General features: G+C 68.9%; 112 protein-coding genes, 1 tRNA gene and 1 pseudogene (1 of these 114 only partly in view). 68 read left to right on the top strand and 46 right to left on the bottom strand.

The genetic code is table 11. The features are described from left to right. On the bottom strand, positions 1-139 hold the 5' portion of the coding sequence (locus ACWGID_RS27180; RefSeq protein ID WP_452201165.1) for a hypothetical protein. It extends 38 nt beyond the left edge of the window; 139 of the gene's 177 nt are visible here — the first part of the coding sequence; its start codon is at positions 137-139; its stop codon lies off the left edge, out of view. A gap of 200 nt (positions 140-339) precedes the next feature. On the opposite strand from ACWGID_RS27180, the gene ACWGID_RS27175 reads away from it, so the two are divergent. Further along, on the top strand, positions 340-3,708 hold the full coding sequence (locus tag ACWGID_RS27175) for a GH92 family glycosyl hydrolase (RefSeq protein ID WP_452201163.1): 3,369 nt from the start codon (positions 340-342) through the stop codon (positions 3,706-3,708). Between the two features lie 6 nt (positions 3,709-3,714). On the opposite strand, the gene ACWGID_RS27170 is transcribed toward ACWGID_RS27175, so the two are convergent. Further along, positions 3,715-4,296 carry a hypothetical protein gene (locus ACWGID_RS27170; RefSeq protein WP_452201162.1) on the bottom strand — a complete coding sequence of 194 codons (582 nt, stop codon included), beginning with the start codon at positions 4,294-4,296 and terminating at the stop codon, positions 3,715-3,717. Between the two features lie 28 nt (positions 4,297-4,324). Between ACWGID_RS27170 and ACWGID_RS27165 the strand changes: the two genes are divergently transcribed. Further along, positions 4,325-4,729 carry a cupin domain-containing protein gene (locus ACWGID_RS27165; RefSeq protein ID WP_452201160.1) on the top strand — a complete coding sequence of 135 codons (405 nt, stop codon included), beginning with the start codon at positions 4,325-4,327 and terminating at the stop codon, positions 4,727-4,729. A gap of 46 nt (positions 4,730-4,775) precedes the next feature. Here ACWGID_RS27165 and ACWGID_RS27160 read toward each other — a convergent pair whose 3' ends face one another. The 3 genes from ACWGID_RS27160 to ACWGID_RS27150 form a co-directional block, all read right to left on the bottom strand. Beyond that, a complete protein-coding gene (locus ACWGID_RS27160) occupies positions 4,776-5,471 on the bottom strand; it encodes a DUF4386 family protein (RefSeq protein ID WP_452201159.1) in 696 nt (231 codons plus the stop codon). A gap of 81 nt (positions 5,472-5,552) precedes the next feature. Further along, the gene (locus ACWGID_RS27155) at positions 5,553-6,377 is read right to left on the bottom strand and encodes an LLM class F420-dependent oxidoreductase (RefSeq protein WP_452201212.1); all 825 of its coding nucleotides are present in this window, start codon (positions 6,375-6,377) and stop codon (positions 5,553-5,555) included. 112 nt (positions 6,378-6,489) lie between these two features. Next, the gene (locus ACWGID_RS27150) at positions 6,490-7,233 is read right to left on the bottom strand and encodes a phosphotransferase (RefSeq protein WP_452201157.1); all 744 of its coding nucleotides are present in this window, start codon (positions 7,231-7,233) and stop codon (positions 6,490-6,492) included. Positions 7,234-7,434: 201 nt separating this feature from the next. On the opposite strand from ACWGID_RS27150, the gene ald reads away from it, so the two are divergent. The 9 genes from ald (at position 7,435) to ACWGID_RS27105 (ending at position 16,656) form a co-directional block, all read left to right on the top strand. Continuing rightward, positions 7,435-8,550, top strand: coding sequence for an alanine dehydrogenase (gene ald, locus ACWGID_RS27145; protein ID WP_452201155.1), 1,116 nt, complete (start codon positions 7,435-7,437; stop codon positions 8,548-8,550). A gap of 2 nt (positions 8,551-8,552) precedes the next feature. Beyond that, positions 8,553-9,473, top strand: a complete 921-nt coding sequence (xerD, locus tag ACWGID_RS27140; RefSeq protein ID WP_452201210.1) for a site-specific tyrosine recombinase XerD — start codon at positions 8,553-8,555, stop codon at positions 9,471-9,473. A gap of 27 nt (positions 9,474-9,500) precedes the next feature. Then, a complete protein-coding gene (locus ACWGID_RS27135; protein ID WP_452201153.1) occupies positions 9,501-10,697 on the top strand; it encodes a hypothetical protein in 1,197 nt (398 codons plus the stop codon). A 27-nt stretch (positions 10,698-10,724) separates the two neighbouring features. Further along, entirely contained in the window at positions 10,725-11,978 is a 1,254-nt protein-coding gene (locus ACWGID_RS27130) for a low temperature requirement protein A (protein ID WP_452201151.1), read from the top strand. Between the two features lie 195 nt (positions 11,979-12,173). Continuing rightward, positions 12,174-13,301, top strand: coding sequence for an AAA family ATPase (locus tag ACWGID_RS27125; protein ID WP_452201149.1), 1,128 nt, complete (start codon positions 12,174-12,176; stop codon positions 13,299-13,301). Next, positions 13,286-13,642 (top strand): hypothetical protein, encoded by a 357-nt coding sequence (locus ACWGID_RS27120; RefSeq protein WP_387778200.1) that lies wholly within the window; start codon positions 13,286-13,288, stop codon positions 13,640-13,642. The genes ACWGID_RS27125 and ACWGID_RS27120 overlap by 16 nt, the downstream gene beginning before the upstream one ends. A 2-nt stretch (positions 13,643-13,644) precedes the next feature. Then, complete coding sequence (locus ACWGID_RS27115; RefSeq protein ID WP_452201208.1) at positions 13,645-14,661, top strand: segregation and condensation protein A; 1,017 nt, start codon at positions 13,645-13,647, stop codon at positions 14,659-14,661. Further along, positions 14,658-15,932, top strand: a complete 1,275-nt coding sequence (gene scpB, locus ACWGID_RS27110) for an SMC-Scp complex subunit ScpB (protein ID WP_452201148.1) — start codon at positions 14,658-14,660, stop codon at positions 15,930-15,932. The genes ACWGID_RS27115 and scpB overlap by 4 nt, the downstream gene beginning before the upstream one ends. Next, positions 15,922-16,656, top strand: coding sequence for a pseudouridine synthase (locus tag ACWGID_RS27105; protein WP_452201206.1), 735 nt, complete (start codon positions 15,922-15,924; stop codon positions 16,654-16,656). The genes scpB and ACWGID_RS27105 overlap by 11 nt, the downstream gene beginning before the upstream one ends. A 107-nt stretch (positions 16,657-16,763) precedes the next feature. On the opposite strand, the gene ACWGID_RS27100 is transcribed toward ACWGID_RS27105, so the two are convergent. Beyond that, positions 16,764-17,153 carry a hypothetical protein gene (locus ACWGID_RS27100; RefSeq protein WP_452201214.1) on the bottom strand — a complete coding sequence of 130 codons (390 nt, stop codon included), beginning with the start codon at positions 17,151-17,153 and terminating at the stop codon, positions 16,764-16,766. Positions 17,154-17,280: 127 nt separating this feature from the next. Next, a pseudogene (locus ACWGID_RS27095) lies at positions 17,281-18,183 on the bottom strand (APC family permease); the annotation flags it as partial. A gap of 390 nt (positions 18,184-18,573) precedes the next feature. Between ACWGID_RS27095 and ACWGID_RS27090 the strand changes: the two are divergent. From ACWGID_RS27090 to ACWGID_RS27080, 3 genes are read left to right on the top strand one after another with little or no spacing between them, the layout of a single operon-like run. Beyond that, positions 18,574-19,683 (top strand): sugar ABC transporter substrate-binding protein, encoded by a 1,110-nt coding sequence (locus ACWGID_RS27090; protein WP_452201146.1) that lies wholly within the window; start codon positions 18,574-18,576, stop codon positions 19,681-19,683. Further along, the gene (locus ACWGID_RS27085; protein ID WP_452201144.1) at positions 19,680-20,474 is read left to right on the top strand and encodes an ATP-binding cassette domain-containing protein; all 795 of its coding nucleotides are present in this window, start codon (positions 19,680-19,682) and stop codon (positions 20,472-20,474) included. The genes ACWGID_RS27090 and ACWGID_RS27085 overlap by 4 nt, the downstream gene beginning before the upstream one ends. Next, positions 20,471-21,736, top strand: coding sequence for a sugar ABC transporter permease (locus ACWGID_RS27080; RefSeq protein ID WP_452201142.1), 1,266 nt, complete (start codon positions 20,471-20,473; stop codon positions 21,734-21,736). Before ACWGID_RS27085 ends, ACWGID_RS27080 begins: the two co-directional genes overlap by 4 nt. Position 21,737: 1 nt before the next feature. Here the strand turns inward: ACWGID_RS27080 and ACWGID_RS27075 are convergent, their stop codons facing one another. The 6 genes from ACWGID_RS27075 to ACWGID_RS27050 form a co-directional block, all read right to left on the bottom strand. Continuing rightward, positions 21,738-22,091, bottom strand: a complete 354-nt coding sequence (locus ACWGID_RS27075) for a response regulator (protein ID WP_452201140.1) — start codon at positions 22,089-22,091, stop codon at positions 21,738-21,740. A 49-nt stretch (positions 22,092-22,140) separates the two neighbouring features. Beyond that, the gene (locus ACWGID_RS27070) at positions 22,141-23,538 is read right to left on the bottom strand and encodes a CHASE3 domain-containing protein (protein ID WP_452201138.1); all 1,398 of its coding nucleotides are present in this window, start codon (positions 23,536-23,538) and stop codon (positions 22,141-22,143) included. Beyond that, complete coding sequence (locus tag ACWGID_RS27065; protein WP_452201136.1) at positions 23,535-24,188, bottom strand: response regulator transcription factor; 654 nt, start codon at positions 24,186-24,188, stop codon at positions 23,535-23,537. Before ACWGID_RS27065 ends, ACWGID_RS27070 begins: the two co-directional genes overlap by 4 nt. A 62-nt stretch (positions 24,189-24,250) precedes the next feature. Then, on the bottom strand, positions 24,251-25,177 hold the full coding sequence (locus tag ACWGID_RS27060) for a hypothetical protein (protein ID WP_452201134.1): 927 nt from the start codon (positions 25,175-25,177) through the stop codon (positions 24,251-24,253). 46 nt (positions 25,178-25,223) lie between these two features. Further along, positions 25,224-26,312: an alpha/beta hydrolase family protein gene (locus ACWGID_RS27055; protein WP_452201132.1), complete on the bottom strand. Its 1,089-nt coding sequence runs from the start codon at positions 26,310-26,312 to the stop codon at positions 25,224-25,226. A 93-nt stretch (positions 26,313-26,405) separates the two neighbouring features. Continuing rightward, on the bottom strand, positions 26,406-27,422 hold the full coding sequence (locus ACWGID_RS27050) for a hypothetical protein (protein WP_452201130.1): 1,017 nt from the start codon (positions 27,420-27,422) through the stop codon (positions 26,406-26,408). A gap of 83 nt (positions 27,423-27,505) precedes the next feature. Between ACWGID_RS27050 and pafA the strand changes: the two genes are divergently transcribed. The 4 genes from pafA (at position 27,506) to ACWGID_RS27030 (ending at position 31,805) form a co-directional block, all read left to right on the top strand. Next, positions 27,506-28,867: a Pup--protein ligase gene (pafA, locus tag ACWGID_RS27045; protein WP_141852932.1), complete on the top strand. Its 1,362-nt coding sequence runs from the start codon at positions 27,506-27,508 to the stop codon at positions 28,865-28,867. A gap of 51 nt (positions 28,868-28,918) precedes the next feature. Continuing rightward, complete coding sequence (locus tag ACWGID_RS27040; protein WP_452201128.1) at positions 28,919-30,205, top strand: GNAT family N-acetyltransferase; 1,287 nt, start codon at positions 28,919-28,921, stop codon at positions 30,203-30,205. Positions 30,206-30,346: 141 nt separating this feature from the next. Continuing rightward, positions 30,347-31,315 (top strand): FKBP-type peptidyl-prolyl cis-trans isomerase, encoded by a 969-nt coding sequence (locus tag ACWGID_RS27035; protein WP_452201126.1) that lies wholly within the window; start codon positions 30,347-30,349, stop codon positions 31,313-31,315. A 109-nt stretch (positions 31,316-31,424) separates the two neighbouring features. Further along, positions 31,425-31,805 carry a hypothetical protein gene (locus ACWGID_RS27030; protein ID WP_452201124.1) on the top strand — a complete coding sequence of 127 codons (381 nt, stop codon included), beginning with the start codon at positions 31,425-31,427 and terminating at the stop codon, positions 31,803-31,805. Positions 31,806-31,843: 38 nt separating this feature from the next. Here ACWGID_RS27030 and ACWGID_RS27025 read toward each other — a convergent pair whose 3' ends face one another. The 4 genes from ACWGID_RS27025 to ACWGID_RS27010 form a co-directional block, all read right to left on the bottom strand. After that, positions 31,844-34,690, bottom strand: a complete 2,847-nt coding sequence (locus tag ACWGID_RS27025) for a BTAD domain-containing putative transcriptional regulator (RefSeq protein WP_452201123.1) — start codon at positions 34,688-34,690, stop codon at positions 31,844-31,846. Between the two features lie 33 nt (positions 34,691-34,723). After that, the gene (locus ACWGID_RS27020) at positions 34,724-35,221 is read right to left on the bottom strand and encodes a hypothetical protein (protein WP_452201121.1); all 498 of its coding nucleotides are present in this window, start codon (positions 35,219-35,221) and stop codon (positions 34,724-34,726) included. 77 nt (positions 35,222-35,298) lie between these two features. Further along, entirely contained in the window at positions 35,299-36,288 is a 990-nt protein-coding gene (locus ACWGID_RS27015; RefSeq protein ID WP_452201119.1) for a hypothetical protein, read from the bottom strand. After that, a complete protein-coding gene (locus tag ACWGID_RS27010) occupies positions 36,285-37,358 on the bottom strand; it encodes a DUF3866 family protein (RefSeq protein ID WP_452201118.1) in 1,074 nt (357 codons plus the stop codon). Before ACWGID_RS27010 ends, ACWGID_RS27015 begins: the two co-directional genes overlap by 4 nt. Positions 37,359-37,445: 87 nt before the next feature. Between ACWGID_RS27010 and ACWGID_RS27005 the strand changes: the two genes are divergently transcribed. Continuing rightward, positions 37,446-38,402: a helix-turn-helix transcriptional regulator gene (locus ACWGID_RS27005; RefSeq protein ID WP_452201116.1), complete on the top strand. Its 957-nt coding sequence runs from the start codon at positions 37,446-37,448 to the stop codon at positions 38,400-38,402. Continuing rightward, a complete protein-coding gene (locus tag ACWGID_RS27000) occupies positions 38,399-39,385 on the top strand; it encodes a helix-turn-helix transcriptional regulator (RefSeq protein ID WP_452201114.1) in 987 nt (328 codons plus the stop codon). Before ACWGID_RS27005 ends, ACWGID_RS27000 begins: the two co-directional genes overlap by 4 nt. Here ACWGID_RS27000 and ACWGID_RS26995 read toward each other — a convergent pair. Next, the gene (locus ACWGID_RS26995) at positions 39,372-40,595 is read right to left on the bottom strand and encodes a winged helix DNA-binding domain-containing protein (RefSeq protein WP_452201113.1); all 1,224 of its coding nucleotides are present in this window, start codon (positions 40,593-40,595) and stop codon (positions 39,372-39,374) included. The two genes, ACWGID_RS27000 and ACWGID_RS26995, sit on opposite strands and share 14 nt — an antisense overlap. Before the next feature lie 155 nt (positions 40,596-40,750). Here ACWGID_RS26995 and ACWGID_RS26990 point away from each other — a divergent pair, with 155 nt between their 5' ends. The 5 genes from ACWGID_RS26990 to ACWGID_RS26970 all read left to right on the top strand — a co-directional run bounded on the left by ACWGID_RS26990 (position 40,751) and on the right by ACWGID_RS26970 (position 43,956). Then, positions 40,751-40,930, top strand: a complete 180-nt coding sequence (locus tag ACWGID_RS26990; protein WP_452201111.1) for a hypothetical protein — start codon at positions 40,751-40,753, stop codon at positions 40,928-40,930. 73 nt (positions 40,931-41,003) lie between these two features. Beyond that, positions 41,004-41,294, top strand: coding sequence for a twin-arginine translocase TatA/TatE family subunit (locus ACWGID_RS26985; protein ID WP_452201109.1), 291 nt, complete (start codon positions 41,004-41,006; stop codon positions 41,292-41,294). Between the two features lie 82 nt (positions 41,295-41,376). Next, the gene (tatC, locus tag ACWGID_RS26980; protein ID WP_452201107.1) at positions 41,377-42,132 is read left to right on the top strand and encodes a twin-arginine translocase subunit TatC; all 756 of its coding nucleotides are present in this window, start codon (positions 41,377-41,379) and stop codon (positions 42,130-42,132) included. Continuing rightward, positions 42,132-43,004 carry a diacylglycerol/lipid kinase family protein gene (locus ACWGID_RS26975; RefSeq protein WP_452201105.1) on the top strand — a complete coding sequence of 291 codons (873 nt, stop codon included), beginning with the start codon at positions 42,132-42,134 and terminating at the stop codon, positions 43,002-43,004. Before tatC ends, ACWGID_RS26975 begins: the two co-directional genes overlap by 1 nt. A gap of 100 nt (positions 43,005-43,104) precedes the next feature. Then, positions 43,105-43,956, top strand: a complete 852-nt coding sequence (locus ACWGID_RS26970; RefSeq protein WP_452201103.1) for a chitosanase — start codon at positions 43,105-43,107, stop codon at positions 43,954-43,956. Between the two features lie 7 nt (positions 43,957-43,963). On the opposite strand, the gene ACWGID_RS26965 is transcribed toward ACWGID_RS26970, so the two are convergent. After that, the gene (locus ACWGID_RS26965; protein ID WP_452201101.1) at positions 43,964-44,431 is read right to left on the bottom strand and encodes a MarR family winged helix-turn-helix transcriptional regulator; all 468 of its coding nucleotides are present in this window, start codon (positions 44,429-44,431) and stop codon (positions 43,964-43,966) included. A 72-nt stretch (positions 44,432-44,503) separates the two neighbouring features. Here ACWGID_RS26965 and ACWGID_RS26960 point away from each other — a divergent pair, with 72 nt between their 5' ends. From ACWGID_RS26960 to ACWGID_RS26945, 4 genes are all read left to right on the top strand, one after another. Then, a complete protein-coding gene (locus ACWGID_RS26960) occupies positions 44,504-45,403 on the top strand; it encodes an alpha/beta hydrolase (RefSeq protein ID WP_452201099.1) in 900 nt (299 codons plus the stop codon). A 9-nt stretch (positions 45,404-45,412) separates the two neighbouring features. Further along, positions 45,413-48,232, top strand: coding sequence for a DEAD/DEAH box helicase (locus ACWGID_RS26955; RefSeq protein ID WP_452201097.1), 2,820 nt, complete (start codon positions 45,413-45,415; stop codon positions 48,230-48,232). Positions 48,233-48,383: 151 nt separating this feature from the next. Continuing rightward, the gene (locus tag ACWGID_RS26950; RefSeq protein WP_452201095.1) at positions 48,384-49,958 is read left to right on the top strand and encodes a DUF222 domain-containing protein; all 1,575 of its coding nucleotides are present in this window, start codon (positions 48,384-48,386) and stop codon (positions 49,956-49,958) included. A gap of 192 nt (positions 49,959-50,150) precedes the next feature. After that, complete coding sequence (locus ACWGID_RS26945; RefSeq protein ID WP_452201093.1) at positions 50,151-51,443, top strand: serine hydrolase domain-containing protein; 1,293 nt, start codon at positions 50,151-50,153, stop codon at positions 51,441-51,443. Here the strand turns inward: ACWGID_RS26945 and ACWGID_RS26940 are convergent. Then, on the bottom strand, positions 51,440-51,904 hold the full coding sequence (locus ACWGID_RS26940) for a MarR family winged helix-turn-helix transcriptional regulator (RefSeq protein ID WP_452201091.1): 465 nt from the start codon (positions 51,902-51,904) through the stop codon (positions 51,440-51,442). The genes ACWGID_RS26945 and ACWGID_RS26940 overlap by 4 nt on opposite strands. A 60-nt stretch (positions 51,905-51,964) precedes the next feature. Between ACWGID_RS26940 and ACWGID_RS26935 the strand changes: the two genes are divergently transcribed. After that, positions 51,965-52,336 carry a cupin domain-containing protein gene (locus tag ACWGID_RS26935; RefSeq protein ID WP_452201089.1) on the top strand — a complete coding sequence of 124 codons (372 nt, stop codon included), beginning with the start codon at positions 51,965-51,967 and terminating at the stop codon, positions 52,334-52,336. Between the two features lie 15 nt (positions 52,337-52,351). On the opposite strand, the gene ACWGID_RS26930 is transcribed toward ACWGID_RS26935, so the two are convergent. Next, complete coding sequence (locus ACWGID_RS26930; protein ID WP_452201087.1) at positions 52,352-53,647, bottom strand: glycoside hydrolase domain-containing protein; 1,296 nt, start codon at positions 53,645-53,647, stop codon at positions 52,352-52,354. 100 nt (positions 53,648-53,747) lie between these two features. Between ACWGID_RS26930 and ACWGID_RS26925 the strand changes: the two genes are divergently transcribed. Genes ACWGID_RS26925 through ACWGID_RS26915 form a run of 3 tightly spaced genes read left to right on the top strand, consistent with a single transcriptional unit; the run spans position 53,748 to position 56,562 of the window. Then, a complete protein-coding gene (locus ACWGID_RS26925; RefSeq protein ID WP_452201085.1) occupies positions 53,748-54,221 on the top strand; it encodes a GyrI-like domain-containing protein in 474 nt (157 codons plus the stop codon). A 4-nt stretch (positions 54,222-54,225) separates the two neighbouring features. After that, complete coding sequence (locus ACWGID_RS26920; RefSeq protein ID WP_452201083.1) at positions 54,226-55,281, top strand: DUF5937 family protein; 1,056 nt, start codon at positions 54,226-54,228, stop codon at positions 55,279-55,281. A 60-nt stretch (positions 55,282-55,341) separates the two neighbouring features. Further along, complete coding sequence (locus ACWGID_RS26915) at positions 55,342-56,562, top strand: MFS transporter (RefSeq protein ID WP_452201081.1); 1,221 nt, start codon at positions 55,342-55,344, stop codon at positions 56,560-56,562. Here ACWGID_RS26915 and ACWGID_RS26910 read toward each other — a convergent pair. Further along, positions 56,543-57,649, bottom strand: coding sequence for an FAD-dependent oxidoreductase (locus ACWGID_RS26910; RefSeq protein ID WP_452201079.1), 1,107 nt, complete (start codon positions 57,647-57,649; stop codon positions 56,543-56,545). The two genes, ACWGID_RS26915 and ACWGID_RS26910, sit on opposite strands and share 20 nt — an antisense overlap. Here ACWGID_RS26910 and ACWGID_RS26905 point away from each other — a divergent pair. After that, the gene (locus ACWGID_RS26905) at positions 57,648-58,532 is read left to right on the top strand and encodes a LysR family transcriptional regulator (protein ID WP_452201077.1); all 885 of its coding nucleotides are present in this window, start codon (positions 57,648-57,650) and stop codon (positions 58,530-58,532) included. The two genes, ACWGID_RS26910 and ACWGID_RS26905, sit on opposite strands and share 2 nt — an antisense overlap. On the opposite strand, the gene ACWGID_RS26900 is transcribed toward ACWGID_RS26905, so the two are convergent. From ACWGID_RS26900 to ACWGID_RS26865, 8 genes are all read right to left on the bottom strand, one after another. Next, a complete protein-coding gene (locus tag ACWGID_RS26900) occupies positions 58,508-58,990 on the bottom strand; it encodes a 2,4'-dihydroxyacetophenone dioxygenase family protein (RefSeq protein ID WP_452201075.1) in 483 nt (160 codons plus the stop codon). The genes ACWGID_RS26905 and ACWGID_RS26900 overlap by 25 nt on opposite strands. Positions 58,991-59,000: 10 nt before the next feature. Further along, positions 59,001-59,678, bottom strand: coding sequence for an SDR family NAD(P)-dependent oxidoreductase (locus ACWGID_RS26895; protein WP_452201073.1), 678 nt, complete (start codon positions 59,676-59,678; stop codon positions 59,001-59,003). A gap of 132 nt (positions 59,679-59,810) precedes the next feature. Further along, positions 59,811-60,452, bottom strand: a complete 642-nt coding sequence (locus tag ACWGID_RS26890; protein ID WP_452201071.1) for a hypothetical protein — start codon at positions 60,450-60,452, stop codon at positions 59,811-59,813. A 72-nt stretch (positions 60,453-60,524) separates the two neighbouring features. Then, positions 60,525-61,226: a hypothetical protein gene (locus tag ACWGID_RS26885; RefSeq protein ID WP_452201069.1), complete on the bottom strand. Its 702-nt coding sequence runs from the start codon at positions 61,224-61,226 to the stop codon at positions 60,525-60,527. A gap of 80 nt (positions 61,227-61,306) precedes the next feature. Continuing rightward, positions 61,307-62,833 (bottom strand): precorrin-2 C(20)-methyltransferase, encoded by a 1,527-nt coding sequence (locus tag ACWGID_RS26880; RefSeq protein ID WP_452201067.1) that lies wholly within the window; start codon positions 62,831-62,833, stop codon positions 61,307-61,309. Continuing rightward, complete coding sequence (locus tag ACWGID_RS26875) at positions 62,830-63,459, bottom strand: precorrin-8X methylmutase (protein ID WP_452201065.1); 630 nt, start codon at positions 63,457-63,459, stop codon at positions 62,830-62,832. The genes ACWGID_RS26880 and ACWGID_RS26875 overlap by 4 nt, the downstream gene beginning before the upstream one ends. Beyond that, positions 63,456-64,544, bottom strand: a complete 1,089-nt coding sequence (locus ACWGID_RS26870) for a precorrin-3B synthase (RefSeq protein WP_452201063.1) — start codon at positions 64,542-64,544, stop codon at positions 63,456-63,458. The genes ACWGID_RS26875 and ACWGID_RS26870 overlap by 4 nt, the downstream gene beginning before the upstream one ends. A 10-nt stretch (positions 64,545-64,554) precedes the next feature. Further along, on the bottom strand, positions 64,555-65,724 hold the full coding sequence (locus ACWGID_RS26865; RefSeq protein ID WP_452201061.1) for an MFS transporter: 1,170 nt from the start codon (positions 65,722-65,724) through the stop codon (positions 64,555-64,557). Between the two features lie 118 nt (positions 65,725-65,842). Between ACWGID_RS26865 and ACWGID_RS26860 the strand changes: the two genes are divergently transcribed. The 5 genes from ACWGID_RS26860 to ACWGID_RS26840 all read left to right on the top strand — a co-directional run bounded on the left by ACWGID_RS26860 (position 65,843) and on the right by ACWGID_RS26840 (position 69,076). Then, complete coding sequence (locus tag ACWGID_RS26860) at positions 65,843-66,346, top strand: DinB family protein (RefSeq protein ID WP_452201059.1); 504 nt, start codon at positions 65,843-65,845, stop codon at positions 66,344-66,346. A gap of 64 nt (positions 66,347-66,410) precedes the next feature. Beyond that, positions 66,411-66,893, top strand: coding sequence for a MarR family winged helix-turn-helix transcriptional regulator (locus tag ACWGID_RS26855; protein ID WP_452201057.1), 483 nt, complete (start codon positions 66,411-66,413; stop codon positions 66,891-66,893). 103 nt (positions 66,894-66,996) lie between these two features. Next, positions 66,997-67,482 (top strand): MFS transporter, encoded by a 486-nt coding sequence (locus ACWGID_RS26850; protein ID WP_452201055.1) that lies wholly within the window; start codon positions 66,997-66,999, stop codon positions 67,480-67,482. Beyond that, entirely contained in the window at positions 67,419-68,420 is a 1,002-nt protein-coding gene (locus tag ACWGID_RS26845) for an MFS transporter (RefSeq protein ID WP_452201053.1), read from the top strand. Before ACWGID_RS26850 ends, ACWGID_RS26845 begins: the two co-directional genes overlap by 64 nt. Positions 68,421-68,431: 11 nt before the next feature. Beyond that, positions 68,432-69,076, top strand: coding sequence for a TMEM175 family protein (locus ACWGID_RS26840; RefSeq protein WP_452201051.1), 645 nt, complete (start codon positions 68,432-68,434; stop codon positions 69,074-69,076). On the opposite strand, the gene ACWGID_RS26835 is transcribed toward ACWGID_RS26840, so the two are convergent. The 10 genes from ACWGID_RS26835 to ACWGID_RS26790 all read right to left on the bottom strand — a co-directional run bounded on the left by ACWGID_RS26835 (position 69,030) and on the right by ACWGID_RS26790 (position 78,116). After that, a complete protein-coding gene (locus tag ACWGID_RS26835; protein WP_452201049.1) occupies positions 69,030-70,619 on the bottom strand; it encodes a carboxylesterase/lipase family protein in 1,590 nt (529 codons plus the stop codon). The two genes, ACWGID_RS26840 and ACWGID_RS26835, sit on opposite strands and share 47 nt — an antisense overlap. A gap of 56 nt (positions 70,620-70,675) precedes the next feature. Then, complete coding sequence (gene cobF / locus ACWGID_RS26830; RefSeq protein ID WP_452201047.1) at positions 70,676-71,440, bottom strand: precorrin-6A synthase (deacetylating); 765 nt, start codon at positions 71,438-71,440, stop codon at positions 70,676-70,678. Between the two features lie 15 nt (positions 71,441-71,455). Continuing rightward, complete coding sequence (gene frdD, locus ACWGID_RS26825; protein ID WP_452201046.1) at positions 71,456-71,818, bottom strand: fumarate reductase subunit FrdD; 363 nt, start codon at positions 71,816-71,818, stop codon at positions 71,456-71,458. Further along, on the bottom strand, positions 71,815-72,195 hold the full coding sequence (locus ACWGID_RS26820) for a fumarate reductase subunit C (RefSeq protein ID WP_452201044.1): 381 nt from the start codon (positions 72,193-72,195) through the stop codon (positions 71,815-71,817). Before ACWGID_RS26820 ends, frdD begins: the two co-directional genes overlap by 4 nt. Further along, positions 72,192-72,950, bottom strand: a complete 759-nt coding sequence (locus ACWGID_RS26815; RefSeq protein WP_452201042.1) for a succinate dehydrogenase/fumarate reductase iron-sulfur subunit — start codon at positions 72,948-72,950, stop codon at positions 72,192-72,194. The genes ACWGID_RS26820 and ACWGID_RS26815 overlap by 4 nt, the downstream gene beginning before the upstream one ends. Before the next feature lie 2 nt (positions 72,951-72,952). Continuing rightward, positions 72,953-74,695, bottom strand: a complete 1,743-nt coding sequence (gene frdA / locus ACWGID_RS26810; protein WP_452201040.1) for a fumarate reductase (quinol) flavoprotein subunit — start codon at positions 74,693-74,695, stop codon at positions 72,953-72,955. Positions 74,696-74,699: 4 nt separating this feature from the next. Continuing rightward, positions 74,700-74,933, bottom strand: coding sequence for a hypothetical protein (locus ACWGID_RS26805; RefSeq protein WP_452201038.1), 234 nt, complete (start codon positions 74,931-74,933; stop codon positions 74,700-74,702). Positions 74,934-75,035: 102 nt separating this feature from the next. Beyond that, positions 75,036-76,532 carry a glucose-6-phosphate dehydrogenase gene (zwf, locus tag ACWGID_RS26800; protein WP_452201036.1) on the bottom strand — a complete coding sequence of 499 codons (1,497 nt, stop codon included), beginning with the start codon at positions 76,530-76,532 and terminating at the stop codon, positions 75,036-75,038. Positions 76,533-76,583: 51 nt separating this feature from the next. Then, the gene (pepE, locus tag ACWGID_RS26795; RefSeq protein WP_452201034.1) at positions 76,584-77,300 is read right to left on the bottom strand and encodes a dipeptidase PepE; all 717 of its coding nucleotides are present in this window, start codon (positions 77,298-77,300) and stop codon (positions 76,584-76,586) included. A 15-nt stretch (positions 77,301-77,315) separates the two neighbouring features. Further along, on the bottom strand, positions 77,316-78,116 hold the full coding sequence (locus ACWGID_RS26790; RefSeq protein ID WP_452201032.1) for an IclR family transcriptional regulator: 801 nt from the start codon (positions 78,114-78,116) through the stop codon (positions 77,316-77,318). Positions 78,117-78,214: 98 nt separating this feature from the next. Between ACWGID_RS26790 and ACWGID_RS26785 the strand changes: the two genes are divergently transcribed. From ACWGID_RS26785 to ACWGID_RS26755, 7 genes are read left to right on the top strand one after another with little or no spacing between them, the layout of a single operon-like run. After that, positions 78,215-79,222: an ABC transporter permease gene (locus ACWGID_RS26785; protein ID WP_452201030.1), complete on the top strand. Its 1,008-nt coding sequence runs from the start codon at positions 78,215-78,217 to the stop codon at positions 79,220-79,222. Further along, positions 79,215-80,072, top strand: a complete 858-nt coding sequence (locus ACWGID_RS26780) for an ABC transporter permease (protein WP_452201028.1) — start codon at positions 79,215-79,217, stop codon at positions 80,070-80,072. The genes ACWGID_RS26785 and ACWGID_RS26780 overlap by 8 nt, the downstream gene beginning before the upstream one ends. 20 nt (positions 80,073-80,092) lie before the next feature. Then, positions 80,093-81,673, top strand: a complete 1,581-nt coding sequence (locus ACWGID_RS26775) for an ABC transporter substrate-binding protein (RefSeq protein WP_452201026.1) — start codon at positions 80,093-80,095, stop codon at positions 81,671-81,673. Next, a complete protein-coding gene (locus tag ACWGID_RS26770) occupies positions 81,670-82,938 on the top strand; it encodes a M20 family metallopeptidase (protein WP_452201025.1) in 1,269 nt (422 codons plus the stop codon). The genes ACWGID_RS26775 and ACWGID_RS26770 overlap by 4 nt, the downstream gene beginning before the upstream one ends. Further along, entirely contained in the window at positions 82,931-84,604 is a 1,674-nt protein-coding gene (locus ACWGID_RS26765; protein WP_452201024.1) for an ABC transporter ATP-binding protein, read from the top strand. Before ACWGID_RS26770 ends, ACWGID_RS26765 begins: the two co-directional genes overlap by 8 nt. Further along, on the top strand, positions 84,601-85,269 hold the full coding sequence (locus ACWGID_RS26760) for an AroM family protein (protein ID WP_452201023.1): 669 nt from the start codon (positions 84,601-84,603) through the stop codon (positions 85,267-85,269). Before ACWGID_RS26765 ends, ACWGID_RS26760 begins: the two co-directional genes overlap by 4 nt. A 28-nt stretch (positions 85,270-85,297) precedes the next feature. Continuing rightward, positions 85,298-86,230 carry a DUF1177 domain-containing protein gene (locus tag ACWGID_RS26755; protein WP_452201021.1) on the top strand — a complete coding sequence of 311 codons (933 nt, stop codon included), beginning with the start codon at positions 85,298-85,300 and terminating at the stop codon, positions 86,228-86,230. Here the strand turns inward: ACWGID_RS26755 and ACWGID_RS26750 are convergent, their stop codons facing one another. Next, a complete protein-coding gene (locus ACWGID_RS26750; RefSeq protein WP_452201019.1) occupies positions 86,231-86,608 on the bottom strand; it encodes a VOC family protein in 378 nt (125 codons plus the stop codon). Positions 86,609-86,748: 140 nt separating this feature from the next. Between ACWGID_RS26750 and ACWGID_RS26745 the strand changes: the two genes are divergently transcribed. The 4 genes from ACWGID_RS26745 to ACWGID_RS26730 are packed head-to-tail and all read left to right on the top strand — an operon-like array spanning position 86,749 to position 89,254. Further along, the gene (locus tag ACWGID_RS26745) at positions 86,749-87,087 is read left to right on the top strand and encodes a YciI family protein (RefSeq protein ID WP_452201017.1); all 339 of its coding nucleotides are present in this window, start codon (positions 86,749-86,751) and stop codon (positions 87,085-87,087) included. Continuing rightward, positions 87,084-88,271, top strand: a complete 1,188-nt coding sequence (locus tag ACWGID_RS26740) for an RNA polymerase sigma factor (protein ID WP_452201015.1) — start codon at positions 87,084-87,086, stop codon at positions 88,269-88,271. The genes ACWGID_RS26745 and ACWGID_RS26740 overlap by 4 nt, the downstream gene beginning before the upstream one ends. 18 nt (positions 88,272-88,289) lie before the next feature. Further along, complete coding sequence (locus tag ACWGID_RS26735; protein ID WP_452201013.1) at positions 88,290-88,874, top strand: maleylpyruvate isomerase family mycothiol-dependent enzyme; 585 nt, start codon at positions 88,290-88,292, stop codon at positions 88,872-88,874. After that, positions 88,871-89,254 (top strand): VOC family protein, encoded by a 384-nt coding sequence (locus ACWGID_RS26730; RefSeq protein ID WP_452201011.1) that lies wholly within the window; start codon positions 88,871-88,873, stop codon positions 89,252-89,254. The genes ACWGID_RS26735 and ACWGID_RS26730 overlap by 4 nt, the downstream gene beginning before the upstream one ends. Here ACWGID_RS26730 and ACWGID_RS26725 read toward each other — a convergent pair. Then, positions 89,251-90,750 carry a serine hydrolase domain-containing protein gene (locus ACWGID_RS26725; protein ID WP_452201009.1) on the bottom strand — a complete coding sequence of 500 codons (1,500 nt, stop codon included), beginning with the start codon at positions 90,748-90,750 and terminating at the stop codon, positions 89,251-89,253. The genes ACWGID_RS26730 and ACWGID_RS26725 overlap by 4 nt on opposite strands. A gap of 100 nt (positions 90,751-90,850) precedes the next feature. Between ACWGID_RS26725 and ACWGID_RS26720 the strand changes: the two genes are divergently transcribed. Further along, positions 90,851-91,384, top strand: coding sequence for a helix-turn-helix domain-containing protein (locus ACWGID_RS26720; RefSeq protein ID WP_452201007.1), 534 nt, complete (start codon positions 90,851-90,853; stop codon positions 91,382-91,384). Here ACWGID_RS26720 and ACWGID_RS26715 read toward each other — a convergent pair whose 3' ends face one another. From ACWGID_RS26715 to ACWGID_RS26705, 3 genes are read right to left on the bottom strand one after another with little or no spacing between them, the layout of a single operon-like run. Further along, positions 91,385-92,629 carry a class I SAM-dependent methyltransferase gene (locus ACWGID_RS26715; RefSeq protein ID WP_452201005.1) on the bottom strand — a complete coding sequence of 415 codons (1,245 nt, stop codon included), beginning with the start codon at positions 92,627-92,629 and terminating at the stop codon, positions 91,385-91,387. Then, on the bottom strand, positions 92,626-93,360 hold the full coding sequence (locus tag ACWGID_RS26710) for a DUF1365 domain-containing protein (RefSeq protein ID WP_452201003.1): 735 nt from the start codon (positions 93,358-93,360) through the stop codon (positions 92,626-92,628). The genes ACWGID_RS26715 and ACWGID_RS26710 overlap by 4 nt, the downstream gene beginning before the upstream one ends. Beyond that, a complete protein-coding gene (locus ACWGID_RS26705) occupies positions 93,357-94,604 on the bottom strand; it encodes an NAD(P)/FAD-dependent oxidoreductase (RefSeq protein ID WP_452201001.1) in 1,248 nt (415 codons plus the stop codon). Before ACWGID_RS26705 ends, ACWGID_RS26710 begins: the two co-directional genes overlap by 4 nt. Before the next feature lie 95 nt (positions 94,605-94,699). On the opposite strand from ACWGID_RS26705, the gene ACWGID_RS26700 reads away from it, so the two are divergent. Genes ACWGID_RS26700 through ACWGID_RS26685 form a run of 4 tightly spaced genes read left to right on the top strand, consistent with a single transcriptional unit; the run spans position 94,700 to position 98,401 of the window. Further along, positions 94,700-95,584 (top strand): MerR family transcriptional regulator, encoded by an 885-nt coding sequence (locus ACWGID_RS26700; RefSeq protein WP_452200999.1) that lies wholly within the window; start codon positions 94,700-94,702, stop codon positions 95,582-95,584. Next, the gene (locus ACWGID_RS26695) at positions 95,581-97,053 is read left to right on the top strand and encodes an SDR family oxidoreductase (protein WP_452200997.1); all 1,473 of its coding nucleotides are present in this window, start codon (positions 95,581-95,583) and stop codon (positions 97,051-97,053) included. Before ACWGID_RS26700 ends, ACWGID_RS26695 begins: the two co-directional genes overlap by 4 nt. Further along, entirely contained in the window at positions 97,050-97,487 is a 438-nt protein-coding gene (locus ACWGID_RS26690) for an SRPBCC family protein (protein WP_452200995.1), read from the top strand. The genes ACWGID_RS26695 and ACWGID_RS26690 overlap by 4 nt, the downstream gene beginning before the upstream one ends. Further along, positions 97,484-98,401 carry an SDR family NAD(P)-dependent oxidoreductase gene (locus tag ACWGID_RS26685; RefSeq protein ID WP_452200993.1) on the top strand — a complete coding sequence of 306 codons (918 nt, stop codon included), beginning with the start codon at positions 97,484-97,486 and terminating at the stop codon, positions 98,399-98,401. The genes ACWGID_RS26690 and ACWGID_RS26685 overlap by 4 nt, the downstream gene beginning before the upstream one ends. 209 nt (positions 98,402-98,610) lie before the next feature. Here the strand turns inward: ACWGID_RS26685 and ACWGID_RS26680 are convergent. Further along, positions 98,611-98,682 (bottom strand) — tRNA-Arg (locus ACWGID_RS26680). Between the two features lie 443 nt (positions 98,683-99,125). On the opposite strand from ACWGID_RS26680, the gene ACWGID_RS26675 reads away from it, so the two are divergent. The 13 genes from ACWGID_RS26675 (at position 99,126) to rpmE (ending at position 112,911) form a co-directional block, all read left to right on the top strand. Then, on the top strand, positions 99,126-99,548 hold the full coding sequence (locus ACWGID_RS26675; RefSeq protein WP_452200991.1) for a hypothetical protein: 423 nt from the start codon (positions 99,126-99,128) through the stop codon (positions 99,546-99,548). Between the two features lie 41 nt (positions 99,549-99,589). After that, positions 99,590-99,775, top strand: a complete 186-nt coding sequence (locus ACWGID_RS26670) for a PspC domain-containing protein (protein ID WP_452200990.1) — start codon at positions 99,590-99,592, stop codon at positions 99,773-99,775. A 46-nt stretch (positions 99,776-99,821) separates the two neighbouring features. Then, positions 99,822-100,349, top strand: coding sequence for a hypothetical protein (locus ACWGID_RS26665; RefSeq protein ID WP_452200988.1), 528 nt, complete (start codon positions 99,822-99,824; stop codon positions 100,347-100,349). A 56-nt stretch (positions 100,350-100,405) separates the two neighbouring features. Next, entirely contained in the window at positions 100,406-100,651 is a 246-nt protein-coding gene (locus ACWGID_RS26660) for a FitA-like ribbon-helix-helix domain-containing protein (RefSeq protein ID WP_452200986.1), read from the top strand. A 10-nt stretch (positions 100,652-100,661) separates the two neighbouring features. Continuing rightward, a complete protein-coding gene (locus ACWGID_RS26655; protein ID WP_452200985.1) occupies positions 100,662-101,081 on the top strand; it encodes a PIN domain-containing protein in 420 nt (139 codons plus the stop codon). Between the two features lie 98 nt (positions 101,082-101,179). Beyond that, the gene (gene argS / locus ACWGID_RS26650; RefSeq protein ID WP_452200983.1) at positions 101,180-102,838 is read left to right on the top strand and encodes an arginine--tRNA ligase; all 1,659 of its coding nucleotides are present in this window, start codon (positions 101,180-101,182) and stop codon (positions 102,836-102,838) included. After that, positions 102,835-104,241, top strand: a complete 1,407-nt coding sequence (gene lysA / locus ACWGID_RS26645) for a diaminopimelate decarboxylase (protein WP_452200981.1) — start codon at positions 102,835-102,837, stop codon at positions 104,239-104,241. Before argS ends, lysA begins: the two co-directional genes overlap by 4 nt. Beyond that, on the top strand, positions 104,238-105,542 hold the full coding sequence (locus tag ACWGID_RS26640) for a homoserine dehydrogenase (RefSeq protein ID WP_452200979.1): 1,305 nt from the start codon (positions 104,238-104,240) through the stop codon (positions 105,540-105,542). The genes lysA and ACWGID_RS26640 overlap by 4 nt, the downstream gene beginning before the upstream one ends. A gap of 4 nt (positions 105,543-105,546) precedes the next feature. Then, positions 105,547-106,611 (top strand): threonine synthase, encoded by a 1,065-nt coding sequence (thrC, locus tag ACWGID_RS26635; protein WP_452200977.1) that lies wholly within the window; start codon positions 105,547-105,549, stop codon positions 106,609-106,611. Between the two features lies 1 nt (position 106,612). Then, positions 106,613-107,572 (top strand): homoserine kinase, encoded by a 960-nt coding sequence (gene thrB, locus ACWGID_RS26630; protein WP_452200975.1) that lies wholly within the window; start codon positions 106,613-106,615, stop codon positions 107,570-107,572. 326 nt (positions 107,573-107,898) lie between these two features. Continuing rightward, positions 107,899-110,031 (top strand): transcription termination factor Rho, encoded by a 2,133-nt coding sequence (gene rho / locus ACWGID_RS26625; protein ID WP_452200973.1) that lies wholly within the window; start codon positions 107,899-107,901, stop codon positions 110,029-110,031. 144 nt (positions 110,032-110,175) lie between these two features. Then, entirely contained in the window at positions 110,176-112,596 is a 2,421-nt protein-coding gene (locus tag ACWGID_RS26620; protein WP_452200971.1) for a glutaminyl-peptide cyclotransferase, read from the top strand. 108 nt (positions 112,597-112,704) lie between these two features. Beyond that, complete coding sequence (gene rpmE / locus ACWGID_RS26615; RefSeq protein WP_387777964.1) at positions 112,705-112,911, top strand: 50S ribosomal protein L31; 207 nt, start codon at positions 112,705-112,707, stop codon at positions 112,909-112,911. Positions 112,912-112,950 lie beyond the last annotated feature (39 nt).

Raw genomic sequence — 112,950 nt, 5'->3', positions numbered from 1 at the left:
GGTCCGGGGCGTGGTCGTGGTCGCCGGACGGGAACGGGACGACGATCGCGAGCGCGAACACGACGAGCATCGCCGCGATGATCAGCAGATTGGTCACCGAGATCTGTACGACTCCCCAGTGCAGATAGCTCCCGGCCATCACGTCACCTCCGCAGGCTGGACTTTCTCTCACCGTCGGCGCGGCCGATCCGCCCGGACAGGGTCGTTGGTCTCGACCGGAAAGGACCAAAGTCGTCGCGACCGCCGATGGTCCCTCGGATCCGGTCCCTTGACCTGCAGGACGGAAAGGGGGTACACCTCTGACAACGATGTCACCCATCCGTGAAGGTTGGTCCGCCCATGCGTCGTTCGGTTGTGTTCCGTCCTGCCCGGTTCGTGCTCGCCGGGGTTGTCGTCGCAGCGCTGGCTCCGGTCGCGCACGCCGTACCGAGTCCTTCGCCGGGTAGTTCGGTCTCCCACCCGACGACCGCGCCGCCGGATGATCCGTTGGCTGCTCGGTTGCGGGGGCCGGAAGCGGTTGGCGCCGGGCGGATCAGCGCGAGCTCGGCTGATCCGACCGAGCATGTGGATCCCTTGGTCGGTACGTCGAATGCCGGGGACACGTTTCCTGGTGCGGTGCTGCCGTTCGGGATGTTCTCGTTCAGTCCGGAGACGAGTCGGGGGAATGCGTACCGGACCGCGGCGCCTGGTGGGTACCTGTACTCCGCGACGAAGATCCGTGGATTCAGCCTCACGCACATGAGCGGGACCGGGTGCGCGGGCGGTTCGGGGGACATCCCGATCTTCCCGCTCGCCGGTGATGTGACGACCTCGCCGCAGAGCGACGCGAAGGACGCGGTCTACGCGTCGACGTTCAGTCACGCCAACGAGGTCGCCAAGCCGGGGTACTACAAGGTCGGCCTCGACTCCGGCGTGACGGCGGAGCTGAGCGCCACCACGCGGACCGGTTCGGCCGCCTTCACGTTCCCGGCCGACCAGGCCAAGACGGTGATGTTCCGTACGTCGAACTCCGAGGTCGGATCCAGCGACGCGCAGCTCAGCATCGACCCCGCGCACCGCACGGTCAGCGGATCGGTGACGAGCGGCAACTTCTGCGGGTACCTCGCCAGCGTCGGGCAGCGCAGCTACTACACGCTGCACTTCGTCGCGGAGTTCGACCAGCCCTTCAAGAACCAAGGCACCTGGGCCGACACCACGGTGACTCCGGGCAGCACGAGCGCCCGCGGCGGAACGACGTACGGGACCGACGGGTGGATGCCGCCGAACAAGGGCTCCGGTGGGTACGTCGGGTTCGCCGGCGACAAGGTGACGATGCGGATCGGCATCTCGTACGTCAGCACCGCCAACGCCTTGGCGAACCTGCACGCCGAGAACCCACGCGGTACGTCGGTCGCGGTGACGGCCGCGAAAGCCAAGCAGGCGTGGCGAAAGCAGCTCGACCGCATCGAGATCACTGGCGGTACGACGGACCAGCGCACCACGTTGTACACCGCGCTGTACCACGCCCTGCTGCACCCGAACGTGTTCAGCGACGTCAACAAGCAGTACTGGGGTTTCGACCAGAAGCCCCACACGCTCACCCGTGGACAGCAAGCGCAGTACGCCACCTTCTCCGGGTGGGACGTCTACCGGTCGCAACTGCAACTAGTTACATTGCTCGAACCTGACCGCGCGGGCGACATCGCCCAGTCGTTGTTCAACCAAGCCTCGCAGAACGACGGCATCTGGGACCGATGGACGCACGCGTCGGGTAGTACTGCCGTGATGACTGGCGACCCGTCGGCGCCGGCAGTCGCGGGCATCTACGCATTCGGTGGGACCAACTTCGACGCACGCCAAGCACTGAAGTCTTTGGTGCAGGCGGCGACGGTGCCGACGGCCAAGGACCTCAGTTCGGCAGGTAAGCCGGTCATGTCGATCGGACAGCGGCCGTCGCTCGACAAGTACCTCGCGCTGCACTACATCCCCACGAAGTCCAACGCGTGGGGCGGTGCGGTCGAGACGCTCGAGGACGTGACGGACGACTTCGCCCTGGCACAGTTGGCTCAGCGGACCGGTGACCAGGCGACGTACCAGAAGTTCCTGACCAGGTCGCAGTACTGGCAGAACGTTTTCAACCCGGACAACGGTGGCTACATCCAGAACCGCGACGACAACGGCGCCTGGCCGGCGTTCACGCCGTCGACGTACGACGGGTTCGCCGAGGGTAGTAGTGCGCAGTACACCTGGATGGTGCCGCACAACCGGGCCGGTCTGGTCGACGCGATGGGTGGTGTGGACGCGGCGAATCAGCGGCTGGACGCGTTCTTCAAGAACCCGGACGGGACCTGGGCGCTCACCGGTGCGGGCGAGCTGCACGCGGAGATGGACAACGAGCCGTCGATCAACGCGCCGTGGATCTACAACTACACCGGCAAGCCGTACCAGGCGCAGGAGACGTTGCGTCAGGCAATGAACCAGCTCTGGAACACCAGCACCGGTGGAATCCCGGGGAACGACGACCTGGGCGCGATGTCGTCCTGGTACGTGTGGACCGCGCTGGGGCTCTACCCGGATGTGCCGAGTCGTGCGGAGCTGCAGGTGGCGGCGCCGCTGTTCCCGCGGGCGGTGATCCACCGGGACGGCGGGAAAACCATCCGGATCAACGCTCCGGGCGCGGACGCGCCGTACGTCCAGTCCTTGAAGGTCAACGGGACGGCGTCGACCAAGGCGTGGTTGCCGGAGTCGTTCGTGCAGCGTGGCGGCACGCTGGACTTCACACTCGCGGGGACGCCCAACAAGGTGTGGGGTGCGGACGTCGACGACGCACCGCCGTCGTGGCGGACCGGTGAGATCCCGTTCCAGACCTCCACCGACACCAGCCGCGTGGTGATCGCTCCGGGAACTGCCAGTGCACCGATCGCCCTGCAGGCGCACAGGTTGAGTGGGACCGCACTGGACGTCACCTACACGCTCAAGACACCTGCTGGTCTCACGGCGACACCTACTACTGGCACGTTCCCCGTCGACAAGACCGGTAGCGCGGCCGTGACGATCACTGCGGCCGCTGGTACGCCGGACGGGCGCTATCCGGTCACGGTGACGATGAAGGCCGCTGACGGGACTGTGCTGCCACAGGTCGGTTTCACTGTCGTTGTCGGCCAGCCGAACTCCTTCTTCGTACTGCGCGAAGGCGTGGGCATCTCGGACGACAACGGGGATCACACCGAAGCGGACTACGACGGTGGTGGCGTCAGCTACTCACGCCAGGCTCTGGCCGCGGCTGGTCTGGCACCTGGTGGCGCCGGCACAGTGCAGGGCCTCAGCTTCACGTGGCCCGACGTACCGAGTGGTGAGCCTGACAACGTGCCTGCTGATGGTCAGCTGCTCAACCTGAACCTGCCGACCGGTAGTACGAAGCTGTCGTTCCTCGGCAGTGCGGTGAACGGCAACCAGCAGACGACCGCGACCCTCACCTACGCCGACGGGACCACGTCGCAGATCGACCTGTCGTTCAGCGACTGGACCCTGGGTGGTGGCGGCGACACGCTCCACTACGGCAACGTGATCGTCGCAACCACGCCGTACCGCAACGAATCCGGCGGCGGCAAGGACAACGTCACCACCCACATCTTCGCCACCGCACCGGTGACGCTGGCACAGACACCGGTCAGCATCACGCTGCCGAAGAACCGCGACCTCCGGCTCTTCAGCGTGGCCGCCGGCTGAAGCTCGTCAAATCGCGCTGCCGCCCGTCTCCGCGAGGGCGGCAGCGACCTGACGCGCGTTCGCCGCGAACTCTTCGTCGGGGATCGGCGGGAGCATGTCGTCCCAGACGGCGATCATCGCGCCGCGCAACTGCATCATCCCGAGCGGCCGGGCGAGGAACCACAGATGGAAGTGCTCGCTGCCGTCGCCCCAGCGGTTGAAGTGCGTGCGGCCGACACTGTCGAGATCCTGAACCGCCTTGGCCACCCGCTGGATCACCGCACCGAGCGTGCCGGTCAGCTCCGGCGGCAGGGTGTCGAGCCGGTAGTGCGCCCGCGGCTCGAGGATCGCCACGAACGGCAGCCCGCTCGGCTTACGCGCCTTCAGCTTCCAGTGCTCGTCCCGCCAGATCACATCCCGATCCGGTTCCTTGCACGACCAGCAGTCCTCGCCGCCTGCCCCACCGCGAGCGGGTTCCGGCAGCACCGGCTCGTCCAAGGGCACCACTTGCACGTCGCCCTCGAACGGGAAGAACGGTCCACCGAGCAACGGGTCCGCTGACATCCGTTCGCCGTACGGGAGCCGTTGGTGGTATTCAGAAGGCAGCATGCACGGCACTCTGCCCGACAATCGGGGCATGGAGAAGCCGGAGTTGGCAACGTTGTTGGGGATGGAGCCGCACCCCGAGGGTGGGTGGTATCGGGAGACGTGGCGGTCGGACGTGGAGTTCCAGCCCGAGGGGTACGGCGGGACTCGGGCCAGCGCGACCGCGATCTACTTCCTGTTGTCGCCGGGGGAGGAGTCGCGACTGCATCAGGTCCGGTCCGCGGAGATCTGGCTCTGGCACTCGGGCGGTCCGTTGACGCTGGAGTACGGCGAGGAGTCGGTCACGCTCGGACCCGACGTACGCGCGGGTCAGCGGCCGCAGGTGGTGGTTCCGGCCGGGGCGTGGCAGTCTGCCCGTCCGGCCGGGGACGAGGCGGTACTGGTGTCCTGCGTGGTGTCGCCCGGCTTCGACTTCGCCGACTTCACCCTGCGCTGACCCGCTTCGCTCCGGCCGGTCGGCACTCCTACCTCAGCAGCACGGCCTACGTCAGCGGTACGGCGGCCTCGCCGGTGCCGAGTTCCGGCAGGTGCTCGCGGACCATGTAGCCGCCCGCGCAGACGATCCAGACCGCGGACAGCAGCAGCGGGACCGTGGTCATCAGGATGCCGCCGGCAACGAACGTACCGCTGGTGGCGAACACCCCGAACGCGCCGGCGAACGACACCACGGCCGCCAGCAAGGCAAGGTACCCGAGCCAGTCCGGCATCAGGTGCGTCCGCAGTACGCCGAGACCCGCAGCGGCCAGCGGCAGCGCGGCGGCGAAGCCGATCATCGTCGTGGTGACCGCGCTCAGGTCGTACATCAACCGGGTGATGGCCTGGTCCCGGCCGGTGATGCCGAACGCGCTCCCGGCGATCAGGACGGCGTTCAGGAAGATCGCGCCGCCGACCAGCACCGAGCCGGCCAGCAGCGCCAGGTGGACGTCGCTGCGCTCGGCCCGCTCCCGAATCGCCTCGGCGAAGGCAGCCGCGAACCAGATCACCAGTCCGGCCGCGGCGGCCCAGAGCAGTGCGCTGAACAGCATCGTGGTCCGGTGGTCGGCGAGCCAGCTCGCGATCGAGCTGTCCGAGTCGCCGACCGTCGGAGGATTACCGGGCAGGAACTTGCCCAGCATTGCCAGGACGACAAAGGCCAGTCCGGCGAAGCCGCCCCATCGCAACTCGTGTCGCTCGGTCATGGGGAACACCTCCAACGTTGCACCGCGCCGACGCGGTGCATCTACTGCTGATGTTCCCCCGTTCACACCCGGAATCAAGACCTACGTCAGCACGGTCGCCAAGGCCTCGTACCCCGGCAGCAGGTCGATCCCTTCGTGCCCCAGCTGCTGGATCGCGACGTGGTCGGCACCCGCGTCCAGGTGCGCCTGCAGACCGGCCGCGATCTCGACCGCGGACCCGTGCAGCACCATCGCGTCGACCAGCCGATCGCTGCCGCCGTCGGCGAAGTCGTCGTCGCTGAACCCGAGCCGCTTGAAGTTCGTGGTGTAGTTGCTCAGGTTCAGGTACGGCGCCAGCCGCTCCCTGGCCGTCGCACGGGCAATGTCCGGATCGGTCTCCAGCACGATCGACTGTCCCGGCGCGAGCAGCACTCCGCCACCGAGGATCCGGCGCGCTTCCCGGGTGTGTTCCGGTGTGGTCAGGTATGGCAGCGCGCCGGCCGTCCGGGCTCCGGACAGCTGCAGCACCTTCGGACCGAGCGCGGCCAGCGCCCGCCGGTCGACCGGAACCTTCGCGTCGTCGAGCTCGTCCAGGTAGCTGACGATCTTCTGGTACGGCGACTGGTACTCGTCGGTCGCCTCCCGGTGCCCGACCCCGACCCCGAGCAGGAACCGTCCCGGGTGCTCCTCCTCCAGCCGGTGGTACGACGCCGCGACGTCGGCCGCCGGCGACTTCCACATGTTGACGATGCTGGTGCCGACGGCAATCGAAGTCGTTGCGGCCAGCAACACCTCGACATCGCGCAGGCCGGCATCCGGTGAGCTGCCGAGCCACAGGGCGCCGTACCCCGCCTGCTCCAGTCCCGCCGCGAGCTCCGGGCCGTAATGCTGGCCGCCGTGCCAGATTCCGTAGCGTCCCAGTTCCATCGCCACCACGTGCTCCTCTCGTCGAACGTCGCACAGTGCAACCCAGCGCGGGCGGGCGCGCATTCCAAGCATTCCTGACGCCCCCGAATGCTCGTCAATGATCGCTGCCACGTCAGAGGTGCGCGGCGATCCCCGGAACGCGCTCCCGGAGCCCCCGCAGACGCCGCTCGGTACGCTGCGGTTCACCAACCGTCGCCAGATTGAGCATTCCCGCATCGCCCGCAACCTGGCCGGCGCGAATGACCCGGGCCGACCGCTCCGCGGCGAGCGGCGCGGCCTCCAGGATCTGCAGCGGTGAGTAGGCGCCGCCGTACGCCTCGGCCATCAGCCGGAGCCGGGCGGCCTGGTACGCCAGATCGGTTCCGACTGCCAGTGGGGCGGTGTTCCAGGCGGTGAACGCCACGTCGTCCAGCGGTAGGCCGGGCCCGGCGAGGTCCCAGTCGATCACGCCGCTGAAGCCCTGGTCGGTGCCGATCCAGTTGTAGTACCCGTAGTCGTGCATGCAGATGATCTGGTCAGCAGCGAGTTCACTCGCGCCGGCGCGCCAGGTGATCACCCCGGACGGCCGGTACGCGGCAACGATCTCGTGATACCGCGCCAGCCAGCGCATCGCGTCCCCGAGGACGTCGTCCGGGACCTCCGGGCCGTACGCCGTACCCGGAAGGTAGTCGAGCACCTCCCGTCCGCGATCGTCGTACCCGTGCACCCGCGGTACGCCGGTCAGTCCGGCCTCGGCGAGATGGCCGAGCAGCGCATGCACCGCCGGAGTCCAGGCTCCGGTCGCGCGCCGGACCGTTGCGCCGACGCGGACAGCGCCGCTGATGTTTCCGCCGTGCAGCGGTATTTCTTCCGGCATGACGTCATCTTTGCCGAAATGCTTCCGTTGGGTTACCGACAGTGCACCGGCCGAGTGTCGCGTTCCGATGAGACCATCTGATCGGGTGGTATGGACCGTGCGGGCATACACTCGGCACGACCTGGCAACTACCCCTCGACGCCGGGCCGCGCGGACACAACGACGTGGGCCGCACACCTGGATCGCGAAAGAAGGGCCGTTGTGAAGGTCGGAGTACCGAAGGAAGTCAAGAACCACGAGTATCGGGTGGCGATCACCCCGTCCGGAGTGCACGAGTTCGTGCGCACCGGACACGAGGTTCTGATCGAGCAGGGGGCCGGCGACGGCTCGCTGATCCCGGACGCTGAGTTCGTCGCCGCCGGAGCACGGATCGTGCCGACCGCGGACGACGTCTGGGCGGACGGCGAGCTGGTGCTGAAGGTGAAGGAGCCGGTGGCCGAGGAGTACCACCGGATGCGCAAGGACCAGGTCCTGTTCACCTACCTGCACCTGGCCGCGAGTCAGGAGTGCACCGACGCGCTGCTGACCTCGGGCACCACTGCCATCGCCTACGAGACGGTGCAGCTGCCCGACGGGACGCTGCCGCTGCTGGCGCCGATGAGCGAGGTGGCCGGCCGGTTGGCACCGCAGTCCGGTGCGTACCACCTGATGGCGCAGGGTGGCGGGCGGGGCGTGCTGCTCGGCGGCGTCTCCGGTGTCCACCCGGCCCGCGTGGTCATTCTCGGCGCGGGTGTCTCCGGTATGAACGCGGCCGCGATCGCGCTCGGCATGCAGGCGCAGGTCCAGCTGTTCGACCGCAACATCGCCCGGCTCCGGCAGGCCGACCAGATCTACCAGGGCCACCTGCTGACGATCGCGTCGAACGCGTACGAGATCGAGCGCGCGGTACTCGAGGCCGACCTGGTGATCGGCGCGGTGCTGGTGGTCGGGGCGAAGGCGCCGAAGCTGGTCACCAACGACATGGTCAGCCGGATGAAGCCGGGCAGTGTGCTCGTCGACATCGCGATCGACCAGGGCGGCTGCTTCGAGGACTCGCGTCCGACCACGCACGCCGACCCGGTCTACAAGGTCCACGACTCGCTGTTCTACTGCGTTGCGAACATGCCCGGCGCGGTGCCGAACACCTCGACGTACGCGCTCACCAACGTGACGCTGCCGTACGCGATCGAGTTGGCGAACCTGGGCTGGCGGGAAGCGCTGAAGCAGGACCACAGCCTGGCGCTCGGCCTGAACACGTTCGACGGTCATGTCACGTACGGCCCGGTCGCCGAGGCTCACGACCTGCCGCAGCTGAAGCTGGACGAGGTGCTGGTCTGAGTATCACCCGGGCGGTCGGTACCTACCTTGACCACCTGACGGTGGAGCGCGGCCTGGCCGCCAACACCCTGTCGTCGTACCGGCGTGACCTGCGCCGGTACGGCGGCTATCTCGCGGCGACCGGGATCGACGACCTCGGCCGGATCACGGAGGCGGTGGTCAGCGACTTCCTCATGCGTTTGCGTGAGGGTGACGCCGACCATCCGCCGCTGACCGCGTCCAGCGCCGGCCGGACCGTTGTCGCGGTCCGGGGGTTCCACAAGTTCTGCGTGCGGGAGGGGCTGACCGCAGTGGACCCTGCGGCGGCCGTCAAGCCGCCTGTACCGCCGCAGCGGCTCCCCAAGGCTCTGGCGATCGACGAGGTGCAGTCGATCCTCTCCGCGGCGGCTGGAGCGGAGGCCGAGCCTGCGGTGCTGGCCACGCGCGACGCTGCGCTCCTGGAGTTCCTGTACGGAACCGGTGCGCGGATCTCCGAAGCGGTCGGTCTGGACGTCGACGACATCGACCTGGACGCCGGTGAGGTGCTGCTGCGCGGGAAGGGCCGCAAGGAGCGGGTAGTACCCGTCGGGTCGTTCGCCCGCCAGGCACTGGCCGCCTACCAGGTTCGTGGACGGCCTGATCTGGTGTCGCGTGGTCGTGGGACTCATGCGCTGTTCCTGAACGCTCGTGGCGGCCGCCTGTCGCGCCAGAGCGCTTGGACCGTACTGCGGCGGGCAGCGCAGCGGGCCGGGATCACGAAGGAGATCTCGCCGCACACGTTGCGGCACTCGTACGCGACACATCTGCTGGACGGTGGCGCCGACGTGCGCGTCGTACAAGAGTTGCTGGGACATGCGTCCGTGACGACGACACAGGTCTACACACTCGTCACGGTCGACAAGCTCCGTGAGGTCTACGCCACGGCGCATCCACGAGCACTCTGACCCCGCGGCGACGCCATACTTCGTGCAGTGACGAACCTGCCACCGCACTTCGTTGAGGTCCTCGCCAACCGCCTGGCTGAGTACACCGGTCAGGACCTACGGACGATCAGGCCAACCGTCCGGTACGCCGGTGACGCGCTCGCGGGCCGGATGGCCGACCTGATGCTGGATGACGTTCGACGGTACGTGGGGGACGAGCATCCGGAGTACCTGAGTGCCAGGAACCGGTTCGTCGAGTCTGTCGGGCCGGAGCTCCGGACGGTGTCACCGGGCGTCGGTACCGAGGTTCAGCGACTCCAGCAGGCTCGCGCGGACGCGGATCGGGTATTCGCGCTGGCGGTCGACGTGGCAGATCCGATCGGGGTAGCTGTCGAAGCGCCGCGCTCGCTGGAGGCACAGCGTGCGGCCAGGATCACCGTGGCACAAGGGCTCATCCACGGACTGCCGGAGGGACAGACGCCGACCGCGGAACGGATCGGCGAGTGGCTGGCCGACGCCGGGAACGACACCCAGGCGTTCGTCCGCTACGCGGGCACGGACCTGTTGCGGGCAGCCGGTGACACGAACTACGAGCCGCGGACGAGCATGCGCAGCGGGAACGAGACGCTGCGGGACGGGGTCGCACGGGCCTGGGTACGGCATCGGCTGCCCGAGATCGCTGCCGCGGTCGGGCATCCGTTGGAGCCAGGGGACCTCGATCAGCTGCGGTACGGCAACCCGGGAGGCATCGCGGACGGTCTGGTGCGGGCGATCAGCTCGCGGTCCGGGAAGTCCACTGACGAGGTGCTGGATCGGCTGTGCGAGGCGGGCGACCGCGCTGCGCAACGTGGTGCGGACCAGTGGTCGACGGCTCGTCAGCTGCTGGTGCCGCAGGAGGCGCTGCAGTCGGTGAACGAGGGCGACCGGCACCTGGCCGGCTGGCGGTCCGTGTACGCGATGGAGGACGAGTTCAAGCGGCACTACGGCGACTCCGACCGGACGCCGGAGCTGACTCCCGAGGAGGCCGGCGTCGCCATCGCCGAAGCGGGCGTGGCATCCGCGGAGCGATTCGGCGCCACGGTGCCCGGGCCTGCGCCGGCGCAGCGTGACCCAGCGCTGGACGCGGCAATGAACGCCGCCTTCGTGCCCTCCACCGGTCGGTCCTCGTCGACTGCTGGTCACGGGGAGCGCTCAACTGCCGCACGTCCCACCCAGCAACAGAGCACGCAGATCAACGACCGCTGAAAGCCTCAGCAGCCTAGGCTCCTTCGCGTGAGCCAACAGGGGACGGTGGCGGAGGAGCGGCACGCTAGCTGGTTGGAGTTGTTCTTCGACCTCACCGTGGTCGCGGCGGCCGCACAGATCTCGCACCGGCTGCACGGCGCGGAGACCGTCGGTCAGATCGCCGCGTGCGCCGCGATGTACTACGCGATCTGGAGCGTGTGGACGACGACCAGCGTCTACGCCAACGTCGCCGGCGAGCGCACCCGGCAGCGCTCCGTGCTTCTGACCATGCTCGGCATCGCGATCATGGCGGCCGCCGTACCAGGTGTCTGGCCGCAGCTGCTGCCAGGCGAGAACCACGACGTACCCGAGCACCGGACCTGGGTGTTCGTGGTCGCGTTCCTGGTCTGCCGGGGGATCGCGTCCCGGTCGGCGGCGCGCGACGGACAGGTAGTCACGTTCTGGCCGGCCACGCAGACCGTGGCGGCGACGCCGTGGGTGGCGTCGCTGTTCGTGCCGGAGCCGATCGCCTACGTGCTGTGGGGCGTCGCGATCGCGCTCGACATCGCGTTCTCGGTGCTGGGTGCGACCAATCCCCGGATGGTCGAGGGGATGACGGAGCGGGCCCGCAGGCGCCAGCAGGAACGCGATCGGCGCGAGTCCAGGCGGCTGGCCGACCTGATCCGCCGCGGTGTCTCACCGGACCGGCTCCCGGACGCGTCGCCGACCCTCATCTCGGTCGCGCAGGTCGAGCGCGGGCATCTCAGCGAGCGGCTCGGGCTGTTCGTGATCATCGTGCTCGGTGAGGTACTGGCGCAGGTGGTCGACGCGAACGGTGCGGAGGACTGGACGCGGGCCGTCATCGCGGCGTCGTTGGCCGCGTTCCTGCTGGTGGTGCAGTTGTGGCGGCTGACGTCCGAGTACGGGTTCACGCCGGCGCCACGACGTACCAAACCGCTCGAGCCGTGGCAGGCGTTGCCGGCGCATCTCGGCGTCACTACGGCGATCGTGGTGATCGCGTCCGGGCTGGGCGCGTTGATACCGGAGGCGGCGGAGCATCTGCACGCGAAGGACCGGTGGTACCTGTTCGGTGGGCTGATGCTGTACTTGCTGACCAGCGTGTTCGCCGGTGTGGCCGGGCGGTCGCCGCTGCGGTGGTACTTCGGCTGGGTGCTGCCGTGCGCGCTCGTCGCGGCGCTGGGCGGAACCTTCGGGTACGTCGTGCCTGGGTGGGCGCTGGCCCTTCTCGCGTGGGGCGTGCTCGCCTGGTTCTCGTCGTACAACCGGCTCGTGCGGACCTAGACCCCGGCGCTCGACGTAATCGGACGGTGTGCGATCATCTGGTTACGGTTGGTCATCCAGGGCGGACGATCGGCCAGGCTCGGAGCTTTGTCGACAAACAGCCCCACCCCGGTGCGGAGTGGCTGGTTGAGAGTGCTTGAATGCACGCTTACAGTCGCTGGGATCGCCCGTATCGGTTGAAAGGTTTGACGAGTCATGAACGAGTCGACATTCCCGGGCACCGAACACGAGATGGGCCACCTCCCGGAGCATCGACCGGAGCACTTCTCGGTCCCGGAGCCGGTCCAGCCGATCAGCACGCCCAGCCTCGAGCCCGGCCACCAGCCGAGCCCCGAACCCAACAGCCAGCCGAGCAGCCCGAGCCGACCGGCGACACCGCCGGCCCGGGCACTGCCCGACAACTATGCGGAGATGCCGAAGCCGACGGCCAAGCTCACCGCGGAGGATCTAGCACTCGTGAACGACCCGAACGGCCCGCGGCACACTCTCGGGCCGACCGGCCGGCCGATGCCGGACCTGCCGGAGCCGCAGCCCCCGACCAAGACCGGCCCGGCGCAGGTGATCGCGATGTGCAACCAGAAGGGCGGCGTCGGCAAGACCACCACCACGATCAACCTCGGCGCGGCGATCGCCGAGACCGGTCGCAAGGTGCTGCTGATCGACTTCGACCCGCAGGGGTCCGCCTCGATCGGCCTCGGCGTCCAGCCGCACGACCTCGAACTGTCGGTCTACAACCTGCTGATGCAGCGCGACATCACCCCGGACGAGGTGATCCAGCCGACCCGGGTGGAGAACCTCGACCTGCTGCCGGCCAACATCGATCTGTCCGCGGCCGAGGTGCAGCTGGTCCAGGAGGTCGCCCGCGAGTACACGCTGCAGCGCGTCCTCGGTCCGATCATCCCGAACTACGACGTGATCCTGATCGACTGCGCCCCGTCGCTCGGTCTGCTCACCGTCAACGCGCTGACCGCGTCGCACGGCATCGTCGTACCGCTGGAGTGCGAGTTCTTCGCGCTCCGCGGCCTGGCCATGCTGACCGACACGATCGGCAAGGTCCAGGACCGGCTGAACCCGAAGCTGGAGATCGTCGGGATCCTCGGCACCATGTTCGACGGGCGTACGACGCACGCCCGGGAGGTCCTCGACCGCGTGGTCCAGGCCTTCGACGAACGCGTCTTCCACACCGTCATCCGGCGTACCGTCAAGTTCCCCGAGACTACGGTCGTCGGCGAGCCCATCACGACGTACGCCCCGTCCTCGAGCGCGGCCATGCAGTACCGCGACCTCGCCAAGGAGGTGCTCGCGCGTTGTCCCGCCGGGTGAGCCTGCCAGGTGCCAGCGAACTCTTCGGGGGTGCGGCACCCAAGCAGACCCAACCCGAGAAGCGCACCACCGACGGACCGTCATCGGTACGGTCCCGGACGACGGTCGTCGACGACCGGAAGTCGAGTGGTCGGATCCGCCACGACACGAAGATCACGGTGTACGTGACGGAAGAGGAGCTGCTCGGCTTGGAACAGACCAGACTCGCGCTCCGTGCGGAGCACGGCCTGACGGCCGATCGCGGCCGGATCGTCCGCGAGGCGATCGATGTCCTGCTCGCCGACTTCGTCGACCACGGACCGGACTCGGTCCTGGTCCGGCGGTTGAAGGCGTCGGAGTGACGGTGTCCTCGGACGCACCGACCGGGGCGGAACAGGATCCGGCGCCACCGGTGGACCCGGTCTCCGAGGGTGTGGTCTCCGAGGACGCGCCAGCTGTTGCTGAGGGCAAGGGTTTCAGTGTTCACCTGGTGAACTTCGAAGGCCCGTTCGACCTGCTGCTGCAGCTGATCTCGAAACACAAGCTCGACATCACCGAGATCGCGCTCTCCCAGGTCACCGACGACTTCATCGCGCACATCAAGGCGCTCGGGTCCGAATGGGACCTCGACCAGACGTCGGAGTTCCTGCTGATCGCGGCGACCCTGCTCGACCTCAAGGCGGCCCGGTTGCTGCCCAAGGGCGAGGTCGAGGACGACGAGGACCTCGCGCTGCTGGAGGCGCGGGACCTGTTGTTCGCACGGCTGCTGCAGTACCGGGCGTTCAAGCAGATCGCCGCGTTGGTGCAGGAGCGGATGGCGCAGGAGGCCAAGCGGTTCCCGCGGGCCGTCGGGGTCGAGCCGCGGTTCGCGGAACTGCTGCCCGAGGTGCTGCTGGGGATCGACCCGGCCGGGCTGGCGGCGCTCGCGGCGAAGGCGATGGCGCCGAAGAACGACGTACCCCCAGGGGTTTCGCTCGCCCACCTGCACGCGCCGGCGGTCACGGTGCGGGAGCAGGCGATCGTCATCGTGGACCGGTTGCGGCGGCAGCGCAGCGCGACGTTCCGCTCGCTGGTCGCGGACTCCCCGGACACGGTCACCACGGTGTGCCGGTTCCTGGCGTTGCTGGAGCTGTTCCGGGAGGCCGCGGTCAGCTTCGACCAGGTCACGCCGCTCGGCGAGCTGACGGTCCGCTGGACCGGCACCGACGAGGGCGACATCGACGTCAGCGACGAATTCGACGAGGAAGCCCAACCCGCCTCCGAGGAGGGTGAGGCGCCGACGGTCTCCGACGACACCGACTTCCTCGAACCAGGCGCTTCGCACACCACCCACGACGAGTACCAGTCCGACCCAGACAACCCCGAGACGGCAAGCCAGTGACCAACCCCACCAGCCCACCCCCCGCCGCCCCTTCCCCCGACCCGGGAGCGACCGGGGAGGAAAACCGTCCCGAAACGGGCAGCAATCCTCCCCAATCTCAGACCGAGGCCGAGGCGGAGAACGCCGCGGACGCCGCCGAGACGCAGAACCGCGCAACGGTTGACGCGGGCGTTGACGCGGACGCTGACGCGAACGACGGGTCGGCTGACGACGCGAGCGCCAACGCGGGTGATGGCGGAACGGATGACGCCGGCGCGAGTGAAGACGCGGGCGACGGCGCTGACGCGCACGTGGGCGGTGACGCCGACGCGGGCGATGACGCGAGCGCTGACGGTGATGTGAACGCCGACGCGGGCGACGATGCGGGGGATGGCGCGGACGCCGACGCGGGTGAGGTGCGGTCGGTGGCGGGGCGGGCTTCGGGGCCGGTGGGGGATGAGGTTGTTGTTGATGATGCGACTATGCGGCGGGCGCTCGAGGCGATTTTGATGGTGACGGATGAGCCGTTGCCGGTGTTGACCTTGGCTCGGGCGGTGGGGCGGCCGACGGGTGATGTGGGGGATGCGCTGGCGGAGCTCGCGGCGGAGTACACCGAGCAGGGGCGTGGGTTCGACCTGCGTGAGGTGGGTGGGGGCTGGCGCTTCTACACGCGCGCCGAGGCAGCGGTGTACGTCGAACGGTTCGTGCTCGACGGACAGCAGGCGCGGATCACGCAGGCGGCGCTCGAGACGTTGGCGGTCGTCGCGTACAAGCAGCCGGTCAGCCGCGCGCGCGTCTCCGCGATCCGTGGTGTGAACGTCGACGGTGTCATGCGCACGCTCGTGGCGCGCGGGCTCGTCGAGGAGGCCGGCTCGGACACCGAGTCGCAGGCGACGCTGTACCGCACCACGACGTACTTCCTGGAACGCATGGGAATGCAGTCCTTGGACGACCTTCCCGAGCTCGCGCCGTACCTTCCCGAAATGGACGACATCGAGGAAGAGTTGGCCGCACAGTCCCTTCCGCCGGCGCCCACCACCACCGAGTCAGAGTCGACGCAGTCCGCCGAGGAGCCGGATCAAACCGCCTCCACACCGAGCGAAGACGAAGCAGCCGACGCCGAGACCCAGCAGCCGGCCGAGGACGCAGACAGCTCCGACGGAGAGGATGTGGATTCCGAGGAGGCGGAGGCTCCCACCGTCGAGTTGACGGTGGATGCTGAAGACACTCAGGAGGAGTCCGCAGAGGTTGAAGAGGTTGGGGATGGGCGAGGGGTTCGCGATGGCGGATGACGGTGGGGTTCGGTTGCAGAAGGTTTTGGCTCGGGCGGGGGTTGCTTCGCGGCGGAATGCGGAGTTGCTGATCGAGGAGGGCCGGGTCGAGGTCGACGGGCGGGTGGTGACCGAGTTCGGCGTCCGCGTGGATCCGGAGACGGCTGTCATCCGGGTCGACGGGGAGCGGATCCCGCCGGTCAGCGCGAACGCGTACCTGGTGCTCAACAAGCCCCGTGGCGTGGTGACGACGATGTCCGACCCGGAAGGGCGGCCGTGTATCACCGACTACGTGCAGGATCGCCCGGAGCGGCTCTTCCACATCGGCCGGCTCGACACCGACACCGAGGGGTTGCTGCTGCTCACCAACCACGGTGAGTTCGCGCACCGGCTCGCGCACCCGTCGTACGAGGTCTCCAAGACGTACGTCGCCGAGGTCGAGGGCAACGTCAAACCAGCGGTACTGCGGGCCCTCCTCGACGGTGTGGACCTGGAGGACGGGCCGGCCCGCGCCGACACGGTGAAGGTCGTCTCGACCGTCCCCGGCCGGACCCTCGTGGAGATGAGCCTCCACGAAGGCCGCAACCGGATCGTCCGGCGGATGTTCGACGCGGTCGGTCACCCGGTGAAGCGCCTGACCCGGACCGCGATCGGCCCGGTCCGCCGCGGCAACCTGCACACCGGCGAACTCCGCGAACTCGACCCCAAGGAACTAGGCCAGCTCCTCGACCTCGTCGACCTGTAGCAAATCGGCAGCTCGACAGGAGGTGTCGAGCAGCAGGGTAGTGCACCTGAGCGCGACCGTACGGGTGCGTACGGCGTACACCAGGTGCACTACCTGTCCAAATGCCGCTACGTCTGCAGATCGGCTTCTTCCGGTACGACGACCTGGTTGACCATGCTGCGGATCCGGTCGGCCGGCAGGGCGACCGCGCGGGCCCAGAAGTAGATGATCAGGTTGAACACCGCGACCACCAGCATGTCCCACCACAGCGGGAACCACGGGTGCTTGAGCGGCCCGAAGTCGCTCAGGTACACGATCAGTCCCATCCCGACCAGATACACCGGCAGCCATTGCGCGGCGCGCAGGTCGAGCTGCGGCGTGATCGGGTTCAGGTTGAGCACCCGGTTGCCGATCAGTACGACGTACCCGATCAGGATCGCGACGCCGAGCTTCCAGTCGGTGGCCCATCCGGACCACAGGATCAGCAGGTTCGCGATCACGAACGCCAGCGGCGACATCCAGGTGGCTCCCGGCAGCCGACGGGCGATCCGCTTCCGGCAACCGGGTGCGGAACACTCCGAGCGACAGCGGCGCACCGGCGTACATCAGCACGCTCGCGCTGGTGATCAACCCGACCAGCGACCGCCAGCTCGGGAACGGCAGGAAGCAGATGCACCCGATCACGAACGCGGTGATCAGCCCGACCCACGGTACGCCGCGGCGGTTGGTCTTCTCGAACACCGACGGCACGTACCCGTTCCGGCTGAGGCCGTACGACACCCGCGAGCTCCCGGTGATGTAGATCAGTCCGGTGCCGGCCGGGGAGATGATCGCGTCGAGGTACATGATCGTGGCCAGCCAGCCGAGGCTGACCAGTGACGCGAGCTGCGCGAACGGTCCGGTGAGCGCCGTGAACGCGGCCGTGGCCCAGGTCCCCTTGACCTGATCGGCCGGCAGCGCGGCGATGAACACGACTTGCAGCGCGATGTAGATCAGCGCGCCGATCACGATCGAGCCGATCACGGCCCGCGGGATGTCGCGTTTCGGGTTGCTGCTCTCGCCGGCGAGCTGGTCGGCCTGCTCGAAGCCCAGCAACGCGAAGATGATGCCGCTGGTCGACACCGCGGACAGGATGCCCTTGGCGCCGTACGGGTTGAAGCCGTTGGCCGCGGTGAAGTTGCTGCCGTGGAACGACGCGATCGCCAGTACGAAGATGGTGAGCAGCGCAATGCCGACCTTCCACCAGGTCGCCGCGCTGTTGGTGCGCGCCAGCAACCGGATGCTGAGGAGGTTGATCGCGGTGATCACTGCCATCAGGACGACGGCGACGATGATGCCGCTCGTGGTCAGGACGTGCTGGCCGTTCTCGGTCTTCAGCCAGCCTTTCCCGAACGAGTAGTGCCGGCCGTAGGTGATCATCGCGAGCACCTCGATCGGTGCCACGGGGGCGGCCTGCAGCCAGGAGAACCATCCGAACGAGGCCCCCGCGGCGCCGCCGAACGCGTAGTGCGGGAAGCGCCGTACCGCCGGAGACCGGGTACATCCCACCCAGCTCGGCGTGCACGAGCGCGAGGACCAGGATCGCGGCACCGCCGATGACCCACGAGATGATCGCCGCGGGGCCCGCGGTGGACAGGGCGCCTTGCGCGCCGAACAGCCAGCCGGAGCCGATGATCGATCCCTCGGACGCCCAGATCAGACCGATGGAAACCGATGTCACGTCGCAGGCCGGGCCGGTTCCGCTCGGTGGCGGGATGTGCAGTGGAAGTGGCCATAACCGCACCATCACCCCGGTGCGCGGGCGGTGCAGTAACGCTGGCTGCAGACCCGTACCCCTGCTAGCAGGTACTGCGGTTTGCGGCCTGCTGCGACGACGGCGCGGCGGACCGGATCGCATGCTGGCCGGAGAAACCCTGCGGCGATCCGGAAGGACGCACGATGAGGCGAAACCCACACAGAGCCGTTGCGCTGACCGGTACCACCGTCGCGCTGCTCGCCAGTCTGGTTGCCTGTGGCAGCAACAACAAGGCGTCGAGCAGCACCAGCAGCAGCGCTCCACCGGCGAACACCAAGGTCGGAATCCTGCTCCCGGACACGGCGTCCTCGCCGCGCTGGGTCTCCGCCGACCCGAACAGGCTCCGTAGCCAGTGCAGCACGAACAAGCTCACCTGCTACATCGACAATGCCAACGGCAGCGCGACCACGATGGAGTCCCAGGCGCAGGCGCTGATCAACCAGGGCGTCGGCGTCCTGCTGGTGACGAACCTCGATTCGGGGTCCGGCAAGGCGATCGAGTCGCTGGCCAAGCAGCACAACGTGGTGACGATCGACTACGACCGGCTGACCACCGGCGGGACCGCCGCGTACTACGTCTCGTTCGACAACGTGAAGGTCGGCGAGGACCAGGGCAAGTCGCTGACGGCGTGCCCGCAGGTGACGGGCAAAACCTCGGTCAACTACGTGGACATCGACGGTGCCCCCACCGACAACAACGCCACGCTGTTCGCCCAGGGCTACAACTCGGTGCTGTCGAAGCAGACCGGCTGGACCAAGGTCGGCGACCAGACCGGTAACTGGGACCCCGCCACCGCGCAGGCCGTGTTCACCACGATGCTCGGCCGGAACCCGAACATCAACGCGGTGATGGTGGCCAACGACACCATGGCGCAGTCGGTGATCAACGTGCTGAAGTCGCAGAACCTCGCCGGCAAGGTCGCCGTGTCCGGTCAGGACGCGACCGCGGGGGGTCTCGACAACGTGATGCTCGGCACCCAGTGCTTCACGATCTACAAGCCGGTCGCCGGTGAGGCGGACGTGGCGGTCAAGCTGGCGGGGCAGATCCTGTCCGGCCAGAAGCCGACCGCTCCCACGACGATCAAGGATCCGGCCGGCGGGCGCCAGGTCCCGTCGTACCTGGCTTCGCCGACCGTGATCACCAAGAAGAACGTGGCGCAGCCGGTGACCGATGGCTACGAGACCGCTGCGTCGGTCTGTCCGACCCCGGCACTGGTGAAGCTCTGCGCCGAGAACGGTATCCGCACACCGTGACGACCGTGGAGTCGCACGACGTCCTGGAGCTGCACGGCGTCGGCAAGTCGTTCGGCCCGGTCGTGGCGCTGTCGTCGGTGGACTTCAGCGCCGCGGGCGGCGAGGTGACCGCGCTGGTCGGGGACAACGGCGCGGGCAAGTCGACGCTGGTCAAGAGCATCGGCGGGATCCACCGCATCGATGCGGGCGAGATCCGCATCGACGGTACGGCGCAGCACCTGCACGAACCGCGGGACGCGGCCCACCTGGGGATCGAGATCGTTCACCAGGACCTCGCGTTGTGCGACAACCTCGATGTCGTCGGCAACATGTTCCTCGGCCGCGAACGGCTCGGCCGGTTCCACACCCTCGACGAGAACACCATGGAGCACCTGGCCGGGGAGACGCTGGCCTCGCTGTCGGTCCGCACGGTCCGCTCCGTCCGGCAGAAGGTGGCCAGCCTGTCCGGTGGCCAGCGGCAGACGGTAGCGATCGCGAAATCCGTCTTGTGGAGTTCGAAGATCGTGATCCTGGACGAGCCGACGGCGGCCCTCGGCGTCGCGCAGACCGAGCAGGTGCTGGAGCTGGTCCGGCGGCTCGCGGACCACGGCGTCGCCGTGGTCCTGGTGTCGCACAACATGAACGACGTGATGCAGGTGGCCGACTCGATCGCCGTCCTGTTCCTGGGGCGGATGGCGACCCAGGTACGCCGTACCTCGGTGACCCAGACGCAGGTCGTCGAACTGATCACCTCCGGCCGGTCGGGTGATCTCGGTCTGCCGGGGGCCGAGTCGATCGGAGCACCGGCATGAACGCGGTCCTCGCCGAGAAGGCGCCGCAGCACCAGCCCGCCACGAGCGCGTTGGCCGAGTACATCCGCGACTACGTGGCCCGGCTCCGCGGCGGAGAACTCGGGTCCGCGCCGGCGGTGGTCGGCCTGGTCGTGATCACGGCGTTCTTCTCGATCGTCCACCAGGGCTTCCTGAGCGCGTACAACCTCGAGGCGCTGGTGATCCAGGCGGCGCCGATCATCGTGATGGCGATGGGGCTGATCTTCGTCCTGCTGCTCGGCGAGATCGACCTGTCGGCCGGGACCACCGGCGGCCTGTGCTCGGCGATCATGGCCGTGCTGTTGCTGCGGCACCACTGGCTGTGGTGGCTGGCGATCCTGGCCGGGCTCGCGACCGGGCTGGTGATCGGGTTCGGGATGGGGTGGCTGCGCGCGAAGGTGGGGATCCCGTCGTTCGTCATCACGCTGGCGACGTTCCTCGCGTTCCAGGGCGCGACGTTGATCCTGGTCGGCGGCCAGGGTTCGGTGATCCTGCCGGCCGGGACGCCCTTGATCGGACTGGAGAACAACTTCGTCCCGCTGTGGCTGGGCTGGGTGCTGCTCGGCGTGTTCGTGGCCGGGTACGCCTTCATCAAACTGACCGATGCGCGCGGACGTCGCCGTACCGGGCTGCCCGCCACGCCGGTCGCGGTGATCGTGGCGAAGGTGGTCGCGGTGGCGCTGATCGGTGTCGCGTTCACCTACGAGATGGGGATCAACCGGAACCTGATCAGCAACGCGTTCTTCAGCAACAAGGCCGAGGGGATGCCGTGGGTCGTCGTACTGCTCGCGCTGCTGTTCGTGGTCTGGCATTTCGTTCTCAGCCGGACGCGGTACGGGCGGCACGTGTACGCCGTCGGCGGCAACGAGGAGGCGTCGCGGCGCGGTGGCGTCGCGGTGTCCCGGATCCGGATCTCGGTGTTCGTGATCTGTTCGGGGATGGCCGCCGTCTCGGGTCTGGTCGCGGCCTCGCTGCTGCAGTCGGTGCAGTCGAACGCGGGCGCCGGCAACACCCTGCTGCTGGCCGTCGGTGCCGCGGTGATCGGCGGTACGTCGTTGTTCGGCGGGCGCGGCCGGATGATCGACGCCATCCTCGGCGGGCTCGTCGTCGCGGTGATCATCAACGGGATGAGCGACCTGATCCAGGGCTCCAACTCGTCGGGCTACGAGTACGTCGTCACCGGTGCCGTGCTGTTGCTCGCGGCTGGCTTCGACGCGGTGGTCCGGCGCGGACGGACAGCCTGAATCAGTTGGTGTCCAGTAAGCGGCGGATGGCCCCGGCGGACAGGCTCGTCTTCGCGACGAACCCGATCGCCGGGCTGTCCGCGATCAGGTCGGCGTAGTCCTGCTCGGCGTGGCCGGAGATCAGGATCATCGGCGCCGCCGCACCGGCCGCGTGCAGCCGGGTGATCAGCTCGAAGCCGCTCTCGCCGCCGAGGTCGATGTCGACCAGCACGACGTCCGGCCGCGACTGCGCGATCAGGCCGGTCGCTTCGGCCGTGGTGGTCGCCGTACCCACCACCGTGACGCCCTCGCGCACCAGCAGCCCGCGCGCCGCGTCCAGGAAGGGCCGGCTGTCGTCGACGATCACGCACCGCATGGAACAAGCATCGCAGCGCCGAACTCCGGTGGCATTCCTGCTGCCTGTACTACGCCGTGATCGGCAACGTGACGGACAGCGTAGTCCCTTGTTCGTAAGGGCTTTCGACGGTCAGCGTCCCGCCGAGCGCGGCGATCCGGTCGTCGAGACCGACGAGCCCGGAGCCCTTCGACAGCACCGCTCCACCGGTGCCGTCGTCGCGAACCGACAGCAGCAACTGACGGCCCTCGAGCCGGACGTGGACCACCGCGACGGACGCGTCCGCGTGCTTGGCCGCGTTCGTGAGGGCTTCGGACACGACGTAGTACGCGGCCGCCTCGATCGGCGCGGGCAGCCGGGTGCCGACCTCGACCGTGACCTCGACGGGGATCGTCGAGCGGCGCGCGAGCATCCGGACCGCCGGGCCGATACCACCCTCGGACAGGATCGCCGGATGGATGCCGCGGGCAATTTCCCGCAGTTCGTCGAGGGTGGCCGTCAGGCCTTTGGCGACCTCGTCGAGTTCCGCGGCCTGCCCGTTCGGGCTGTCGGCCTGGATCGCCCGGACGCCGAGGCTGAGTGAGACGAGGCGTTGCTGGATGCCGTCGTGCAGGTCCCGCTCGATCCGCCGCCGGGTCTCGTCCGCGGACCGGACGATGCGGGCCCGGGACGCGGCCAAGGCAGCGTTCGCCGCGCCGAGAGAGGTCGCCATCGTGTTGAAGGTCCGCTCCAGCGTGCGGATCTCGCCCACGCCGGTCTCGGGCACCCGCACGGCGAGATCGCCGGCCGCCAGCCGGTTCGCCATCTCCGCGGTCACCCGCACCGGCCGCACGATCGCCCGGGTCAGGTACACCGCGAACCCGAGGATGAGGACGATCGACCCCGCGAGCCCGGTGATCGCGGCGATGGCGGCCCGGTCGGCGCTCGCGTCGGAGCGCAGCTGCTCGGTCGCGGACAACTGCTGCTCCGAGCTGATCAACGTGTCGAGCACCGAACGGATCGCGGCCATCCGCCGCGTGCCTTCCACCGTGGCCGCCACAGTCCGCGCCGAGTCCGGATCCTGCTGCGCGGTCTCGATCTGCGGCAACGAATAGTCCTGCAGGTACGACGTGATGCTCCCGGCGGCCTGCTGCGCCCGAGCAGCTTGGTCAGGGCTGTTGGACACCAGTTGCTCCAGCGCCGCGGTTTGCGCAGGCAGAGCTGCCGCTGCCTGTTCCCACGGCTGCAGGAACCGCTGCTGACCGGTGATGACGAAGTCTCGTTGCCCAGTCGCCAGATCGGCGACCAAACGCTCCACCTGATGCGCACTGGTCAGTACGGCGGAGGTGTGCCGCGCCTGCTGCTCTGATGCCCGCAGTCCCTGCACGGAGATCAGCAGCACCACGAAACCGGAGCCGACCAAGACCATCAGCAACCCGCTCGCGATCACCACCCGCCGAGCGACTCCGCCGATCAGACCAGACATCATCGGTCGTCCAGGTACCTCAGGACGGCCAGGACACGGCGGTGGTCGTCGTCGGCTTCCGGCAGGTCGAGCTTGGTCAGGATGCTGCGGACGTGCTTCTCGACCGTTCCCTCGGTGACCCACAGCCTGCGGGCCACTCCGGCATTCGAGCGACCCTGAGCGACCAGTGCGAGCACTTCGCGTTCTCGGTCGCTCAGCACGGCCAACGGATCGTTGCGGTGCCTGGAGTCGACCAGCTCCTGCACCACCGCCGGATCGACCACCGAACCTCCGCGCGCCACCCGGTGCAGGCTCTCCAGGAACTCATCGACGTCCGTGACCCGGCTCTTCAACAGATAGCCCACGCCGTGCCCCGCCGCCATCAGCTGCAGGGCATGCTCGACCTCCACGTGCGCGGACAGCAGTACGACGGCAGTCTCCGGATGTTCGCGCCGAATGACGTCGGCCGCGTCCAGTCCTTCGGTCGCATGCTCCGGCGGCATCCGGATATCGACGATCACCAGGTCGGGTCCCTGCCCCCGGACCAACTCCAGTAACTCGGCACCATCCCCCGCCGTACCGAGCACGGCGAAGCCCGACCGCTCGAGCAGACTGGCAAGCCCCTCACGCAGCAGGACGTCATCGTCCGCTATGGCCACCCGCGTCCGGACCACGTCCACCCCTTGATTGCCTGGTGATGCCAGTGTGTCACCGGATATTCACCAGGCAATCCGAGTCACTCGCCGTACAGCTTCGGTGCTTCTGGGGTGTTGCCGTAGTACCGGAAGTAGTTGTCGTCCGGGAAGGCGGCGAAGGTCTGGCCGACCTGGCCCATACCTTTGATGACCGTTGCTGTGCCGTTGGCGTGTCCGACCGCGTAGAGGTAGGCGGTGCGGACGTCTTTGTCGATGCCGATCAGCAGAGTGCTCTGGTTGCCGCAGCGGTCTGCTATCAGTACGTCGAACGACTGCCAGGTCGACGTACGGACCTGCTTCACGACCGGACTGCCGCTCGCCGGGATCCGAATCGTGTAGAGCGCCCCACCGCGAGTGTTCGCGAGGAAGCTGTCGTACGTCGGCGTCTGGCTGATCAGCGTCATCGTCTTCACCGACGAGAACCCGCTGTACGTCGCTTTGTTGCGCCAGAGCTTCCCGTCGACGGTCCAGCGGTTGATGACGCCGTCGTGCAACGCGTAGGTGTTGGTCCGCGCGCGGCCCGTGGTGTCGGAGTACCGCGACTCCTCGAGGTACGTGTAGTTGAGGCCCCAGCCGCCGCCGAGTTTCCACTTCTTGAACGAGTCGGCGTCGAAGGCGCCGGTGGTCTGGTCGACGTCGTACTCGTAGCCGTACAGATCGCTGGCGAGTGTCACGTACCCGCCGCGCTTCAAGCCGGACGGCGGGTCCGGTTCGACGCGCAGCGAGCTGGCCAGCTTCACCCGGTCGCCCGGGAACAGTCCGGCCGGTCCGACCGTCGGAGTCGCCGCCGTCACCGGCGAGGTGGCTGTGATGCGTTGGAACTTGTGGTCACCCGGTCCGGCCACGAAGGACCCGAGCGTCGTCCCACAGACTGCCGTGGTGGAGCCGGTGGCCGCTTGGGCCTCGACCGGAACCACCGTGGCAGCCAGCAAACCCGCGCCGAGCACAGCCGCCGCGGTCCGCCTCATGTTCATGCACCCTCCAGGGGGTCGTCGTCATCCAGCTCGATGCCGACTACGCCCAAAAGGTTTGGAAGAACGACCGGACGAGTTTCCGTACGGCGTCGCTCGCGCACGACCTGCTGCCGACCAGCTTGGCGCGCTGTACCGCAGTCATCAGGCCGGCCGCCTGCAGCTGCGGCGCGAAGGCCGCGTAGTCGGTCCAGATCCAGTGGTTCGCATTGGCGAGCTGGACGCGCCGCACTGGTCCGCCCTGCGCGATGACAGCCGACCACGTGCGGTCGAAACGCGCGTCCCGGAACCCGTCTGTTCCTGCCAGCAGCAACGGTTTCCGGGCGATCGGATAGAGCTCTCCGTCCAGCGTGTCCAGGTAGCCCTCCAGATTGACCGCGGCCCGGACACGCGGGTGCTGCAGAGACACTGCGGCCGTCGCACCACCGGCAGAGTGTCCGTAGACGCCGACCCGTCGCAGGTCGATCGGAGCGTCCAGCTCGGACAGGTGGTCCAGGACGAACCGCAGGTCGGCGAAGCGGGTGTTCATCATGACCTTCGACTGCACTGGGTCCGTCTGCACGTCCGGACTGATCTCGATGACCCGCAGCCGGCCGTCCGGGAACACGACCTCACTTGCCTCACCAGGGTGGTCGACCGAGATCACGACGTACCCGTGGCTTGCGAGCTCCTCGGCGATCGAGGTGCCGATGGTGCGTGGGTCGGCGCCGCCCGGGCTGTAGAGCAGCGTGGGGCGCCGTCCGGGGAGGGCGGGCGCATCGACGTACGCGTGGGTCTGGGTGGCTGCCCAGTTCACTCCGCTGGTCGGGAGCTCCGGATGCAGCAGTCCGGCGTCCAGCCCCTTGAAGACCTCGGCTGCGGCCGGTGCGAGCTGGGGAGCTCGCTGATGGCCGCGTACGACGGTTGCGGGGTAGAAGGCCGTCAGCGCGAGCTCCCGGGTGGTCGCGCCGTTCCATGGGTCCGTGCGACTCGTGTCGGTCAGCGAGTGGGTCGTCGTACCGACAGGCCAGGGGCCGGTCGGGGCCGGGAGGCGCAGGGTCAGCTCAGTGGTTGCTGCGGAGGCGGTCTGGAGTTGGATGGCGCCGGCCACGGCGGAGGCGGCGGTGGCGGTCAGGAACGTTCGTCGTCTCATGTCCCCGACGCTGTCAACTGAGCTGCCGCGGGTCAGCTGACCGGACAGGATCTCCACCCGGAGTTACGTCTCCGGGTGGAGCCCCAGTGGACGTCAGGCGCCGGTCAGCGCAGTGCCGGCCGTGTAGTAGCGGAAGTACGAGTCGGTGGCCGGGAAGGTGGTCGGGACCTTGCCGAGGCCCTTGATGACCGTGGCGGCGCCGTTGGCGTGACCGACGGCGTACAGATAGCCCGCGCCGGTGCCCTTGTCGATGCCGAGCAGCAGGGTGCCGTAGTTGCCGCACTTCTCGGCGATCAGCGTGTCGAAGCTCTGCCAGGTCGAGGTGCGGATCTTCGTCACCACCGGCTTGCCGGAGCCGGTCGGCACCTGGACGGTGTACAGAGCGCCGCCGTTCGTGGTGGCCAGGAACGTGTCGTACGCGCGGCCCTGACCGATCAGCGTCATCGTCTTGACGGCACCGAAGCCACCGAACGTCGTGTAGTACTTCCAGCCGCTCGGGGTGACCGTCCAGCGAGCAATCAGTCCGTCAGTGAACTGATTGATCAACGAGTAGACGTTGGACCGGTTGACGCCCGAGGCGGAGTACCGGCTCAGCTCGACGTACTTGTGCAGCTCGTCCCAGCCGCCGCCGACCAGGGACTGATCGACCGTACCCGGCACGACTGCGGTACCGGTGCCGTCGGTGATGTAGCTGGTGCCGTACATCCGGGTACCGATCGCAACCAGCCCGGTGCGCTCCTCACCGGCCGGTACGACGAGCTCGGTGCGTACCGCGGTCGGCAGGTGCGCCTGACCGTCCGGGTACAGGTCCTTCGGACCGACCTGGCGAGCACCGGCGGACGGTGTCGCCGTGATCGTCTGGCTGGTGTGGTCGCCGCTCGGAGTGACCGAGCCGAGGCGCAGTGAGCACGCTGCTGTCTGGGCTTGTCGCCCGGCCGGCGTGGCGCCGGCTGTCGGGGTGACCAGGGCACTCGTGGTGAGCGCTCCGATGGCGATCGCGCCCAGCGCGCGCCGGTACTTCGTCATCTGGATCTCGCCCTTCGTCGCAGGTTCGGAGGCGCGTGCCTTCGAGGAATCGATGCGGGCGGACACCCGATTGTTGCGGCCCACAGGTGCATCAAAGGGATAACGCCGGGATGCGGCGCGCCTGAGACATGGCCCGCTTGTCGGAAGTGCGCCGTACTGTGGGTGGTGTGAACCGGCGAATCTTCGGTCTGGAGAACGAGTACGGCGTCACCTGTACGTTCCGCGGGCAGCGGCGACTGACCCCGGACGAGGTGGCGCGGTACCTCTTTCGGCGGGTCGTGTCCTGGGGGCGGAGCAGCAACGTGTTCCTCCGCAACGGGGCCCGGCTCTACCTCGACGTGGGCTCCCACCCGGAGTACGCGACCGGCGAGTGTGACTCGGTCACCGACCTGATCGCGCACGACAAGGCGGGGGAGCGGATCCTCGAGGGTCTGCTGGTGGACGCGCAGAAGCGGCTGCACGACGAGGGCATCTTCGGCGACGTCTACCTTTTCAAGAACAACACCGACTCGGCCGGCAACAGCTACGGCTGCCACGAGAACTACCTGGTCTCGCGGCACGGCGACTTCGCCAAGCTGGCCGACGTCCTGATCCCGTTCCTGGTCACGCGGCAGCTGATCTGCGGCGCGGGCAAGGTGCTGCAGACGCCGCGCGGCGCGGTCTACTCGGTCAGCCAGCGCGCCGAGCACATCTGGGAAGGCGTGTCGAGCGCGACCACCCGGTCCCGCCCGATCATCAACACCCGCGACGAGCCGCACGCGGACGCCGAGCGGTTCCGCCGGCTGCACGTGATCGTCGGCGACTCGAACATGTCCGAGACCACCATGCTGCTCAAGGTGGCCAGCACCGACCTGGTGCTGCGGATGATCGAAGCCGGCATCGTGATGCGCGACCTCACCCTCGACAACCCGATCCGGGCGATCCGCGAGATCAGCCACGACATGACGGGTCGCCGTGAGGTCCGGCTGGCGAACGGTCGCGAGGCGTCGGCGCTGGACATCCAGATGGAGTACCTGACCAAGGCCCGCGACTTCGTCGACCGGCGCGAGCTGGGGACGCCGGCCGTGGAGCGGGCGCTGTCGTTGTGGGAGCGGACGCTGAAGGCGATCGAGTCCGGCGACCTGTCCGGGATCGAGCGCGAGATCGACTGGGTGATCAAGTACCGGTTGATCGAGCGGTACCGCTCGCAGAACAACCTCGGCCTGGCGAGCCCGCGGGTCGCGCAGCTCGACCTGGCGTACCACGACATCCACCGGCCGCGCGGTCTGTACTACCTGCTCGAGCGCAAGGGTGCGGTGACCCGGGTCGTCGATGATCTGCGGGTCTTCGAGGCCAAGTCGGTGCCGCCGCAGACCACGCGAGCGCGGCTGCGCGGGGAGTTCATCAAGCGCGCGCAGGAACGCCGCCGCGACTTCACCGTCGACTGGGTGCACCTCAAGCTCAACGACCAGGCTCAGCGCACAGTCCTCTGCAAAGACCCCTTCAAGTCCCACGACGAAAGAGTCGAGAAGCTCATCGCGAGCATGTAGTCCTCGGCTAAATGAAGTGCTCGGTCGCCATGTGCTCTTTAGAAAGAGCACATGGCGATTGACATTCGGCCTGTGACCGCGGCCGAGACGAAGGAGTACCTGCGCGTCCTGCCGTTCGTGAACGGGTTTCCGCAGGAAGAGCCGGAGCCGTCGGCCTGGTACGCCGGGCAGGCGGCCTGGCCACCGCAAGTTCCGGCCACCGCGGCTGACCTGGAGCGGTACGCCGAAGACGTGCAGGCGGACTGGTTCCGGCCCCAGGCGGCGTTCGTGGACGGGAAGATCGTCGGTGGGTCCGCCATCGTGTCCGTGCAGGTCACCGTTCCGGGTGGGCGGCAGTTGGACCTTGGCGGAGTGACGTCCACCGCGGTGTTACCGACGTACCGGAGGCGCGGGCTGCTGCGGAAGGTGATGACCGCGATGCTCGCGGACTGCCGGGAGCGTGGTGAGTTCCTGGCCGGGCTCAGTGCGAGCGAGGGGACGATCTACGGGCGGTACGGGTTCGCGCCCGCGACGTTCCAGCACCGCTGGGAGGTACGGCGTACCGATGTCGCGTTCCGGTCCGCGTTCACGGATCCGGGGGCGCTCGAGTTGGTGGACGGCGCGGTCGCGGCGGAGGTCTGGCCGGTACTGTACGAACGCGTGCGGGCCGAGCGGGTGGGGGAGATCAGCCCGCTGCCGGGGAAGTGGCAGGGGCTCGCGGCTGGTGGGGCGCCGGGCGACGGCTCGGGCCCCGCGCACCATCTGGTGCATCGCGACGCAGCGGGTGTGGTGGACGGGGCGGCGATCTTCCGGTTGCCGTGGTCACCGGATCCGGCGCGGGCCGGCGTATTGCAGGTGGAGTCCTTCGAGGCGTTGACGTCGACTGCGTACCGCGCGTTGTGGGGGTTGCTGCTCGACTTCGACCTGACCAAGAGCGTGGTGGCCGCGCGTCGGCCGGTCGACGAGCCACTGCGGTGGATGCTGACCAATCCACGGGCCCTCAAGCTGACACGCACCCGCGACAACCTGTGGCTGCGCATCCTCGACGTACCGGGTGCTCTGGAGGCTCGTACGTACGCAGCGACCGATTCCCTGGTATTGGACGTATCGGACGACCTCTACGGAGCAGGCCGTTGGCGACTCGACGCCGGCCCGGACGGAGCTTCTTGTACTGCGGTTAGCGGCTCGGCGGACCTCGGGCTCGGTGTCAACGAGCTGGGATCGCTGTACCTCGGCGGCGTCCGCGCGAGTGAGTTGGCGTCCGCGGGCCGGATCGACGAACACACTCCAGGGGCGGTTTCGCGTCTGGACGCGTTGCTGCGACCGGACCGGGCTCCGCACAATGCCGTCGGGTTCTGAGCGGTGTGACTGTACGTGGTGTGACGCAACGGTGACGCGGGCAGGCGGCCGGCTTGTTGAATCAGCAAGCTAGGGTGGGCGCGTCGTTGACCGAGGCGAGCGGCGCTGAGCGGCGCCGGGATGGTTCGAGGTGCTGGTTTCGTGCGCAAGTTGTTGAGTCTGGTTGTGGTCGCCGCGCTGGGGGCGTCCCTGGCGGCCTGTGGCTCCGGAAAGGACGAGTTCGGGGCAGGCGGGATCAAGGTGACCTCGGACTTCGGGCAGAAGCCGACCGTCACGCACCGCGAAGGTGACCCCGAGAAGCAGCTGGTGACCGAGGTCCTCAAGGAGGGCGACGGTCCCGAGGTGAAGAAGGGCGAGCTGCTCACCGCGAACTACCTCGGCCAGATCTGGCGCGACGGCAAGGTCTTCGACAACTCCTACGACCGCGGCGCGCCGTCGTCGTTCCCGATCGGCGTCGGTAGCGTCATCGGCGGCTGGGACGAGGGTCTGGTCGGCAAGAAGATCGGCAGCCGCGTGCTGCTGTCGGTCCCGGCCGACAAGGGCTACAAGCAGACCGGCAACGAGCAGGCCGGCATCAAGGGTGACGACACGCTGATCTTCGTCGTCGACCTGGTCGGCGAGGCCGCCAACGACACCCCGCTGGACGCGAGCGCGGTGACCCCGTCGACGCCGACCAAGATCACCGTCAGCGGCGCCCTGAACGCGGAGCCGAAGGTGACGGTCGCGGCCGGCACCAAGCCGCCGGCGAAGCCCGGCAAGCCGGTCGTGTTCGCGCTCGGCAAGGGCAAGCCGATCGAGAAGGGCAGCCAGCTGATCGGCCGCTACGTGGTCTACGACTACACCGGCAAGAAGCAGGCGAGCACCTGGGACCCGCAGCCCGCGACCCAGCAGAGCCCGGCGCAGCCCGCGGCCCCGACCGACCAGCTCCAGGTCGGCCCCAGCGCCACCGGCCAGACCGGCGCCCTGGACGGCCTCGCCGGCATCCCGATCGGCAGCCGCGTTCTCGTCGAGCTCCCGGCGTCGAAGGACCAGGCCGGCAAGACGGTCAACGCCTTCGCCGTCATCGACGTCCTGAACGCCTTCCCGGCCCCGAAGCAGACGGGCCAGTAGTAGGGGTTCTGTAGTCCCCGTTCAGTAGCGTGAAAGTACGGGTTAAGTCCTCCTGGAGAGTCTGGTCGTGTTGTTCGACGACCAGACTCGAAAGGAACTTCTTGTGCGTATGCGTAGCAAGATCATCAGCGGGACCGGAGCCGTGGCCGGACTGGCCCTGGCGGCTGGAACCGCACTGACCATCGCCGCGCCGGCTGACGCGGCGTCCTGCTCGGCGTCCAGCGGACACCTGTACTGCGCGAACAAGGCCAACACGCCGATCTATCTGAACGCCCGGTACGAGAACCCGAAGGGTGCGCCGGAGAAGATCGTCGACACGTTGCAGTCGTCGTACAGCTACTTCAAGTGCTACGTGCGTGGCACGTCCCACGGCGGCGGCAACAACGTCTGGTACAAGACGTACGGCGACAAGAACGGTCGCTGGGGTTACGTCCCCGCGCTGAACGTCTACACCCCGAAGGACCCGTACCCGGGCGTCTCGAAGTGCTGACTCAACCGTGCCCGGCCCTCCCGTAGGGCCGGGCACGGTCAGTTCGTGGCCAGTTCAGGAGGCCGCTTCGGCTGGGGCTCCTCGAGCATCCGCCGCACGTCGTCTGCCGCGAGCGCCCCGGTGCTCTGCAGGTACTCCAGCGCCTCGAGCCGGTAGCTGCGCGCCTCGGTGGTGCGCCCCAGCGCGTTGAGTGCATCGGCGGCGTCCCAGCTGTCCTTCATCGCCGCGTGGGTGAAGCCCAACGACCTGTTCAGGTCACGGGATCGCAGGTAGTAGTCCAGCGCCCGGGCGTGGTCGTTCTGGCGGGCGTGCGACTGGCCGAGGTTGCTCAGCACGATCGCGAGGCTGTCGCTGTCGCCGAGCTCCTCATGGATCTCCACGCAGCGTTCCCACACCCGCTTCCCGTCCTCCTGGCGCCCGAGCTTCACGTAGGCGTCGCCCAGGTTGTTCAGGGTCGCGACCTCACCACGCAGGTCACCACGTGCCCGCTCGAGTTCGAGCGAGCGCTGGTAACACTCGATCGCCAGGTCCGGTCGGCCTTGCTCGCTGCGGAGCGTGCCCACCAGGTTCAGCACCACGCTCTCGCTCGTGTGCTCGCCGTGTGCCCGGCAGTCGGCGAGCAGTGGCTCCGCGATCCGGAGCGTCTCGTCGTACCGCTGGAGCTCCAGATTGGTGGCGGCCAGGTCGCGGCGGGCCATGATCGTGCCACCCACCGGATCAGGCAGCTGATCGGCATACCGCAATGCGGTCTGGTTCGCTGCCAGCAGTCGGTTCCAGTCGCCCTGGCTGGCGAGGGGTACAGCCAGGGCGGCTGCCAATGCGATCGCGACGGTTGGCCCGTCGTCCAGCAGCAGGTGCGCATGGTGCATGGCCGCGAGCAGGTTGTCCGCCTCGGCGACCACCCACTGTGCCGCGTCCGCACCGCTGCTGAAGGCCTCACCGGTTCGGCTCAGGTCTGCGTCGCGCAGTCCGATCGTGCAGCGTCGTTCGCTCGCCGGGTTGAGGGCCCTGCTCGCCTGTCGTGTTGTCGCGAGGACGTGATGCACCAGTCGGGTCGTCGCTGCGGTGCGATCCGCTGGTGCCAGCAGTGCGGCCTGTTCGACGGCGTACAACCTGAGCAGGTCGTGGAGTTCGTAGCGGTCGCCGTGACCGGGCCGGAGCAACTGGGCTTCGACCAACTGGTCGAGTTGCTGCTGTACGACGCGCTCCGGGAGGTCAGCGAGTGCTTCGACCACAGGTGGTGTGAAGTCGCTCAGACCGACGTCGCCGAGCAGTGTGAACGTCCGCGCGACCGGAGCGTCCAATGCCTCGTACCCGACCGCGCAACTGGCCCGGACCGCCAAGTCGCCGTGCTCCAGCTCGTCCAGCCGCGCATGCGCGTCACCGAGCCGCCTCGCAAACCAGTCGAGGGTTCGGTCCGGCCGTCCGGACAGCCGCGCGCCCGCGATGCGCAGGGCGAGCGGCAGCCCCTCGCAGAGCCCGACGATCTTGTCCGTCGCATCTGGCTCCGCTGCGACCCGGTCCACGCCGATCTGCCGTGCCAGCAGGTCTCTGGCCTCTGAGGGAGAGAAGGCACCGAGCCTGACCTCGGTGGTCGGGTCCAGCGCGGCCAGAATCGGCCGGCTCGTCACGAGCACTGCCGCGGGCGAACCACGGCCGGGGAGCAGCGGTCTGACCTGCGCAGGATCAGCCGCGTCGTCCAGGACGATCAGCAGTCGCTTCCCGGCGATGGTCGAGCGGAACCGGGCCGCTGCCTCCTCGACGGCGTCCGGGATCTGCGGGTCGTCGACGCCCAGCGAACGCAGGCACCGGGCCACTGCGTCGTACCCGGACAGCGGAGCAAGGCCGGCGTCTGCACCGTGCAGGTTGACGTACAGCTGGCCGTTCGGAAAAGCATCGGCGACGGCGTTGGCGGCTTCCAGCGCGAGCGTGGACTTCCCGACGCCACCCGGGCCGCTCACCGCAACCAGCTGCGAGTCGTCGGTGCGCGACCGCAGCCGGTCGGTCAACAACACCAGCTCTTCCTCACGACCGGTGAACCGGGTTGTCCCGGCCGGCAGTTCGGCGGGGCGGGTGGTCGCATGCTCCGCGTCGTCGACCAGCGCCAGGTCCAGCTCTGGGTCCTGGGACAGGATCGCCTGCTCCAGCCGACGCAGCTCGACGCCCGGGTCCAGACCCAGCTCGTCGACCAGCGTGTGGCGCGCGTCACGGAAGGCACTCAGGGCCTCGGCGCCACGGCCGCAGCGGTAGAGCGCGAGCATCTGCTGGCTCAGCAACCGCTCGCGCAACGGATGCTGCCGAACCAGATCGGTCAGTTCCGGGACCAGCTCAATGTGCAGACCACGTCCGAGATCGGCCTCGACACGGTCCTCCAGCACCCCCAGGCGCAACTCGGTCAGCCTGCTCGTCTCGCGCCGTACGCTCTCGGTGCCGTCGAACTCCGGGTACGGCGTCCCGCGCCACAGCTCCAGCGCCGCGCCGAGGGCCTCTCCGGCCGCCCGGTGGTCCAGCTGGGCGATCGCTGTTCGGCCGAGCCCCGCGAGCTGCTCGAACTGATCGCTGTCGACCTCGCCGGAGCCGACCCGCAGCGCGTATCCCGGCGGCTGGTAAGTGATCCGGTCCTCACCCAGCACCCGCCGCAGCCGGTGGATGTGGACCTGCAGGTTGTTCTCCGGTGCCGCCGGTGGCCGGCCGTCCCAGAGTTCGTCGACGAGCCGGTCGACGGTCGCTGTCCGGCCTGGCGCGGTGAGCAGGATCGCCAATAGCCGGCGCTGCATCCCCGACCGGATCGCGATGGCCGCGCCCGCGTCGTCGGTGACCGCGAACGGGCCGAGCACCGAGAACCGCATCCGCAACGCCCCCAAGGCCTCGATTCGGTCGGACAACCCTACCGATGCCCCGGGGCCAGAGCGTCCCGTTCAGTGGGTACGGCGGACCGCGCGGCGGCTGAACCACCGGTTCGCGTCGGGGTGGAAACTGAGCACGATCGCGCTGATCACCGCGGTGACATGTGCGCAGCGGATCGCGGCGAACGCGATGAACGACGCGGACCAGTCCAGCGTGCCGAAGTCGCCGTTGTGCCAGAGCCAGTCGATCGGCCCGACCAGCAGGGACGCGATACCGACCGTGCCGAGCAGACCCGTGAGGAGCCAGCGGGACCAGCCCACACCCGGGCGGAAATAGCGGTCGATGACGACGAACAGGCCGCCGTACACGATCGCGCGGAAGGCGATCTGGACGAGCAGGCCGAGGATCGACGTACCGTCGGAGATCGCGCCGAGGACACCGAGAACGGACTCGGCGACACCCGCACCGACTGCCGTGAACCACAGCGTGGTCGCGCCGCGCACGGCGAGCGGGGGCTGCGGCCGGGCGACGTCGTGAATCGTGAGCTCGCGGTGCTTGGTGCTGTTCATACCACCTACTGTCGCCGCACGACCGCTCCCGATCAGGAGTGCTGCGACCCCGATCCAGGTGGACCTGGATCCACCGTTCAGCCGCGCGCCACGCCCGGCGACGGGCGTCTGGCCTGCACCGCCGCGGCGTGCTGGGCAACGGCCGGATAGTTGCCTGAGGTCACCAGCGAGGAGGCGCTGACGGCGTACTCCGTGAAGTCCTGCTGGCTCATCGCGTGCGCCATCACGTCGATGTCCTGCGGCAATCGCAGCGCTTCGCCGAACACGCGCGCGTGGGCGGTCACCAGCAAGGTACGGATCATCGCGTCGCCGCCGCGCTCGTACTCGGGGCCTTGGTACAGGAAGTACTCCGCCTGGACGAACGCCTGCCGGGCGTCGGGATCCGGCGGTATCCCGGCAGCCCGCCGTTCCTCCAGTTGCGCGAGCAGTTCGAACGCTTCCCGCTGCAACGCGTGCCGGTCTGCCTGGTCGCCGGTCTGCGTGACGTACAGGCCTTCGAGCGCGAACGGTACGCCGCGCGAGTTCGCCGCCGCCTCGTCGCGCAGCAGGAGGTTCCCGTTGACGATCCGGCCGTCCGGTGCGACGACCCGGTTCTGCAGCACCTGGCTGTTCGGCGCCTCCGCGTCGAACCGGGCCTGGATGATCGCGCCGATCCGGACCGACATGCGGCTTCCCGGCGTCGGCACACCTTCGGTGAGCTTGCGGGACCCGAAATCGATCACACCGCCACCCTCACCGCGCAGCCCGGCACCGTAGACGCTCAGCCGCGGGTCCGTCGGGTCGATCGTTCGGTGGTACTGCTCGAGTTCGGACTGCGGGCTCCGGCCGCCCTCATGGTGGGCGAGCTGGAACCGCCACTCGGCCAGGTTCCGGTACAGCTGGACGAAGGCCGCCGTCCGCTCGACACCCGTCGTCGCGGCATCCATCCGGTCCCCGAGCCAGGCGAGCGATTCGTTGGCCGCCGCGGCCTGGAACGTGGCGAACGTGCCCTGCTGGTCCCACTGCGCCGGATTGTTGGTGACCTTGATCAGATCCGGCGTCGGGAAGCTCGCCGGGGTGATGATCACGGTACGTCGATCAGGCGGGCCGCGTGCCGACCTGCTGCTGCGGCGGCTTCGAAATACGCGCGGTCCTGGTCGAGGCTGCGGCCCATCGTGGACAGCTTGACGGGCGCCTCCCGCAGCGCGTCGTACAGCCCTTCGACGCCGACCCGCACCACCCGGTGCAGCGCCTTCAGCGGCTCGGCCGCATCGCGGACCGCGTCGCCGAAATCGCCCGCGAGATCCGGTACGACGACATCCGCCGGCTGGAGCGCCACTCGGCCGTACGCGGTCAGGCTGTGGTGCGAGATGCCGCGGTGGCGCGGTCGCGGGTCGGCCTCGGAGATGCGGAGTGACGCGACGGCTCGGCCGCCCAGTGTGCCGGTCGCGTTGACCGCCTCACCTGATTGCACGCCGGAGAAGCCCCAGCGCGTTCCCGTACCCAGATTGCCCGGGCCTTGGGTGATGACGACCAACTCGGCGGACTGGACCTGTACAGCAGTCAGCAGGCCGGTGTGGACAGTCACCGCCTCCTTGTCGCCGCCGTACGCCTGCCCGACGGTCACCGTGCCGCTGAGCCAGCCGGCGTCCCGCAGCGTCGCCACGTTGCGGGAGAACGCCAGCGGGAGCGCACCGCCGTCTGTCATCACGTAAACGACCCGCGTGGTCGGCCGAGCCTCGAAAACGCCCGCCAGCACCGCCGGGAGCGCGGAATGCAGGTCCGCCACGACCACCGGCGTACCGAAGAGGTCGTCGGCGTCACGGAGTACGTCGTGGTCGGGGGAGTCCTGCTCGTCGGCGCCCAGCACCATCGCCTGCAGCGGCGTGTAGCGCGCCTTCACCAGGTGCCCGTGCTCGGGCGGGTCCTCCGGCAGCCGATCCGGTACGGCGACCACGAGCGCGTACCCGCCTGTCCCGAGACCGCGGTCCAGAGCGCCGACGTTGAGCAGCACCCGGTCACCGGTCACCGGCGTACCAACCAGGTCCGGGTAGGCCAGTGCACGCACAGCCTGTTCCCCGACCATCACTGTCAGTTCGACCGCCCCGGCCCAGCTCCGCCCGACCGCAGTCACCACACCATCGCGCCACCGAATCACAGCCAGAGATTATCGGGTCGAACCGGTGTTCGAAGTTTCGGTGTGGAAAGGCGGGTTTTGGACGCCTGCAGGCCGTAAGGTGGTCGGGTGTCGGCGCGGAAGAGTGAGCGACTGCTCAATGTGGTCATCTGCCTCCTGGTCGCGCGCACCTACGTGACCAAGGAGCGGATCCGCGAGGTCGTCGAGGGGTACGCGGGCCAGACCGACGACGCCTTCGAGAAGATGTTCGAGCGGGACAAGGACGAGCTGCGCGACCTCGGCATCCCGATCGAGATGGGCACCATCGACAAGTTCTTCTCCGACGAGGTCGGGTACCGGATCCGCCGCGACGTCTTCGAGCTCCCCGAGGTCCACCTGGAGCCGGACGAGGCCGCCGTGCTCGGTGTGGCCGCGCGGGTCTGGCAGCACGCCGGCCTGTCCGAGGCGACCACGTCGGCGGTGCTGAAGCTGAAGGCAGCCGGCATCCAGACGGACCAGTCCGCACTGAGTGCCATCGAGCCGCACGTCGGCGCGTCAGAACCGTCCTTCGACCCGCTCTGGGCCGCTGTCGTCGCGCGACAGGCCGTGCGCTTCCAGCACCTGCGGAGCGGTGCATCGGAGCCCGCCACGCGGACCCTCGAGCCCTGGGGCATCGTCTCCTGGCACGGCCGCTGGTACGTCGTCGGTCGGGACAGGGACCGTCAGGCGACCCGCATGTTCCGCCTGTCGCGCATCGGCGGCGCTGTGAAGACGGTGGGGGAGCCAGGCGCGTTCACCGTGCCTGAGGGGACGGACCTGCGCTCGCTGGTGACGGAGCTCGCTCCGCCGCGTCCGACGTCCGAGGCGAAGGTGCGGGCGCGGACCGGTTCGTGTGTGAGCCTGCGGCGGCGCGCGAACGCGATCGAGCCCTACGAGGACGGCTGGGACCTGCTGCACGTCCCGTACGCCGACTCCTCGGTGCTGGCCGAGGAGATCGCGTCGTACGGACCTGATGCGGTGGTCGAGGGGCCTGGGGACGTCCTGGACGGAGTTCTCTGGCGGTTGCGGACGGTGGCGGGGGCATGAGCAACGCGCGTGACCAGGTGCAGCGGCTGCTGGCTCTGGTGCCGTACCTGCGGGAGAACGACGGTGCCCGGGTCGACGACGTCGCGAAGGAGTTCGGCGTCCGGCCGCGGCAGATCATCGCGGACCTGAAGGTGCTGTGGTTCTGCGGGCTGCCGGGTGCGCAGATGGGCGATCTGATCGAGATCGACATCGAGGCGGCCGAGGGTGACGGGGTCATCCACATCAACAACGCTGACTACCTGGCGCGCCCGCTGCGGCTGGCCGCCGCGGAGGCGCTCGCGCTGCTGACCGCGCTCCGGACGCTGCGCGAGGTGACCGCCGGCCCGGACCGCGACGCGGTGGACCGAGCGATCGCCAAGCTGGAGTCCGCGGCCGGTGAGGCTGCCGCGGCCAGCGAGGGTGCCGCCGCCCACGTCCACGTCGAGCCGGCGGCGCCGGAGATCGCGGCGATCGTCAACCGCGGACTGGCCTCGAAGCAGCGGTTGCACCTGACGTACGACGTGCCCTCGCGCGACGAGACCACCGAGCGGGACGTCGATCCGATGCGACTCGTCGTCTCGGAAGGCCGCACGTACCTGGAAGCGTGGTGCCGGCTGGCCGAAGACGTGCGGCTGTTCCGTCTGGACCGGATCGCGGCCGTCAAGCTGCTGGACCTGCCGAGTGAGCCGCCGCCCGAGGCAACGCCTCGCGACCTGTCGAACGGCATGTTCCAGCCGTCCGAACAGGACCTCCTCGCCACGCTCATGCTGGCGCCTCCGGCCCGTTGGGTCGCCGAGTACTACCCGAACGAGTCCGTCGAAGAGGGGCCCGACAACTCCCTGATCGTCAAGCTCCGGGTGGCCGACACCGCCTGGCTGCAACGCCTCGTCCTCCGCCTGGGCGGCGCCGCCACGGTCCTGGACCCGCCCGACCTCACCACTCAGATCGCCGCCACGGCCCGCGAAGCGCTCTCGGCGTACGACGATCAGCTCAGCCCTGGCTGAGGAGTTTCTCGAGGGGCGACCGGAAGCGGGGTGTGACGCGGACGCCCGCCAGCCAGGCGGTCCAGCGCTCGGCTTCGGTCTCGACGCGCTCTGTGACGCCGGCGCCGACGTCTTCCAGGAGTTGGAAGCGGACCTCGCCGGATTCCGGTTGGCCCCAGGCGCCGATGATCTGGCCGTTGGACCAGATGGTGGGGCCGACATTGCCGGTGGTGTCGAAGAGCTTGGACTTGTGCGGGCCGAGGAACCATTCACGCTCCTTCCAGCCCATCGGCGTCGGGTCCAGACCGGGAAGGAACGCGACCCACGGGTCGACCTCGACCTCGGGAGCCTCGTCGCCCGGGAGGACGTAGCCGACCTGGCCGTCGTCGAGGTCCACCGCGACGGCCTCCACCGCCGCGAGGGCCTTCTTCGTCTGACCGAGAGTCCAGCCCGCCCACCACTGCAGATCGGCCAGCGTGCCCGGCCCGAACGACGTCAGCCAGGCGCGCGCGAGCGTCACCCGAGCGTCCTCGGCGGCGGGCTTGTCGCGGGGGCCCTCAGGCAACCAGTCCGCTGCGGGCGACCACTGGTGCTGCCCGCTCAACCACGTCCCCAGCGGGCGTCCGCGCACGATCCGCCCCTCGGCGGACAGCTGGAACAACACGCGACTCGTCACGTACGGCTGAGCGGCGTACGACTTCCCAGCCGCCATGTTCAACCGCGTCCGCAGCCGGGGTTCGTCGGCGGACAGCTCCTGCGCCGTCGCCGACCCACGCAGCGCCAGCGCGGTCGCCGTCGACTCCTCGACCGCGGCGAGCCAGCGCCCGCAGGCGTCCGCGTCCTCGGCGACGCCTGCCTCACCCAGATGCTTGACCAGCAACTTCCGCTGCTTCACCGCGATGTCGTCCGTACACGCCGCTTGCACGACCGGCGCGAACGGCGTCGGTACGACGAACACGGTCCGCCGCATGCCGAGCATCCGGATCAGCGAGCGATCGTCGTACAGCGCACGCTCCGTGCCCGCGACGTCACTCCCCGGAACGCGGGCGGCGACGCTGAGATGCACCGTGGCCGGATCGGTGGCGTGCAGCGCGACCATCGCCGCGGCCGCCTCGACCGGGTCCGCCGCCTGGCAGCCCGCTCCGAGCCGGTGCCGCCGCCCGAGCCGCGTACGCCGCTCCTCGATCCCGATCCGCACCATCCGCGACCCCTCGCCTCGCCAGACAACCATCCAGAACCATCCGAAACCACGCTCAGGACAGCTCATCACGCGCGGGGTTCCACCCTGCGAGACACTCGGTTTTACCATCACGTTCCGACACCGTTGTCCACCGAGACCCACCGCAGGACGTGGGTCCCGGGCCAGATCGGGTTAGGCTCCTGGGTATGTACTGGTTCCTGCTCTTCCTCGCGGTGGTGGCGGTGTGGCTCCTGGTCCTCGCCCTGCTCGGGATCAGGTTGTGGGGCCAGGGCAAGGCACTGACGCGTGAGTTGGTCGCCGCCCAGTCCAAGCTGGAGGCAGCGCAGTCCACGGCCGGGTCTGGACAGACCCGTGAGGACGGCTGAAACCCGGCGTAGTATTCGGCCACGAACTCAGGCTCGAGTCCCGAGTTGATGTTGATGGGAAAGGGAGATCGACATGGCAGCACCGCTCCTCGGTATGCCCCAAGGCGCAGAGTGGCTCGTCATCCTCGCGATCGTCGTGCTGCTGTTCGGTTCGGCCAAGCTGCCGGCGCTGGTGAAGCAGCTCGGCAAGTCGAAGAAGATCTGGGAAGAGGAGGTCGGCCCCAAGAAGAAGGACGGCGAGCTGACCGAGAACGCCTCCCAGCCTCCGGCGCAGCAGGCGGCCCCGCAGCAGGCCCAGCAGGCCCAGCCGCAGGCGAACCAGGCGCCGGGCGACGGTCTGCCGCCGACGCACACGGCCAACTGAGTAGAACGCCCCACTCGTGTCAATGGTGAAGTTCGGGCGGCGGAAGGAGAAGGACCGCCACCCGAGGGACCCAGAGGGTCGGATGACCCTGCGCGAGCACATTGTCGAGCTCCGGAACCGGCTGCTCTTCAGTGTGCTCGCGATCGTGGTGTGCACCGTGATCGGCTGGATCTTCTACAACGACGCGTTCAAGTTCCTGACCCAGCCGTTCCACACCAGCGTCGGCGACATCGCCCGGGAGCAGGGCAAGGAGCCGATCCTGACGTTCCCCGGTGTGGGTGACGCGCTGACGTTCCGGATCAAGATCTCGGCGTTGTTCGGTCTGGTGCTCGCCAGCCCGGTCTGGCTGTACCAGCTGTGGGCGTTCGTCGCGCCCGGTCTGCACCGTAACGAGCGCAAGTGGGCCTACATCTTCTCGGGCATCGCGGCGCCGTTGTTCGCCGCCGGCATGGCGGTCGCGTACTGGACGCTGCCGAAGGGCATCGCGATCCTGATCAGCTTCACGCCGCTCGACATCCAGAACCTGATCGAGCTGCCGACGTACCTGGACTTCGTGATCCGGACGATGCTGGTGTTCGGTGTCGCGTTCCTGATCCCGTTGGTGGTCGTGCTGCTGAACATGGTCGGTGTGGTGCCGGCGGCGGCGCTCGCGAAGTTCCGGCCGTACATCATCCTGGTGATCTTCGTGTTCGCGGCCGTCGCGACCCCGTCGGGTGACCCGTTCACGATGTGTCTGCTGGCGATCCCCATGTGCGTGTTGTTCTTCGCGGCCGAGATCATCTCGCGGATCAACGACAAGCGTCGCAAGGTCCGCAGCGACGAGCTCCTGGCCGACTAGTGAGTAGACGTGTCGCGCTGGTGGTCAACCCCACCAGCGGTAGGGGTCGTGGTGCGCGGATCGCGCCGGTGGTCCGCGAGCGGCTCGCCGGCGCCGGCCTGGTCGTCGACGTGCACGCGACGACGTGTGCGGACGACGTCGGCCGGATCTCGGCCGAGGTGGTCGCGTCCGGTGCGGACGCGGTCGCGCTGATCGGTGGCGACGGCACTGTCCACCTCGGCGCCCAGGTGCTGGCGAACTCCGGGATGCCGTTCGGTGTCATCCCGGCCGGCACCGGCAACGACTTCGCCCGCGGGATCGGCGTACCGCTGAAGGACCCCGTGGCGGCGGCCGATCTGATCGTGGCGGGGAGGACCCGGGCGGTCGACCTGGCGGTCGCGAAGGACCGGTTCATCACGACCGTCGTGGCCGGCGGCTTCGACTCGCTCGTCAACAAGCGCGCGAACGCGATGAGTTGGCCCAAGGGCAGCTCCCGCTACACGGTCGCGACCCTCGCTGAGCTCCGCACGTTCACCCCGCTCGAGTACGTCGTGACGGTGGACGGCCAGGTCATCGAGACCAAGGCCATGCTCGTCGCGGTCGGCACCGGGCCGACGTACGGCGGGGGACTGCAGATCTGCGCCGGCGCCGAGATCGACGACGGCCTGCTGGACGTGACGATCATCGAGCCGGTGTCCCGGCTGACCCTGCTGCAGCTGTTCCCGAAGCTGTCCAAGGGCACCCATGTCGGTCATCCCCGGGTCCGCACGCTGCGCGGCAGCTCGGTCCGGATCGAGTCGCCGGGGATCACGGCGTACGCCGACGGCGAGGTGCTCGGGGCGCTGCCGGTCGAGGTCGGGATCGCTCCGGCGGCACTGACCGTCTTCGGCTGAGCGGAAACCGTAACAGTCCGAGCTGTTCTCATCTCCGGGCTTGGTCTGATAGGAAAGCTTCCTAACAGTTTATTCCTCGGACGCCCCTCGGAGGACACCCATGGAGAACCGCCCCACCCGCCGGTCCGCCCTGCTGCTCGGCCTGTCGCTGGCCACCGTTCCGGCCGCCGGCCTCGCCGTCGCGCGGTACGCGCCGTCCGCCGACGCCGCCGCCGCCGCCGTAGTGCCGGGTCAGCTCAAGGCGACCGGGCTCGACGATCCCGCGAAGAAGGAGATCGCGATGCAGATCGTCTGCAGCGCGGAGAACTCGTCGCTGGACTGGAAGGCGCAGTACAAGTACATCGAGGACATCGACGACGGCCGCGGCTACACCGCGGGCATCATCGGGTTCTGCTCGGGCACCGGCGACATGCTCGACCTGGTCGAGCTGTACTCGGACCGCAAGCCGGGCAACGTGCTGGAGAAGTACCTGCCGGCGCTGCGGAAGGTGAACGGCAGCGACTCGCACCAGGGCCTGGATCCGAACTTCACCAAGGACTGGCAGACCGCGGCGAAGGCCTCGGCGTTCCAGGGCTGCCAGAACGACGAGCGCGACCGGGTGTACTTCAACCCGGCCGTCAAGCAGGGCAAGGCCGACGGGATCGGCACCCTCGGACAGTTCTGCTACTACGACGCGATCGTCATGCACGGTGACGGCGACGACGCGACCAGCTTCGGTGGGATCCGCAAGCGCGCGCTGGGCAAGGCCAAGCCGCCGTCGCAGGGTGGCAACGAGACGACGTACCTGAACGCCTTCCTGGACGCGCGGGTCTGGGCGATGAAGCAGGAGGAGGCGCACAGCGACACCAGCCGCGTCGACACCGCGCAGCGCGTCTTCCTCCGCAACGGCAACTTCAACCTCAACACCCCGCTGGACTGGAAGGTCTACGGCGACCCGTTCCACATCGGCTGAGGATCGCTCACGGCGTGACCTTCGGCTCGGTGCGGTCCGTCCGGTGATCGGCTTCCGCGTGCTGTCGCAGCATCGACAGTGACGTGGCGAGCTGGTCGAGAACCGGCGCGGGCAGCACCGAGCCGACCCATGTCCGCAGTTCCGCCTCGACGGTGGGCTTCGCGGCGTTCAGGACGCGTTCGCCCTCGTCGGTGAGGGCGACCAGCGAGGACCGCCGGTCGTCGGGATTCGCGGTACGCCGGACGCGCCCGGCGGACTCGAGCCGGTCCACGGCCTTGCTGGTGGCGCCGACCGTGATCGCCATCTCGCGGGCGATGTCGAAGACCCGGGTCGTCCCGTGGGCGTCGATGAAGCGCAGGAACTCGAACTGCCCGAGCGGGAGCTCGTGCTCAGCCTTCAGCCGGACGTCGAGGACGTTGTAGAGCCGTGTTTCCAGGCGGACCAGATCCGTGAACAATGCTGTGAGATCAGTCACGGGAATTAGATTCCTCGGAATGTAGTTGGTGAGAACTATATTCCTCGGAATCTATCACCAGGAGACGGACCCATGAGCGCTGAAGAACGCGAAGCAGCACGCGGCATGATGCAGAAGGGCGAGATCGGCCGGTCGCCGGAGGAGCAGCGGGCCGAGTTCGATGCTCTGTTCGCCAGCCGACCGCTCGGCGACGACGTGACGCTGGCCGAGCGGACGCTGGGCGGCGTACCGGCGCTGGACGTGAAGGTCGAGGGCGCGGATCAGGTCGGCGTGATCCTGTACCTGCACGGTGGCGGGTACGTGATCGGCTCGGCGCGGACCGGTGCGAACCTGGCGGCGCCGTTGTCCCGGCGGAGTGGCGTTCCCGCGGTCTCGCTGGAGTACCGGCTGGCGCCTGAGCACCCGTTCCCGGCGGGGATCCATGACGCGCTGGCGGCGTACCGGGAGTTGGTCGAGAGCGGCCAGACTGTGGTGATCGCCGGTGATTCGGCCGGTGGTGGGCTTGCGCTTGCGACGCTGCTCGCGGCCCGGGCGGAAGGGCTGCCGCAGCCTGCCGGTGTGGTGCTGTTCTCGCCGTGGACCGATGTCGCGCTGACCGGTCCGAGTATCGACGCGCGCGGCGACTTCGACCCGCTGTTCAGCCGCCCGCAAATGGCGGAGTCCGCCGAGCTGTACCTCGGTGGGGCGGATCCGCGGAACGAGCTCGCCAGTCCGGTCCTCGCGGACCTGAAAGGCCTGCCGCCACTGCTCGTCCAGGTCGGTACGGCGGAGGTGCTGCTCGACGACTCGCTCCGCCTGGTGGCCCGCGCCGCGGAGCAAGAGGTGGACGTCAGCCTTGACGTGGTGGCGGGCGCGCCGCATGTGTACCAGTACTTCGCCGGCCTGATGCCGGAGGCCGACGAGGCGCTCGACCACGCCGCGACGTTCATCCAGAACCGCCTGCGCGACAAAACTGTAGGTGGCGTCGCATAGATTGGGGGCATGAGCACTCCGTCCGAGAAGTACGCCACCTTCCGCTCGGACCAGGAGCATCCCGCCGTGAAGGAATTCCGGGGGCTCTACGACTTCGAGCTGGACGAGTTCCAGCTCCGCGCCTGTGCCGCCCTCGAGGACGGTCACCAGGTGCTGGTCGCAGCGCCCACCGGATCCGGGAAGACGCTGGTCGGCGAGTTCGCCGTCCACCTGGCCCTGCAGCGCGGCCAGAAGTGCTTCTACACCACTCCGATCAAGGCGCTCAGCAACCAGAAGTACGCCGACCTCGTCAGCCGCTACGGCTCGGACAAGGTCGGCCTGCTCACCGGTGACAACTCGGTCAACTCCGAGGCCCCGATCGTCGTCATGACGACCGAGGTGCTCCGCAACATGCTGTACGCCGGATCCAGCACCCTGCTCGGCCTGTCGTACGTCGTGATGGACGAGGTGCACTACCTGGCCGACCGGTCCCGCGGCGCGGTCTGGGAAGAGGTGCTGATCCACCTGCCGGACTCGGTGAGCGTGGTCTCGCTGTCGGCGACCGTCAGCAACGCCGAGGAGTTCGGCGACTGGCTGGAGACGGTCCGCGGCAACACCGTGGTCGTCCTGGAGGAGAAGCGGCCGGTGCCGCTGTTCCAGCACGTGATGGTCGGGAAGCGGCTGCACGATCTGTTCGCTGGTGAGGCGCCGACCGCTCGGGTCGGCGTTCCCGCGAAACCGGCCAAGTCCGGTAACCCGGCGAAGGCGGCCGCGAAGGCCGACCTCAGGGATCTGGTGAATCCGCAGCTGGTGCGGATCGCGCGGGACGACAACCGGATCTTCCGCGACGACTCGCGCAAGCCGCGACGCCGTCGCGACCTCCCGAAGGGCCGGCCCTCGAAGAGCCACTTCACGCCGTACCGGTCGGATGTGGTGGAGGAGCTGGACGCCGGTGCGTTGCTGCCGGCGATCTTCTTCATCTTCTCCCGCAAGGGCTGTGAGGACGCGGTCGTGCAGTGCCTGCGGTCCGGGCTGCGGCTGACCAAGCCGTCCGAGCGGGACGAGATCAAGCGGGTGGTCGCGGAGCGGACCGCCGACCTGCCGGACGAGGACCTCGGCGTGCTCGGGTACCACGACTTCGCCGAGGCGCTCAGCCGCGGCATCGCGGCGCACCACGCGGGCATGCTGGCGGCGTTCAAGGAGGTCGTCGAGGAGCTGTTCGCGCGCGGCCTGATCAAGGTCGTGTTCGCCACCGAGACGCTTGCCCTGGGCATCAACATGCCGGCGCGCACCGTCGTCCTGGAGAAGCTGTCCAAGTGGAACGGTGAGGCGCACGTCGACATCACGCCGGGGGAGTACACCCAGCTCACCGGGCGCGCCGGGCGGCGCGGGATCGACGTCGAGGGGCACGCGGTCGTGCTCTGGCAGCCCGGGTTCGACCCGCGGGAGGTCGCCGGCCTGGCGAGCACCCGGACGTATCCGCTGCGGTCGTCGTTCTCCCCGTCGTACAACATGGCCGTCAACCTGGTCCGCCAGGTCGGGCGGACTCGGGCGCGGGACATGCTCGAGCTGTCGTTCGCGCAGTTCCAGTCCGACCAGGCCGTGGTCGGGCTGGCGCGGCAGGTGCAGCGCAACACCGAGGCGCTCGAGGGGTACAAGGAGTCGATCGACTGCCACCTCGGCGATTTCCTTGAGTACGCCGATCTGCGCCGGCGGATCGGTGAGCGGGAGGCGTCGGGTTCGAAGCGGCGCAAGCTCGACCGCCGGGTCGAGGCGCAGGAGTCGATCGAGAAGCTGCACACCGGCGACATCATCCGGATCCCCGCCGGCCGTAGTGCGGGCTGGGCGCTGGTGCTCGACCCGGGGATGCGGTCCGAGCGCGAAGGGCCGCGGCCGACTGTGCTGACGTTGGACCGGCAGGTGCGCAAGCTGTCGATGGTCGACTTCCCGACCCCGGTCGAGGCGATCGGCGTGCTGCGGATCCCGAAGAAGTTCAACCCACGCAACCCGCAGCAGCGCCGCGAGCTGGCCCAGGTACTGCGGACCCGGACCGATCTCCTGGGTGAGGACGGACCGCCGTCACGGGCCCGTGGCAAGGATGTCGTCAGCCACGCGGACGACCCGGAGCTGCAGGAGATGCGGGCGCAGTTGCGTGCGCACCCGTGCCACGGGTGTTCGGATCGCGAGGACCACGCCCGCTGGGCGGAGCGGTACTTCCGGCTCGACCGGGAGAACCGTGACGTGCAGCGGAAGATCGAGCAGCGGACGAACACGATCGCCCGCCAGTTCGACCGGGTCTGCCAGGTGCTGGACGCGCTGCACTACCTGGACGGCGACAAGACGACCGAGGCCGGCGACCGGCTGGCGCGGATCTACACCGAGCTCGACCTGGTCGCGGCCGAGTGCCTGCGGCAGGGTGTCTTCGACGATCTCACCGTGCCCGAGCTGGCCGCGTGCCTGGCCGCATTGGTCTACGAGTCGCGGTCGAAGGACGAGCCGACGTCACCGCGGTTGCCGCGGGGCGACGTACGGCTGGCGCTGGAGAAGATGGGGTCGATCTGGCGGGACCTGTCGGCGCTGGAGCGGGACATGCGGGTCGACTTCCTGCGGTCGATGGACCTGAACTTCTGCTGGCCCGCGTTCCGGTGGGCGTCGGGTGCTTCGCTGGCAGAGGTGCTGTACGAGTCGGATCTGGCCGCTGGTGACTTCGTCCGCTGGGTGAAGCAGCTCATCGACCTCACCGAGCAGATCGCCGACGCCGCCGGGGCGACGCCGCTGCGCAGCACGGCCCGCGCCGTGGTCGACCAGATCCGCCGCGGCGTCATCTCCTACGCCACGGTGGTCGACTAACACACCACCCCAACGCCACCACCCCAGCGCCACCGCTGGCTGGCGCACCAGTCTTGCGCTACACCCGCGGCGGGGATGAATCTTTCGAGATCGCCTGGAAAACAAGGGATTCGTGGGAGAACTGTCGGTGGTGGTGAGTAGGGTTTTCGGTATGGATGTTTTCGGTGGGCGGTCGGTGGTTGCGTTGGGCAACCATGAGCTGCTGCCTGCGCTCGATGAGCTGGACGCGGAGATCATCCGGTTGCAGGGGATTCGGTTGCAGGTTGTCGCGCGGGTGGAGGAGAGCGGTTACGCGCAGGAGGTCGGTGCGCGGGACACGGCCGAGTTGCTGGCGTTCCGGCATCGGCGGGACCGGTCGGAGGCGTGGCGGGACGTGCGGCTGGCTCGCGCACTGCCGAAGTACGCGGCTGTCGATGCCGCGCTCACCGCGGGGATCGAGTCCGACGGAATGGTGCTGCCGATGCAGACCGCACAGGCGGCGGCGATCGTGGCCGAGCTCGAGCGGGTCCGTTCGCGGGTGCCGGTGGAGGACCTGGATATCGCCGAGGCCCAACTGGTGTCGCTGGCCGCTCATCTTGCTCCGAAGGAGCTGCGGTCCGCGGCCAAGCAGCTCTGCGACCTGCTCGACGCGGATGGTCCGGAGCCTGCAGAGCAGAAGGCGTACGCCCGCGAGTCGCTGACTCTGGCCGCGGCTGAGAACGGCGTGAAGTTCAGAGGCTACCTGGCCAACGAGAATGCCGAACTCCTGCGTGCCGTCGTCCATGCCGGTGCCCGCCCCCACAAGACCGTCGACGGCGAACACGACCCCCGCTCGCGCGACAAACGCCAGGCCGACGCCCTCACCACGGCGCTCACCATCGCCGCCAACGCCTGGGACACCAACACGGCTACTCCCGGGCAGGTGCCCGGGCACGGCGCCAAGGCGAACATCACCGTCACCATCGACCTCGACGACCTCAAGTCCGCGACCGCCACCGCCGCCGCGACCGCCACGGCTCATGCCACCGGTCAGACGGTGTACGGCGATGCCCTGTCCGCTGCGGTCATCCGTCGCTTGGCGTGCGATGCGAACGTCATCCCGATGGTCCTGGGTTCGAACTCCGAGCCCCTGGACGTCGGTCGCCGCGAACGCCTGGTCACCAAGGCGATGCGGCACGCGCTGAACGCCCGCGACCGCGGCTGCGTAGTGTGTGCTGCACCGCCGGTGATGTGCGATGCCCACCACCTGATCCCCTGGCTCGACGGCGGCGTCACCGCCCTCACCAACCTCGCCCTGCTCTGTCGCCGCCACCACGTCGACCTCCACGCCGGCCGCTGGACCATCACCATCACCAACGGCCAAGCTCACCTAACCCGCCCCACCTGGGCCACCCGATCACCTGCAGTCCCTGCCCAACCTGCAGGCCCAGACCCCACCCGACCTGCTGGTGTGCGCGCGGCCCGACCTCCTGGCGCGGCTCGCACCCAAGCTGGAGATGCGGATCCTGCCCGGTCTGCTGGTGTGCGTGCCGCCGGCTGTGATTCGGCGGTCGGCAACTGCACCACGCCGTTCGACTCTCGCGGGTCGACAGGCGGTCCTTGGGGCGACGCAGATTTGGCCGCTCCGCGGGCCGGCCGTTGGAAGGCTGACGGAGCTACCCTCAGTGCCGCGGCTCGGTTCGCTGTTTGGGGTGAGCGCAGCGGCACCGAGTCCGACACCGGGCCACCGTGCTTCGCAACCATCTGAGTCCCTCGGCTCAGGTCGGACGAGAGCTACCAGCACACGGTCGCCGCCCACCCCGCGAACCCGACCACGCCCGACCACGCCACCCGCGAGCCCAGCCGTGTCTTGTGAGCCGGTTGAGCTGAGACGGGTTGGTTCTGTGCGGCGGAGTAGACCTCTTGGGTGAAAGACTTTCCGGGTTAGGTGCCCCCTGCGTTGGAGTTGAAGGAGAAGACGTTCGTGGAGTTGTCGCGGCGGAGTTTGGGGAAGTTGGCTGTTGCTACTGGTGCTACCGCTGCGGTCGGTACCGGGGCCGGTTATCTGATCGGCCGGCCGGCTGATGCGGCGGCCACCTGGAAGACGACGGGTACGGCGGTGTCCTCGCTGGCCGGGTTCGACAGCCAGATGAAGTCGTTCATGCAGGCCCGTGGCATCACGGGCGGCCAGGTCGCCGTGACGTACAAGGGCCGCCTGGTGCTTGCCCGCGGCTACAGTACGTCGACCGCGCTGACCGTGCAGCCGACCTCGCTGTTCCGGATCGCGAGCCTGTCGAAGTCGCTCACCGCGGCCGCGATCGTGAAGCTCGCGCAGGACGGCAAGGTGAGCCTGTCGACACCGGTCGCGAACATCATCGACATCACGCCGGCGACCGGGCTGACGCGGGACCCGCGCTGGTCGCAGATCACGTTGTGGAAGGTGCTGCAGCACATCGGCGGCTGGGACCGGGACGTGTCCGGCGACCCGGAGTGGAAGGACGCCACGATCTCCCGGACGCTCGGCGTACCGATGGAGCTGCACCAGGCCGACGTGATCAAGTACATGGCCGGCCAGAAGCTCGACTTCAACCCGGGCGCGAAGTACGCGTACTCGAACTTCGGCTACACGCTCGCCGGCCGGGTGATCGAGAAGGTCAGCGGGCTGAGCTACGAGCAGTACGTGCAGCAGAAACTGCTCGCGCCGTTGAAGATCAAGCGGATGGCGCTCGGCTACTCGATCGCGAAGCACAGCGGCGAGACCTCGTACGAGTCGCAGTACTCCGGGCCGACCGTGCTCGACATGTCGGGGAAGAAGGTGCCGGCGCCGTACGGGACGTTCAGCATGCGGATCCAGGACGCGAACGGCGGCTGGATCGCGAGCGCCCCGGACCTGGTGCGCTGGGCGAAGATGTTCGACGCGCCGTCGAGCGTCCTGAACAGTACGTCGCTCGGCCGCGTCTGGTCGAAGCCGTCGACCGGCGTGAACTCCGATGGCTGGTACTACGGCCTCGGCTGGCAGATCCGCCCGGTCACCGGCGGCACGGGGCGCAACACCTGGCACACCGGCAGCATGCCCGGCACCTACACGCTGCTGGTCCGGACGAGCGGTGGGCTGAGCTGGGCCGCCCTCTTCAACCGCCGCGACGACGCGAGTGGCAAGTCGTACGGCGACATTGACGCCGCCATGTGGACCGCGGCCAACGGCGTGAAGACCTGGCCCACCCACGACCTGTTCCCGCAGTACTTCAGCTAGAACATCAACGCCCGGAAGTGTGGGGTGCTGATCTGGGCCTCCCCGGCCATCTCGGTCAGCACCTCGCGCAGGGTGTCGATCGCCGCGTCGCCGAGCCGTTTGCGGAGGCGGCGTTCGTAGGACTGGTGGAACTTGCGGGCCGCGGCGAGTGCGTCGCGGCCGCGGTCGGTGAGGTGTAGGAGACGCGCGCGGGCGTCGGACGGGTCGGGGCGGCGTTCGACGTACCCGCGGCGTTCCATGTCGTCCACGATCTGGCTCGCGCCCTGTTTCGTGATCTCGAGCCGCTCGGCCAGGCCGCTGATCGTCATCGGGCCGGCGGACAGCGTCCGGAAGACGAATCCGTCCCACCGGCCCTGGTCCTCGAACCCGAGGCCGGCCACGTGTCCGCGGAGTTCGCGGACGAACTCCTGATCCGCGAGAAGTAACAAGATGCCCAGATCAGGCTTGCCCGAGTGCGTCATACCCGCCATGATAGTCAAGCTGGCTTGGTCAAGTCAGCTTGACTAAATCGAGGGGGAACGATGCATGTGACACATGCGGCCGACGCGCCGCGCTTCCAGCGGCCGGGAGTCGAGTTCACCGGGCTGGCAGCGCCCAGCCGAGGGTCGGCGGGACTGTGCACCTGGCGGCTCACGGTCGACCCCGGGCACGGCGGCGACGCGCCGCACACGCTCGACCGGGACGAGGTGTTCATGGTGCTCAGTGGCACCGTCCAACTCGCTCCGGACGGCGACAAACTCGGTCCGGGCGACGCGGTCGTCGTACCGGCGGGTGAGCCGATCTCGCTGACCAACCTCGGCGAGGACAAGGCGGAGCTGTACGTCGCCATCACCGCGGGCTTCACCGGCTACATGGCGGACGGGACGGCGGTCCAACCGCCCTGGGCCCAGTAAACGGCCCAGTAGGCGTCAGCAGCGCCGGATCGGTGCCGTGTACGTCGTCTTGCTCGCAGTGGCGACGTAGTAGTCGGTGACCCAGCTCCCGTCACTCAGGCGGTCCCAGACTGCCGTAGTACCGACTCTCGAACCGGCCTGCTGGCAGCTGATCCACGCCAGCGAGCCGACGGGCAGCGTGCCCGGGTACTTCGCGTACGACGTACCCGGGCCGTGCCGGCGTGACAGACCGTCGATGGTGGTCTGGAACGGGAAGCTGCAGCCGGGGATCGGTGCGCTGTACCCCGGTTTGCTCGGCGTGCGCGTGTAGTAGTCGGCGATGTAGGTGCCGTCGATGAGCTTGTTCCAGACCGTCGTGGTACCGATCTTCGGTCCGAAGGTCTGGCACACGATGCGGACCCCTGCGTTCGCTGCGATCGTGGAGCGGACCGGGTACGCCGTCGAAGGTCCGCTGTACGAGTGGACCGTCGTACGGACGCTGTAGTGGTACGCGACGCTGGCGACCGGTGCGTCGAAGCGGTCGTTGTCGATATTGAGGGTCACGCCGCCGTACGTCTCGGTGTGGTCGCCCCGGTACTGCTTGCCGCGCTGTCCGACCGCCCAGAACGTGTTGGGCACAGTGGGCCAGTTGGTGAGGGAGCTGTTGTTGTCCCAGCGCGCGATCCACAGTGCGTCGGGACGCGCGTAGGAGCTGGAGTTGTACGCCGCTGCGAGGTCGGGCGCTCCCGAGTTCTGGTGACCGTAGACGCCGGAGACGTACCGCTGCCGGTGTAGCTCCGTCGTCCAGGCGGACAGGTAGTGCAGTACGGCGGAGCGGCAGACGGCGTTGGTGTTGTCGTAGTGCTCCATGTCGTTGTAGATCGCACTGCTCGGCAGAATGCCCAGCGCCTTGGCCTTGGCGACCGCATCGTCCGCGTCGCGGGCCGCCTCCCGGTTCGGCGCGGTCGTGGACATCTTGTACTTCCTGGTACCGCAGGGGGCCTGGAGACCGAGATAGATGGGGACGAGCCGCCAGCCCATCGCGGTCACCGACGTGATCCAGGAAGCGGTGAGCTGTGGCTGGGCACAGCTGCGGTTGACCCCACCGATGTAGATACCGATCGCCTTGTACGGCGAGGCGCGCCACGCGGTCATCGTGGCGAGCGTCGGCGCGGTACAGGTGTCGAACGCCAGACCGGTGAACCGGGTCGCGGAGGTGCCGGAGTTGTAGGTGATCGGCGTCGTGGGCTCGGCGAACACGGGGTCCGCAGGCCCGGCCACCAGCACGGCGAGCGCAGCCACCACAACCTTGACCTTGACCACGGCGGTCACCCCCAGCCCTCAGTACACGCTGAGTGAGCCGTCGGCGCCAGTCCTGCGTCGATGCCCGTCCGCGCGCTAAGTTGAGCCCAGAACCGAGTTGGGAGGACCGATGCCGGAGATTGTGGAAGTCGGGGAGCGTCCGTACGTCGCGCTGCGCGGGAAGGTCGCGATGAACGGGATCGCTGCGTTCGCGGACCGGATGCGCGAGGTGATCGACTGGCTGGCGGCCAAGGAGATCGCACCGAACGACGCTCCGTTCTTCAAGTACGACGTGGTCGACATGGACGCCGGTCTGGTGCTCGAGATCGGGTTCCCGGTGGACGACCTGCACTCGGGTGAGGGCGAGATCGTCACCGGCGTACTCCCGGCCGGCCGGTACGCGCAGGTCAGGTACCACGGCCATCCCGACGGACTGCTGGGTGCCACGAGTGACCTGCTGGCGTGGGGCGCCGAGCAGGGCGTGGAGTGGGACGCCAACGGGGACCAGTGGGTCGCGCGCCTGGAGATCTACCGCTCCGACCCGCGTGAGGTCCCGGACATGAACGACTGGGATACCGACCTCCAGTTCAAGCTGAAGGACTGACGGCGTGCCGACTGTCCTCGCTGGGGTCGGTCGGCTCGACGGAGAGCGGATCCGGCATGTGGCGTCGCCGCTGATCGAGCTCGGCTGTGCCCTGCACGTGCTGGCCGAGCCCTCGCACCACGACCGGGTCGAGTGGGCAGCGTCGGTACCGCTGTCCGCTGACCTGCGCGCTGAGCTGTCGCAGTGGTCGTGGACCGTGCGCGCGGTCCGGGCCCGGTTCTTCGCCACCTCTACGGCGACCGGTATGCCGTCCTGGTCCGACGAGGTCGCCGCGCTGCGCTCGCGTCCACCGGAGGAGGTGGCGGCCGAACTGGTCCGGCCGTTGCGTGGTCGCCCGTTGAGCAGCCGGCACGTCGACACGGACGCCGTACTGCACTGGGCTCGCAGTCGCGGCCGGTCCGTTGCCGCGCTGGTCGAGGCGCTGCTGACCGATCCCGCAGAGCCCGTACGGCGTTTCGTCGACCTGCTGGACGCGTGTTGGCAGGAGTGGTTCGGGGACGTCTGGGACTCGTCGCGCGACGCACTGGCGGCCCGCGGGCGGCACGATCGTGACTTGGCGATCCGCGACGGTGCCGGGGCGATGCTGTGCTCGCTGGACGGTTCGATCGCGGTGCGGGACGCGGACAACATCGTCGTACAGAAGGTGCAGAGCAAGCGGATCGATGTCGGGACGCGCTCGCTGTTGCTTGTGCCGAGCAACTACATCGCGCCGCACCTGTTCCTCGGTGAGATCCCTGGCGAGCCGGTGACGGTGATCTATCCCGCTGACGGGCGAGCGGCCGCCGTACCGACTGCGCAGCAGATCCGCGCTCGCCTCGATGCGCTCGCGTCTCCCGATCGTCTCCAGGTCTGCCGGGCCGTCGCCAGTGAGCCCCGTACCGCCGGCGAGATCGCCGCGCTCTGGGGCCTGCACCCGACCCAGGTGACCCGCCACCTGCGCGCCCTCACTCGAGCCGGCCTCGTGACGGCCGAACGCCAAGGCCGCTTCGTCGCCTACCGCCTGGACAACACCGCGCTGACGACGTTGGGCACGGATCTCCTGACCCTCATCCTGCGCTGAGCTGACGGAAGTCGGCAATCCACCGGGTACGGCGGCCGGTGGCTTGTTGGATGAGCGGTTGTGACCACCCAACTTTCGCCCGCCGTCCGGAGACTGATCGCCGCGACCCTGGTCAACACCGTCGGGAACGGCATCTACGCGGCTGTCGGCGCGCTGTACCTGACCCGGGCCGTTGGCCTCTCCGTCGGTCACGTGGGGATCGGACTGACCGTGGCCGCGTTGATCGGCCTGGCCGCCAGTACGCCGCTCGGCGTGGTCGCGGACCGTCTCGGCCCCCAGCAGACGTACGTCGCGTTCCTACTCCTGCAGGCGCTGACGATGACTGCGTTGACCCAGGTGCGCTCGTTCGGGCTGTACGTCGTGGTCGCCGGCCTGACCGCGATCGCCGACTCCGGTCAGCGCGGCGCCAAGGGAGCGTTGATCGCCGGCCTGGCACCGCCCGGCCGACGCGTGCGGACCCGCGCGATCCTGCGGGTGGCGACCAACATCGGGATGGGCGTCGGCATGGCGGCGGCCGGCGCGGTCCTGGCCGTCGACCGGCGGGAGGTGTACGTCGTGGCGCTGCTGGCGAACGCGGCGACGTACGTCGTGACCGCCGGGCTGGTGCGGTTCGGGATGCCGGCTGTCGCGCAGGTGCCGTCCGCAACTGGTCCCTCGGGCCTGACCGCTGTACGGGACCGCCGGTTCCTGGTGTTCGTCGGACTGGACGGCGTACTGAGCATGCATGGCGCGCTCGCGCAGGTCGGTATCCCGCTCTGGGTCGCTACCGCGACCGATGCGCCCCGCTGGTTGATCTCTGTACTGCTGGTTCTGAACGCGGTCGCGGTCGTCCTGCTGCAGGTCAGGCTCGCCCGCGGCACCGACCGGATCGCGGGCGCTGCGCGGGCCGGGCGGCGAGCCGGGTTGTTGCTCGCGCTCACCTGTCTGGTGCTCGCGCTCACCGACGTGACGTCCGGCGCGCTGACGATCGGGTTGCTGGTCGTGGCTGCGCTCGCGCACGTCGTGGGCGAGATGCTCCAGTCCGCCGGCGGGTGGGGGATCAGCTTCGAGTTGGCGCCGCCGGGGGCTCAGGGGCAGTACCAAGGCACGTATGCGATGGGCCACCAGATCGGCGACCTCGTGGCGCCGTTGGTCATCACGACGGTTGCCGTCTCCTGGGGCTGGCCGGGCTGGTTGCTGACCGCAGCGGTCTTCCTGGTCGCCGGTCTCTTCGTCCCGGTCGTGGTTCGGGAGCCCTCGACCGGCTACGAAGCCGCAGAGGTCAGGCTGCCAGTGGTTTGAGGAGGTCGCGGAGGGCTCGGGCGGCGGTGAAGCCGGCGCGGTTGGCGCCGATGGTGCTGGCGGACGGTCCGTAGCCGACGAGCTGGATGCGTGGGTCGGCGACGGTGGCGGTGCCGTTCATCCGGATGCCGCCGGACGGTCCGCGGAGGTGCAGCGGCGCGAGGTGGGCCAGGTCGGCGCGGAAGCCGGTCGCCCAGAGGATCGTGTCCACCGCTTCGCGGCGGCCGTCGGCCCATTCGACGCCGTCCGGGGTGATCTTGGAGAACATCGGCAGCCGGCTGTAGACGCCACGGTCCCAAGCGGCCTGCTCCTGCTGACGAAGGTGCAGCCCCGTCACGCTCACAACGCTGCGCGGCGGGAGACCGGCGCGGACGCGTTCCTCGACCCGAGCCACCACCTGACGCCCGTACTCCGGGCTGAAGTCTTCACCGGTACGCCATTCCGGCGGGCGGCGGGTGACCCACGTCGTGGTGGCGACCTCGGAGACCTCGGCGAGCAACTGGACGGCAGAGGCGCCGCCACCGACCACGAGCACGTGCTGCCCGGCCAACTCGGCGGCTCCTCGGTAGTCGGCGGTGTGCAGTTGCCGGCCCCGGAAGGTCTCGATCCCCGGATACCAGGGGATGAAGGGCCGATCCCACGTCCCGGTCGCATTGACCAGCGCGGCGGTCTCGTAGGTTCCGTTGGACGTCTCGAGGGCGAACCCTTCGTCCGCGTTGTGCACGCTCTCGACCGTCACCGGCCGCAGCACCGGGAGATCGAAGCGCTTCTCGTAGTCCGCGAAGTACGACGGCACGAACGCGTTCGCCTGCTCCGCACCGGCACTCGGCGGCACCGGTACACCCGGCAGGTTCGCGATCCCGTGCACGTCGTGCATCGTCAACGAGTCCCACCGGTGCTGCCACGCGCCACCAGGCCCCTGGTTCTGATCGAGCACGACAACCTCGTCGTACGGCGTGAATCCCAGCCGCACCAGGTGGTACGCGGCCGACAGCCCCGCCTGTCCCGCACCGATCACCGCTACCTCGAGCACACCATCACCAACACGCGGTGCGGCCAGTGTCTTCCCGGCTACCGTGACGAGCATGGACCTCACCGCGGTGTACGGCTTCCGGATGGACTGGCTCGTCAGCTTCGTCGCCGTCACCCGGTACGGCGGTTTCTCGGCGGCTGCCAAGGCGGTCCATCGTGGTCAGTCGCGGATCAGTGAGCACGTGGCGGATCTCGAACGCGCCCTCGCCGTACAGCTCTTCGATCGCGGTGCGCACCCGCCGCGCCTGACGCCCGAGGGCCGCGCACTGCTGCCGCGGGCCGAGGAGATCCTGCGCGGCGTACAGAACCTGTCCGCCGGGGGAGACGTCCGCTTCGGCGCCTACCCGAGCGCCGCGGCCTGGCTCTTCCCACAGGTCGTACGGCGCCTTCCGGACAGCATCCGGCTGCTGCTCGTCGAAGGCCCGAGCATCGACCTGGAGGCCGCGCTGGTCCGCGGCGACATCGATCTCGCCATCCGTCCGGTGCACCCACTGGTCACCGACGAGTCGTTGACGCACCAGATCCTCTGGCGCGAACCCCTCACCGCGGTATTTCCGGAGAACCACGCGCTGGCCGGCAAGGAGTCAGTCACGCTGGAACAACTGGCCGAGCTCCCACTGATCTCGATCGGCGAGAGCGACGGCCCCAGACAGTTCGAGTCGCACCTGGCTTTCGCCTCGAAAGGGCTCGCGCCAGAGTTCGTGTTCCGCACCAACCAGCCGCAGACCTTGCTGTCGCTGGTGCGCCATGGCCTCGGCGTTGGGGTGACCAACCAGTTGGCAGTCACCACCGCCAACCTCACCGGCGTGCGGCTGGTACCCATCCACGACGCCGGTGTCGAGCGTCAGGTGGCGCTCTTCACCCGGCGCGACCACCCGTCGTCCCCGGCGTTGCTCGAGGTCATCGAGGTGGTTCAGCGGATGAACTGGTCGACGTAGTCGGCGCCCAGGCCGTTCGCGCCGTAGTGGTCCCGGCACAGCTGGATCTTGGTGAACGTGTCCTCGTAACCGATCTGGTTGCCGGCCTCGTCGACGTAGATCATCGCGCCGGAGATGTTGAAGAACGTGATCATCTCCGTGCAGTCCTCCGGGACGCGCAGGGTGTGGATCTCACCCGGCGGCTCGTACACGAACGCCCCGGTGTCCGCGACCCAGTCGTGCTCGTCGTACTGCCACTTGCCCTTGATCACGTAGCCGAAGACGGCGCTCGGGTGCCGGTGCCGGGAGACGATGCCGGCCCGGGTGACCTTGAGCAGGTTGCACCACTGGCCGGTGATCGTGTTCAGCATCAGCGGCCGGAACCACACGTCGGGCGCCTGCGGCACCCAGAGCCGATCGTCGTCGGGGACCGCCTGGACGGCGATCTCGGGTGGGACACCGGTGGAGACCGGGATCATCGAGTTCTCCTCACATGCTCAGGTAGCCGCCGTCGACGGGGACGACGGTGCCGGTGACGAAGCCCGCGTCCGGCCCGGCGAGGAACGCGATCACTCCCGCGACCTCGTCGGGGGTGCCCCACCGAGCCATCGGCGTACGCGACAGGATCCGGTCGGACGCGACCGGGTCGGACTGCAGTGCGGCGGTCAGGTCGGTGGCGATCCATCCGGGTGCGACCGCGTTCACCCGGATGCCGTCGGCGGCCCAGGCGACCGCCAGCGACTTGGTCAGCTGCACGATCCCGCCCTTGGAGGCGCTGTACGCCGGAACCAGCGGCCCACCGAAGTAGCTCAGCATCGACGCCACGTTGACGACACAGCCACGACTCGCGGCGAGCAGTCCGTACGCCGCCTCGGCCGCGCGCATCGCCCCGGTCAGGTTGATCTCCACGACCTCCCGGAAGACCTCCGGCCGGTGCTCGTCCCCGCGCCGGATGACGCCGGCCGCGTTCACGAGTACGTCGAGACTCCCGAGCGACCCGATCAGCTCCTCGAGCGCGCCGTCGGCTCGCAGGTCGAGCTCGACCTCCGACGGGCCCGCTCCGAGCCCGGCCGCGACGACGTGCAGTCCGTCCGCGGCGAGGCGCCGTACCGCGGCCGCGCCGATGCCACTGGTGCCGCCGACGACCAACGCTGAGCGCATTGTCATGCCCGTCATGGTCGCGGGGAGCCGGCGGTCGCGGCAAGGAAAACCCGGAGGACGGATCGGTGCGATCCGCCCTCCGGTACCCGGCTTCCTCCCGGCCCGGTGCCGAACGAGAGTCGGCACCCAGCCGGTGGGTCAGCCGGCGCTCACGTCGATCCGCCGGTGGTACCGCTGGCCGGCCTTCCCGCCGATCAGCGCCGCGAGCAACGTGATCACCACGGCCGCGATCAGCGCCACCACGCCGCCCGAGGTCAGCGTGTCGGTGGCGATCGGGATCGACGGCAGGTCGACCCGGCCCAGTACGTCGTACTGCGAGCCCGCCAGCGCCGCGACACCGGCGACGACCACGGTCACCACGACACCGATCATCCAGACGCCGAAGCCCTGCCGGCCACCGTCGAAGCGTGCCAGCCGGCCGGCGACGTACCCGCCGTTGTAGTACCCGATCGCCAGGATCACCAGCAGCACCGCGCCGGAGACGATCCCGATCGTGTCGGCGTTCGCGTTGTTCCAGGCGATCGGTCGGGCGTAGTCGATCGCCGCCGCGATCGCACCGGCGATCCCGGTCAGCAGCGTGGTCAGACCGATCGCGACCAGCCAGCCGAAGAACGCCGCCCCGCCCTTGTACCCCCGGTAGGCCGGATCCACCTCGGCCGCGGGCGACGCGTCGCCGTCGGCGCGGTGCCGACTGGACGGCGGGTCCCCGTCGTCCTCGTACGTTGCGGCCGGGTCCAGCCGCTCGATCCGCGTGTCTTCCTGGTGCTGTTCCTGAATCATTGTCAGCTTCTCCTCACCGGACAAGCCCCGTGTGACTACCAGGTACCCCGGTGTGAAACCGACAGGTCGTGCTTACAGCAGCTGGTCGATGCGGTCGTGGTAGCGCCGGCCCGCCTTGCCGCCGATGATCGCTGCCAGCAGCGTGAGCAGCAGCAGCGCGGCCGCGGCGGCGATCCCGCCGAGGGCGAGCGTGTTGTTCGACAGGGCGACGTCCGGGCGGTTCAGGTCGCTGATCGTGCCGTACTGGTGGTTCAGGAACCAGACCCCGCCGCCGGCGATCGCTCCGACGAGCAGTGCGATCATCCAGACCCCGAAGCCCTGCCGGCCGCCGTCGAACCGGGCCAGCCGGCCGGCGACGTACCCGCCGGTGTAGAAGGCCAGCATGAGCATGAAGATGCTGACCGCGGCGGCGGTGAGCGAGGCGGCGCCGGGCTGCGCCTTGGCGTCGCTCGTGCCGTAGCCGAGGATCTGGGCGGTCCCGAGTGCGGCGGCGGATACCGCTGCCAGCAGCAGGATCGACATCGAGATCGCGATCAGCCAGCCGAAGAACGCGGCCCCGAACTTGAACCCGCGGTACGACAGCAGTTCCGGATCGATGTCCGGATCAGCGCTGAGGACACCCGGAGCGCCGGAGCCCTGCTGGTCCGGGGTGACCGAGATCGTGGTCATCGCCCGGTTGGCGGCCGCCCGCGCCTCCTCGTAGCGCTGCGTGGCGTTCGTCTCGCCTGCGGGCGGGGTGATCGTCGCGGTGTCGCCGGGGTACTGCTGACTCATGTCCGCTGGCTCCTCACTGGTCGGGCTTCGGGGCGGTCCCTACCCGTCCGCACCGCGGCTGACACGGGCCGAGCCCGGATTTAACCGTCTCCTCGTGTGGTCTCACTGACCGTCGCCGGGTATCGGCGCGGAGTGATGACCAGCGGTCCGGCCGGGCGGGGCACGGTACGGGTCTGTGACGAGCCGACCAGGAGCAGACACCGCATGTCAACCGTTTCCGGCGCGAGTTCGGCCAGCGTTGTCACGGTGATCATTTCCTCCGGACCGCCCACGTCGCGGCCGACGACGACCGGCGTACCGGGGGAGCGGTGCTCGAGCAGCAGGTCCCGGGTCGCCGCGACCTGCCAGGTGCGGGACTTCGACGCCGGGTTGTAGATCGCGATGGCGAGATCCGCGGCCGCGGCGGCGGTCAGGCGCCGGGCGATCACGTCCCACGGCTTGAGCCGGTCCGACAGCGACAGCACGCAGTAGTCGTGTCCCAGCGGCGCTCCGACCCGGCTGGCGACCGCCTGCGCGGCGGTCATCCCGGGCAGCACGCGGACGGCGATATCGGCGTACTCCGGTTCGGCGGCGACCTCGGTGACCGCGCTGGCCATGGCGAACACGCCGGGGTCACCGGACGAGACCACGACTACGGTGGAGCCCTTCCGGGCCAGATCGAGCGCGAAGGCGGCGCGTTCGGACTCGACGCGGTTGTCCGAGCCGTGCTTGCGCTGCCGCGCGCGGTCGGGCAGCCGGTCGACGTACGTCGTGTAGCCGATCACGTCGTCGGCGCCGGCGATCGCGGCGCGGACCTCCGGGGTCATCCACTCCGGGCCGGCCGGTCCGAGGCCGACGACCGTGACGGAGCCCTCGGTCGCGGTCCTGGTCGTCGGGGGAGTGAACGTGTTGTTGATCGGGCTGGGGAGCAACGCGAGGGAGAAGTACGGGACGTCGTCCGGATCGACCTCGGTGAGTGGGGCGGTCCGTTGGGCGTCGGTGGTCGCGCGTTCGACGTACCACGCCTCGTCGGCACGGCCGGCCAGTTCGAAGGCTTCGCGGACCCCGGCGAACGTGCGCCCGAGCTTCATCACCGCCGCCGCGTCGGTCGAGCGGAGCCGCTCGGCGAGGACATCGGGTGGGAGGGTGCCGGGCAGGACGGTCAGGATCTCGTCCCGCTCACACAGCGGACGGCCGAGTACGGCGGCCGCGGCGTTGACCGAGGTCACGCCGGGAACCACCTCGCAGGGGTACCGATCGGCGAGCCGCTTGTGCATGTGCATGTAGGAGCCGTAGAAGAGCGGATCGCCCTCGGCCAGGACGACGACGTCGCGGCCGGCGTCGAGATGCGCGGCCAACCGGGCGGCGCAGTCGGCGTAGAAGTCGTCCATCGCACCCTGGTAGCCGCCGGGGTGGTCGGTCGTCTCGGTGGTCAGCGGATAGACCAGGTGCTCCTCGATCTGTCCGTCAGTCAGGTACGGCGCGGCGACCGATCGCGCGATGCTCCGCCCGTGCCGCGCACTGTGGAACGCGATCACGTCCGCGGCGCCGATCAACCGGGCCGCCTTGACCGTCACCAGCTCCGGGTCCCCCGGCCCGAGCCCGACTCCCCACAGGTGCCCGCTCATTCGACCTCACTCGCGATCGCGTTGACGGCGGCCGCGGTGATCGCGCTCCCGCCGCGGCGGCCCTTGACGACCAGGTACTCCAGGCCGAGCTCGTTCGCGGCCAGCGCGTCCTTCGACTCGGCGGCGCCGATGAACCCGACCGGGATCCCCAGCACCGCGGCCGGGCGCGGCCCACCCGCGGTGATCACCTCGAGCAGCCGGAACAGCGTGGTCGGTGCGTTGCCGATGGCAACCACCGCGCCGGGCAGCCGGTCCAGCCACAGGTCGACGGCCGCGGCGCTGCGAGTGGTTTCCAGCTGCTGCGCCAGCTCGACCGTCCGTGGATCCTGCAGTGTGCAGATCACCTCGTTGTCAGCCGGCAGCCGCCGCCGGGTGATCCCGGCCGCGACCATCTGCGCGTCGCACAGGATCGGTGCGCCGCTTTGCAGTGCGGCGCGCGCGTTCTTGACCACGTTGGGCGACCAGGCGAGGTCGGCGACCAGGTCGGTCATGCCGCACGCGTGGATCATCCGCACGGCGACCTGCGCGACGTCCGCCGGCAGGCCGTCCAGCGCTGCCTCGCTGCGGATCGTCGCGAACGACCGCCGGTAGATCTCCGCGCCGTCGCGCACGTACTCGTAACTCACAGCCGCACCCCGTCCACCAGATACCCGTCACTCACCGCAAGAACATCCACAAACCCCGCAGCCGGTTTCCCGCACCGCCGCTCGCACCCGGACCAATGCACCCGCCGTCCGTCCCTTCGCATCCCTGGCATCAGCTGAGTCGCATCCGCCCGTACGTCGGCCAGCGCCTTGGCGCACCGTGGTCGACCCGCGCAGGCCGTGACACCCTCCCAGACCGAGTCCGGCGTCGTCACCAGTCCGACGTCCTCCAGCCCGGCACTATCCGCTGGAACGACGACGGACCGCCAGGGCGTGACTCGGATCTCGTCGGCGACCTGAGTGAGCGCAACAGCCTGTTCCTGCGTCAGACTCCCCAGCGGCACGGTCACCACCAGCGCCGCCCCGTGTACGCCGGCCGTCACCCGGGTCGCCTCAGCCGGAGCCACTGCAGTCGCCGATAAGCCCAGCCGGTCGAGAATGCGCTCCGCGCCCTCAGCGAGCTCAGCGATCCGCCACTCCTGATCGCGGACAGCGAGAAACGCCTCCGCCGCAGCCAGCATCAGCTCCGGCACCTGACCCCACTCGACTCGCACGCCACGAGTCCCGAGGGTCAGTACGCCGGTCTGCTCGTCGACCGCCCGCACCGCGACATCCGCGGTGACGTCCGCCAGATCCCCGCGCCCGTCGTCCAGTGCGAACAAGAACCGCCCCGGCAGGTCTGCCAGCGCGGGGCGAGCACACAGCGCCTGGTCCAGCGCGGTGGCCACCGGAAGTACGTCGTACCGCGAGTGTTGGTCCAGACCGGACAGTGGTGAGGCGAGGATGTTGCGGACGCGTTCGTGGGTGATCGACGGGAGCAGTCCGGCTGCGAAGAGCCGGTCGGACAGGTCCCGCGGTCCGTCGGCGTCCAGCCCGCGGATCTGGATGTTCCCGCGCGACGTGAGCTCCAGCCGGCCATCACCGAGGTCAGCGGCGGCAATCCGCAGTACGTCGAGCTGTGCGGCGGTCAGTCGACCACCGGGCACGCGGACGCGCGCGAGACCACCGTCGGCCGCCTGGTGCACTGCCAGCACACCAGGGCATCGATCGCCTTCAGTCCTCGCCACAGCCGTGATGCTACGTGCCCGAAACCTGCTGTGTTCTGGACCACAGCAGCACCCCGACCGCCAGCGCCGCACACGCGCCACCGGCTGCCATCGCGACTGATACCGACCACGCGTCCACGACGAGTCCTCCGAGCAGCGCCCCGATCGACAACACCGCCTGGAACGAGGAGGTGAACCACACAGTTGCCGCTTCCCGCGACTCCGGCACGGCCAGCGCGAACATGCTCATCGAGCAGACAGGTACGCCGCCGTACCCGAGGCCCCAGATCACCAGCAATAGCAGGGCTCCCGCCGTACTGCGGCCTGCCACTGGCATGAGGAGCGTCGCTACGGCGATCAGGGCAGCGCAGGTGATGAAGGTGCCGGTGAGGCTGCGCGCAACGGACAGGCCGGCGATGACGTTGCCGACCAGACCGGCCGCGCCGTAGACGAGCAGGAAGAGGCCAATGAATTCTGGGCGCACCACGTCGCGGAGGAACGGTGTGACGTACGTGTAGGTCGCGAAGTGTGCCGTCACGATCAGACAGGTGACCAACAGCGCACTCCGGCTGCCGCGGAGGGCTTGCCAGAGTACGGCGGCCCGCGTCACCTGCAGGGGAGGGAGTGGCGGCACTGTGGCGCGTAGCGCGATCAGTGCGAGCAGAGCGAGGACTCCGAGGGCCGCGAACGACGTACGCCAGCCGGCGAACTCTCCGACGAACGTGCCCGCTGGTACGCCGAGCACCGAGCCGAGTGGTACCGCCGAGAAGATCACTGCTGTCGCACGCGTCGCCCACCGCTCCGGGACCAGACGCCCGGCCAGTCCGGCGCCGATCGACCAGAAGCCGCCGATAGTCAGGCCGACAAGGACTCTGGCGACCAGCTCGAGTGAGAAGACCGGTGCGGTCGCTGCGAGAAAGCCGGCGCCCGCTAGTAGAAGCATCAGCACGCAGAGCATCAGACGCCGGTCCAGCCGCGCTGTCGCCAGCGTGACGACTGGTGCGGCAACCGCCGCGACCAGTCCGGGGATCGTCATCAGCCAGCCGGTCCGTCCCGGGGTCAGCGCGAAGTCGGCGCCGATCGGGGTCAGCAGTCCGATCGGGAGGATCTCGGTGGTGACGATCGCGAAGATGCCGAGTGTCACCGCGCCGACCCCGAGCCACCGAACGGTCGATGGCCGGGTTGCCGTCAGGGTTGTCATGCAGTCCAGGCAACCGGCCGTGGTACGCCACAGCTCGCGGTTTCGCGACACCGCGGTCCGGCACGACCAAGCCGTCGTTTTCCCGCGATTGTCGGTGCGGGGTGACAGGGTGCGGCGCATGGTGCTGAGGGAACGACCGTGGCCGGCCGACGACTCGACGCTGCCCGGGTCGGTGATCGGGTTCTTCCAGTTCATCCACACGACGGCGGTGAACAAGCTGGACGGGCTCGACGAGGAGCAGGCCCGCGCGACCCCGCCGGCGAGCTCGCCGGTGATGAATCCGCTCGGGCTGATCAAGCACCTGACCGCGGTGCAGCGGCAGCACATCCAGCGGACGATCGGCGGCCAGGACCTGCCGTCGCTGTGGCGGTCCGACGACCACGACTACGAGTTCCGGATCGGCGCCGACGAGACGATCGCTTCGGTCGTCGCGGCGTACGACGCCGAGTGGGAGCTCTCGCAGCGGACCTTGGGCTCGGTGGACTGGAGTGGGTTCGTGACGGGGAACCACGGGGCGGTGCGGGTCGAGCGGCTGCTGGTCGACGTCCTGCAGGAGTCGGCCCGGCACCTCGGGCACCTCGACGTACTCCGGGAACTCCTCGACGGCGGCCGCGGCGAATGATCCAGCCCAATGATCTAGCTCGGGATCATCTGCCGGTAGATGATCCCGCGTTACCCTCGAAGGTATGGCGCAGCTCCCGGAACGTACCGTCCCTGACCTCACCGGCTACCTCACGCACGCCGGTCACGTCCTGGAGACGCAGCTGTCGGCGGCGCTGGCGGAGGTTGGCCTGACGCTCCGCATGCAGTGCGTACTGCGGCACGCGCTCGAGGCGGAGCGCACCCAGATCCAGATCGCCGAGCTGTCGTACCTGGACAAGACCACGATGGTGGTCACCGTCGACGCGCTGGAGAAGGCCGGGTACGCCGAACGGAAGCCCTCCGCGACCGACCGCCGCGCCCGGATCATCGCGGTCACGGAGTCCGGCGCGAAGATCGCCGCCGAGGGACAGCAGATCGTCGACCGCGTGCACGCGGAAGCCCTCGCCGCCCTGGCCGCCCCCGAGCGCCGGACGTTCGTCGACGCCGTCACCACCCTGGTCGACGGCCCCCTCGCCACCCCGGTCACCGCCCAGCCGGTACGCCGCTCCCGCCAGCGCGCGAGCTGAAACCCGCAGAAGCCATCCAAGCGCACTAGTCTGATAAAAGATCGTCTACTACGGGACTATCTGTTAGGGTCCTTCTTGTCGGTTCGAGGACAAGGAGAGACCTGTGAGTGTGGACGTGGTGGAAACGGCCGTCGGGCGCGGGCGGGCGCTGGTCGTGCTGTGCGTGATGCAGCTGATGATCATCCTCGACGGGACCGTCGTGACCGTGGCGCTGCCGACGATCCAGCGGGACCTGGAGTTCTCGCAGGCGGGGCTCGCCTGGGTGCTGAACTCGTACCTGATCGCCTTCGCCGGGCTGCTCCTGCTGGCCGGCCGGATCGGGGACCTGATCGGCAGCAAACGCGTCTTCGTCGCGGGCCTCGGCCTGTTCACCGCCGCCTCGTTGCTGTGTGGCCTGGCGCCGAACGCGGAGGTGCTGATCGCCGGCCGGTTCCTGCAGGGCGTCGGGGGCGCGCTCGCCTCAGCGGTGATTCTCGGGATGATCGTCAGCCTCTACCCGGCGCCGGGCGAGCAAGCGCGCGGGCCATGGGCGTCTACAGCTTCACCGCCGCCAGCGGCGCGTCCATCGGCCTCATTCTCGGCGGCGTGATCACCCAGACCATCGGCTGGCACTGGGCATTCCTGATCAACGTCCCGATCGGCGTGCTCTCGCTGGTGTTCGCCGTGCGGGTGCTCGGCCACCAACCTGGGCTCGGTCTCTCGAACGGCGCGGATGTCGTCGGAGCCGTACTCGTGACCGCGGGCCTGTCGCTCGGCGTCTACACGATCGTCCAGACCGCTGAACCGCAGGCGACGCTCACCCGAACACTCCTGCAAGCCGCCGCGGCACTCCTGCTCCTGGTCGCGTTCGTCGTGCGCCAAGCACGCATCAAGAACCCACTGCTTGCCCTGCGCATCTTCCGGCGCCGCCAGCTCAGCGTCGCGAACGGAGTCGTCGTACTGCTCTTCGCGGCCGGCTTCGGCTTCCAGTTCACCACCGCGCTGTACGTCCAGCGGGTCCTCGGCTACGACTCGCTCACCACTGGCCTCGCGTTCCTGCCGGCGCCGATCATGAACGCATTGATGTCGCTGTCCATCGCACCCCGGCTGACCGTCCGCTTCGGCCCGCGCAAGATGCTGATCGCCGGACTGGTCGTGTTCCTCCTGGCCCTGCTCTGGATCAGCCGCGCCCCGGTCGACGGCTCGTACGTCGTCAACGTAGGTCCGGTGCTCGCAGTGATGGGTGCCGGTATCGGAGTGGCGATCCCGGCGTCGATCATGCTCGCCATGGCCGGCGCGGACCCCACCGACGCCGGACTGGCCTCGGGCCTGAACAACACCGCACAACAAGCCGGTGCGGCCATCGGCACCGCCGTACTCGCGACGCTGGCCGCCTCGACCACCACGCACCGGCTGAGCCAGCACGCCGGTGACCTACTGGCTCTGAGAGACGGGTACGGCGCTGCGTGGCTCGCCGCGGCCGGTTTCGTCCTCGCAGCGGCACTGCTGTCGATCGGTCTGCTCAGAGCCGCCCCAACTGACCAGTAGTCTTGTCGGCCGTGACGACGTCGAGAGATCCCGATCGCCTGATCCTGTTCACCGACGCGGTCGTGGCGATCGCGATCACGCTGCTCGTGTTGCCCCTGGTCGACCTGGTTCCGGAGGTCAGGGCGGACGGCGGGGACGCTGTCTCGGTCATCACCGAGCACCGGCAGGAGCTCTTCACGTTCCTGCTCAGCTTCGCCGTGATCGCCAACTTCTGGCTGGGGCACCACCGGGTCTTCGAGCACGTCCGCGCCTACAACCCACTGCTGATGCGGCTGAACCTGCTCTGGCTGCTCACCATCGTCGTGCTGCCGTTCCCGACCGAGATCATCGGCGCGTTCAAGAGCGACCGCTTCACCGCCGGCATCTACGTCGGGACGATCCTCGTGCTCAGCATCCTCCAGTCCGCGATCACCTGGCTGGTGCACGGGCACAAGGAACTGGAGGACCCGGACAACCCGGTCAGCAAGCGGCAACTCGTTGGCACGCTGCTGCTGACCGGGCTGACCGTCGTCGCGTTCCTCCTGGCGGCACTCGTACCGGGAGTGAACTTCTACGCGATGCTGCTGCTACTTCTGTCGCCGTTGCTGATGCCGGTGTGGAGCAAGCGCTTCACGCGCCAAGACCAGCCCACAACCCGCACTGGTGCTCAGCAGTGAGGTTCACCTGCTGAATCCCGTTCTGATCGGTCGGCGCGAGCGACAGCCCGTTTACCACGCGTGCGCCGGTCGGTGACCAGTGCGGCCGGTCCGGTCCGTTCGGGTCACCGGTCCGGGCGAACGCGGTCCAGTAGTCGATCATCTGGTCTGACAGCTTCTGCTGCGTTGCGGTCAGCGGCAGGTCGTACCCACCGAGCCGGAACAGGTACGGCAGCTCTGACGCGTGGACGGCGCCCAGTCCGGCCGGCGCGATCGGTGAGTGCTTGTCAGCGAACTCGTAGGCGTACACCGGTACCTTGCGCGCCGCCTGCTGGTCATTCGCTACCTGTGTGCACGACCAGATCCGGTCCGTCGTGACAGCACCCCACGCCGCGGCCGGCGACCCGTAGCGGGACTGGGGGTAGTGCCGCAGTACCACTGGAGCCTGCTTCGGGCCGACCATGTTCTCGACGACCTTCGGGTAGTCCTTGATGTCCCCGAACGCGGCCAGCCAGGCGTTCGCCTCGTCGTGGTTGTTCCCCGAGACGATCGGTACGCGGTGGAACAGTCCGGCCTTCATCGCCTTCGCCGGGCTGAGCGGTACGGCGGCAGTCCCGCCGTACCCGACCTGCGTGAACTGGAGCATGTCGTCCACGAGTACGTCGGACTTCACCGCGCGCAGGCAGTCGAGCATGGACTGACCGGGCTTGCAGGCCAGCTCGGACTTCTTGCCGGCCGCCCACTCCTTGCCGTTCGCCTGCACCTGGCTGGCCGGGATCCACGGGGAGTCCGCGGCCTGGCCCGGGTACTGGCTGTTGTCGCCCCAGTTGAACGCGCACGAGCCGCTCTGCATGATCGCCTTCGCGAACAGGCCCGTGGAGGTCGGCGAGGTGAGCTGGGCGCACACACTCATCCCACCGGCCGACTCACCGGCGACCGTGACGTTGCGCGGGTCACCACCGAAGGCCCGGGCGTTGCGCTGCACCCAGCGCAGGGCGGCCTGCTGGTCCTGCAGACCGTACGTGCCGGACCCCGGCAGGCCCGGGTACCCGAAGAAGCCGAAGATGCCGAGCCGATAGTTGACCGTGACAACGACCACGTCACCGCGGGCGGCGAACTTCGACGCCTCGTAGCTGCTCCCCGCGCCGGAGAAGAACCCGCCGCCGGGAAGCCACACGACGACGGCGCGCGGCTTGCTGGTGGGCTTGGCCGGCGTCGTCACGTTCAGGTACAGGCAGTCCTCGGTGGACGACCCCTTCGGAGCCTCGGAGTTCGCCTGCTGCGGACACACGTTCTGGACCTTCGACTCCCGTACGCCGGTCCACGCCGCGGCCGGCTGCGGCGCCTTCCAACGCAGTGCTCCGATCGGGGGAGCGGCGTACGGAATCCCGTCGTACACCAGGGCGTCGCCGACCGTCTTGCTTGCGACGAGCCCGTTGTCGGTTCGTACGGCGTTGTCTGTTCGTGGGGCTGGTTGGGCTGCTTCGCCGGGACCGGCGAACGCCACCACCAGGCCGAGCGGCACCACAGCGGCCGCTATCGCTGCCAAGAGTTTCTTCGTCATACCGGCAGCCTCGGCCAGGTGGTACCCCGGCCGCTTCGGTCCGGTGGCCAGGGCGCCTAAGACTTTGGTCTACGTCGCAGCAGGTACGTGTCCATGATCCAGCCCTTGCGGTCGCGGGCCTCGGCGCGGACCTTCTCGATCTCGGCCGCGACATCGCGGAGCGGACCGGAGATGAGCAGCTCGTCCGGAGTGCCGAGGTACGCACCCCAGTAGATGTCGGCGTCGGTGTCGAGGTGCTCGGTGAACGCGGTCTGCGCGTCGAGCATCACCACCACGTCGTCCACGTCGTCCGGCCACTGCTTCGCGAGCCGCCGCCCGGTGGTGATCTGGATCGGGCGGCCGACCTGGTTCAGCCCCACCCGGTGCCGTGCGGCGAGCGTCGACACGCTGCTGATCCCGGGGATCACCTCGACCTCGAACGCGAGCTCGCCGCGCGCCAGGATGTCGTCCAGGATCGCCAGCGTGCTGTCGTACAGCGACGGGTCGCCCCAGACCAGGAACGCGCCCACCTGGTCCTCGCCGAGCTCGGCCGCGATCATCTGTGCGCAGACATCGGCCCGGCGCCGCCGCCAGTCGTCGACGGCCTCGACGTACGCCGAGGTGGTCCGGTCCCGCTCCGGGTCCTGGCCGACGACGACGCGGTACTCCTTGCTCGTCGCGTACCGGCGGAGGATCTCCGACCGCAGGTCGACCAGCTCCTGCTTGACCTCGCCCTTGTCGAGCACGAAGAACACGTCGACCCGGTTCAGTGCCGACACGGCCTGCATCGTCACCTGCTCCGGATCGCCCGCACCGACTCCGACGACCACGATCTCGCGCATGCGCCGCAGCCTATGTCACACCGTCAGCAGCAGTGCGGCGGCAAGGACGGATCCCACGACGGCGCCGCCGTAGCACACAGCCACGATCGGTACGGCGTACCGCTTCAGCTGCAGCCCTTCGTACAGGGTGTAGCGAAAGCGGTGCGCCCAGTGGAACAAGGCCAGCACGCAGAGCCCGAACAGCACCAGGCGGGTGATCCAGTTGTGCAGCACGGCGAACACGTGGTCGTAATCAGGCGGCGACAGCCAGCCGAGGGGGAACGCGAGGCCGAACAGGAACAGCAGGACCGGCACCATCAACGCCGCCACCATGCCACCGGAGCTGAACAGCATCCACAGAAACGGTTCCGGAGTCGGCCGACGGCGTTGTGCGGTCATCTCAGCACCACCCACGCGACGACGGCCGACAGCACCAGCCAGGCCAGGTAGTGCGCGGCAACGACCTGCCGCGGCGGCAGCCGACGCCCACGCACCTTGACGGCCATGGCCCGCGGCGCCAGAGCGAACCAGGTCACCACGTGCAGCAGCACGAACAGCATCGCGATCACATTGATTGCGACCACCCACCAGTGCCCACTCCAGTCCAGGAAACGCTGGTACGACGCGGCGCCGTCGCTGATCGCGTTCACCAGGAGCAGCAGGAACACCACGAACCACGCGACGAACACACTGCTGAGCTCACGCAGTACGAACATCGTGTACGAACGACGCTCGAGCCACCAGAACAGGTGGACCGGCCGCTGGTAGACACTCATCGCTTGCGCCGGGACTTCACACTGCGCGGCATGAGCAGGTCCTTGATCGACTGGGTCGCCGCGGTCAGTTTGTAGCGCTGGATCGCGCCGGCCGGATCCACGCCCTTCGGGCACGCGGCACTGCATTCGCCGACGAACGTGCAGGCCCAGATCCCTTCCGGCGACGACAGCACGGCGAGACGCTCGTCGGCGCCCTCGTCGCGGGAATCGAGGTTGTAGCGCTGCGCCAAGGCGATCGCCGCCGGGCCGATGAAGTCCGGTTCGAGGCTGTAGACCGGGCACGCCGAGTAGCACAGCATGCAGTTGATGCACATGCTGTACTGCTGGTACTCGTCCAGCTCCTCCGGAGTCTGCAGGTACTCGCCCTCCTCGACCGGGCTGTGCACGTCCCGAACCAGCCACGGCTCGACCTTCGGCAGTTTGGTCATGAAGTCGTCGATGTCCACCACGAGGTCGCGGACGACCGGGAAGTTGCGCAGCGGCTCGATGCGGATCGGGCCGGGCGCGTAGTCGGTCAGGAAGGTGGCGCAACTCAGCTGGGGTTCGCCGTTCACCGTCATACCGCAACTGCCGCAGATCCCCATCCGGCACGACCACCGGAACGACAACGTGCCGTCCAGCTGGTCCTTCACGTAGGTGAGACCGTCCAGGATCGCCCAGTGCTCGCGCAACGGGACCTGGTACGACTGCACCACCGGCTCGGTGTCGACCCCTGGCCGGTAGCGTGCGACCTCCAGCGTGATCTCGGCTGCCATCCTTACCTCCCGTACACCCGTTCCGCCGGTGCCCAGCGGGTGATGGTCACCGGGAGATACGTGACGCGGCTGGATCCGTCGGGTTGGCGTCGTGCCAGCGAATGCGCCAGGAAGCGTTCGTCGTCGCGGGCCGGGAAGTCGGTCCGCTGGTGTGCACCGCGCGACTCCTCCCGGAGGGTCGCGCCGGCGATGATGCACTCGGCGACATCCAGCATGAACCCGAGTTCGAGCCACGCGATCAGTTCGGTGTTGAAACTCGTGCTGTGGTCGTCGATCGCCGCGTGCTGGAAACGCAGCCGCAGCTCGGCCAGTTCGTGCCCGGCCTTGGTCAGCGAGTCGCCGTCACGATAGATCCCGGCGCCGTTCTCCATCGTGGTCTGCATCTCGGTCCGGATGTCCGCGATCCGCTGGTGCCCCTCGGCACGCCGGCCCAGCTCCGCCGCCAGCCGTCGTTCCTCGTCCCGGCCCTGTGCGACGATCGACGCCGGTACGGCGCGGTGATAGCGACCGGCGAACACGGCGGCGGCCCGGCCCGCCCGGTTGCCGAAGACCAGGCACTCCGGCAACGAGTTCGACCCCAGCCGGTTGGCGCCGTTGATGCTCACACAGGCCACCTCGCCGGCGGCGTACAGACCGTCCAGCGAGGTCGCGCCGCGAAGGTCGGTGTGAACTCCGCCCATCATGTAGTGCACGACCGGGCGCACCGGGACGAGTTCGTGCACCGGATCGATGTTCTGGTACTTCGAGCACAACTCGCGGACGAACGGCAGCTTGGCGTCGATCAGCTTCGCACCGAGGTGCCGCAGGTCGAGGTTCACCACCGGTCCGTACGGCGTCTCGATCGTGCGGCCCTTCTCCACCTCGTGGACGAACGCCTGGGACAACCGGTCCCGCGGTCCGAGTTCCATGTTGCGCAGTACCGGGTCCGGTGTCGGTGTACCGAGGTCGTAGTCCTGCAGATACCGGTAGCCGTCCTTGTTCAGCAGCCAGCCGCCTTCGGCGCGCGCCGCCTCGGTGATGAGGATGCCGGTGAACGGCAGGCCGGTCGGGTGGTATTGGACGAACTCCATGTCCTTCAGCGCCGCGCCGGCCCGGTAGGCGAGCGCCATTCCGTCGCCGGTCTTGATGTTGGCGTTGGTTGTGAACGGGAAGACGCGACCACAGCCGCCGGTACACAGGATCACCGCGTTCGCCGTGATGGTCTCGACCCGGCCGGTGGCCAGTTCGATCGCGACGACGCCGTACGTGCGCCCGTCGTCGACCAGGAGCTTCGTCACGTACCACTCGTCGTACCGGACGATGTCCGAGTAGGAGAGTGCGGTCTGGAACAGTGTGTGCAGCAGGTGGAATCCGGTCCGGTCGGCGGCGAACCAGGTGCGCATCTTCTTCATCCCGCCGAAGGCCCGGACGGCGATCTTCCCGTTCGGCTGCCGGCTCCAGGGGCAGCCCCAGTGCTCGAGCCGGAGCAGCTCCCGAGGAGCCTCGGCGACGAACGCCTCGACGGCGTCCTGGTCGCACAGCCAGTCACTGCCGGACACCGTGTCGTACGCATGCTCGTCCAGCGTGTCGTCCGGTCCGGCCACGGCCGCGGCACCGCCTTCGGCGGACACCGTGTGGCTACGCATCGGATAGACCTTCGAGATCACCGCGACACGAAGCGCCGGGTTGGTCTCGGCCACCGCGATGGCGGCTCGCAACCCGGCGCCGCCGCCCCCGACCACCACCACGTCGTGATAGCTCGCCATGGGGTCAGGCTTCGTGTTCGCCGCTGTGTTCGTCGGCCAGGACCTTGCCGTCGTGCCGCACGGTCCTGATCCGTACGCTGCCGTCGTGGAACTCGTGCCGGATCTGCCGGCACCCACAGGCGTACAGCATGTCGTCGCGCCGGAGGCCCTCGAAGTCGTCCTCCTGGCTCCGGTCCGCATCCCCGGTCCGCCCACACGGCGCCCGCTCCCCAGTGAGATGCGTCTTCGTCCCCGTCATCCGCCCACCTCCTCCGCCCTCCGAGGTGTTGGTGACCTACATCACACACCCCCGATAGTGCGCCTACCAGGAGAGGACGGCAATGGGCAGAGCGGCGGTCGCCTACTGCTTGGCTTCCCGCCACTCGCGCTCGAAGGGCAGCCGCCAGGCGCGCGGAGCGATCAGCTGGTGGATCGCGTTCGGGCCCCAGGTGCCGGCCTGGTACGTCTTCGCGGGCGGCGGGTCGTCGAGCAGCGGCGCGGAGCGGTCCCACAGCGACTCGATGCCCTCGGCCGTCGTGAACAGCGTGTGATCACCGCGCATCGCGTCCAGGATCAGCCGCTCGTACGCCTCCAGGACGTCGGCCGCGTTCTCGGTCTCCTGGGTGGAGAACTGCATCGACAGCTTCTCCAGCCGCATCCCCGGACCGGGCCGCTTGCCGTAGAACGACAGCGACACCCGCGAGGAGTCGGCCAGGTCGAAGGTCAGGTGGTCCGGACCCTCGGAACCGACGCCGGAGCCGGACGGGAACATCGTCTTCGGCGCCTCCTTGAAGGCGATCGAGATGATCCGCTGGCCCTCGGCCATCTTCTTGCCGGTGCGCAGGTAGAACGGCACGCCGGCCCAGCGCCAGTTGTCGATCTCGACCTTCAGCGCGATGAACGTCTCGGTGTCGGAGTCCGGCGCGACCCCTTCCTCGTTGCGGTACCCGGAGTACTGGCCGCGGACCACGTCGGCCGGGTGGATCGGCAGCATCGACCGGAAGACCTTGTTCTTCTCCTCCGAGATCGCTCGCGGTTCCAGGGCGGTCGGCGGCTCCATCGCGACGAACGACATCACCTGCATCAGGTGCGTGACGACCATGTCCTTGAACGCGCCGGTCGGCTCGTAGAACGTGGCCCGCTGGTCCAGGCCGAGCGACTCCGGGATGTCGATCTGCACGTGGTCGATGAAGTTCCGGTTCCAGATCGGCTCGAACAGGCCGTTGGCGAACCGGAACGCGAGGATGTTCAGCGCCGCTTCCTTGCCGAGGAAGTGGTCGATCCGGAAGATCTGCGATTCGTCGAAGGTCTGGTGGACGAAGTCGTTGAGCTTGATCGCGGTGGCCAGGTCGTCACCGAACGGCTTCTCCATCACCACCCGCGCCCGGTCGACCAGACCCGCGTCGCGGAGCATCGCGATCACCGCCTGGGCCGCCTTCGGGGGCACCGACAGGTAGTGCAGCCGGCAGGCGTCCGGGCCGAGCAGCTCCTCGGCCTTCTTCACCGTGGCTGCGAGCGCCTCCGGCCCGGCGGTGACCGGCACGTACTCGAGCCGCTCGGCGAACTGTGCCCACTGCTCGTCGGTCATCTTGTGGGTGCCGAAGGTCTCGACCGCCTTCTTGGCCCGCTCCCGGAACTCGTCGCAGCTGAGGTCCTCGGTCGCGGTGCCGATGATCCGGACGTCCGGCGCGAACCGGGACTGCTGCAGATAGGCCAGCCCCGGCAGCAGCTTCCGCTTGGCCAGGTCGCCGGTGGCGCCGAACAGCACGATCACGTGCGGCGCGAGCGGCTCCGGATCCCGTCGCGACGGTCGCGATCCGGGGGACGGATACGCAATGGTCTGAGTACGGTCAGGCATTCAGTCCTCCCGAGGACGCCACCGGAGCCAACACACCTGGCAGTCTAGGCACTAACGGTGTACGTCGAACTCCGGTGTGACGGCGAGCAGCTCGGACAGGTCGGTCCCGACCGTGATCTCCGCCGCAGCGACGCCGCGCCGGAAGACCCGGGCACCGAGCGGAAGCCCGTCGAGAGTGAGCGTGTCGCCGCTCAACCGCAGCCAGGTGCCCTCCCGAAGACCGACCACGGGGACGTCGTTCTCCTCGAGGAACTCGGTGATCCGCAGCTCCCGCGTCTCGCCCTGGTGTGTCGAGGACGGGTCCGGGTCGAGGTAGTGCGGGTTGAGCTGGAACGGCACCAGCCCGAGCGTCTCGAACGACGGCGGCTGCACGATCGGCATGTCGTTACTGGTCCGCATCGTCGGCCCCGCGAGGTTCGTCCCCGCGCTCGAACCGACGTACGGCGCTCCGCCGCGGACCCGGTCCCGGATCACGGCCAGTTCGCCGTTCTCGTGCAGCGTCTTGACCAGCCGGAACGTGTTCCCGCCACCGACGAAGATCGCCCGCGCCGACGACAGCACGTCGCCGGTGTGCGCGCCGACGACCGACACACCGAGCGGTGCGAGCGCGGCCCGGACCGTCGCGGTGTAGCCGTCGTGATCGGCCAGCGCGTACGGGACGAAGACGACCTCGTCGATGCCGTTCAGCACGTCGTGCAGCGCGTCGACGGCGTGTTCGAGGTACCCCCGCCCATGCGTGGCGGAGTTGGACAGCAGAAGCAGTTCCACAGGTTCCCCTCTAGATCAGCGGCGGCGGTTGCGGGCCGCCGGGGTGCGGTGCGCGAGCAGCAGGTTGCTGAGTTCTTCGGTTGCCTCCAGCAACCGTGGGACGTGGTCCCGGATGTCGTCGATCAGTTCCTCGGACTTGCCCTCCGCCACGGTCAGCGAGCCGATCGGGCGGCGGCCGAGCCGGACGGGCGCCGCGATCGCGCGGGTGGCGGCGTCGTACTCGCCGTCGGAGAACGCCCAGCCGGTCTGCACGGTGTCCTCGAAGACCTGCTCGAGCGCGACCTCGTCGACCTCGGTCAGGTCGGTGAAGCGGGCGAACGGGCGGCCGGACAGCAGGGCCCGCCGCTCGTTGCGGTCCAGGAAGGCGAAGTACGCGCGGGACGTCGCGCCGGCGTGGGCGGGGTAGAGGTCACCGAGCAGCGGGTGGCTGCGCAGCGGGCCGCCGCCCCCGTCGACGGCCGCGATGCAGCGCACGTGGAAGCCGTCCGGGATGGTGAAGGTCGTGGTCCGGTTGGTGTCGTGCGCGAGCCGTTCGAGGACGCCGTCGGCGAGCGCGGCGAGACCGCCGGTGCGCTCCCAGAGCGCGGCCATCCGCCACATCGTCGGGCCGAGGCTGTATCGCCGGCTGATCGGGTCCGAGCGCAGGAACCCGCGGAACGCCAGCGCCGCGAGCAGCCGCTGGGCCGAGGACTTGTCGATGCCGAGCTCGTCGGCGAGCTCCATCACGCCCCAGTCGCGGCGCTGCTCGGAGTACGAGATCAGGATCTGCAACGCCCGGTCCACGGTCTGCAGTGGTGATCGTGTGTCGTCGTCCACGGCGAGAACGGTAGCGCAACGGCCCGATTATTGAATTGGTCTCTCATATAACGGGAAGTCGTTGCAGATGCCGTGATCTGTCCCCGAATCTCATCGGCATGAATCTCGTCCTGCGCCGCGTGCTCGCGATGGTGCCCGCGCTGATCGGCGTCGTGGTGTGCATCTTCGTGCTCACCCGGGTGCTGCCCGGTGACCCGGCCCGGACGCTGGCCGGCGAGCAGGCCGACCCGAGCGTGGTCGCGAAGATCCGCACCGACATGGGCCTCGACCAGCCGCTGCACGTCCAGCTGGTCCGGTACTTCGCGGACCTTCTGCACGGCAACCTCGGGTTCGCCTGGCACACCGGCCACAGCGTCGCCTCCGACTTCGCGTCCCGGCTGCCGGCGACGGTGGAACTCGCACTGGTCGCCCTGGTGATCGCGTTGCTGGCCGGCGTACCGCTCGGGGTGATCAGCGCGACGCGTCGCGACCGCCCGGTCGACCACGCCGGTCGCGTGTTCTCGCTGCTCGGCGCGTCGATGCCGCTGTTCTGGCTCGGCCTGATGGTGATCGTGGTGTTCTACAACAAGCTCGGCTGGGCACCCGCACCGCTCGGCCGGGTCGCCGAGGGCGTGAACCCGCCCACCAACATCACCGGCTTGTACATCGTCGACTCGCTGATGACCGGCGATGTGGTCGCGCTGAAGTCGTCGCTGTCGCACATCATCTGGCCGGCCCTGTGCCTGGCCACCGGCAGTACGGCGATCATCGCGCGGATGACCCGCTCGGCGATGCTCGAGGTGATCGGTCAGGACTACGTCCGGACGGCGGTCTCCAAGGGCCTCAAGCCGTCGGTCGTCACGCTCAAGCACGCGCTGCGGAACGCGGCCCCGGTGATCGTCACGGTCTCCGGTCTGCAGTTCGGCCAGCTGATGGGCGGCGCGGTGATCACCGAGACGGTCTTCACCTGGCCCGGCGTCGGCTCGTACGTCGTGCAGTCCGTACTGGCCACCGACTACGCGCCGGTGCAGGCCTTCACGCTGGTCGCCGCGGTCGTCTACCTGGCGGCGAACCTCGTCGTCGACCTCGTCAACGCCCGCCTGGACCCGAGGATCGCGGATGCCTGAGACACTCACCAAACCCCAGACGACTTGGCGGCTGCTGCTCCGCAACAAGCTCGCCGTCGTCGGCCTGGTCTTCATCGCGATCTGGACCGTCGGTGCGCTGCTGTCCGGTCTCTCCCCGTACGGCGCGACGCAGCCCGGTGCCGGTGGTCTGCTCCAGGGCCCGACCCTCGCGCACCCGTTCGGGACCGACAACTTCGGCCGCGACATCCTCACCCGGGTTCTCGCCGGTGGCCGGATCTCGTTGTGGACGGGCCTGATCGCGATCGCGATCTCGCTGGCGATCGGCGTACCGCTGGGGGCGTTCGCCGGATACGTCCGCGGCCGCGCCGGCGGGCTGATCATGCGGCTGATGGACATGCTGCTGGCGTTCCCGTCGCTGGTGCTCGCGATGGCGATCGCGGCCGCGATGGGGCCGGGCATGGTCAGCGCGATGGTTGCCGTCGGCATCGTCGGGATCCCGGAGTTCGCCCGGATCGTGCACGGCCAGACGCTGTCGCTGCGGGAGCGCGACTTCGTCGAGGCCGGCCACGCGATCGGGCTGCCCGCCCGCAGCATCCTGATCCGGCACATCGTGCCGAACGCCCTGGCGCCGATCCTGGTCCGGGCCACGCTCGGCATGGGCTACGCGATCCTGACCGCTGCCTCGCTGAGCTTCATCGGCCTCGGTGCCCAGCCGCCCGACCCCGAATGGGGCGTACTGATCTCCGACGGCCGCGGCTACATCATCAGCGGCGAGTGGTGGATGACCACGTTCCCCGGCCTGGCGATCGCAACCTCGATCCTCGGCTTCAACCTCCTCGGCGACGGCCTGCGGGACGTCCTCGACCCTCGGCTGCGGACCAGCCGATGACCCTCTGGAAGGAGACCCGCGTGAAGCGGACAGTTCTCACCCTCGCCGCGGTGTCGGCGCTCGCGATGTCCGGCTGTGCCGCGAACGCGAACAGCAACGCCAACGGCGGCAGCAGCGGCAAGGACGCCGCCGCCGACACCCTGGTCGCCGCCTACTCCGAAGGCGGCAAGACCCTCGACCCGGCCGAGGCCAACGACGTCACCTCGGACACCTTCGTGACGGCGGCCTACGACCAGCTGGTCACCTACGGGCGGACCGAGGTGAACGGGAAGCCACAGGCGAAGACCGACGAGATCAAGCCGATGCTGGCCGAGTCCTGGCAGGCCGGTGCGAACAACACGTCGTACACCTTCAAGCTGCGCACCGACGCGAAGTTCCAGGACGGGCCGGCGATCACGGCGGACGACGTGGTGAAGTCGTTCGACCACATCAAGGCGTCCAGCTCGGCCAGCTTCCTGTACAAGATGGCCGGTATCGCCAAGGTCACCGCGGTCGACGAGCACACTGTGAAGATCGACCTGACCGCGCCGAACCACCTGTTCCTGCAGATCCTGCCGATGTACTCGTTCTCGATCGTGGACATGGACCAGGTGACGAAGAACGGCGGCGCGAAGTGGCTGTCCACGAACACCGCCGGCTCCGGCCCGTACAAGATCACCAAGTGGGACCCGTCGACCGAGGCGTCGATGACCCGCAACGACGCGTACTGGGGTGACAAGCCCAAGCTGCGCGACGTCGACGTGAAGTTCATCGCCGAGGCGTCGAACCGGGTCCAGTTGCTGCGCAAGGGCGAGGTCGGTCTGGCCCTCGAGGTGCCGCCGAAGGACGTGCAGTCGCTGAAGGCCGCCGACGGTGTGGTGATCGACTCGCGGGCCAGCAACAAGATCCTGTTCTTCGCGATGAACAACAAGATCAAGCCGTTCGACGACCCGCGGGTCCGGCAGGCGGTGTCGTACGCGATTCCGTACGACAAGCTGCTGAACGACGTGATGAAGGGCCAGGCGTCGCCGATGAAGTCCTCGGTGGCCAGCTCCACGCCGGGCTTCAGTGACGCCGGCTACACCTACACCCACGACCTCGACAAGGCCAAGGCGCTGCTCGCCGAGGCCGGCCTGTCGAAGGGCTTCAGCTTCGACTTCACGCTCGGCTCCGGGTTCGACGACTGGAACGACGACGCGGTGCTGATCCAGGCCGAGCTGGCCAAGATCGGCGTCACGATGAACATCAAGAAGATGGCCCGGCCGCAGTTCCTGGAGGCGCTGGCGACCAAGCAGGTGCAGTCGTACATCACTCGCTGGACGTCGTTCGTCAACGACCCCGGCTACCACCTCGGTCTGCTGCTCACCAGCCAGGGCTCGAGCAACTACGCGAACTTCTCCGACCCGGCCGTCGACCAGGCCTGGCAGCAGGCGGCCACCGAACCGGACGTTGCCAAGCGCAACAAGCTGTACGGCGCCGCGCAGCAGGAGATCAACACCAAGGCACCGTGGGCGTACCTGTACGAGTACAACATCGTGGTCGCGCACCGGGCCGGTCTCGACGGGTACACGTCGTACCCCGACGGCATCGTCCGCTTCTCGCAGCTGAGCGTGACGAAGTGACGGCCTGGGAGCAGCGGGTGCTCGCCGAGATCGAGCGGACCGCGGACGACCTGATCGAGCTGGCCGGCGACCTGATCCGGATCCCGAGCGAGAACCCGCCGGGGGACTGCACCGAGATCGGCGAATTCATCGCCGCGGTCCTGCGGAAGGCGGGTGTCGAGGTGGAGATCCTCGACGCCGGCCAGGGCCGCTTGAACGTTGTGTCGCACCAGGGCTCGGCAGGTGAGCGGAATCTGGTGCTGGCGGGCCACTCGGACGTCGTACCGGTGGGTGACGTGAGCCGCTGGAGCTTCCCGCCGTTCGCCGGTGACGTCGTCGACGGGTACCTGCGCGGCCGCGGCGCCAGCGACATGAAGGCCGGCCTCGCCGGGATCATCCACGCGTACGTCGTGATGCACCGGCTCGGCGTACCGCTGGGTGGGCGGCTGTCGCTCGCCGCGGTACCGGACGAGGAAGTGGGCGGACCGCTCGGCGCGGACTGGTTGCTCGACCGCGGGGTGCTCGAGGGTGCGACCGGTGCGGTGATCGCGGAGCCGGCCGAGCGGACGCACCCGACGATCGGCCAGAAGGGCAGCAACTGGTTCCGGCTGACCGTGTCCGGACGTCCGGGGCACGGCAGTCTGCAGCCGCTGCACGGGACCAATGCGAACCTGCAGGCAGCGAAGGCGATTCTCGCGCTGCAGGGGTTGTGGGAGATGGTTCCGGACGCGCCGGCCGACGTACGGGAGCTGATCGCTTCGTCGCAGAAGTTCGCGGAGGAGCGGGAAGGGTACGCACCCGGGATCGGTGCGGTGTTCGACCACGTGACGATCAACGTCGGGAAGGTGACCGGCGGGTCGGCGACCAACGTCGTCGCGGACAAGTGCGTGGTCGAGATCGACACCCGCGTCCCGATCGGACTGAGCCGGGCGCAGGTGCTGGCGCGTGTCGACGAGCTGCTGGCCGAGGCCGGTATCGAGGCGACGGTGGAACCGCTCGGGTTCCGCAGCGAGCCGAACTGGACGCTGCCGGACGACCCGATCGTGGTGGAGCTCGTCAGTGCGCTGCGGGAGCTGACCGGTGAGCCGGCCGAGGGCGTGCTGCAGTGGGCGTCGTCGGACGCGCGGACGTTCCGCAGCCATGGCATTCCGGTGCTGCAGTACGGTCCGGCCGAGCTGGCGACCATCCACGGCTTCGACGAGCGTGCACCCGTCGCAGATGTCGTACTGGCGGCGAAGACCTATGCACTGACGACGCTGCGGTACCTCGGGGTTCGTGATGAGTGATCTGCTCAAGGTGACCGATCTGACCATCCGGATCGACACCTCGCGTGGACCGATCACTCCGGTCCGCGGCGTCAGCCTCAGCATCCCGCGGGGCAAGATGCTCGGGCTGGTGGGGGAGTCCGGTAGTGGCAAGAGCGTGACCGCGATGACGATCACCCGACTGCTGCCACGGCGGTCGGTGCACGTGACCGGCGGACGGATCGAGTTCGACGGGCGGGACCTCACTAACCTGTCGGACCGGTCGCTGCGGGCCGTGCGGGGCAAGGAGATCGCGACGATCTTCCAGGAGCCGATGACCGCGCTCAACCCGGTACTGACCGTGGCGGACCAGGTCATCGAACCACTCCGCCTGCACCTGGGGCTGTCCCGCCGTCAGGCCGCGGACCGGGCCGCCGAGCTGCTCGACATGGTCGGCATCCGCGACACCGCCCGGGTACTGCGGGACTACCCGCACCAACTCTCGGGTGGGATGCGTCAGCGCGTGATGATCGCGATGGCGATGTCCTGCGAGCCGAAGCTGCTGATCGCCGACGAACCGACCACGGCGCTCGACGTCACCACCCAACTGCAGATCCTCGAGCTGGTGATGGACCTGCAGCAGAAGCACGGTACGTCGGTCCTCCTGATCACCCACGACCTCGGAGTGGTCGCGCAGACCTGTGACGAGGTGACGGTGATGCACAACGGTGAGGTCCAGGAGACCGCACCGGTCGAGCAGCTCTTCGAGTCACCGCAGGCGGACTACACCAAGCGGCTGCTGAGCTTCCTGCCGTCCAGTCAGCCCCGGTCGCGGGAGACCCGACCGTCGGACGAGCCTGCGCTGCTGGAGGTGTCCGACCTGGTCAAGGTGTTCCCGGGGCGTCGGCGGCGCGGCCGGCGTACCGAAGCTGTCACTGCAGTGGACGGAGTGAGCTTCAGCGTCGCACCGGGGCGGACGCTCGCCATCGTGGGGGAGTCCGGCTCCGGGAAGTCCACGACCGGCCGGGCGTTGCTCAGGTTGCACGAGCCCACGTCCGGGGCGGTGCGGTTCGACGGGGTCGATCTGCTCGGGCTGTCCGACGAGGCGTTGCGGGCGATGCGTTCGCGGATGCAGATCGTCTTCCAGGACACCTATGCGTCGCTTGACCCGCGCTGGACGATCGAGCGCACGCTGGCCGAGCCGTTGCGGCTGCACACCGACCTGGACGCCACGGGGATCCAGGAGCGGTTGGTCGAGGTGATGGAGCTCGTCGGACTCGAGGCGGACCATCTGCACCGGTTCCCGCACGAGTTCTCCGGAGGCCAGCGGCAGCGAATCGGGATCGCCCGCGCGTTGCTGCTCAACCCGTCGCTGGTGGTCTGCGACGAGCCGGTGTCGGCGCTGGACGTGTCCGTGCAGGCGCAGGTCCTCGATCTGCTCAAGGACCTGCAGGAGCGGCTCGGTCTGACCTACGTGTTCATCTCGCACGACCTCTCGGTGGTGCGGCTGATCGCGGACGACGTACTGGTGATGAGCCGCGGCAAGGTCGTCGAGCGCGGCACGGTGGACGAGGTCTTCGCCGCGCCGAGCCACCCGTACACGAAGGCCTTGCTGGCCGCGGTGCCGTCGCCCGATCCGCGCTCGCGACTCGACCGGGAGCGCCGTCGAGAGCTGGTCGAGGCCGGCACGAGGGAGGCTGTCGCGTGACCGTTCTTGGTGTCGTGACCATCGGGCAGTCGCCACGCAGCGACATGTTTCCGGAGCTGCTCCAGTGGTTGCCGTCGACGGTCGAGGTCCGTGAACGCGGTGCACTCGACGGCCTGAGTACGGCGGAAATCGCAGCGCTGGCGCCGACGCCCGGGGACGAGACGCTGACCACCCGGTTGCGCGACGGGTCGTCGGTGGTGATCGGACGGGCCGGCATCCTGCAGCGGTTGCAGGCTGCGATCGACATTCTCGAGGCGGGCAGCGCAGACGCCGTACTGCTGGTGTGCACCGGTGAGTTCCCGGCGTTCCGGCACAGCCGCCCGTTGCTGTTGGCCGGGCCGTTGATGACCGCCGGTCTGTCTGCGATCGCCGGCGACTCACTCGTCGGAGTGGTGTGCCCGCTGTCGGAGCAGGAGCAGCAGTCGTACGAGAAGTTCGCGGGGCTCGACCAGAAGATCAAGGTCGCCTGGGCGACGCCGTACCAGCCCGGCCTGACCGAGCTGGAGAACGCGGCCCAGAAGCTCGCCGCGGAAGGTGTGCAGCTCTTGGTGCTCGACTGCATGGGCTACACCCAGGCGCACCGGGAGGCGGCCGCGGCTGCTTCCGGTCTGCCTGTGGTGCTCTCCCGCTCCGTCGTCGCCCGGCTGACCGCCGAACTCTGCTGAACACATTTGACTGAGGAGATGCACAGATATGCCATGGCGTGAGGTTCTGGACCTGTACGACCTGCTCGACGACTCGGCCGCGTCCGGTGAAGGGGTAGCGGCCTGGTTGCGGAAGAACGGCGTCGACGACGTCCGCGTGACGACGGTGCAAGGGAACAAGGGCAGCACGGACTTCGTGCGTGCGGTGATTCCCGGCAGCCGCGGCCGGACCGTGGGTGGCGACGCCCCGACCCTCGGGGTGATCGGGCGGCTCGGTGGACTCGGCGCGCGGCCGGAGCGGATCGGGTTCGTGTCCGACGGCGACGGTGCGCTGGTCGCGCTCGCGGTCGCCGGGAAGCTCGGCCGGATGTTGCTCCGCGGTGACCAGCTGCCGGGTGACGTGATCGTCGCGACGCACGTCTGCCCGGACGCGCCGACCCGCCCGCACGACCCGGTGCCGTTCATGGACTCGCCGGTGGAGCTCGGCGCGATGAACGACCACGAGGTCGAGCCGGCGATGGAGGCGGTGCTGTCCGTCGACACCACCAAGGGCAACCGGATCGTGAACCACCACGGGTTCGCGATCTCGCCGACGGTCAAGGAAGGCTGGATCCTGCGGGTCAGCGAGGACCTGCTCGAGGTCGCGTCCCAGGTGACCGGCCGGCTGCCCGCCGTACTGCCGCTGACGATGCAGGACATCACGCCGTACGGGAACGACGTGTACCACGTGAATTCGATCCTGCAGCCGTGTACAGCGACCAGCGCGCCGGTGGTCGGGGTGGCGATCACCACCGAGACCGCGGTGCCGGGCTGCGGCACCGGGGCGACCGACCTGGCGAGTGTCGAGTCCGCAGCCCGGTTCTGTGTCGAGGCCGCGAAGAGCTACGGCGCCGGCGCCGTAGAGCTGTTCGACCCGGCCGACTTCGACCGGCTCACGTCGCGCTACGGCTCCATGCGTCACCTGCAGACGATGGGTTCCTGACTAGTTGGTCTGCCAGAGGCCGAGGATGTTGCCTTCCGGGTCCTTGAAGTAGCCGGCGTACCCCATGTCGCCGACCGGCAGCTTCTCGCCGATCGGTTCGCCGCCGAGGCTCTCGATGGTCTTCCAGGCCGCGTCGATGTCCGGGACGTCGACGGTCAGGATCGGCCGGGTGAGCTCGGCGGTGCGCTGGAACATGCCGCCGTTGATGAACCCGGGCTCGGACGGCATCGACTGCTCGTTCACTGGGCCGGTCGAGACCATCGTGTAGTTCATTTCGGGCATCTCCATCAGGTTCCACCCGAACGCCTCGCGGTAGAACGCCCGCGCTCGCTCCGCGTCGTCGTACGGCACCTCGAAGTGCACGATCCGACCTGTCATCGCAGTCCCCTCCCACTGGTACGCCGCTAGTGCCGACGCTAGACCTGGTACGCCGGTGCAACCAGCCCGCACCGAATACGGTGGGGGTGTCTGTCTCCGGCTTACCTGTTCGTCGGTGGAGTGACAGGGAGGATGGGCCTATGAAGTACTTGCTGATGATCTGTGGTGACGAGTCGGCCGCCGCGCACGCCAACGACGGGTGCGGGGGCTGGACCGAGGAGATGACGTCGCGGGGCGTCGTCGCCGGTGGCGCGGGGCTGCGGCCGCCGGACGAGGCGACGACGGTCCGGGTGCGCAACGCGGAGGTGCTGCTCACCGACGGGCCGTTCGCCGAGACGAAGGAACAGATCGGTGGCTTCGTGCTGATCGACTGCGCCGACCTGGACGAGGCGATCGAGATCGCGTCGAAGCACCCAGCGGCCGGGTACGGCACGATCGAGATCCGGCCGGTGCTGGAACCGCCACCAGGAGTGGTGTGACCTTCGAGGACATCTACCGGCAGGAGTGGGGCCAGGTGGTCGCCACTCTGATCGGGATGACCGGTGACTGGGAGCTGGCTGAGGAGTGCGCCCAGGAGGCGTTCGCCGCGGCGCTGGAGCGCTGGCCGCGGGACGGCGTACCGGACCGGCCTGGTGCGTGGCTGACCACGACCGCACGCCACCGGGCGATCGACTGGCTGCGCCGTGAGGCGGTGGGCGCCGCGAAGCTCAAGGAGGTGGCCGCGATGCAGGACGAGCCGGATCCGCCGTACGACGTACCGGACGATCGGCTGCGGCTGATGTTCACGTGCTGCCATCCGGCGCTGGCGATGGAGGCGCGGGTGGCGCTGACGCTGCGGACGCTGGCCGGCCTGAGTACGACGGAGATCGCGCGGGCGTTCCTGGTCCCGGAGACCACGATGTCGAAGCGCCTGACCCGCGCGAAGCAGAAGATCCAGCACGCCGGCATCCCGTACCGCGTCCCGCCGGCCCATCTGCTGCCGGAGCGAACTCCCGCCGTACTGGCGGTCCTCTACCTCCTCTTCAACGAGGGGTACTCCGATGTTGTCCGCAGCAACCTCAGCGGTGAAGCGATCCGGCTCGCGCGTCTGCTGGTCCACCTGATGCCGGACGAACCAGAAGCCGGCGGACTGCTTGCGCTGATGCTCCTGCACGACGCCCGCCGCGAGACACGTCTAGCGCGTGACGGTGCGCTCATCACTCTCGAGGACCAGGACCGCACCCGCTGGGACCACGAGCAGATCACCGAAGGCGTAGACCTCCTCGACTCGGCGCTCCGTCGCGGTGAACCCGGCCCGTACCAGGTCCAGGCTGCCATCGCCGCCTGTCACGCCACCGCGCGTACCGCAGCCGACACCGACTGGCCGCAGATCGCCGCCCTCTACACCCAGCTCCCGCAGACCCCCGTCGTCGCACTCAACCGAGCCGTAGCCATCGGCATGTCCGACGGGCCCGCCATCGGCCTCCGCGTCCTCGACGACCTCTCCACCGGCCCACTGGCCGACTACCACCTCCTCCCAGCCACCCGGGCCGACTTCCTACGTCGCCTCAACCGCCACCCCGAAGCAGCAACCGCCTACCGCGAGGCTCTGGCACTGGCCACCACCGAGTCCGAACGCCAGTACCTGCAGAAAAGACTCCGCGAGGTGTCTGCATCGGCCTAAGCCGTTCGTCGGTGGGTCATGACGGATATCAGAAGTGCGGTAACCGCCGAGCGCTCCGAGTGCGCGAACGTGCTCGCAGGCCTGACCGACGACCAGTGGGACCAGCCGACGCTGTGCGCCGGGTGGCGCGTCCGGGAGCTGGTCGCGCACATGACCATGCCATACCGGACCTCCGGGATGCAGTTCGTGACGGGGATGGTGCGGGCCGGCGGGAAGTTCAATCGGTACGCCGACAAGCAGGCGCGGCGGGACGCGGAAGAGATGACGTCGGCCGAGTTGCTGGACTGTCTTCGGCAGAACGTCGACCACCCGTGGAAGCCGCCGGGAGGTGGCTACGAAGGCGCGCTCTCGCACGACGTCATCCACGGGCTCGACGCGACTGTTGCCCTGGGCCTCGACCGCCAGGTACCGCTGGAACGCCTGCGACTGATCTTCGACGCCATGAAGCCCCGCCAGCTCAAGTACTTCGGCGTGGACCTCACCGGCATCCAACTGCAAGCCACCGACCTCGACTGGACCTACGGCACCGGTACGCCGCTGAAACGCCCCGCGCAGGAACTGCTCCTGCATCTGTGTGGGCGGACGATTGGAGTCACCCGATGATCATCTGCCTCTCGATCGAGGACCGCCCGCGCTCGTACGCGTTCTACCAGGAAGCGCTCGACCTGAAGCCAGTTGGCGAACCGGACGAGGACGGGATTCCCGAACCGCTGCAGTTCGCGCTCGCGGACGACGTGACCATGATGCTGATCCCGACCGGCGGCTTCGGCTGGGTACTGGGGGACCAGCCCGCTGCGCCGCGTGGGCAGAGTGAGTGCATTCTGAGCGTGCGCGTCGACAGTGCGGACGTTGTCGATGTACTGAACGCTCAGGCGGTCGCCGCCGGGGCAGTGCAGGTGACGGCGCCGACCCGAAAGCCGTGGGCGTACCTGGCCACCTTCACTGACCCCGACGGACACCTGTGGATGGTCACCACCGGTTAGAGCACGCGGTGCCGGAACGTCTTGGCGCTGCGGGTGCCTGTAGCGTGGTGGCGGAAGAGGCGGCCGCCGTACCGAAGCCACTCGACCTGACCGTTGTCGCCGCGGACGAAGCTGACGCGGACGTGGGTCGGCGTACCGTCCGGGTTCAAGGCGAGCGCGAAATCCTTGCGGTAGAAGGCGAAGCGGAACAGCGCCTGCCCGCTCGCGCCGGCGGCCAGCTCGCCCTTGTCGGCGGTGACGTCGAGACCGAGCTCCTCCGGCTTCCCGTCGAACCCGATCTGCTGTGACACGTACGTACCTTCGAACTCCGCGAGCTGACGGGCCGGCAGCTGGCGCGGTACGGCGGGCAGGTTGTTCACGCCGGCGAACTCCTGCAGCGCCCAGTCGTCGGCGAACAACTCGGCCACCAGCAACGGACCACTCTCCGAGTTCGTCAGCAGTGTGATGGCGAAGTCCCGCTGCGGCACGAACAAGAAGCCGGAGTGCTGGCCGTTCCAGTCGCCGCCGTGCTGGATCACGGTCGGGCCCTGGGCCGTCGGCCGCTGCATCCAGGTGACGCCGACGCCGTTCAGCTCGACGAACAGCGTGCCGCCAGGCCCTGGGTGGGACTGCATGGCCAGCCGCGCCCGATCGCTGAGCAGACGTGGGAATCCCGCGTGACCCATGTGGAACCGCGTGTACCGCAGTTGGTCGCGCGGGCTCGAGATCAGCCCGCCGATCGAGTGCAGCGCCCGCGGCATCGCGTCGAACGACGGCTCGACGACCGCCTTGCCGTCGACCACGTTGTGCGACGCGGCGACGCTGAACCCGCCGAGCTCGCTATGGAAGAACCGGCTGTGCGCGAGCCCCAGCGGATCGACGACGAGCTCGCGGGCGGCCGTCTCGTAGGGCTTCCCGGTCACCACCTCGATGATCCGCCCGGCCACGCCGATCGCGGCGTTGTTGTACGAGAACACCTTCCCGAGCGGAGTGAGCTGCGGGATCTTCGTCATGTCCGCGACGTACTTCGCGAGCGCGTCCTCGCCCTGACCGGTGTCCTCGAAGTAGTCGCCCTGCCAGCCGGCCGAGTGGTTCAGCAACTGCCGGACGGTGACCCGGGCGGCCACCGACGCGTCCTGGGTCGCGAAGTCCGGGAGGTACGCGCGCACCGGCCGGTCGAGGCTGATCCGGCCGCTCTCGACGAGCCGCATGATCGCCGTCGCGGTGAACGTCTTGCTGGTCGAGCCGATCCGGAACACGGTGTCGGCCGACACCGGCTCGTTGGTGTCCACGCTGGTCACGCCGAAACCGCGGACGTACTCGCGGCCGCGGTACCAGACCCCGAGGCCGGCGCCGGGGATCGCGTACTTGGCCATCCCGGCCTCGATCTTCTCGGCGAGCCGCCCGATCGCGGCGGGTTCCCGGACACCGCCGGCCGTGGCGGGCAGGGTAGAAACAGCAGCAACCGGTACGGCGGCCGCCGCGGACTTGAGCACGGTACGACGGGTGAGCGACACGTCAACGTCTCCTCGGGGCGAGTAGGAATGGTTCCACTGCCGCTATTATTACCACTGTTGGTATCAATGGATACCCTGAAAGAACCCTGATGGAGAGCCGATGGAGGAGTCGCCGACCCCGGTGCTGGACGTCCTGCTGCACCCGATCCGCTGGCGCATCGTGCAGCGTGTGCTCGGTCGCGAGGTGACCACCACCGACCTGAAGCGCGACCTGCCCGACATCCCCGCGACGACGCTCTACCGGCACGTCGCCGCGCTGATCGACGCCGGCTACCTGACCGTCGTCCGCGAGCGCAAGATCCGCGGTACGACGGAACGCACGCTCAGCCTGGACCAGACCAAGGTCGGCCGGATCGACGAGCGTGAGGCGCGCGCGATGACGCCGGAGCAGCACCGCCAGGCGTTCTTGATGATGCTGACCCGGCTTGCGGCGGACTTCGACCGTGTGGTCGACAGCGGCGACCTGTACCCGCGGATGAACCAGCTGGGCTACTCGCAGCTCGCGCTCTACCTCAGCCCCGAGGACATGGCGACCTTCCGTGCCCGCTTCACGGAGCTGATCGAGCCTTACCTGGAAGAGTCACCCGGAAAGGACCGCGTCGTCCTGTCGATGTTCTCGCTGCCGGACAGCTGATTAGTGGCGAGTGAGGCGGAGTTGGCCGACGTCGAGGTACCCGGAGGCGAAGCCGGCCTCGCAGTAGCCCAGGTAGTACTCCCAGACTCGCCGGAACGTCTCGTCGAACCCCTCCGCCCGGACGTCCTGCCAGTTGGCGGTGAACTGATGCCGCCAGCGGCGGAGCGTCTCGGCGTAGTCCGCACCGAACCTGTGGTCGTCGTCGACCGCCAGCGTGGTGTGCTGCGCCAGCGTCTCGTCGATGGCGGTCCGGGACGGGATCAGGCCACCGGGGAAGATGTACGTCTGGATCCAGCCGTACGAGTGCCGCGTGGCGAGCATCCGGTCGTGGTCCATCAGAATCGCTTGCAGGGCGACCGATCCGCCCGGTGCGAGCAGCTGGTCGAGAGCGCGGAAGTAGTCCGGCCAGTACTCCTCGCCGACCGCCTCGATCATCTCCACGCTGACGATGGCGTCGTACGAACCGGTCACCGCACGGTAGTCCTGCAGCCGCAGGTCGACGCGGTCGGCCAGTCCGGCGTCGGCGACGCGCTTCTGGGCCAGCTGCAACTGTTCGGTCGACAACGTGACACCGGTGACCTGTGCGCCGCGTTGGGCCGCTGCGATCGCCAGAGTGCCCCAGCCGATCCCAATCTCCAGCACCCGGCTCCCGGGGCCGACACCGGCCTGGTCGAGGATGCGCTCGACCTTCCGCGTCTGGGCCTCCTCGAGGTCCTGTGTGGACAGCGGTACGTCGTGGTCGAACAGTGCGGAGCTGTAGGTCATCCCAGGGTCCAGGAAGGCGCCGAACAGCGCGTTGCTGAGGTCGTAGTGCGCGCTGATGTTGTCGCGGGCACCTGTCAGCGTGTTGCGCTGTCGACTCGGGATGCGCTGGTCGACGACCCGCCGGAAGCGGAGCAGCCACCGCGGTACCAGCTGTGCGACCCGGGCCGCGAACGGCGTCAGCAGGTCGCCCAGATCGGCCCCGTCGGCCGCCGTCCAGTCGCCGGCCATGTACGCCTCACCCAGACCGATCTTCGGGTTGTGCGCGAGCCGCTCGAACATCGACTGCGGCCGGACGATCCGCAGGACCGGTGCGTCCGGCCCACCGCCGCCGCGCACTGTGCCGTCGGGGTAGAGCGCCCGTACCGGCACCTGGTCGAGCATCCGGTCGACGATCAGCCGGGTGAACCACGCGCGCACGCACAGCGGACGCAGCGCGGGGTGCCGGAGGCAGAGCGGCTGGGCAACGGTCAGAGTGCTCATCGAAGTCCTTCCTGGAGCGGGTGCACCGGCCGCTTGATCACGGGGAGCCGGCGGGCCCAGAGCCACAGGCCGTGCATCCGGATCAGCGCCGAGACCCGTTGTGGCATCAGCGGCATGCGTACTGCGGTGGACAACACTGCTCGACGCGTCGCAGGGCGCGGTACGCCGTCGAAGCTCGCGCCGAAGACCGTCCGGTCGCCACGGGACAGACTGACCTGCACGCGGACCTGGTCGTGGCCCAGCTCGAAACTGAGGCGGTACGTGCCGGACACGTCGTTGAACGGCGAGACGTAGAACTCCTTCGCGGTGTCGGAGCTGCCGTCCGCATCCGGGCGCAGCAGGTAGACGTGCCGTTCGCCGTACGTGTTGTGCACCTCCGCGACGACGTACGGGCTGTCGACGCACCAGAAGACGGTGAGCGGATCGAAGACGTGACCGAGCACGCGGGCGTTGGCCAGCATCACGACCCGTCCGTCGTACTCGATCCCGTGGCTGGACAGATAGCGGAGCAGATCGGCCTTGAGCGTCGGACCGTGGCCACCGAGGTGGTCGCGGGTCTCGAAGCGCGCCAACGGACGCAGGTACCACGGCAGCCGCGGTACGTCGTCCAGGTCGATCAGCCACTGGTACACCCGATGCCGGAACGCGTGCCGGACCGGGCCGGACCGCCCGTGCCGGACAGTGCCGGTGACGATCGCCGGGAGGGAGCGGGTCTGACCGGCGATCGTCACCAGCGGACTCCGAAGGACTCGGCCGCCGCGACACCGGAGCGGCAGCCGTCCTCATGGAATCCCCAGCCGTGGTACGCCCCCGCGAACGCGACCAGGCCGGTGTTGAGGCTCGCCAGCCGGCTCTGCGCGGCGACGGCCTCCGGGGTGTAGACAGGGTGCTCGTAGTCCATCCGGGCGATCACCTTCGCCGGATCGACGGTCTCGGCGCCGTTCAGCGTCACGAGGTACGTCTCGTCGGTGTCCAGTCCCTGCAACCGGTTCATCCAGTACGTCGTCAGCGGGGTGCCGGGACGCACCACGTAGTTCCAGGAGGCGCGGGCGTTCTTCGTTGCGGGAAGCAACGACGAGTCGGTGTGCAGGACGGTCTCGTTGCGGCTGTACTCGAACGGCCCGAGCACCGCCTTCTCCTCGGGCGTGGCGTCGGCCAGCAGGTCGAGCGCCTGGTCGGCGTGGGTCGCCAGCACCACCCGGTCGAAGTCGAGCGTGTTGCCGTCAGCAACGGTCACGCCGACGCCGTCAGGGTGCCGCTGGACGGACCGCACCGGTTGGCCGGCGCGGACCGCGTCGAGACGGTTTGCCACGGCAGCGACGTACTGGCGGGAGCCGCCGGTGACGGTCAGCCATTGGGGTGAACCGGTGACCGAGAGCATGCCGTGGTGGTCGAGGAACTTGAACAGGTAGCGCGCCGGGTACGTCAGGGCCGAGTTGCCGCCGCAGGACCAGACGCAGGACACCACGGGGACGGCGTACAGGCGGATGAAGGCCGGACTGAACTTCTCGTCCTCGAGGAACTCGCCGAGCGTCACGAGGTCGTGGTCGTCGGTTCGGGCCACGTACGCGGCGGCGCGGCGGTGGAAGCGGCGTACCTCGGTCAGGAGCTGCAGGAACCGCGGATCGGCGAGCCGGCGACGCTGCGCGAAGATCCCGGTCGCCCCGCGTCCGCCGGCGAACTCCAGGCCGCTGGCCGGGTCGCTGATGCTCATGCTCATCTCGGTCGGCTGCGTCGGCACGCCCAGCTCGCCGAACAGCCGGCGGAGCAGGGGATAGGTGCGGTCGTTGTGCACGATGAAGCCGGTGTCGATCGCCAGCCGCCGTCCGGCCGGGTCGGTGATGTCGTGGGTATGGGCGTGTCCGCCGAGCCGCGCGTCGGCCTCGAACAGGGTGACGTCGTAGCGCCGCGCGAGCAGATAGGCGGCGGTCAGGCCGGACACTCCGGCTCCGATCACAGCCACGGACTCGGTCATGGGCAGGGCCTCCAGGCTGTCTAAGGTTTGTCTAGAGATTAGGCATGCTGACCTGCACTAGTCAAAGGTCTGTCTAAAGTTTGTATAGTGTCCCTGTGGAGACTTCGGTGCGAGGTGACCTGCGGATCGGCGCGTTGAGCAAACGCGCCGGTGTCAGCGAGCACGTCCTGCGTGCCTGGGAGACCCGCTACGGCCTGCTGTCCCCGACGCGGTCGTCCGGCGGTTTCCGGCTGTACTCCGAGATCGACGTGCACCGGGTGCAGCGGATGCGGGCCTATCTCGCCGACGGACTGTCCGCGGCCGAGGCTGCCCGCGCAGTCCTGGCCGAGCCGGCGATGACACAGCCTGCGCCGGCAGTGGGAGCACTGAGGGCAGCGGAGCCTGGCGGTGTCGCCGGGCTGCGGGACGCGTTGGACGAGCTGGACGAGCGTGCGGCGCACGTCGTCCTCGACCAGCTGTTCGGTGCGCTGACGATCGAGGCGGTGATCCGCGACGTACTGATCCCGTACCTCCACGACCTGGGCGATCGCTGGGCCAGCGGTGAGGTCACGGTCGGGCAGGAGCACTTCGCCAGCAACGTGATCCGCTCGCGGCTCGCCGCACTGTCGCCAGGCTGGGGTGGTGGCCAAGGACCACGCGCGCTGCTGGCCTGTCCGCCCGGCGAGCTGCACGACATCGCCCTGTTGTCGTTCGGTCTGGTACTCCGGCGCTCGGGCTGGCGGGTGATCTTCCTCGGCGCCGACTCGCCGATGAACGATGTCGAACGCACCACCGAGGCGCTGGCGCCCGATCTGGTGATGCTGGCCGCCTCCGACGCCACCCGCTTCGACTCCATCCGCCCCGAGCTGGTCCGGCTGGCGCGAAACCGTTCCCTCGCGCTGGCCGGACCTGGGGCCTCCACCGAGCTCGCAACCGCCGTCGGAGCGCAGTACGTCGAGTCCGACCCGGTCACTGCCGCGGAGCGATTGGCTGAGCGATGACCAGAGTCCTGGTAACCGGTGCCACCGGCTACATCGGCGGGCGGCTCGTCCCTGAGCTGCTTGCAGCCGGGTACGACGTCCGCGTACTCGCCCGGCGACCGCAGCGGCTGGAGACCCGTCCGTGGCGTCGCGGGGTCGAGGTCGTCGAGGGTGATGCCTCCGACCCGGCAGCGTTGACGAAGGCGCTGGAAGCCGTCGACGTGGCGTACTACCTGATCCACTCGCTCGGTACCGGCCGCCGCTTCGAGGAGCGCGACCGGCGTACCGCACTGACGTTCGGTACGGCGTGCCGCGAGTCCGACGTCGGCCGGATCGTCTACCTCGGCGGGCTGTACCCCGAGGGCGAGGAGCTGTCGCCGCACCTGGGGTCCCGTCGCGAGGTGGGGGAGATCCTGCTCGCGAGCGGCGTACCGACGACGGTGCTGCGCGCCGCGGTGATCCTCGGGTCCGGCTCGGCGTCGTTCGAGATGCTCCGGTACCTGACCGAGCGGTTGCCGGTGATGCTGACACCACGCTGGCTGGACACGCGCATCCAGCCGATCGCCGTGCGCGACGTACTGCACTACCTGGTCGGGTCGGCCCGGATGCCGGCCGAGGTGAACCGCGGCTTCGACATCGGCGGTCCGGACGTGCTGACGTACCGCGCGATGATGCAGCGGTACGCCGCCGTCGCCGGCCTCCGCCCGCGCCGCATCGTGACACTGCCACTCCTGAGCCCTGGTCTGTCGAGTCACTGGGTCGGACTGGTCACCCCGGTCCCCAGCGGCATCGCACGGCCGCTGGTCGACAGCCTGGTGCACGAGGTGGTCTGCAAGGACCACGACATCGACCAGTACGTCGACCCGCAGATCGCCGGCGGGATCGGGTTCGACCGCGCGGTCCAGCTGGCACTGAAGAAGGTGCACGACCTCGACGTGAGTACGTCGTGGGCGTCCGCCGCGACGCCGGGCGCACCGAGCGATCCGCTCCCCAGCGACCCGGACTGGGCCGGTGGCTCGCTGTACGTCGACGAACGCGACTGTGCGGTCGATGCGGAGCCGGAGCGGCTCTGGAAGGTCATCGAAGGCATCGGCGGCCAACGCGGCTGGTACTCCTGGCCGCTCGGCTGGTGGACCCGCGGACTGCTCGACCGGATCGTCGGCGGCCCCGGACTCCGCCGCGGCCGGCTGCACCCGGACACGCTGTCGGTCGGCGACCCGCTCGACTGGTGGCGCGTCGAAGCGATCGAACGCGGCCGCCTGCTCCGGCTCCGCGCCGAGATGCGCCTGCCCGGCGAGGCGTGGCTCGAACTACGTGCCGGGACCGACGAGCAGGGCCGCACGCTGTTCCGGCAGCGCGCCCTGTTCCATCCACGGGGACTGCCGGGGGAGCTGTACTGGGCGGCCATCCGCCCGTTCCACGACGTCGTCTTCGGCGGCATGCAACGCAACATCGCGCACGCCGCCGAACGAACCAAGGAGTCCCGATGATCGTCATCGAACGCGAAGTTGCGACAGCGGCCGCCCCCGAGCGGGTGTTCGACTACCTCTCCGATTTCCGCAGTACCGAGGAGTGGGATCCCGGTACGGTCCGCACCACCCTGATCAGCGGCGACGGCGGCGTCGGTACGACGTACCGCAACACCTCCCGCTTCAACGGCCGGGAGACCGACCTCACCTACGTGGTCGAGGACTTCACCCGACCGGACCGCCTGGTCCTGCGCGGCGAGAACCGCACCATCGTCGCCCGCGACATCATGACGTTCCGCTCCGAGTCCCACCTCACCCGGGTCACCTACCGGGCCGAGTTCCAGCTGAAGGGCCTGGCGCGCTTCGCGGAGTCGTTCCTGCGCAAGCCGTTCGAGCACCTGGGCGAAGAAGCCGAGGAGGGCCTACGCAACGCCCTGGGGAAGCTCGCCGCATGACCCTGGACACCTTGCTGGACCGCGCGGTCGTCCCCGGCTACACCAAACTCGGCTACGCAATCCGCAGTCGCACCTGGCCCAAGAACGACCCGTCCCCAGACTCACTAACCGGCAAGACCGCCATTGTCACCGGAGCCCGCACCGGCCTGGGCAAAGCCACCGCGGCGGGCTTGGCACGCCTCGGCGCCACCGTCCACCTGGCCGTCCGCAACGCCGAAAAGGCCGCCCCCGCCCTGGCCGACCTCCAACGCGAAGTCCCAGACGCCACCTTCGTCCTCGACGAATGCGACATCTCCGACCTGGACTCCGTCCGCGCGTACGCCGCCACGATCACGACCCCCATCCACGCCCTGATCCACAACGCCGGCGTCATGCCCCCCGAACGCACCGAGTCCGCACAGGGCCACGAGTTGACGCTGGCCACCCACGTCCTCGGCCCGCTCCTGTTGACCGAACTGTTGCGAGACCAGTTGAAGAACGGCCGCGTAATCCTGGTCGCCTCCGGAGGCATGTACACCCAGCCCCTACCGACCGACCCCGAATACCGCGACGCCCCCTACAAGGGCGCCACCGCCTACGCCCGCAGCAAGCGCATCCAGGTAGCGCTAACGCCACTCCTGGCCGCGGACATGACCCCCACCTTCGTCGCCAGCATGCACCCAGGCTGGTCCGAGACTCCAGGCCTCACCGAGTCCCTCCCCGGCTTCAGCAAACTCACCGGCCGCCTCCTCCGCACCGCCGACGAAGGCGCCGACACCACGGTCTGGCTGGCAGCCACTAACCCCCGACCCCCCACCGGCAAGTTCTGGCACGACCGCAGCCCCCGCCCCACCCACTACCTCAAACGAACCCAAGAAACCCCAGAAGCCCGCCAAGCCACCTGGACCTACTGCCGCACAGCAGCAGGAATCTGAAGCACCCCAATCGCGCGGGCGTTGACCAACACCCACCCCACCACGCCGACCCCCCGACACCACATCCCCGCGCCACCACGCCCAAGGGGGGTCCGGGGGGGGGGGGGGCGAAGCCCCGCCGGGCGGGTTCTGGGGGTTGCACCCCCAGAAAACACAGCGGCCGATCCACGTGCGCGCTTTCCGCGCACAGAGATCGGCCAGATCGGTCGCGCCCCCGGCAGGATTCGAACCTGCGCACCCGCCTCCGGAGGGCGGTGCTCTATCCCCTGAGCTACGGGGGCTCAGGAACGTGCTGAACAGTAGCAGGAAGTTCATCGAATCCCCGAATTGGGGTGACCGTCGGCGTGCTGGTGCCTCGTCAAGCAACGTTGAGGTTGTCAACGTCGAGTGGTTCACCTCTGAAGTCGCCCCTCTGCCGCCTGCATGCGCGGCGTTCAGGGACGACGTCAGGGGTGAACCACCCCGGGCGCGTGCCCCGCAGATCCAAGGCGCGGGTGTGGGGAGGATCTTGCGCCGGAATCGGGCCGCAATTCTCCCCAACCCCGCCCCTTTCCAGCCGCCCGCCACGACCGCGGAGCACTACCTACCCACAACGACCAGCACAACTCCCCACGCCACCACCGACACCCCGACACGACCTCACCTTCCTCGACACGGCAGTAGAAACCTGGGACGCGCAAACCGGGGATCTCTCTCGTTCTGGTGCTAGCTGCCCCATCCAGGCGTGCACGCGCTCGAGTCGTGGGAGGCGAACAACAACAACAACAGCTTCGCTGCCGTCTCGCCGGACGTGCAGTGGATGGTGACGGGGGAGTGGGGCACGATGGACCGCCTGCTCGTCCTGCCGATGCCCGGGGTGGCCGCCACCGACCCGGCCGGTCGGCCCCAGCGACGTCACCGGCCACGTCACGTCGCTGGGCAGCTCCCGCTCCGGAGTGTCTGCTCGGGGCAGTTCGAGGTTGAGGGGGTCGACTACTCCGAGTACGACGAGACGCTCCGGGTGGTCGTGATGTCGCCGGGTGTCTGCGGTGGGAATCGACAACAAGACGTACCGCTTCCAGCGCTGAGGACCCGTTCCAGGATCACCCTGAGTGAACCCTGGAACCCCGGTGCGGCGGGATCGGTTCCGTGGCGCGCGCCGTCATAGTGGACGTAAGCCCAACAGCGGAAAGGAAACAGGTACTTCTCATGGCTAGCTCTCTGGTCCGCCCGTCTCACGATCGCTGGATCGGCGGTGTCTGCTCCGGACTCGCTCGCCGGTTCGGTATCTCGGCCAACACGATGCGACTGATCTTCGTGGTCAGCTGCCTGCTGCCCGGCCCGCAGTTCCTGATCTACATCGCGCTCTGGATCATCATGCCGTCGGAGCGCTGACCCCGGCGGTCGGCCGTCCGGGCGGCACGTGGCAACCTGGCTCTCCATGAGAGCAGGTACGTGGCGCCGGGCGGCCTGGACGGCGGCCCTGCTCCTCGCGAGCGGTGTGGTCGGTGGCTGCCAGGTCGGCCCGGCGCCGCCCGCGGCGGCTGATCTCCGGACCGGTGCGCCACCCTGGGACGCGCCCCGGGACGCGGTCTCCTACATCGACAAGGCCGGGTTCGAGCGGCTCCCGCTGGACTTCTCCGGCCCGTCGCCGTACACGCTGAACATCGCGGTCACCGTCGACGGCAAGCCGGTACAGGTACCGGCCGGGATCGGCATCGACCGCCTCCGCGCCGAGCAGGCCGCCATCCACACCCACACCACCGACGGCGTGGTCTGGGTCGAGGCCAAGACCGCCGCCGAGCGCCCCACGCTCGCCCAGTTCTTCACCCTCTGGGGCATCCGGTACGACGCCACTTGCCTCGCTGACGCCTGCACCACCCTGAAAGTCACCATCGACGGAAAACCAGCCCCCTGGGACACCCCACTGGTGCGCAACAGCCACATCTCGATCACCGCTCGTCACTGACCCCGTGCAATCAGTGCTACGGTTTTTGCTAGCACCGAAGGCAAAGGAGGCCCGGTATGGCGGCGATCACCGTGCGGAGCCTGGACGACGACGTGAAGCACCGGCTGCGGGTTCGCGCGGCCGAACACGGGCGATCGATGGAGGCCGAGGTGCGCGCGATCCTGATGGCCGCCGTGGCTGAGCAGGACGAGCCCAAGAACTGGCTCCTGGCGCTGCACGAGCGCTGCGCGGCGATCGGCGGGGTCGAACTGGACATTCCGCCGCGCACCGGTGGGCATCGTGCGGCAGTGAACTTCGACTGAACTTCGACTGATGATCGTTCTGGACACCAATGTCGTCTCGGAGCTGATGAAGCAGGTTCCGGACGCGGCCGTGTGGCACTGGACCCGCGACAATCTGGGTGCGGAGTTCCGCACCACGGCGATTACCGTCGCCGAGATCCATACCGGTATCGAGCGGATGCCGGGCGGCCGGAGGCGCACGCAGGTGCGGGAGGCCGCGGACGCGCCCTTCGCTTCCGCCTTCGTCGAGGACGAGATCCTGTCGTTCACGGCGGAAGCCGCGATGGCCTATTCGGTGGTGATGCGTGACCGGCGCCGGGCCGGTCTGCCGATCGAGCCGCTGGACGCGCAGATCGCCGCGATCTGCTTGGTGGAGCAAGCTCCGCTCGCGACCAGGAACACGGCCGACTTCGCGCGGACCGGCGTCGAGTTGATCAATCCCTGGGCCTGACCGGGGCGGTGGGGTGGGGACGGCCTGGGCGCAGCCCGGCGTACCGGGCTGTGGATGGTGAGTCAAGGGTTTGGGCGGGGGCCCATTAGGCTGAGCCGGTGACTCCGGAACAGCTCGCTGCGAAGATCCTCCAGGCCCTGGCCGCGCTCGCCGACGACGGCACCATCACCGTCGAGGGCGGGCTGCCGCGCGAGCTGAAGGTCGAACGCCCCAAGAACCCCGAGCACGGGGACTACGCCACCAACGTCGCGATGCAGCTCGGCAAGCGCGCCGGGCTGAATCCGCGGCAGTTCGCCGAGCTGCTCGCCGCCCGGCTCCGCGACGACGAGGCGATCACCGCGGTGGACATCGCCGGGCCGGGGTTCATCAACCTGCGGGTCGCGGCGGATGCCCAGGGCAAGGTCGCGCAGGCGATCCTGGACGCGGGCCCGGCGTACGGGACCACCGACAGCCTGCAGGGCCGGACGATCAACCTCGAGTTCATCTCGGCGAACCCGACCGGCCCGCTGCACCTCGGCCATACCCGCTGGGCCGCCGTCGGTGACGCGCTGGCCCGGGTGCTGGCCGCGGCCGGCGCGAGCGTCACCCGCGAGTTCTACATCAACGACCGCGGCAACCAGATGGACAAGTTCGGTGCCAGCCTGCAGGCCGCGGCGCACGGTGAGCCGATCCCCGAGGACGGCTACCACGGTGAGTACATCGGCGACCTGGCGCAGCGGATCGTCGCCGAGGTGCCCGGGATCACCGAGCTGCCCGCCGACGAGCAGGTGATCGCCTTCCGCGAGGCGGGGTACGAGCGGCAGCTCAAGGAGCAGCAGGAGCAGCTCGAGCACTTCCGGACCAAGTTCGACGTCTGGTTCTCCGAGCGCAGCCTGCACGAGCAGGACGGCGTACCGCACGCGATCCAGAAGCTCCGCGACCAGGGCCACCTGTACGAGGCCGACGACGCGCTCTGGATGCGGACGACGGACTTCACCGACGACAAGGACCGCGTGCTGATCCGGTCGAACGGCGAGCCGACGTACTTCGCTTCCGACGCGGCGTACTACGTGAACAAGCGCGAGCGTGGTTTCGAGACCTGCGTCTACCTGCTCGGCGCCGACCACCACGGCTACGTGAACCGGCTGAAGGCGATCGCGGCCTGCGCCGGCGACGACCCCGAGCACAACATCGAGATCCTGATCGGCCAGCTGGTGAAGATCCTCAAGGGCGGCGCGGAGATGCGGCTGTCCAAGCGGGCCGGCACCATCGTCACGCTCGCCGAGCTGGTCGAGGAGGGCGGCGTCGACGCGCTGCGCTACACGCTCTGCCGCTACCCGGCCGACTCCCCGCTGACCCTGGACATCGAGGAGATGACCCGCCAGGCCAGCGAGAACCCGGTGTTCTACGTGCAGTACGCGCACGCCCGCCTGGCCTCGATCCTGCGCAACGCCGACGAGCTCGGCATCAAGCTGGACGAGTTCGACCCGGGCCTGCTCAGCCACGAGCGGGAGGGCGACCTGCTCCGCGCGCTCGCCGAGTTCCCGCGGGTGGTCGCCACCGCCGCCGAGCTGCGGGAGCCGCACCGGATCGCGCGGTACCTCGAGGACACCGCGTCGGCGTTCCACAAGTTCTACGACAGCTGCCGCGTGCTGCCGCGCGGCGACGAGGAGGTGGAGCCGGTGCACAAGGCTCGCCTGACCCTGGTCTCCGCGACCCGGACCGTGCTCGCCAACGGGCTCGACCTGCTCGGCGTCTCCGCACCGGAGCGGATGTGAGGGCGCACGAGGCGGGCGCCCTGCACGCCCAGAACGGGAACCGCGTCCCGGCCTGGCTGCTGACCCCGCACGACGTCAACGACCTGGTCCCGCAGCTGTGGTCGTCCACGGCGAAGAAGTCCGCCGAGGGTTCGCTGACCGTCGGCGATGTCGACCTGCGCGACCTGGTCGCCGAGCACGGCAGCCCGGCGTACGTGCTGGACGAGGACGACTTCCGGGCCCGGGCGCGCGCGTTCAAGCACGCCTTCAAGGACTTCGACGTCTACTACGCCGGCAAGGCCTTCCTCTGTACGACGGTCGTCCGCTGGGTGCTCGAGGAGGGGCTGAACCTCGACATCTGCAGCGGCGGTGAGCTGGCCGTCGCGTTGCGCGCGGGCGCGGACCCGAAGCGGCTCGGTTTCCACGGCAACAACAAGTCCGAGTCCGAGCTGGCCCGGGCGCTGGACGCCGGTGTCGGCCGAATCATCGTCGACTCGCAGTACGAGATCTCCCGGCTGATCGAGCTGGCCGGCGAGCGTGGGACCACCGCGCCGGTGATGATCCGCGTGACGGCGGGCGTCGAGGCACACACCCACGAGTACATCGCGACCGCGCACGAGGACCAGAAGTTCGGCTTCTCGATCACCTCCGGCGCGGCCTTCGAAGCCGTTGCCCGGGTCAACGAAGCGCCGGAGCTGGAGCTGCTCGGCCTGCACTCGCACATCGGCTCGCAGATCTTCGACTCGTCCGGGTTCGAGGTCGCGGCCAAGCGCGTGATCGCCTTGCACGCAAGGGTTTCCGACGAGCTCGGCGTCGACATGCCCGAGCTCGACCTGGGCGGCGGTTTCGGGATCGCCTACACCACCCAGGACGACCCGTCCGACCCGGCGCAGCTGGCCACCGAGATGGGCAAGATCGTCGAGCACGAGTGCCGGGCCTTCGGCGTCGAGGTGCCCAGGGTCTCGATCGAGCCGGGGCGCGCGATCGTTGGTCCGGCGGTGTGCACGGTCTACTCGGTCGGCACGGTCAAGGAGGTCGAGCTGGACGCCGGCGCCTCCCGGACGTACGTGTCGGTCGACGGCGGGATGAGCGACAACATCCGCACCGCGCTGTACGACGCCGACTATTCCTGCACGCTCGTCAACCGGTACTCCGACGCCGAGCCGACGCTCGCCCGGGTCGTCGGCAAGCACTGCGAGGCCGGGGACATCATCGTGAAGGACGAGTTCCTGCCGTCGGACGTGCAGCCGGGCGACCTGCTCGCCGTCCCCGGGACCGGTGCGTACTGCCGGTCGATGGCGAGCAACTACAACCACGTACCGCGGCCACCGGTGATCGCGGTCAAGGACGGCCGGACGCGTGTCGTCGTCCGCCGTGAGACCGAAGACGACCTGCTTCTCCTCGACATGGGGGCCGCCGAATGAACGCTGTGAAGGACGACAAACCTCTCAAGGTGGGCCTGCTCGGTTGTGGCGTGGTCGGCACCGAGGTGGTGCGGATCCTGACCGAGCAGGCGGACCATCTAGCGGCCCGCGTCGGCGCCCGGCTGGAGATCGCCGGCATCGCCGTACGCCGGCCCGGACGTGCGCGCGATATCGCCGTCGACCCGGACCTGATCACCACCGACGCCCAGGCGCTGGTCTCGCGCGGCGACCTGGACCTGGTGATCGAGGTGATCGGCGGCCTGGAGCCGGCCCGCGGCCTGATCCTGACCGCGCTCGAGCACGGCGCCTCGGTCGTCACGGCCAACAAGGCACTGCTCGCCGAGGACGGCCCGACATTGTTCGCGGCCGCGGAGAAGTACCAGCGCGACCTGTACTTCGAGGCCGCCGTGGCCGGCGCGATCCCGATCCTGCGGCCGCTGCGCGAGTCGCTCGCCGGTGACGACGTGATCCGGGTGATGGGCATCGTCAACGGCACCACGAACTACATCCTCGACAAGATGGACACCACCGGCGCCGGCTTCGACGAGGCGCTCGAAGAAGCCCAGGCCCTCGGGTACGCCGAGGCGGATCCGACCGCAGACATCGAGGGGTTCGACGCGGCGGCGAAGGCGGCGCTGCTGGCCAGCCTCGCGTTCCACACCCGGGTCTCGATCGCCGACGTACACCGCGAAGGCATCACCGAGGTGTCCGCGACCGACATCGCGTCGGCCCGCGAGATGGGCTGCGTGGTGAAGTCGCTGGCGATCTGCGAGCTGGACGAGGCGACCGACTCGGTGAGCGCCCGGGTGTACCCGGCGATGATCCCGGTCACCCACCCGTTGGCCAGTGTTCGGGACGCGTACAACGCCGTTTTCGTGGAAAGCAAGGCAGCTGGACGCCTGATGTTCTATGGTCGTGGTGCCGGCGGCGCCCCGACGGCCAGTGCAGTCCTCGGGGATCTGGTGTCCGCCGCGCGCAACCGGCTCAAGGGTGTGCCGGGGGTCGGCGAGTCGTCGTACACCCAGCGGGCCGTCCGGCCGATGGGCGACGCGATGACCCGCTACCACGTGTCGCTGGACGTGGCCGACAAGGCCGGTGTGCTGGCGGCGGTGGCCCATGCCTTCTCCGAGCACGACGTGTCGATCCAGACCGTCCGCCAAGAGGGCCGGGGCAGCGACGCGCAACTGGTGGTGGTCACCCACACCGCGACCGACGCCGCGTTGTCCGCGACCGTGGAGTCCTTGCGGGACATGGACATCGTCCGTGAAGTCAGCAGTGTGATGCGGGTAGAAGGCGAGTAGGTCAATGGTGCACCAGTGGCGTGGCGTGATCGAGGAGTACAGAGACCGGCTTCCCGTTTCGGCGGACACGCCGGTGGTCACGCTCGGCGAGGGCGGGACGCCGCTGGTGGCCGCGCAGTGGCTGAGCGAGCAGAGCGGGTGCGAGGTCTGGCTGAAGGTCGAGGGCAACAACCCGACCGGCTCGTTCAAGGACCGCGGGATGACGGTCGCGATCTCGCTGGCCGCGCAGGCCGGTGACAAGGCGGTGGTCTGCGCCTCGACCGGCAACACGTCGGCCTCGGCGGCGGCGTACGCCGTCCGGGCCGGGATGCTGCCGCTGGTGGTGATCCCGGCGGGCCGGATCGCGAAGGGCAAGCTGGCGCAGGCGATCGTGCACGGCGCCAAGCTGGTGCAGATCGACGGCGGCTTCGACGACTGCCTGCGGATCGTCCGTGAGCTCGGCAAGAACTACCCGGTCGCCCTGGTGAACTCGGTCAACCCGGTCCGCCTCGAGGGCCAGAAGACCGCCTCCTTCGAGGTCTGCGACGCGCTCGGCGACGCCCCGGACCTGCATCTGCTGCCGGTCGGCAACGCGGGCAACATCGCGGCCTACTGGAAGGGCTACCAGGAGTACGCCAAGGACAAGCTCGCCACCCGGACCCCGCGGATGTGGGGTTTCCAGGCGGCCGGCGCGGCGCCGATCGTGCGCGGCGCGATCGTCGAGAAGCCGGACACCGCGGCCACCGCGATCCGGGTCGGCAACCCGGCGTCCTGGACGCTCGCCGAGGCAGCCCGGGACGAGTCCGGCGGCCGGATCGAGATGGTCACCGACGAGCAGATCCTGGCCGCGCAGCGTGAGCTCGCGGCCCGCGAAGGCGTCTTCGTCGAGCCCGCCTCGGCGGCCGGGGTCGCGGGTCTGCTGCACGCGAAGGCCGAAGGCTGGCTGCCGGGCGGCTCGACCGTGGTGATCACGGTCACCGGTCATGGCCTGAAGGACATCGACACCGCGCTCGACCACGCCGCCATCGAGGAGCCGCCGGTCACCGCGGCCGACACCGATGCCGTCGCCCGCGTCGCCGGTCTGAGCTGAGATGGGCGACCCGAAGCCGGAGCCGGAGTCCGGCAGCAACCGGCGGCCTTGCGACCAGGTGCGGGTCCGGGTGCCCGCCACGAGCGCGAACCTCGGCCCCGGCTTCGACGCCTTCGGCCTCGCCCTGACCCTGTACGACGATCTCGTCGTCACCCCGGGTGGGTCCGGGGTCACCGTCTCGGTGAGTGGCGAGGGCGAAGCCGACGTACCGCTCGACGAGACGCATCTGGTGGTGCGGTCGATCCACGCGGGGCTCGAGGCGCTGGGTGCTTCGGTGCCGGGCTTCACCTTGCGCTGCGAGAACCGGATTCCGCACGGGCGGGGTCTCGGATCGTCGTCGGCGGCGATCGTCGGCGGGCTGGCCGCGGCGTTCGCACTGGCCGGCGAACCGCTCGATCGCGAGCGGCTCGTCGTCCTGGCGAACGAGATCGAAGGGCATCCGGACAACGTCGCGGCGGCCGCCCTCGGAGGGTTCACGATCGCTTGGACGGAAGGCGATACGGGCCGGGCGGTCAGGTTGGAGCCGGCGGACGGAATCGACGCGGTCGCTTACGTACCTGACAATCGCGTGCTCACCAAACAGGCGCGCGGGTTGCTGCCGGGCGTTGTTTCCCACACCGACGCCGCGGCGAACGCCGGCAAGGCCGCATTGCTCGTCGCCGCGCTGACCGGGCGGCCCGAGTTGCTGCTGACCGCGACCGAGGACCGACTGCACCAGGAGTACCGCGAACCGGCGATGCCGGAGAGTCTCGCGCTGGTCCACAAACTGCGCGGAAGTGGTCTGGCCGCGATCATCAGCGGGGCCGGCCCGACGGTCGCCGTACTGGGTGGTCATGTTGAGAAGAGTGCAGGTCACGGGTCGTTTTTCCGTGGTACGCCGGAGCCGCCGGACGGCTGGGCGAAGTACGAACTGGGGATCGATCCAGTCGGTGTACAGGTCTGGTCGATGGAGGCCGGGTAGCTCGGGGAATGGTCCGGTGCTGACACGCGTTGCAGTGGGTGAGACAGGCAGAGGACCCGCAGTGGTGCTAGTCTCGACTCACCCGATCCCCTCCAGGTGATCGGTGTGCTCTCGCCACGATCCGGGCTGTGCTCCCGGCACCCTGTGTTGTGTGGCGACCCTCCTGTGGATGTGACCTTGCGCCGCCTGCGTCGGAGATGTCCTGGGGGACTCAGATCTAGCGAGAGCCTCTTGATACCCCGCGTGCCCGTTGTGCGGTCGTGGGCGGAATGACATTGGTCGATGAGCCTGTCGGACATCGACGATCCGTGTGGGAAGGACCTCACGTGACAGAAACTGTTGAAGCCTCCAGCGGAGCCGGTACGTCGGCCCCGGGTACCGACGCCGTGGCCACCACCACGACGCGTCGCCGGAAAGCCGGAGGCGGCCTCGAGGGCATGCTGCTCCCCGAGCTCAAGCAGCTCGCCGGGACGCTCGGCATCAAAGGCACCGGCGCGCTGCGCAAGGGCCAGCTGATCGAGGCGATCAAGGCCGCTCAGACCGGTGGTTCCACCGGTTCCGCGGGCGGCTCCACCGGCGGTTCCCGGGCGAAGGTGACGCAGCCGACGCTCGACGAGGCCGCCGAGGTGTCCGCGCCGAAGAGCGCCGAGACGCCGGCCAAGCGCGAGGGAGGCAGTCGCCGGACCCGCGCCGCGGCCCAGAAGGACGTACAGCCGGAGCCGGCCGAGGAAGCTCCGCGGAACCCGGGCCGGAACGGTGTCGCCGCCGAGGCCGCCGTCGAGGCGCCCGTGGTGCGGGAGACACAGCCGGACACCGCCGCGCAGAACGGCGCCACCGAGCGGGCCGAGGTCCGTACCGAGGAGCGCGCCGACGACCGCGGCGAGAACCAGGGCCGCAGCCGCGACCGGAGCCGGGACAACAACCGCGACGGCAACCGCGACGGCAACCAGAACCGCGACCGGAGCCGCGACAACAACCGCGACGGTCAGCGTGACGGCAACCGGGACAACCGCGAGAGCCGGGACAACCGCGAGAGCCGGGACAACCGCGGCGACAACCAGCGGAACCGCCAGGACCAGAACGACCGCAACGCCGATCGGAACTCCGACCGCAACACGGATCGGAACTCGGACCGGAACGCGGATCGGGGCGAGGACGGCGAGGGTCGTCGCCGGCGCCGCCGGGGCCGCGACCGGGACCGCAACCGCGACGGCAGCCAGAGCAGCAGCCCCCGCGACACCAGCACCCGCAACCGCGGCCGCGGCGAGCGCTACGACGCCGAGCCGACGATCAGCGAGGACGACGTCCTGGTCCCCGCGGCCGGCATCCTCGACGTGCTCGACAACTACGCCTTCGTCCGGACCAGCGGCTACCTGCCCGGCCCGAACGACGTGTACGTCGCGCTCTCGATGGTGAAGCGCTACGGCCTCCGCAAGGGTGACGCGATCACCGGTGCGGTGAAGCAGCCGCAGGACGGCGAGCGCAAGGAGAAGTTCAACCCGCTGGTCCGGATCGACACCGTCAACGGTGCGGACCCGGAGATCGCCAAGCAGCGGCAGGACTTCAACAAGCTCACCCCGCTGTACGCGACCGAGCGGCTCCGCCTGGAGACCGAGCCGGGCATCCTGACCACCCGGATCGTCGACATCGTCAGCCCGATCGGCAAGGGGCAGCGTGGTCTGATCGTCTCGCCGCCGAAGGCCGGTAAGACGATGGTGCTGCAGGCGCTCGCGAACGCGATCACCACGAACAACCCCGAAGTACACCTGATGGTCGTGCTGGTGGACGAGCGGCCCGAAGAGGTCACCGACATGCAGCGCACGGTCAAGGGCGAGGTCATCGCCTCGACCTTCGACCGGCCGGCCGACGACCACACCACGGTCGCGGAGCTGGCGATCGAGCGGGCGAAGCGGCTCGTCGAGCTCGGCCACGACGTCGTCGTACTGCTGGACTCGATCACCCGGCTCGGCCGCGCGTACAACATCGCGGCCCCGGCCAGCGGCCGGATCCTGTCCGGTGGTGTCGACTCGTCGGCGCTGTACCCGCCGAAGCGGTTCTTCGGTGCGGCCCGGAACATCGAGGACGGCGGCTCGCTGACCATCCTCGCGACCGCGCTGATCGAGACCGGCTCGAAGATGGACGAGGTGATCTTCGAGGAGTTCAAGGGCACCGGCAACATGGAGCTCCGGCTGCGCCGCGAGTTCGCCGACCGGCGGATCTTCCCGGCCATCGACGTGGTCGCCTCCGGCACCCGCCGCGAGGAACTGCTGATGTCCAAGGACGAGACCCAGGTCGTCTGGAAGCTCCGCCGGGTGCTGTCCGCGCTCGACGGCCAGGCCGCCCTGGAGCTGCTGATCGGCAAGCTCAAGGAGAGCAAGTCGAACATCGAGTTCCTGCTCCAGGTGAACAAGACCACCCCGTCGACGACGGCCGGTCACAGCACCGACAACGGCAACTGACATCGTCGGTTCTCAGCTAGCTGAGGGAGACCTCAGCTAGCTGAGAAAAACTGTCCTCAGGGTTCATCTCGACCTCATCGAAGGTTTCTTCCCGGAGGAATGCTCCACCCCGTCAAGTTTCGACAGACTTCGGCGGGAGTGGGAATGCGCACACGATGGCGACTGGCAGCGGTCCTCGGGATCGCGCTGGTAGCGGCGACCGGGGTCGCGGCCGCGAACGTGACCGGCGGCAAGCAGGCCGGTCCGCGGCCGGACGGCTCCGCGATCACCACCTACGGCTGGCGGGTCACCCCGGCCGGCGACCAGACCAAGCTCGGCGAGAAGCCGTTCGGCTCGGCACTCAGCCCGGACGGCAAGTACCTCGCGATCAGCAACGACGGCACCCGGACGCAAAGCCTCTCGCTCGTCGAGGCCGCCACTGGCAAGGTCGTCCAGACGCTGCCGTACGTGAGCCCGCAGGCCCTGTTCATCGGCCTGGCCTGGAGCCCGGACGGCAGCATGCTCTACGCGGCCGCCGGCGGCAACGACAAGATCCGCGTCTACACCCAGGCGAACGGCCTGCTCACCGAGACCACCCCGATCACGCTGCCGAAGGGCACGTTCCCGGCCGGTCTCACGCTCAGCGCCGACGGCAGCAAGCTGTACGTCGCCGGCAACGGCAACGCCGCGTTGTCCGCGATCAACACCGCGACCGGGGCGGTGCTCGGCAAGGTCGCGACCGGCCCGAACCCCTTCACCGTCGGCCTCACGGCGGACGGCAGGACGGCGTACGTCTCGAACTGGGGGACGAACACGGTCTCGGCCGTCGACACCGCGACGCTGACGGTCCGCAAGACCCTCACTGTCGGCAGCCACCCGACCGCGATCCTGCGCGACCCGGCCACCGGCGAGATGCTCGTCGCGGTCACGGACGCCGACAAGGTGATCGGCATCGACCCGGCCACCGATGCCGTCACGAGAACCGTCGAGCTCGCGCCGTACCAGCACGCGCCGGTCGGCTCGAGCCCGCAAGGACTGGCGATCGACGGCACGACCTTGTACGTCGCCAACGCGGGGAACAACGACGTCGCGGTGGTGAACCTCGCGACCAACCACGTCACCGGCCTGATCCCGACCGGGTGGTACCCGACCACGGTGACCGTCACGAAGGACCGGCACCGGCTGCTCGTCACGAACGCGAAGGGCCTCGGCGCCGGTCCGAACCCGGGCGGTCCGCAGCCGACGAACCCGGTCGTCGACTACTCGCAGTACGTCGGCTCGATGATCATGGGCACGCTGTCGAGGATCGCCGTACCGAGTCGGGACGAGTTGGCGCACTACACGAAGCAGGTGCGCGAGAACGACGGCTTCAACGGCGCCGGGCACCCGAACGGGCCGGCCAACGTGGTGCCGGCGCGACCCGGTGACCCGAGTCCGATCAAGCACGTCATCTATGTCGTCAAGGAGAACCGCACCTACGACCAGGTGTTCGGCTCGCTTGGCAAGGGCAATGGCGACCCGTCGCTGAACCTGTTCGACGACAGCTCGGCGCCGAACCACCGGCAGCTCGCCCGCCAGTTCGTGACGCTCGACAACTTCTACGCCGACGGAGCGGTCTCGTCCGACGGCTGGGAGTGGGCGACCGCGTCGGAGTCGAACGCGTACAACGAGCACCTCTGGCCGGTCGCGTACAGCAGTCGGGGCCGTGGCGACGACGTCTACACCAACCAGGCGACCGACCCGGGCAAGCTCACCGGCGACTCGCGGATCTGGGACCGGCTCGACGACGCGGGCATCTCGTACCGCAACTACGGCATGTGGGCCGGCGGTCCGCTGCCCGCGAAGGTGTTCGCGACCGAGCCGCGGCTGTCCGCGCACACCGACCCGAACTACGCCGCGCAGAACGGCGACATCCGGGACAACACCCGCGTCGACGAGTGGGTCAAGGAGTTCAACGCCTCGACCACGCTGCCGGCCATGCAGTTCGTCCGGCTCGGCAACGACCACACGTTCGGTACGTCGGTCGGCAAGCCGACGCCGAAGGCCGCGGTGGCCGACAACGACCTGGCCCTCGGCCGGATCGTGGACGCGGTGTCACACAGCGAGCACTGGAAGGACACCGCGATCTTCGTCACCGAGGACGACGCCCAGAACGGGCCCGACCACGTGGACGCGCACCGCACGGTCGCGCTGGTGATCAGCCCGTACACGCAGACCGGCAAGGTCGACTCGACGATGTACAGCACGGTCGCGATGATGCGGACGATGGAGCTGATCGCCGGGATCGGGCCGCTCACCCAGTTCGACGCCGCCGCCACCCCGATGACGGCGAGTTTCACCGGGACGCCGAACTTCGCGCCGTACGACGCCCGGACGCCGGCGCAGTCGCTCGACGAGAAGAACACCGCGGCCGCGCCGCTGGCCGCGGAATCGGGCCGGATGGACTTCACGCAGGCCGACAAGGCGCCCGAGCAGGTGCTCAACGAGGCGATCTGGAAGAGCGTGAAGGGCGCGGACAGCCCGATGCCGGCGCCGCGGGGCGCCCCGGCGAGCGGGTCGGAGGCGGCCGAGGAAGGTGGCCGCTGAGGGCCGGATTTCCGGCGGATCGACGGGTCGTGGCACACTAGATGGCTGGTTCCGGTTCACGCTCGCACCGTGCGGACGACCCGGGGCACCTGATCCTAGGAGACTGTCTTGAAGAGCGACATCCACCCGACGTACGTGGAGACCCAGGTGACCTGCACCTGCGGCGCGACGTTCACCACCCGCTCGACCGCGGAGAACGGCGTGATCCACGCCGACGTGTGCTCGCAGTGCCACCCGTTCTACACCGGTAAGCAGAAGATTCTCGACACCGGTGGCCGGGTCGCCCGCTTCGAGAAGCGGTACGCGAAGAAGTAGCTGTCTCGCCGCGCGCCGGTTCCGCATCCCTGCGGAACC

This window comes from Kribbella sp. NPDC054772 (assembly GCF_053611945.1).
Note: the sequence above shows the minus strand (reverse complement) of the source record. Positions and strands in the feature narration are given on the sequence as shown.

Excerpts from the sequence above, each read along its gene's own strand:
- ACWGID_RS27175 (WP_452201163.1), top strand. The coding sequence starts at position 340 with ATGCGTCGTTCGGTTGTGTTCCGTCCTGCCCGGTTCGTGCTCGCCGGG.
- ACWGID_RS27170 (WP_452201162.1), bottom strand. The coding sequence starts at position 4,296 with ATGCTGCCTTCTGAATACCACCAACGGCTCCCGTACGGCGAACGGATG.
- ACWGID_RS27165 (WP_452201160.1), top strand. The coding sequence starts at position 4,325 with ATGGAGAAGCCGGAGTTGGCAACGTTGTTGGGGATGGAGCCGCACCCC.
- ACWGID_RS27160 (WP_452201159.1), bottom strand. The coding sequence starts at position 5,471 with ATGACCGAGCGACACGAGTTGCGATGGGGCGGCTTCGCCGGACTGGCC.
- ACWGID_RS27155 (WP_452201212.1), bottom strand. The coding sequence starts at position 6,377 with ATGGAACTGGGACGCTACGGAATCTGGCACGGCGGCCAGCATTACGGC.
- ACWGID_RS27150 (WP_452201157.1), bottom strand. The coding sequence starts at position 7,233 with ATGCCGGAAGAAATACCGCTGCACGGCGGAAACATCAGCGGCGCTGTC.
- ACWGID_RS27125 (WP_452201149.1), top strand. The coding sequence starts at position 12,174 with ATGAACGAGTCGACATTCCCGGGCACCGAACACGAGATGGGCCACCTC.
- ACWGID_RS27105 (WP_452201206.1), top strand. The coding sequence starts at position 15,922 with ATGGCGGATGACGGTGGGGTTCGGTTGCAGAAGGTTTTGGCTCGGGCG.
- ACWGID_RS27100 (WP_452201214.1), bottom strand. The coding sequence starts at position 17,153 with ATGTCGCCGCTGGCGTTCGTGATCGCGAACCTGCTGATCCTGTGGTCC.
- ACWGID_RS27090 (WP_452201146.1), top strand. The coding sequence starts at position 18,574 with ATGAGGCGAAACCCACACAGAGCCGTTGCGCTGACCGGTACCACCGTC.
- ACWGID_RS27080 (WP_452201142.1), top strand. The coding sequence starts at position 20,471 with ATGAACGCGGTCCTCGCCGAGAAGGCGCCGCAGCACCAGCCCGCCACG.
- ACWGID_RS27075 (WP_452201140.1), bottom strand. The coding sequence starts at position 22,091 with ATGCGGTGCGTGATCGTCGACGACAGCCGGCCCTTCCTGGACGCGGCG.
- ACWGID_RS27070 (WP_452201138.1), bottom strand. The coding sequence starts at position 23,538 with ATGATGTCTGGTCTGATCGGCGGAGTCGCTCGGCGGGTGGTGATCGCG.
- ACWGID_RS27060 (WP_452201134.1), bottom strand. The coding sequence starts at position 25,177 with ATGAGGCGGACCGCGGCGGCTGTGCTCGGCGCGGGTTTGCTGGCTGCC.
- ACWGID_RS27055 (WP_452201132.1), bottom strand. The coding sequence starts at position 26,312 with ATGAGACGACGAACGTTCCTGACCGCCACCGCCGCCTCCGCCGTGGCC.
- ACWGID_RS27040 (WP_452201128.1), top strand. The coding sequence starts at position 28,919 with ATGGCGATTGACATTCGGCCTGTGACCGCGGCCGAGACGAAGGAGTAC.
- ACWGID_RS27030 (WP_452201124.1), top strand. The coding sequence starts at position 31,425 with ATGCGTAGCAAGATCATCAGCGGGACCGGAGCCGTGGCCGGACTGGCC.
- ACWGID_RS27020 (WP_452201121.1), bottom strand. The coding sequence starts at position 35,221 with ATGAACAGCACCAAGCACCGCGAGCTCACGATTCACGACGTCGCCCGG.
- ACWGID_RS27000 (WP_452201114.1), top strand. The coding sequence starts at position 38,399 with ATGAGCAACGCGCGTGACCAGGTGCAGCGGCTGCTGGCTCTGGTGCCG.
- ACWGID_RS26995 (WP_452201113.1), bottom strand. The coding sequence starts at position 40,595 with ATGGTTGTCTGGCGAGGCGAGGGGTCGCGGATGGTGCGGATCGGGATC.
- ACWGID_RS26990 (WP_452201111.1), top strand. The coding sequence starts at position 40,751 with ATGTACTGGTTCCTGCTCTTCCTCGCGGTGGTGGCGGTGTGGCTCCTG.
- ACWGID_RS26985 (WP_452201109.1), top strand. The coding sequence starts at position 41,004 with ATGGCAGCACCGCTCCTCGGTATGCCCCAAGGCGCAGAGTGGCTCGTC.
- tatC (WP_452201107.1), top strand. The coding sequence starts at position 41,377 with ATGACCCTGCGCGAGCACATTGTCGAGCTCCGGAACCGGCTGCTCTTC.
- ACWGID_RS26970 (WP_452201103.1), top strand. The coding sequence starts at position 43,105 with ATGGAGAACCGCCCCACCCGCCGGTCCGCCCTGCTGCTCGGCCTGTCG.
- ACWGID_RS26960 (WP_452201099.1), top strand. The coding sequence starts at position 44,504 with ATGAGCGCTGAAGAACGCGAAGCAGCACGCGGCATGATGCAGAAGGGC.
- ACWGID_RS26955 (WP_452201097.1), top strand. The coding sequence starts at position 45,413 with ATGAGCACTCCGTCCGAGAAGTACGCCACCTTCCGCTCGGACCAGGAG.
- ACWGID_RS26950 (WP_452201095.1), top strand. The coding sequence starts at position 48,384 with ATGGATGTTTTCGGTGGGCGGTCGGTGGTTGCGTTGGGCAACCATGAG.
- ACWGID_RS26940 (WP_452201091.1), bottom strand. The coding sequence starts at position 51,904 with ATGACGCACTCGGGCAAGCCTGATCTGGGCATCTTGTTACTTCTCGCG.
- ACWGID_RS26935 (WP_452201089.1), top strand. The coding sequence starts at position 51,965 with ATGCATGTGACACATGCGGCCGACGCGCCGCGCTTCCAGCGGCCGGGA.
- ACWGID_RS26925 (WP_452201085.1), top strand. The coding sequence starts at position 53,748 with ATGCCGGAGATTGTGGAAGTCGGGGAGCGTCCGTACGTCGCGCTGCGC.
- ACWGID_RS26905 (WP_452201077.1), top strand. The coding sequence starts at position 57,648 with ATGGACCTCACCGCGGTGTACGGCTTCCGGATGGACTGGCTCGTCAGC.
- ACWGID_RS26910 (WP_452201079.1), bottom strand. The coding sequence starts at position 57,649 with ATGCTCGTCACGGTAGCCGGGAAGACACTGGCCGCACCGCGTGTTGGT.
- ACWGID_RS26900 (WP_452201075.1), bottom strand. The coding sequence starts at position 58,990 with ATGATCCCGGTCTCCACCGGTGTCCCACCCGAGATCGCCGTCCAGGCG.
- ACWGID_RS26895 (WP_452201073.1), bottom strand. The coding sequence starts at position 59,678 with ATGACAATGCGCTCAGCGTTGGTCGTCGGCGGCACCAGTGGCATCGGC.
- ACWGID_RS26890 (WP_452201071.1), bottom strand. The coding sequence starts at position 60,452 with ATGATTCAGGAACAGCACCAGGAAGACACGCGGATCGAGCGGCTGGAC.
- ACWGID_RS26885 (WP_452201069.1), bottom strand. The coding sequence starts at position 61,226 with ATGAGTCAGCAGTACCCCGGCGACACCGCGACGATCACCCCGCCCGCA.
- ACWGID_RS26880 (WP_452201067.1), bottom strand. The coding sequence starts at position 62,833 with ATGAGCGGGCACCTGTGGGGAGTCGGGCTCGGGCCGGGGGACCCGGAG.
- ACWGID_RS26865 (WP_452201061.1), bottom strand. The coding sequence starts at position 65,724 with ATGACAACCCTGACGGCAACCCGGCCATCGACCGTTCGGTGGCTCGGG.
- ACWGID_RS26860 (WP_452201059.1), top strand. The coding sequence starts at position 65,843 with ATGGTGCTGAGGGAACGACCGTGGCCGGCCGACGACTCGACGCTGCCC.
- ACWGID_RS26855 (WP_452201057.1), top strand. The coding sequence starts at position 66,411 with ATGGCGCAGCTCCCGGAACGTACCGTCCCTGACCTCACCGGCTACCTC.
- ACWGID_RS26845 (WP_452201053.1), top strand. The coding sequence starts at position 67,419 with ATGGGCGTCTACAGCTTCACCGCCGCCAGCGGCGCGTCCATCGGCCTC.
- ACWGID_RS26835 (WP_452201049.1), bottom strand. The coding sequence starts at position 70,619 with ATGACGAAGAAACTCTTGGCAGCGATAGCGGCCGCTGTGGTGCCGCTC.
- cobF (WP_452201047.1), bottom strand. The coding sequence starts at position 71,440 with ATGCGCGAGATCGTGGTCGTCGGAGTCGGTGCGGGCGATCCGGAGCAG.
- frdD (WP_452201046.1), bottom strand. The coding sequence starts at position 71,818 with ATGACCGCACAACGCCGTCGGCCGACTCCGGAACCGTTTCTGTGGATG.
- ACWGID_RS26820 (WP_452201044.1), bottom strand. The coding sequence starts at position 72,195 with ATGAGTGTCTACCAGCGGCCGGTCCACCTGTTCTGGTGGCTCGAGCGT.
- ACWGID_RS26815 (WP_452201042.1), bottom strand. The coding sequence starts at position 72,950 with ATGGCAGCCGAGATCACGCTGGAGGTCGCACGCTACCGGCCAGGGGTC.
- frdA (WP_452201040.1), bottom strand. The coding sequence starts at position 74,695 with ATGGCGAGCTATCACGACGTGGTGGTGGTCGGGGGCGGCGGCGCCGGG.
- ACWGID_RS26805 (WP_452201038.1), bottom strand. The coding sequence starts at position 74,933 with ATGACGGGGACGAAGACGCATCTCACTGGGGAGCGGGCGCCGTGTGGG.
- zwf (WP_452201036.1), bottom strand. The coding sequence starts at position 76,532 with ATGCCTGACCGTACTCAGACCATTGCGTATCCGTCCCCCGGATCGCGA.
- ACWGID_RS26785 (WP_452201030.1), top strand. The coding sequence starts at position 78,215 with ATGAATCTCGTCCTGCGCCGCGTGCTCGCGATGGTGCCCGCGCTGATC.
- ACWGID_RS26780 (WP_452201028.1), top strand. The coding sequence starts at position 79,215 with ATGCCTGAGACACTCACCAAACCCCAGACGACTTGGCGGCTGCTGCTC.
- ACWGID_RS26765 (WP_452201024.1), top strand. The coding sequence starts at position 82,931 with ATGAGTGATCTGCTCAAGGTGACCGATCTGACCATCCGGATCGACACC.
- ACWGID_RS26755 (WP_452201021.1), top strand. The coding sequence starts at position 85,298 with ATGCCATGGCGTGAGGTTCTGGACCTGTACGACCTGCTCGACGACTCG.
- ACWGID_RS26750 (WP_452201019.1), bottom strand. The coding sequence starts at position 86,608 with ATGACAGGTCGGATCGTGCACTTCGAGGTGCCGTACGACGACGCGGAG.
- ACWGID_RS26745 (WP_452201017.1), top strand. The coding sequence starts at position 86,749 with ATGAAGTACTTGCTGATGATCTGTGGTGACGAGTCGGCCGCCGCGCAC.
- ACWGID_RS26735 (WP_452201013.1), top strand. The coding sequence starts at position 88,290 with ATGACGGATATCAGAAGTGCGGTAACCGCCGAGCGCTCCGAGTGCGCG.
- ACWGID_RS26730 (WP_452201011.1), top strand. The coding sequence starts at position 88,871 with ATGATCATCTGCCTCTCGATCGAGGACCGCCCGCGCTCGTACGCGTTC.
- ACWGID_RS26720 (WP_452201007.1), top strand. The coding sequence starts at position 90,851 with ATGGAGGAGTCGCCGACCCCGGTGCTGGACGTCCTGCTGCACCCGATC.
- ACWGID_RS26715 (WP_452201005.1), bottom strand. The coding sequence starts at position 92,629 with ATGAGCACTCTGACCGTTGCCCAGCCGCTCTGCCTCCGGCACCCCGCG.
- ACWGID_RS26705 (WP_452201001.1), bottom strand. The coding sequence starts at position 94,604 with ATGACCGAGTCCGTGGCTGTGATCGGAGCCGGAGTGTCCGGCCTGACC.
- ACWGID_RS26695 (WP_452200997.1), top strand. The coding sequence starts at position 95,581 with ATGACCAGAGTCCTGGTAACCGGTGCCACCGGCTACATCGGCGGGCGG.
- ACWGID_RS26690 (WP_452200995.1), top strand. The coding sequence starts at position 97,050 with ATGATCGTCATCGAACGCGAAGTTGCGACAGCGGCCGCCCCCGAGCGG.
- ACWGID_RS26685 (WP_452200993.1), top strand. The coding sequence starts at position 97,484 with ATGACCCTGGACACCTTGCTGGACCGCGCGGTCGTCCCCGGCTACACC.
- ACWGID_RS26670 (WP_452200990.1), top strand. The coding sequence starts at position 99,590 with ATGGCTAGCTCTCTGGTCCGCCCGTCTCACGATCGCTGGATCGGCGGT.
- ACWGID_RS26665 (WP_452200988.1), top strand. The coding sequence starts at position 99,822 with ATGAGAGCAGGTACGTGGCGCCGGGCGGCCTGGACGGCGGCCCTGCTC.
- ACWGID_RS26660 (WP_452200986.1), top strand. The coding sequence starts at position 100,406 with ATGGCGGCGATCACCGTGCGGAGCCTGGACGACGACGTGAAGCACCGG.
- ACWGID_RS26655 (WP_452200985.1), top strand. The coding sequence starts at position 100,662 with ATGATCGTTCTGGACACCAATGTCGTCTCGGAGCTGATGAAGCAGGTT.
- ACWGID_RS26640 (WP_452200979.1), top strand. The coding sequence starts at position 104,238 with ATGAACGCTGTGAAGGACGACAAACCTCTCAAGGTGGGCCTGCTCGGT.
- thrC (WP_452200977.1), top strand. The coding sequence starts at position 105,547 with ATGGTGCACCAGTGGCGTGGCGTGATCGAGGAGTACAGAGACCGGCTT.
- thrB (WP_452200975.1), top strand. The coding sequence starts at position 106,613 with ATGGGCGACCCGAAGCCGGAGCCGGAGTCCGGCAGCAACCGGCGGCCT.
- ACWGID_RS26620 (WP_452200971.1), top strand. The coding sequence starts at position 110,176 with ATGCGCACACGATGGCGACTGGCAGCGGTCCTCGGGATCGCGCTGGTA.